106 protein-coding genes, 1 tRNA gene and 2 pseudogenes (1 of these 109 running past the window's edge) are annotated in these 113,126 nt (G+C 64.6%); 49 read left to right on the forward strand and 60 right to left on the reverse strand.

The genetic code is table 11. The features are described from left to right. Positions 1–361: 361 nt before the first annotated feature. The 11 genes from ptsN to QQL28_RS30430 form a co-directional block, all read right to left on the reverse strand. Entirely contained in the window at positions 362–823 is a 462-nt protein-coding gene (ptsN, locus tag QQL28_RS30380) for a PTS IIA-like nitrogen regulatory protein PtsN (RefSeq protein ID WP_008141251.1), read from the reverse strand. 231 nt (positions 824–1,054) lie between these two features. Next, entirely contained in the window at positions 1,055–1,648 is a 594-nt protein-coding gene (gene hpf / locus QQL28_RS30385; RefSeq protein ID WP_284271485.1) for a ribosome hibernation-promoting factor, HPF/YfiA family, read from the reverse strand. Between the two features lie 80 nt (positions 1,649–1,728). Beyond that, complete coding sequence (rpoN, locus tag QQL28_RS30390; RefSeq protein WP_284271487.1) at positions 1,729–3,351, reverse strand: RNA polymerase factor sigma-54; 1,623 nt, start codon at positions 3,349–3,351, stop codon at positions 1,729–1,731. A gap of 91 nt (positions 3,352–3,442) precedes the next feature. After that, positions 3,443–4,420, reverse strand: coding sequence for an LPS export ABC transporter ATP-binding protein (lptB, locus tag QQL28_RS30395; RefSeq protein WP_284271489.1), 978 nt, complete (start codon positions 4,418–4,420; stop codon positions 3,443–3,445). Positions 4,421–4,649: 229 nt separating this feature from the next. Then, positions 4,650–5,372, reverse strand: coding sequence for an LptA/OstA family protein (locus QQL28_RS30400; RefSeq protein ID WP_284271491.1), 723 nt, complete (start codon positions 5,370–5,372; stop codon positions 4,650–4,652). A 5-nt stretch (positions 5,373–5,377) separates the two neighbouring features. Beyond that, positions 5,378–6,124: an LPS export ABC transporter periplasmic protein LptC gene (gene lptC, locus QQL28_RS30405; protein WP_284271494.1), complete on the reverse strand. Its 747-nt coding sequence runs from the start codon at positions 6,122–6,124 to the stop codon at positions 5,378–5,380. Between the two features lie 167 nt (positions 6,125–6,291). Next, positions 6,292–6,906: a ribonuclease D gene (locus QQL28_RS30410; RefSeq protein ID WP_284271496.1), complete on the reverse strand. Its 615-nt coding sequence runs from the start codon at positions 6,904–6,906 to the stop codon at positions 6,292–6,294. A gap of 206 nt (positions 6,907–7,112) precedes the next feature. Then, positions 7,113–8,456 (reverse strand): hypothetical protein, encoded by a 1,344-nt coding sequence (locus QQL28_RS30415; protein ID WP_284271499.1) that lies wholly within the window; start codon positions 8,454–8,456, stop codon positions 7,113–7,115. Between the two features lie 18 nt (positions 8,457–8,474). Then, the gene (locus tag QQL28_RS30420; protein WP_284271501.1) at positions 8,475–10,217 is read right to left on the reverse strand and encodes a DUF6798 domain-containing protein; all 1,743 of its coding nucleotides are present in this window, start codon (positions 10,215–10,217) and stop codon (positions 8,475–8,477) included. Beyond that, positions 10,217–11,554 carry a UbiA family prenyltransferase gene (locus QQL28_RS30425; protein WP_284271502.1) on the reverse strand — a complete coding sequence of 446 codons (1,338 nt, stop codon included), beginning with the start codon at positions 11,552–11,554 and terminating at the stop codon, positions 10,217–10,219. Before QQL28_RS30425 ends, QQL28_RS30420 begins: the two co-directional genes overlap by 1 nt. Positions 11,555–11,792: 238 nt before the next feature. Beyond that, positions 11,793–11,879: transfer RNA gene (locus QQL28_RS30430), tRNA-Leu, on the reverse strand. 136 nt (positions 11,880–12,015) lie between these two features. Here QQL28_RS30430 and QQL28_RS30435 point away from each other — a divergent pair. Next, positions 12,016–12,981 (forward strand): complex I NDUFA9 subunit family protein, encoded by a 966-nt coding sequence (locus QQL28_RS30435; protein WP_284271503.1) that lies wholly within the window; start codon positions 12,016–12,018, stop codon positions 12,979–12,981. A 204-nt stretch (positions 12,982–13,185) separates the two neighbouring features. Here the strand turns inward: QQL28_RS30435 and QQL28_RS30440 are convergent, their stop codons facing one another. The 3 genes from QQL28_RS30440 to QQL28_RS30450 all read right to left on the reverse strand — a co-directional run bounded on the left by QQL28_RS30440 (position 13,186) and on the right by QQL28_RS30450 (position 16,184). Beyond that, positions 13,186–13,926, reverse strand: coding sequence for an SDR family oxidoreductase (locus QQL28_RS30440; RefSeq protein WP_284271505.1), 741 nt, complete (start codon positions 13,924–13,926; stop codon positions 13,186–13,188). Beyond that, a complete protein-coding gene (locus QQL28_RS30445; protein WP_284271507.1) occupies positions 13,923–15,260 on the reverse strand; it encodes an FAD-binding oxidoreductase in 1,338 nt (445 codons plus the stop codon). Before QQL28_RS30445 ends, QQL28_RS30440 begins: the two co-directional genes overlap by 4 nt. Before the next feature lie 117 nt (positions 15,261–15,377). Beyond that, the gene (locus QQL28_RS30450) at positions 15,378–16,184 is read right to left on the reverse strand and encodes an undecaprenyl-diphosphate phosphatase (RefSeq protein WP_284271509.1); all 807 of its coding nucleotides are present in this window, start codon (positions 16,182–16,184) and stop codon (positions 15,378–15,380) included. A 171-nt stretch (positions 16,185–16,355) separates the two neighbouring features. Here QQL28_RS30450 and QQL28_RS30455 point away from each other — a divergent pair, with 171 nt between their 5' ends. The 3 genes from QQL28_RS30455 to QQL28_RS30465 all read left to right on the forward strand — a co-directional run bounded on the left by QQL28_RS30455 (position 16,356) and on the right by QQL28_RS30465 (position 19,157). Then, entirely contained in the window at positions 16,356–17,048 is a 693-nt protein-coding gene (locus QQL28_RS30455) for a glutathione S-transferase family protein (RefSeq protein ID WP_284271511.1), read from the forward strand. Beyond that, positions 16,997–18,175: a tRNA epoxyqueuosine(34) reductase QueG gene (gene queG / locus QQL28_RS30460; protein ID WP_284271512.1), complete on the forward strand. Its 1,179-nt coding sequence runs from the start codon at positions 16,997–16,999 to the stop codon at positions 18,173–18,175. Before QQL28_RS30455 ends, queG begins: the two co-directional genes overlap by 52 nt. 184 nt (positions 18,176–18,359) lie before the next feature. Then, entirely contained in the window at positions 18,360–19,157 is a 798-nt protein-coding gene (locus tag QQL28_RS30465; protein ID WP_284271514.1) for an acyl-CoA thioesterase domain-containing protein, read from the forward strand. 141 nt (positions 19,158–19,298) lie between these two features. Here the strand turns inward: QQL28_RS30465 and QQL28_RS30470 are convergent, their stop codons facing one another. Next, entirely contained in the window at positions 19,299–20,099 is an 801-nt protein-coding gene (locus QQL28_RS30470; RefSeq protein WP_284271516.1) for an alpha/beta hydrolase, read from the reverse strand. Positions 20,100–20,344: 245 nt separating this feature from the next. Here QQL28_RS30470 and infC point away from each other — a divergent pair, with 245 nt between their 5' ends. Further along, entirely contained in the window at positions 20,345–20,884 is a 540-nt protein-coding gene (gene infC / locus QQL28_RS30475) for a translation initiation factor IF-3 (RefSeq protein ID WP_027528252.1), read from the forward strand. Positions 20,885–21,139: 255 nt separating this feature from the next. Here the strand turns inward: infC and QQL28_RS30480 are convergent, their stop codons facing one another. Continuing rightward, positions 21,140–21,541 (reverse strand): hypothetical protein, encoded by a 402-nt coding sequence (locus QQL28_RS30480; protein WP_284271518.1) that lies wholly within the window; start codon positions 21,539–21,541, stop codon positions 21,140–21,142. Positions 21,542–21,829: 288 nt separating this feature from the next. Here QQL28_RS30480 and rpmI point away from each other — a divergent pair, with 288 nt between their 5' ends. From rpmI to QQL28_RS30510, 6 genes are all read left to right on the forward strand, one after another. Further along, the gene (gene rpmI, locus QQL28_RS30485) at positions 21,830–22,030 is read left to right on the forward strand and encodes a 50S ribosomal protein L35 (RefSeq protein ID WP_008539890.1); all 201 of its coding nucleotides are present in this window, start codon (positions 21,830–21,832) and stop codon (positions 22,028–22,030) included. 80 nt (positions 22,031–22,110) lie between these two features. After that, entirely contained in the window at positions 22,111–22,470 is a 360-nt protein-coding gene (gene rplT / locus QQL28_RS30490; RefSeq protein ID WP_027528250.1) for a 50S ribosomal protein L20, read from the forward strand. 187 nt (positions 22,471–22,657) lie between these two features. After that, entirely contained in the window at positions 22,658–23,740 is a 1,083-nt protein-coding gene (gene pheS, locus QQL28_RS30495; protein ID WP_284271521.1) for a phenylalanine--tRNA ligase subunit alpha, read from the forward strand. Between the two features lie 89 nt (positions 23,741–23,829). After that, complete coding sequence (locus QQL28_RS30500; protein WP_284271522.1) at positions 23,830–24,300, forward strand: endonuclease domain-containing protein; 471 nt, start codon at positions 23,830–23,832, stop codon at positions 24,298–24,300. Continuing rightward, entirely contained in the window at positions 24,297–26,705 is a 2,409-nt protein-coding gene (gene pheT, locus QQL28_RS30505) for a phenylalanine--tRNA ligase subunit beta (RefSeq protein ID WP_284271523.1), read from the forward strand. The genes QQL28_RS30500 and pheT overlap by 4 nt, the downstream gene beginning before the upstream one ends. Positions 26,706–26,760: 55 nt before the next feature. Next, the gene (locus QQL28_RS30510) at positions 26,761–27,531 is read left to right on the forward strand and encodes a sulfite exporter TauE/SafE family protein (RefSeq protein ID WP_284271526.1); all 771 of its coding nucleotides are present in this window, start codon (positions 26,761–26,763) and stop codon (positions 27,529–27,531) included. A 33-nt stretch (positions 27,532–27,564) separates the two neighbouring features. On the opposite strand, the gene QQL28_RS30515 is transcribed toward QQL28_RS30510, so the two are convergent. Further along, positions 27,565–28,947 (reverse strand): flavin monoamine oxidase family protein, encoded by a 1,383-nt coding sequence (locus QQL28_RS30515; RefSeq protein WP_284271528.1) that lies wholly within the window; start codon positions 28,945–28,947, stop codon positions 27,565–27,567. Positions 28,948–29,138: 191 nt separating this feature from the next. Between QQL28_RS30515 and QQL28_RS30520 the strand changes: the two genes are divergently transcribed. Beyond that, entirely contained in the window at positions 29,139–30,122 is a 984-nt protein-coding gene (locus QQL28_RS30520) for a YiiX/YebB-like N1pC/P60 family cysteine hydrolase (RefSeq protein ID WP_284271530.1), read from the forward strand. Positions 30,123–30,208: 86 nt separating this feature from the next. Here QQL28_RS30520 and QQL28_RS30525 read toward each other — a convergent pair whose 3' ends face one another. After that, positions 30,209–30,484: a metal-sensitive transcriptional regulator gene (locus tag QQL28_RS30525; protein WP_284271532.1), complete on the reverse strand. Its 276-nt coding sequence runs from the start codon at positions 30,482–30,484 to the stop codon at positions 30,209–30,211. Between the two features lie 62 nt (positions 30,485–30,546). Here QQL28_RS30525 and QQL28_RS30530 point away from each other — a divergent pair, with 62 nt between their 5' ends. Further along, complete coding sequence (locus QQL28_RS30530; protein ID WP_284271533.1) at positions 30,547–33,000, forward strand: heavy metal translocating P-type ATPase; 2,454 nt, start codon at positions 30,547–30,549, stop codon at positions 32,998–33,000. Between the two features lie 71 nt (positions 33,001–33,071). After that, on the forward strand, positions 33,072–33,521 hold the full coding sequence (gene nikR, locus QQL28_RS30535) for a nickel-responsive transcriptional regulator NikR (RefSeq protein WP_284271535.1): 450 nt from the start codon (positions 33,072–33,074) through the stop codon (positions 33,519–33,521). Between the two features lie 11 nt (positions 33,522–33,532). Here nikR and trpS read toward each other — a convergent pair whose 3' ends face one another. Both trpS and QQL28_RS30545 read right to left on the reverse strand, forming a co-directional pair. After that, complete coding sequence (gene trpS, locus QQL28_RS30540) at positions 33,533–34,549, reverse strand: tryptophan--tRNA ligase (protein ID WP_284271537.1); 1,017 nt, start codon at positions 34,547–34,549, stop codon at positions 33,533–33,535. A gap of 391 nt (positions 34,550–34,940) precedes the next feature. Then, a complete protein-coding gene (locus tag QQL28_RS30545) occupies positions 34,941–36,584 on the reverse strand; it encodes a S53 family peptidase (protein ID WP_284271538.1) in 1,644 nt (547 codons plus the stop codon). Between the two features lie 271 nt (positions 36,585–36,855). Here QQL28_RS30545 and QQL28_RS30550 point away from each other — a divergent pair, with 271 nt between their 5' ends. Both QQL28_RS30550 and QQL28_RS30555 read left to right on the forward strand, forming a co-directional pair. Further along, positions 36,856–38,028: a phosphorylase family protein gene (locus tag QQL28_RS30550; RefSeq protein ID WP_284271539.1), complete on the forward strand. Its 1,173-nt coding sequence runs from the start codon at positions 36,856–36,858 to the stop codon at positions 38,026–38,028. Positions 38,029–38,117: 89 nt separating this feature from the next. Next, the gene (locus QQL28_RS30555) at positions 38,118–38,870 is read left to right on the forward strand and encodes a sulfate transporter family protein (protein ID WP_284271540.1); all 753 of its coding nucleotides are present in this window, start codon (positions 38,118–38,120) and stop codon (positions 38,868–38,870) included. A gap of 132 nt (positions 38,871–39,002) precedes the next feature. On the opposite strand, the gene nth is transcribed toward QQL28_RS30555, so the two are convergent. Further along, positions 39,003–39,785: an endonuclease III gene (gene nth, locus QQL28_RS30560; protein WP_284271541.1), complete on the reverse strand. Its 783-nt coding sequence runs from the start codon at positions 39,783–39,785 to the stop codon at positions 39,003–39,005. A gap of 22 nt (positions 39,786–39,807) precedes the next feature. Here nth and QQL28_RS30565 point away from each other — a divergent pair, with 22 nt between their 5' ends. Both QQL28_RS30565 and QQL28_RS30570 read left to right on the forward strand, forming a co-directional pair. Then, positions 39,808–40,326 (forward strand): DUF2244 domain-containing protein, encoded by a 519-nt coding sequence (locus QQL28_RS30565; RefSeq protein ID WP_284271542.1) that lies wholly within the window; start codon positions 39,808–39,810, stop codon positions 40,324–40,326. A gap of 54 nt (positions 40,327–40,380) precedes the next feature. Beyond that, positions 40,381–41,277 carry a methylated-DNA--[protein]-cysteine S-methyltransferase gene (locus QQL28_RS30570; RefSeq protein ID WP_284271544.1) on the forward strand — a complete coding sequence of 299 codons (897 nt, stop codon included), beginning with the start codon at positions 40,381–40,383 and terminating at the stop codon, positions 41,275–41,277. A 96-nt stretch (positions 41,278–41,373) separates the two neighbouring features. Here the strand turns inward: QQL28_RS30570 and QQL28_RS30575 are convergent, their stop codons facing one another. From QQL28_RS30575 to dnaK, 8 genes are all read right to left on the reverse strand, one after another. After that, positions 41,374–41,997 (reverse strand): 2,3-bisphosphoglycerate-dependent phosphoglycerate mutase, encoded by a 624-nt coding sequence (locus QQL28_RS30575; RefSeq protein ID WP_027525154.1) that lies wholly within the window; start codon positions 41,995–41,997, stop codon positions 41,374–41,376. Positions 41,998–42,027: 30 nt separating this feature from the next. Then, positions 42,028–42,843 (reverse strand): 4-hydroxy-tetrahydrodipicolinate reductase, encoded by an 816-nt coding sequence (gene dapB / locus QQL28_RS30580; protein WP_284271547.1) that lies wholly within the window; start codon positions 42,841–42,843, stop codon positions 42,028–42,030. A 183-nt stretch (positions 42,844–43,026) separates the two neighbouring features. After that, positions 43,027–43,329 carry a DUF1330 domain-containing protein gene (locus QQL28_RS30585; RefSeq protein WP_284271549.1) on the reverse strand — a complete coding sequence of 101 codons (303 nt, stop codon included), beginning with the start codon at positions 43,327–43,329 and terminating at the stop codon, positions 43,027–43,029. 20 nt (positions 43,330–43,349) lie between these two features. After that, positions 43,350–44,060 carry an orotidine-5'-phosphate decarboxylase gene (pyrF, locus tag QQL28_RS30590; RefSeq protein WP_284271551.1) on the reverse strand — a complete coding sequence of 237 codons (711 nt, stop codon included), beginning with the start codon at positions 44,058–44,060 and terminating at the stop codon, positions 43,350–43,352. 6 nt (positions 44,061–44,066) lie between these two features. Continuing rightward, positions 44,067–44,645, reverse strand: a complete 579-nt coding sequence (locus QQL28_RS30595; protein ID WP_284271554.1) for an NADPH-dependent FMN reductase — start codon at positions 44,643–44,645, stop codon at positions 44,067–44,069. 57 nt (positions 44,646–44,702) lie between these two features. Next, positions 44,703–45,302 (reverse strand): class I SAM-dependent methyltransferase, encoded by a 600-nt coding sequence (locus tag QQL28_RS30600; RefSeq protein WP_284271556.1) that lies wholly within the window; start codon positions 45,300–45,302, stop codon positions 44,703–44,705. Between the two features lie 88 nt (positions 45,303–45,390). Continuing rightward, a complete protein-coding gene (gene dnaJ, locus QQL28_RS30605; protein WP_284271560.1) occupies positions 45,391–46,524 on the reverse strand; it encodes a molecular chaperone DnaJ in 1,134 nt (377 codons plus the stop codon). Positions 46,525–46,757: 233 nt separating this feature from the next. Beyond that, positions 46,758–48,659: a molecular chaperone DnaK gene (gene dnaK / locus QQL28_RS30610; protein ID WP_284271562.1), complete on the reverse strand. Its 1,902-nt coding sequence runs from the start codon at positions 48,657–48,659 to the stop codon at positions 46,758–46,760. Positions 48,660–49,064: 405 nt separating this feature from the next. Here dnaK and QQL28_RS30615 point away from each other — a divergent pair, with 405 nt between their 5' ends. Further along, positions 49,065–50,003, forward strand: a complete 939-nt coding sequence (locus tag QQL28_RS30615; RefSeq protein WP_284271563.1) for a hypothetical protein — start codon at positions 49,065–49,067, stop codon at positions 50,001–50,003. An 88-nt stretch (positions 50,004–50,091) separates the two neighbouring features. Then, on the forward strand, positions 50,092–50,814 hold the full coding sequence (pncA, locus tag QQL28_RS30620) for a bifunctional nicotinamidase/pyrazinamidase (RefSeq protein ID WP_284271564.1): 723 nt from the start codon (positions 50,092–50,094) through the stop codon (positions 50,812–50,814). 161 nt (positions 50,815–50,975) lie between these two features. Here pncA and grpE read toward each other — a convergent pair whose 3' ends face one another. Beyond that, positions 50,976–51,590 carry a nucleotide exchange factor GrpE gene (gene grpE / locus QQL28_RS30625; RefSeq protein ID WP_284271565.1) on the reverse strand — a complete coding sequence of 205 codons (615 nt, stop codon included), beginning with the start codon at positions 51,588–51,590 and terminating at the stop codon, positions 50,976–50,978. Between the two features lie 99 nt (positions 51,591–51,689). Further along, entirely contained in the window at positions 51,690–52,778 is a 1,089-nt protein-coding gene (gene hrcA / locus QQL28_RS30630) for a heat-inducible transcriptional repressor HrcA (protein ID WP_284271567.1), read from the reverse strand. Positions 52,779–52,937: 159 nt separating this feature from the next. Between hrcA and rph the strand changes: the two genes are divergently transcribed. Genes rph through hemW form a run of 3 tightly spaced genes read left to right on the forward strand, consistent with a single transcriptional unit; the run spans position 52,938 to position 55,441 of the window. After that, positions 52,938–53,651 (forward strand): ribonuclease PH, encoded by a 714-nt coding sequence (gene rph, locus QQL28_RS30635; RefSeq protein ID WP_284271568.1) that lies wholly within the window; start codon positions 52,938–52,940, stop codon positions 53,649–53,651. 10 nt (positions 53,652–53,661) lie between these two features. Continuing rightward, complete coding sequence (gene rdgB / locus QQL28_RS30640) at positions 53,662–54,297, forward strand: RdgB/HAM1 family non-canonical purine NTP pyrophosphatase (RefSeq protein WP_284271570.1); 636 nt, start codon at positions 53,662–53,664, stop codon at positions 54,295–54,297. Continuing rightward, on the forward strand, positions 54,284–55,441 hold the full coding sequence (gene hemW, locus QQL28_RS30645; RefSeq protein WP_284271571.1) for a radical SAM family heme chaperone HemW: 1,158 nt from the start codon (positions 54,284–54,286) through the stop codon (positions 55,439–55,441). Before rdgB ends, hemW begins: the two co-directional genes overlap by 14 nt. Before the next feature lie 46 nt (positions 55,442–55,487). On the opposite strand, the gene QQL28_RS30650 is transcribed toward hemW, so the two are convergent. Further along, positions 55,488–56,717 (reverse strand): penicillin-binding protein activator, encoded by a 1,230-nt coding sequence (locus QQL28_RS30650; RefSeq protein WP_284271573.1) that lies wholly within the window; start codon positions 56,715–56,717, stop codon positions 55,488–55,490. A gap of 240 nt (positions 56,718–56,957) precedes the next feature. Here QQL28_RS30650 and rsmI point away from each other — a divergent pair, with 240 nt between their 5' ends. From rsmI to QQL28_RS30680, 6 genes are all read left to right on the forward strand, one after another. After that, the gene (rsmI, locus tag QQL28_RS30655; RefSeq protein WP_284271575.1) at positions 56,958–57,911 is read left to right on the forward strand and encodes a 16S rRNA (cytidine(1402)-2'-O)-methyltransferase; all 954 of its coding nucleotides are present in this window, start codon (positions 56,958–56,960) and stop codon (positions 57,909–57,911) included. After that, a complete protein-coding gene (locus tag QQL28_RS30660; protein WP_284271577.1) occupies positions 57,898–58,305 on the forward strand; it encodes a YraN family protein in 408 nt (135 codons plus the stop codon). Before rsmI ends, QQL28_RS30660 begins: the two co-directional genes overlap by 14 nt. Before the next feature lie 10 nt (positions 58,306–58,315). Then, on the forward strand, positions 58,316–59,260 hold the full coding sequence (gene gshB / locus QQL28_RS30665) for a glutathione synthase (protein ID WP_284271579.1): 945 nt from the start codon (positions 58,316–58,318) through the stop codon (positions 59,258–59,260). Positions 59,261–59,785: 525 nt separating this feature from the next. Beyond that, the gene (locus tag QQL28_RS30670) at positions 59,786–61,225 is read left to right on the forward strand and encodes a type II and III secretion system protein family protein (protein WP_431309667.1); all 1,440 of its coding nucleotides are present in this window, start codon (positions 59,786–59,788) and stop codon (positions 61,223–61,225) included. Positions 61,226–61,260: 35 nt separating this feature from the next. Further along, positions 61,261–61,995, forward strand: a complete 735-nt coding sequence (locus QQL28_RS30675) for a CpaD family pilus assembly protein (protein WP_284271583.1) — start codon at positions 61,261–61,263, stop codon at positions 61,993–61,995. A gap of 2 nt (positions 61,996–61,997) precedes the next feature. Continuing rightward, the gene (locus QQL28_RS30680; RefSeq protein ID WP_284271585.1) at positions 61,998–63,287 is read left to right on the forward strand and encodes a CpaE/TadZ family protein; all 1,290 of its coding nucleotides are present in this window, start codon (positions 61,998–62,000) and stop codon (positions 63,285–63,287) included. A gap of 19 nt (positions 63,288–63,306) precedes the next feature. Here QQL28_RS30680 and QQL28_RS30685 read toward each other — a convergent pair whose 3' ends face one another. Both QQL28_RS30685 and QQL28_RS30690 read right to left on the reverse strand, forming a co-directional pair. Then, the gene (locus QQL28_RS30685) at positions 63,307–64,074 is read right to left on the reverse strand and encodes a tetratricopeptide repeat protein (protein ID WP_284271587.1); all 768 of its coding nucleotides are present in this window, start codon (positions 64,072–64,074) and stop codon (positions 63,307–63,309) included. A gap of 84 nt (positions 64,075–64,158) precedes the next feature. Then, the gene (locus QQL28_RS30690; protein WP_283038918.1) at positions 64,159–64,404 is read right to left on the reverse strand and encodes a PilZ domain-containing protein; all 246 of its coding nucleotides are present in this window, start codon (positions 64,402–64,404) and stop codon (positions 64,159–64,161) included. 256 nt (positions 64,405–64,660) lie between these two features. On the opposite strand from QQL28_RS30690, the pseudogene QQL28_RS30695 reads away from it, so the two are divergent. The 4 genes and pseudogenes from QQL28_RS30695 to QQL28_RS30710 all read left to right on the forward strand — a co-directional run. Next, positions 64,661–65,437 (forward strand): annotated as a pseudogene (locus tag QQL28_RS30695) (IS1595 family transposase); the annotation flags it as partial. Between the two features lie 264 nt (positions 65,438–65,701). Further along, positions 65,702–65,963 (forward strand): annotated as a pseudogene (locus tag QQL28_RS30700) (magnesium chelatase subunit ChlI family protein); the annotation flags it as partial. Positions 65,964–66,083: 120 nt separating this feature from the next. After that, positions 66,084–66,551 carry a hypothetical protein gene (locus QQL28_RS30705; RefSeq protein WP_284271589.1) on the forward strand — a complete coding sequence of 156 codons (468 nt, stop codon included), beginning with the start codon at positions 66,084–66,086 and terminating at the stop codon, positions 66,549–66,551. A 124-nt stretch (positions 66,552–66,675) separates the two neighbouring features. After that, complete coding sequence (locus QQL28_RS30710) at positions 66,676–68,925, forward strand: PAS domain-containing hybrid sensor histidine kinase/response regulator (protein ID WP_284271590.1); 2,250 nt, start codon at positions 66,676–66,678, stop codon at positions 68,923–68,925. A 124-nt stretch (positions 68,926–69,049) separates the two neighbouring features. Here QQL28_RS30710 and coaA read toward each other — a convergent pair whose 3' ends face one another. From coaA to hisB, 7 genes are all read right to left on the reverse strand, one after another. Beyond that, positions 69,050–70,006 carry a type I pantothenate kinase gene (coaA, locus tag QQL28_RS30715; RefSeq protein WP_284271591.1) on the reverse strand — a complete coding sequence of 319 codons (957 nt, stop codon included), beginning with the start codon at positions 70,004–70,006 and terminating at the stop codon, positions 69,050–69,052. A 24-nt stretch (positions 70,007–70,030) separates the two neighbouring features. Next, on the reverse strand, positions 70,031–70,354 hold the full coding sequence (locus tag QQL28_RS30720) for a phosphoribosyl-ATP diphosphatase (RefSeq protein ID WP_284271592.1): 324 nt from the start codon (positions 70,352–70,354) through the stop codon (positions 70,031–70,033). A gap of 79 nt (positions 70,355–70,433) precedes the next feature. Beyond that, on the reverse strand, positions 70,434–71,210 hold the full coding sequence (hisF, locus tag QQL28_RS30725) for an imidazole glycerol phosphate synthase subunit HisF (protein ID WP_284271593.1): 777 nt from the start codon (positions 71,208–71,210) through the stop codon (positions 70,434–70,436). A 10-nt stretch (positions 71,211–71,220) separates the two neighbouring features. After that, complete coding sequence (gene hisA / locus QQL28_RS30730; RefSeq protein ID WP_284271678.1) at positions 71,221–71,961, reverse strand: 1-(5-phosphoribosyl)-5-[(5-phosphoribosylamino)methylideneamino]imidazole-4-carboxamide isomerase; 741 nt, start codon at positions 71,959–71,961, stop codon at positions 71,221–71,223. Next, on the reverse strand, positions 71,958–72,608 hold the full coding sequence (hisH, locus tag QQL28_RS30735; RefSeq protein ID WP_284271594.1) for an imidazole glycerol phosphate synthase subunit HisH: 651 nt from the start codon (positions 72,606–72,608) through the stop codon (positions 71,958–71,960). Before hisH ends, hisA begins: the two co-directional genes overlap by 4 nt. Then, positions 72,605–73,138 (reverse strand): DUF2628 domain-containing protein, encoded by a 534-nt coding sequence (locus tag QQL28_RS30740; protein ID WP_284271595.1) that lies wholly within the window; start codon positions 73,136–73,138, stop codon positions 72,605–72,607. The genes hisH and QQL28_RS30740 overlap by 4 nt, the downstream gene beginning before the upstream one ends. A 68-nt stretch (positions 73,139–73,206) precedes the next feature. After that, positions 73,207–73,800, reverse strand: coding sequence for an imidazoleglycerol-phosphate dehydratase HisB (gene hisB, locus QQL28_RS30745; RefSeq protein WP_284271596.1), 594 nt, complete (start codon positions 73,798–73,800; stop codon positions 73,207–73,209). 243 nt (positions 73,801–74,043) lie between these two features. On the opposite strand from hisB, the gene hslV reads away from it, so the two are divergent. The 4 genes from hslV (at position 74,044) to QQL28_RS30765 (ending at position 78,142) form a co-directional block, all read left to right on the forward strand. Further along, complete coding sequence (gene hslV / locus QQL28_RS30750; protein ID WP_284271597.1) at positions 74,044–74,601, forward strand: ATP-dependent protease subunit HslV; 558 nt, start codon at positions 74,044–74,046, stop codon at positions 74,599–74,601. A 259-nt stretch (positions 74,602–74,860) separates the two neighbouring features. Further along, positions 74,861–75,478 (forward strand): DUF2585 domain-containing protein, encoded by a 618-nt coding sequence (locus tag QQL28_RS30755; protein ID WP_284271598.1) that lies wholly within the window; start codon positions 74,861–74,863, stop codon positions 75,476–75,478. Between the two features lie 53 nt (positions 75,479–75,531). Beyond that, positions 75,532–76,836, forward strand: a complete 1,305-nt coding sequence (gene hslU, locus QQL28_RS30760; protein ID WP_284271599.1) for an ATP-dependent protease ATPase subunit HslU — start codon at positions 75,532–75,534, stop codon at positions 76,834–76,836. Positions 76,837–77,017: 181 nt separating this feature from the next. After that, positions 77,018–78,142: a hypothetical protein gene (locus tag QQL28_RS30765; RefSeq protein WP_284271600.1), complete on the forward strand. Its 1,125-nt coding sequence runs from the start codon at positions 77,018–77,020 to the stop codon at positions 78,140–78,142. A 68-nt stretch (positions 78,143–78,210) separates the two neighbouring features. Here the strand turns inward: QQL28_RS30765 and QQL28_RS30770 are convergent, their stop codons facing one another. The 3 genes from QQL28_RS30770 to QQL28_RS30780 are packed head-to-tail and all read right to left on the reverse strand — an operon-like array spanning position 78,211 to position 81,030. After that, on the reverse strand, positions 78,211–78,801 hold the full coding sequence (locus QQL28_RS30770; RefSeq protein WP_284271601.1) for a Smr/MutS family protein: 591 nt from the start codon (positions 78,799–78,801) through the stop codon (positions 78,211–78,213). After that, positions 78,798–80,348 carry a murein transglycosylase A gene (gene mltA / locus QQL28_RS30775; RefSeq protein ID WP_284271602.1) on the reverse strand — a complete coding sequence of 517 codons (1,551 nt, stop codon included), beginning with the start codon at positions 80,346–80,348 and terminating at the stop codon, positions 78,798–78,800. The genes QQL28_RS30770 and mltA overlap by 4 nt, the downstream gene beginning before the upstream one ends. Beyond that, positions 80,326–81,030, reverse strand: coding sequence for a Tim44/TimA family putative adaptor protein (locus QQL28_RS30780; RefSeq protein ID WP_284271603.1), 705 nt, complete (start codon positions 81,028–81,030; stop codon positions 80,326–80,328). The genes mltA and QQL28_RS30780 overlap by 23 nt, the downstream gene beginning before the upstream one ends. Positions 81,031–81,430: 400 nt before the next feature. Between QQL28_RS30780 and secB the strand changes: the two genes are divergently transcribed. Further along, positions 81,431–81,913, forward strand: coding sequence for a protein-export chaperone SecB (gene secB, locus QQL28_RS30785; RefSeq protein ID WP_284271604.1), 483 nt, complete (start codon positions 81,431–81,433; stop codon positions 81,911–81,913). Positions 81,914–82,083: 170 nt separating this feature from the next. Here secB and dnaQ read toward each other — a convergent pair whose 3' ends face one another. The 4 genes from dnaQ to QQL28_RS30805 are packed head-to-tail and all read right to left on the reverse strand — an operon-like array spanning position 82,084 to position 84,907. Beyond that, on the reverse strand, positions 82,084–82,806 hold the full coding sequence (gene dnaQ, locus QQL28_RS30790; protein ID WP_284271679.1) for a DNA polymerase III subunit epsilon: 723 nt from the start codon (positions 82,804–82,806) through the stop codon (positions 82,084–82,086). Between the two features lie 20 nt (positions 82,807–82,826). Then, entirely contained in the window at positions 82,827–83,426 is a 600-nt protein-coding gene (gene coaE / locus QQL28_RS30795) for a dephospho-CoA kinase (protein WP_284271605.1), read from the reverse strand. A 22-nt stretch (positions 83,427–83,448) separates the two neighbouring features. After that, a complete protein-coding gene (locus tag QQL28_RS30800; RefSeq protein ID WP_284271607.1) occupies positions 83,449–84,057 on the reverse strand; it encodes a Maf family protein in 609 nt (202 codons plus the stop codon). A gap of 10 nt (positions 84,058–84,067) precedes the next feature. Beyond that, positions 84,068–84,907 carry a pyruvate, water dikinase regulatory protein gene (locus tag QQL28_RS30805; protein ID WP_284271608.1) on the reverse strand — a complete coding sequence of 280 codons (840 nt, stop codon included), beginning with the start codon at positions 84,905–84,907 and terminating at the stop codon, positions 84,068–84,070. Between the two features lie 485 nt (positions 84,908–85,392). On the opposite strand from QQL28_RS30805, the gene hemJ reads away from it, so the two are divergent. The 7 genes from hemJ (at position 85,393) to QQL28_RS30840 (ending at position 94,281) form a co-directional block, all read left to right on the forward strand. Beyond that, complete coding sequence (hemJ, locus tag QQL28_RS30810; protein WP_284271609.1) at positions 85,393–85,815, forward strand: protoporphyrinogen oxidase HemJ; 423 nt, start codon at positions 85,393–85,395, stop codon at positions 85,813–85,815. Positions 85,816–86,066: 251 nt separating this feature from the next. After that, positions 86,067–87,332 (forward strand): transcription termination factor Rho, encoded by a 1,266-nt coding sequence (gene rho, locus QQL28_RS30815; RefSeq protein ID WP_027525104.1) that lies wholly within the window; start codon positions 86,067–86,069, stop codon positions 87,330–87,332. A 552-nt stretch (positions 87,333–87,884) separates the two neighbouring features. Next, positions 87,885–89,237 (forward strand): tRNA uridine-5-carboxymethylaminomethyl(34) synthesis GTPase MnmE, encoded by a 1,353-nt coding sequence (gene mnmE, locus QQL28_RS30820; protein ID WP_284271680.1) that lies wholly within the window; start codon positions 87,885–87,887, stop codon positions 89,235–89,237. A 480-nt stretch (positions 89,238–89,717) separates the two neighbouring features. Further along, the gene (mnmG, locus tag QQL28_RS30825; RefSeq protein ID WP_284271611.1) at positions 89,718–91,601 is read left to right on the forward strand and encodes a tRNA uridine-5-carboxymethylaminomethyl(34) synthesis enzyme MnmG; all 1,884 of its coding nucleotides are present in this window, start codon (positions 89,718–89,720) and stop codon (positions 91,599–91,601) included. Positions 91,602–91,688: 87 nt separating this feature from the next. Then, entirely contained in the window at positions 91,689–92,351 is a 663-nt protein-coding gene (rsmG, locus tag QQL28_RS30830; RefSeq protein ID WP_284271681.1) for a 16S rRNA (guanine(527)-N(7))-methyltransferase RsmG, read from the forward strand. Positions 92,352–92,384: 33 nt separating this feature from the next. Further along, positions 92,385–93,239: a ParA family protein gene (locus QQL28_RS30835; RefSeq protein WP_254101564.1), complete on the forward strand. Its 855-nt coding sequence runs from the start codon at positions 92,385–92,387 to the stop codon at positions 93,237–93,239. A gap of 154 nt (positions 93,240–93,393) precedes the next feature. Further along, positions 93,394–94,281: a ParB/RepB/Spo0J family partition protein gene (locus QQL28_RS30840; RefSeq protein WP_284271612.1), complete on the forward strand. Its 888-nt coding sequence runs from the start codon at positions 93,394–93,396 to the stop codon at positions 94,279–94,281. 266 nt (positions 94,282–94,547) lie between these two features. On the opposite strand, the gene holA is transcribed toward QQL28_RS30840, so the two are convergent. From holA to QQL28_RS30860, 4 genes are all read right to left on the reverse strand, one after another. Further along, positions 94,548–95,576: a DNA polymerase III subunit delta gene (gene holA / locus QQL28_RS30845; protein ID WP_284271613.1), complete on the reverse strand. Its 1,029-nt coding sequence runs from the start codon at positions 95,574–95,576 to the stop codon at positions 94,548–94,550. A gap of 5 nt (positions 95,577–95,581) precedes the next feature. Next, positions 95,582–96,133 carry an LPS assembly lipoprotein LptE gene (lptE, locus tag QQL28_RS30850; RefSeq protein ID WP_284271615.1) on the reverse strand — a complete coding sequence of 184 codons (552 nt, stop codon included), beginning with the start codon at positions 96,131–96,133 and terminating at the stop codon, positions 95,582–95,584. After that, positions 96,120–98,756 carry a leucine--tRNA ligase gene (gene leuS, locus QQL28_RS30855; RefSeq protein ID WP_284271617.1) on the reverse strand — a complete coding sequence of 879 codons (2,637 nt, stop codon included), beginning with the start codon at positions 98,754–98,756 and terminating at the stop codon, positions 96,120–96,122. Before leuS ends, lptE begins: the two co-directional genes overlap by 14 nt. 111 nt (positions 98,757–98,867) lie before the next feature. Continuing rightward, a complete protein-coding gene (locus QQL28_RS30860) occupies positions 98,868–100,565 on the reverse strand; it encodes a diguanylate cyclase domain-containing protein (protein ID WP_284271619.1) in 1,698 nt (565 codons plus the stop codon). Positions 100,566–100,674: 109 nt separating this feature from the next. Here QQL28_RS30860 and QQL28_RS30865 point away from each other — a divergent pair, with 109 nt between their 5' ends. Next, the gene (locus tag QQL28_RS30865; RefSeq protein ID WP_284271620.1) at positions 100,675–101,364 is read left to right on the forward strand and encodes a YggS family pyridoxal phosphate-dependent enzyme; all 690 of its coding nucleotides are present in this window, start codon (positions 100,675–100,677) and stop codon (positions 101,362–101,364) included. A gap of 49 nt (positions 101,365–101,413) precedes the next feature. Here QQL28_RS30865 and QQL28_RS30870 read toward each other — a convergent pair whose 3' ends face one another. Beyond that, positions 101,414–102,199, reverse strand: a complete 786-nt coding sequence (locus tag QQL28_RS30870; protein ID WP_284271621.1) for a 2-keto-4-pentenoate hydratase — start codon at positions 102,197–102,199, stop codon at positions 101,414–101,416. Between the two features lie 6 nt (positions 102,200–102,205). Next, positions 102,206–102,766 (reverse strand): L,D-transpeptidase family protein, encoded by a 561-nt coding sequence (locus QQL28_RS30875; RefSeq protein WP_284271623.1) that lies wholly within the window; start codon positions 102,764–102,766, stop codon positions 102,206–102,208. A gap of 199 nt (positions 102,767–102,965) precedes the next feature. Between QQL28_RS30875 and QQL28_RS30880 the strand changes: the two genes are divergently transcribed. Further along, positions 102,966–103,652 carry a response regulator transcription factor gene (locus tag QQL28_RS30880; protein WP_027525091.1) on the forward strand — a complete coding sequence of 229 codons (687 nt, stop codon included), beginning with the start codon at positions 102,966–102,968 and terminating at the stop codon, positions 103,650–103,652. Positions 103,653–103,711: 59 nt separating this feature from the next. Further along, positions 103,712–104,155 carry a Crp/Fnr family transcriptional regulator gene (locus tag QQL28_RS30885; protein ID WP_284271626.1) on the forward strand — a complete coding sequence of 148 codons (444 nt, stop codon included), beginning with the start codon at positions 103,712–103,714 and terminating at the stop codon, positions 104,153–104,155. A 29-nt stretch (positions 104,156–104,184) separates the two neighbouring features. Here the strand turns inward: QQL28_RS30885 and xth are convergent, their stop codons facing one another. The 4 genes from xth to QQL28_RS30905 all read right to left on the reverse strand — a co-directional run bounded on the left by xth (position 104,185) and on the right by QQL28_RS30905 (position 109,827). Further along, positions 104,185–105,000, reverse strand: coding sequence for an exodeoxyribonuclease III (gene xth, locus QQL28_RS30890; RefSeq protein WP_284271627.1), 816 nt, complete (start codon positions 104,998–105,000; stop codon positions 104,185–104,187). Positions 105,001–105,214: 214 nt separating this feature from the next. Beyond that, on the reverse strand, positions 105,215–105,979 hold the full coding sequence (locus QQL28_RS30895) for an outer membrane lipoprotein carrier protein LolA (protein WP_284271682.1): 765 nt from the start codon (positions 105,977–105,979) through the stop codon (positions 105,215–105,217). A 163-nt stretch (positions 105,980–106,142) separates the two neighbouring features. Beyond that, positions 106,143–108,608: a DNA translocase FtsK gene (locus tag QQL28_RS30900; RefSeq protein WP_284271628.1), complete on the reverse strand. Its 2,466-nt coding sequence runs from the start codon at positions 108,606–108,608 to the stop codon at positions 106,143–106,145. Between the two features lie 4 nt (positions 108,609–108,612). Continuing rightward, positions 108,613–109,827: an aminotransferase class I/II-fold pyridoxal phosphate-dependent enzyme gene (locus QQL28_RS30905; protein ID WP_284271630.1), complete on the reverse strand. Its 1,215-nt coding sequence runs from the start codon at positions 109,825–109,827 to the stop codon at positions 108,613–108,615. 300 nt (positions 109,828–110,127) lie between these two features. Between QQL28_RS30905 and QQL28_RS30910 the strand changes: the two genes are divergently transcribed. Next, positions 110,128–110,913 carry a GGDEF domain-containing protein gene (locus tag QQL28_RS30910; protein ID WP_284271631.1) on the forward strand — a complete coding sequence of 262 codons (786 nt, stop codon included), beginning with the start codon at positions 110,128–110,130 and terminating at the stop codon, positions 110,911–110,913. Positions 110,914–111,280: 367 nt separating this feature from the next. Here QQL28_RS30910 and QQL28_RS30915 read toward each other — a convergent pair whose 3' ends face one another. Together QQL28_RS30915 and QQL28_RS30920 are read right to left on the reverse strand one after the other, a co-directional pair. Continuing rightward, positions 111,281–111,685: a GFA family protein gene (locus QQL28_RS30915; RefSeq protein WP_284271632.1), complete on the reverse strand. Its 405-nt coding sequence runs from the start codon at positions 111,683–111,685 to the stop codon at positions 111,281–111,283. Positions 111,686–111,905: 220 nt separating this feature from the next. Continuing rightward, on the reverse strand, positions 111,906–113,126 hold the 3' portion of the coding sequence (locus QQL28_RS30920; protein WP_284271633.1) for an ammonium transporter. It continues 228 nt past the right edge of the window; 1,221 of the gene's 1,449 nt are visible here — the last part of the coding sequence; its start codon lies off the right edge, out of view; its stop codon occupies positions 111,906–111,908.

Genomic DNA, 113,126 nt, shown 5'->3' on the forward strand with positions numbered 1-113,126 from the left:
GTCATCCATGCTGGCCCCCGTTCCCCAGCATGGAGTTTGAATCAGAAATTGTCTCCTCTGGGAATCCCGATTCCGGGAAAAAACAACATGCTCTAGAGATTCAAGCGGGCATGCCCTCACGCGAGGGCGTGCCCGTTTTCATTTTGAGGGATGATTTGATTTCCGCATCGTCGTTGCGAGTGCAGCTACGAAGAGCGCAACTCACGTGTCCCGGACAAGCTGCAACGCGCTATGCGTTGCGGCGCAGAGCCGGGACCCAGTGCAACACGGATTGCCGTCGGCCGTATGGGCCCCGGCTCTGCAGCGCACCGCTGAAGGAGCGCTGCGCTGCGTCCGGGGCACGAGAGCGAATTGCAGACGATTACGCCGCAGTCGCGGGCGGCAGCGCCAGCACCGAATAGATCGCCTGCGCATCGCGAGAGGCGCGCAGCTTCTTGGCGATGTCCTGGTCGCGCAACAGGCGCGCGATGCGCGCCAGCGCCTTCAGATGATCGGCGCCCGCGCCTTCCGGTGCGAGCAGCAGGAAGACGAGGTCGACCGGCTGGCCGTCCATCGCCTCGAAATCGATCGGGCGATCGAGCCGCGCGAACAGGCCGAAAATCTTTTCCAGCTTGGGCAACTTGCCGTGGGGAATCGCAACGCCATAGCCGACCGCGGTGGTGCCGAGCTTTTCCCGCTGCAACAGCACCTCGAAGACCGAACGCTCGTTCTGCCCCGTGAGCTCGGCAGCCTTGGCAGCGAGTTCCTGCAAGGCCTGCTTCTTGCTGTTGACTTTCAATGCCGGGAGAATCGCCTCGGGTGCGACCAGATCGGTAATCGGCATGGAGCTTTCCGAGGTGAATTAGACCGTCAGGTTCCGAATTGGCCAACTTGGAAGACCAGATTTGGCCGGCGTCAATAACGTGAAGCAGGAGGCGGACTTAGCCCCGGTCCTGATGTGGGGCGCTTCTACTCCAACGCAATCCCGGTGCCAACTCCCGCAAGCGGCTTTTACCACTGTCATCCTTAAAGGCAGGGGTCTTACGGGGAAGGCCCGCACGGGCGCGCAGGCGGGCTAGCCCCCGGGTTTGGACCCCGGCGGATCGATCCAGCCGACATTGCCGTCCGGCCGGCGGTAAATGATGTTCACCCGGCCGCTCGAGCCATGCTGAAAGACCAGGCAGTGGGCGCCGCTGAGGTCGAGTTCCATGACGGCCTCGCTGACGGAAAGCTGTCTGAGCGAGGTGGTCGATTCTGCGATGATCACGGGGCTGTAGCCGGTGACCTCGTCCTCGCCCTCGCCGGGCGCCTCCAGGACGTAAGCCGTGGCGTCCAGCGCGGCCAGCGCGGCGGAGGCCGCAGCGGCCTTGCGGGCGGAGCGATCCTTCAGCCGGCTCTTGTAGCGCTTGAGCCGCTTCTCGATCATCAGCAGCGCCTGGTCGGCGCTGGCATAGGCATCGGGCGCGTTCGAATCGGCTTCCAGCGTGATCCCTGAATCGAGGTGCAGCGCGCAATCGGTGCGGAAGCCGAAGCCGTCCTTGCTCAGCGTAATGTGGCCGGAATAATTGCCGTCAAAATATTTGCGCAAAACCTCGTCCGTGCGCTCGGCGACGCGGCCGCGGAGGGCCTCGCCGACGCTGATGCTTTTGCCCGAAATCCGGAGAGTCATGTGATGCCTCGCCTGGTTGGAGCCTAGCCGGGATCGATCCCAAGGGAGATTGAGAGTAGCGCGATTTGAGGCGCGCGCAATCAGGCCGGCTCGGTGTTGCGGGAGCGGTCGGACAGTGCGGTGGAGAGGACGTTACCAAGAGCGCTCTGCTTGTCGCGACGGCGTTGTACCGAAGAGGGAATGCGCATGGCTTCGCGGTACTTCGCAACCGTGCGTCGGGCGATATCAATGCCGGACGCACGCAACCGTTCCACGATCGTGTCGTCGGACAGGATTGCGGACGGCTCCTCCGAATCGATCAGCTGCTTGATGTGGTGGCGGACGGCTTCGGCGGAATGCGCCTCGCCGCCGTCGGCCGACGCGATCGACGCGGTGAAGAAATACTTCAATTCAAAGGTGCCGCGATTTGTCGCCATGTATTTGTTGGCGGTGACGCGCGACACCGTGGATTCGTGCATCTGGATGGCGTCGGCGACCGCCTTCAGATTGAGCGGCCTCAAGTGCGCGACACCGTGGGTGAAGAAGCCGTCCTGCTGGCGCACGATCTCGGTTGCGACCTTCAGGATGGTGCGGGCGCGCTGATCGAGCGCGCGCACGAGCCAGGTTGCGTTCTGCAGGGCATCGGTGAAATAGGACTTGTCGCCGTCCTTGCCGATCTTCTTCGACAGCTCGGTGTAGTAGGTCTGGTTCACGAGCACGCGCGGCAACGTGTCGCTGTTGAGCTCGACATGCCAGCCGCCGTCGGGACCTGGGCGGACATAGACGTCCGGCACCATGGTCTGGAGGCGCGCGGAGCCGAACTTCATGCCGGGCTTGGGGTCGAGGCGGCGGATCTCGCCGATCATGTCGGCGATGTCCTCGTCGTCGACGCCGCAAACCTTGCGCAAGGCCCCGATGTCGCGCTTGGCCAGGAGATCGAGATTCTCGACCAGCGCCTGCATCGCCGGGTCGTAGCGATCGAGCTCGCGAAGCTGGATCGCCAGGCATTCGCTCAGGTTGCGGGCGCAGACGCCGGGCGGATCGAATTTTTGCAGCACCGCCAGAACATCCGCGACATCCTGTTGCGATGCACCAAGCCGCTCTGCGGCCTGGCCAAGATCCGGCGGCAGATAACCGGCCTCATCGACGAGGTCGATGAGATATTGCCCGATCATGCGCTGCGCCGGCGCGCTGAACGCGACCGACAGCTGCTCGGCGAGATGGTCGGCAAGCGTGGTTTCCGCCGCGACAAAAGCTTCGAGATTGTAGTCCTCGTCACCGGAAGCTCCGCCGCCCCATTCCGTATAGGTGGTCGGCGCCGCATCCTGCGCATTGCGCGCGGCGGCCTCCGCCGGTTCCTCCGAAAAGACGTTGTCGAGCCCAGTATCCAGCGTCTGCTCGATCTCGGCGCGGGTGCCGAGATCCTTGCTCATCCATTCTTCCTGGCCGGGCTCGAAGGCTTCGCCTGAACCGCCGCCCGGCTCGTCGCCATGGCTGCTGCCGGAATCGTCGCTATCGTTGTAATGGCCGGCCTCAGCCGGGGCATCGCCCGCGGGCTGCTCGTCATTGGCCCGCTCGAGCAGCGGATTGCGCTCGAGTTCCTCCTCCACGAAGGTCGTGAGATCGAGATTGGACAATTGCAGCAGCTTGATCGCCTGCATCAGCTGCGGCGTCATCACCAGCGACTGCGACTGTCTGAACTCTAATCTCTGCGTCAGCGCCATGAAGCAAGAACCGTTCCCAAAAATTTGGTCCGATTTTTGCTTATCCTAGTCTGAGCCCGATGTACACGTCTTGACGAATGCAAAAAACGGGCTAGAGGCGGAACTCCTCGCCAAGGTAAAGACGGCGGACGTCCGGGTCGTTGACGATCTCATCCGGGCTGCCCTCGGTCAAGATTTCACCGGCATAGACGATATAGGCACGATCGGTGAGACCGAGCGTCTCGCGCACATTGTGGTCAGTGATCAGCACGCCGATGCCGCGATTGGTGAGGTGGCGGACGAGGTCCTGGATGTCGCCGACCGCGATCGGATCGATGCCGGCGAAGGGTTCGTCGAGCAGCATGTAGTTCGGGCGCGTCGCCAGCGCGCGCGCGATCTCGACGCGGCGGCGCTCGCCGCCGGACAGCGCGATCGACGGTGATTTTCGCAAACGCGTGATGTTGAACTCGTCGAGCAGCGAGTCCAGCTGCTGCTCGCGCTTCTTGCGCGACGGTTCCACCACTTCGAGCACGGCGCGGATGTTCTGCTCGACGGTGAGGCCGCGGAAGATCGAGGCCTCCTGAGGCAGATAGCCGATGCCGAGCCGCGCGCGCTGATACATCGGCAGCTTCGTCACGTCATGGCCGTCGAGCTCGATCGCGCCGCGATCGGCCTTGATCAGCCCGGTGATCATGTAGAACACGGTGGTCTTTCCGGCACCATTCGGACCGAGCAGGCCGACGGCCTCGCCGCGGCGCACATAGATGCTGACCCCGCGCACCACCTGGCGGCTGCCAAAGCTCTTTTCCACGCTATGCACAGCCAGGAAGCCCGGTCGCCGCAGCAGCTGCGGACCGCCTGAGCCGTTGGTGTTGGTGGAGGTCTGGGCGGGTCTGGCGGGCTGCGGGCGTGGCCGCTCCTGCACCGGAACCGGCTGCTCGCGCGCGATCGGCGGGGCGTCGCGTACCGGGCTGGTCAGGAGGCTGCCGACGCTGTCACCGAGCGCGGTGATGTCATCGCGGACGCGCGCAAATCCTGGCCGGCCGCGTTTGGCGGGGCGCCGACGGAACATGCTGAATAAATCGACCATCCCCGCTGTCTCAAGCCTTTCACGGTAGTCCCGCGATCACGGTGATCCCGCGACCTGCCGCCCCGGCGCGATTCGCCGGCACAGCATGAGTGAAAGGATGTGTCTTGCCCAGAGAAACACCCTCGATCCGTTATCAGTGGATCCCGCTGCCAAGCCCGCCCGGGTAGATACAGTCTTGTCGGGCAGGCTTCAACCTCGCTCCGACAGCGCTTGATGTAAGATGTTGAACTTATTTCTGTTTGCTTGCGCCGGGCAGCGCCAGCGGCGGGGCGGTGCCTGGCTTGGAGGAGCCGCAATCATTGCCGGCGCCCTGCGGCAGCAGGACCTGCACCTTGCTGCTGTCGGATTCCACACGGGATACGCCGGTAGTCATGTCCACCGTCAGCCGGTCGCCGCGCATCACGTTCTTGCATTGCGTCATGACCACCTGGCCCGAGCCGCCGAACATGGTGATGAGATTGGTCTTGGTGTCGAAGATCGCGGTCTCGCCGGTCACCACCTGGTCCTTCTGGGTGACCACGACATTGCCGCGGGCCTCGAGCCGCTTGATCGAGGAGCTGCCGCCGGGCCCCGGCGTCGCCGACTGCATCGGCGCCGACTTCGCGCCCTTGGCCGAGGTGGGCTGCGGCGTCGCGGGCTTGTCGCCGCCCGATTCGTAGAACACGACCAGCGTCTTCGACGTCATGGTGGTGTCGCCCTGCACGACCTTCACGTTGGTCTTTGCGTCGCCGGCGAAGGTCGCCTCCTTCTTCTTGTCGCGCATCTCGAGCGAGGCGGCCTCGATCTGAATCGGCTGATCGCGGTTCTGCGAAAAACCCTGCAAGGCGTTGGGCTGGCCCTGAATGGTGCTTTGCGCATGCGCTGCTGCGACCAGCGTCACACCGAGCGCGAGCACGCCGGCGCTGAAGGCAACGCTTCGTCTCAAGCCGTTGCGCGGAAGGTGCTGGGTCATGAAGCTCATCTTGAAGTGGCGGACTTGTTTTGGAGCGAGCGCGTTTTCGGCGGCGGCGGCGCGGGCTCGGCAGGCGCTTGCGGCGCGGCCGCCGGCTCGTCGGCCAGCTTGTCCAGGTGCATCACGACGTTGCCTTCGAACCGGATCACCTCGCCGCCCTCCATGATCTTCAGGCGGTCCGAGGTCAGGGTCCCGTTGGTCAGCTTGACGTCGACATGCTCGTCCGAGGTGACCGTGTTGTTGGCCATGTCGACGAAGGCCTGGCTGAGATGGGCTTCATAGCCGGTCGAGGTGGTCAGGACGATATTCTTGCGCAGATCGAGCTGCTGCTGCTTGTTGTCGAAGTTCCCGTTGAGGGCTTCCAGGAAGACGGTCGATTGATCCTGCATCAGGAGCTTGGCCTTGAGCTTGTGCAGATCGACATGGTCGGGATCTCTGATGTCCTGGGTCGCCGTGTTGGCCCAGAGCTCATAGGGCCGCTGGTCGGGCGTGTAGCCCGACAGGTGCGGCGTTTCCATGGTGATCTTGGTGCCGGAGACCACCAGGTTCCCGGGATCGAAAGCCACTTCCTTTGTGGTCCGGAACTTGTTGAAGGCCGAGACGAAGATGATCACGCCCATCGCCACGACGACCGTCACCGGCACGGCGACGCGCAGAATGTGGACCAGCCGGCTGTGGCGCGCCGCGGCCGCAAAGCGCGCCTCCAAGGCACGAGAGCCTGCATCATAGGCTGGGTTCTGGACCGAACTCACTGCTGCTCCGGGGCATCCGCCGACACCCGATTGTATCCGGCGCCGCCGGAATATGCAGCCCGCGACAGGCCGTTACGACTGTGTCCGAAACGGGGCGGCCGGGGCGCCTTGATGCCCACCTCTCTCCGGCGGGGAGAGGTGAACCGAGAGTTCCCAAGCACCATACCCTAGGAATGCGCAAAAATGTCCTCGGCCTCCCAGCCCTGCAAATCGAGCTTCGCCCGGGTGGGCAGGAAGTCGAAGCAGGCCTGGGCCAGCGCGGTGCGGCCCTCCCGTACCAGCATGGCATCCAGCCGCTCGCGCAGCGCATGCAGGTGCAGCACGTCAGAGGCGGCGTAGGCGAGCTGCGGCTCGCTCAGGCTGTCCGCGCCCCAGTCGCTCGATTGCTGCTGCTTGGAGAGGTCGACATTGAGCACCTCGCGGACGAGGTCCTTGAGGCCGTGGCGGTCGGTGTAGGTGCGGGTCAGGCGCGAGGCGATCTTGGTGCAGTAGATCGGCCCGGCCATCACGCCGAAGGCCTCATACAGCACGGCGATGTCGAACCGCGCGAAATGGAAGATTTTCGTGACGGAGGGATTGGCGAGCAGCGCCTTCAGGTTCGGCGCGTCGGTGTGCCCCTTGGGGATCTGCACCACGTCGGCGCTGCCGTCACCCGGCGAGAGCTGCACGACGCACAGCCGGTCGCGATGCGGGTTCAGGCCCATGGTCTCGGTGTCGATCGCGACCGATCCGGTGTAGCGAGACAGGTCCGGCAGATCGCCGCGATGCAGGCGTACGGTCATGGCGTTTCAAACCTCAGTCGAATCGATGCCCTTGCACGAGGCTAATGCCCGGAACTGGAACTGGCGAGGGCCGGCTGGCGGTGTATCCGCTGGCAGATATCCGCGCAAGCCGACCTTAAAGCGCGATGAGATCATCATCGCGCTTTAGGTTGTTGTTTGATCATGATCTTTTCGGAAAACCGCATCACACTTTTCCGGATCATGCTCTAGGGACGATAGCACTTGCGAAAATCCGCCAGGAAGATCCAGAAGCACAGCAGCGCTGCGACGAGCTGAAGGAAGCCGCCTTCGATCGCGCCGCCGGAGATCGATACCGAGGTCGGAATGAGGATTGCGACGGTCAGGACGGCCACGATCGCCATGGCCGGAAGATCGACGATCAGAACCGCTGCATAGATCGCCAGTTCGAAGAAGGCATATTCCTTGAGCCGCGGCGAACAGAGATAGAGCGCATACATTGCGAGAACCGTGATGCGCGCCGCCTCGCCGGGATGATCGATCAGCCATCGATCCAACCTGGTCGCAAGCCATCCGGTCTCGGGCGAGGCCCGATCGGCGATGGCGCGCGATACGGACAAGGCGAACGGCGTTAGCACGAGCGTGACCGCCGCAAGTCCGTAGAGAGCGAAGACGATCGCTTGGCTGCCCGCCAGCCCCCAATGCTTTGCCAAGCCCTGAACGAGAATGAAGAGCGAGGGGTTCATCCTGTCCTGAGCGACGCCAAGCTGCCCGGGAATTTGACCGGAGATTGCGCGGAGCCAGCTTGCGAAGAGGTCGGCGTAAAACACCATCGACATCAGGATCGGCAAGATGAACATGCCAAGCGCGACCGCGATCAGGATCAGCTTGCGAAAGCGCGGCTGCGGCAGGAAGTAGAGTGAAGCCAGGACGGGACAGAAGACCAGCTTGAATGATGTCACGAGGCCGAGCACGGCGGCGCCAAGCACGCGCAGCATGAAGCTCGTCTCGTCGTCCTCGAGGGGACTGCGACCGAGCAGGAGCGCCAGCGCAACCGCCGTCAGCAGGCCGGTGAGAATCGAAAAATTCCCGGAAGCCAGCGTCCATTCGAAACCGACGAACGCCCCTAGCGCACACAGCACCCTGAGAAACGTATCGCGCAGGCCCGCACGGGGCGCGCCAAGACCGGGCAACAGCAGTCCACAGAGAATGGCGAGGACGAGATAGACGGCCCTGTGATGATCGACGATCAGCCCCGCGGAGCACAACGGACGGAAGATATCCAGTGTCACCGGCAGATAGGGGTATGCGAACGTCGTGTTCTTCAAATTGTCGATGACGTAAGGGTCAAGCCCCCCGACATAGGCGTCGACCGCCGCGCAGTTCACGCGAAGGTCCCAGCCGAGTTGACCACCTGAATTGCCGTCGACGACGAAGCTTGCAAGGACTGGGAGTGCGAGGAGCGCAGCGAAAAGCATCAGCCAGGCGTTCGGCAATTCGCCGAGACCGCCAGCGGGATACGACAGGGCAAGCTCAGCTTTCCCGACCGACGTCGCCGTCACATTCGGCCGCTGCGCGCTGTCGTTGGCCATGTGGAGCGCCCGGCGCCTTCAGAGCCCTGCAGCCTGGCGCTTGACTGGGGACACGCAGAGATGCGCGGTGCGGAAGGACACATCGCCTGCGTCCTGAGGCGGCAAGGTATCGCAGATCTCCACGACATAGCCGATGCCCTTGCCCGCGGCGTAGGCGAGCCGTGACGCGTGATCGTTCGCTGCCGCCGTTTCGGTCATCCTCTGATGCCAGACCACATAGTAGGACGGCGTCCACATCGCGGCCGCTCCGCGCTTGTAGTCGACCCAGACCCGGCGATGCGAGATGAACTCGAAATTGCCCGCCCGTGACAAAGCAATATCCCTGATGGAAGGCGACGGCTTGGCCTCGCGGTTGGGTGTCAGCGGCACGATGAAGGTCGCGCTTGCTGGCGTCGACATGCGCGCCCAGTTGGCCACGTCGGCCCATTCCTGCGTTGCCTCGGAATTGGATCGATTGAAGATGAAATATTGCCAGGCGCACACCGGAAACATCACGCCTCCGGCCAACGCAAGCATCGCGTAACCGAGCTTGCGGCGATTGGGTGGCGCCGCGCTCGTGGCCGCCTCGAAACGCGTGGATGCCAGGATGATCGAGATGGCGATCAGAAACGCAGCATCACCGAGGTAAAGCGACAGCACGATCGCGCAACCGGGCAGGAACAGGCCGGAACTGTCGCGGCGCAACCAGCACGTCGCCAGCGCGGCAATCGCGAGCCCCGCCAAAAGATAAATGATTGTGCTCGAGCGAAGCAGCTGAATGTTGAGGATGAAAGGCGACGTGCTGATGGACGGCACGACGACGCCGATCAGATAGAGAGCGATCGCCCCGAGATAGGCGATTTGCAGCTCCCGGGCCGTCGGCCCGAACCAGTACAGCGCGACCGCACCAAGGGTGGTGACCGCGACCATCTGGAGGATGCCGGACATCGAGATCGAATCGATCAGCGAATGTCCGGCGAAATATTCGTGGAGATAGGCGGCATAGTCGACGCCAAGCGACTTGCCGAGCTCGGGATTGGACAGGATCGCATGGAGCACCGGGAACATGATCGGCGCGATGATCACGACGCCGATCGCAGTCCGCAAGCAGACCGTACCGAGGCTCGTTTCCTTCTTGATCAGAAGGCCAATGGCGATCAGCGCCAGCAACGGCGCGAGCCAGATCGCCATGAACGCGTTGACGAAGAAGGTGACGCCCAACGCGACGGTCGCCGCCGTGAAGCGCGCCCGGGCTGCGAAATAGACGCCCAAGAGGATCGTCCCGTTGGCGATCTCCGAATGCGTGAAGCAGTTGATGAACAGGCCACCGGTGCCGGCAGGGATATAGCCGAAAAGCAGCGGCATCGAGCAGATCAGTAGCGTAAACACGATCCTGTCGCGCCGGTCGGTGATGCCGAGCAGCGACGCGCAGCACAGGAAACCGAGGACAGAGAGCAGCCTCGACAGAAAATTCAGGGCGAAGAAGATCTGCTCGGTGTGGCCGAAATATTTCTGGGTGTCGGCGAGCACGATCCATATGCCGGATGCGAAGTAGCGCATCGACTGGATGAATGCATCGTCCTGGTATTGCGGCTCGTTGTAGAGGCCGGCAACGATCGGCAGGTGGAAGATGTTGTTTTCCACGCCGAAGACATATCCGCTTGTAAGGATCGACAATAGCGAGCCGGCCACCGCAATCGTCAGCGTGTCGACGAAGGGGGCCGGAAGGCTCGTGGCGCCCTCCCGCCGGTCGACAGGCATGGTCAGGCTTGTCTCGGTCATCAGATCGCTACCAGCATGATGCAGATCATCGCCATCACGGTGATGCGGCTGGCGTTGTCCTTGAAGGTGTAGAGGATCGGGTCGTCCGGCATCTCGCGGCGGTGCGCCATCATCAACGCGCGGCCGAACCAGTAGAGCAAGAGCGGATTGAGCAGCCACAGCATCCAGGGCCGGCTATAGAGCGTCATCACCGCCGAGGACGAGACGTAGAGCGAGAACACGATCACCGCGTTCATCCCGCTCGCCGCCGCCATCGCCGCGATGACCTGGAGATCGCCGATCCGGTAGTCGCGGTTGGCGGGATCGGAAAGACCCGCGCCCTGCCGCAGCGTCAGCTCGCTGAAGCGCTTGATCAGCGCCAGCGAGGTGAACACGAACAGCGAGAACATCAAGAGCCATTCGGACAGCACCACGCCGACACTGACGGCGCCGGCGACGATGCGCAGCGTATAGAGGCCGGCAAGCGTGACAACGTCGAGCAGCATCTTCTTCTTCAGGAACAGCGAGTAGGCGATCGTGGTGACGAGATAACCGGTGAGGACGGCGACGAAGATGCCGGAGATGCACAGGCTGGCGGCAAGGGCGCAGAGCCACAGCAGCGGTATCGCAACCAGCGCCGATGCGATCGGCAGGTCGCCGGCCGCGAGCGGACGATGCCGCTTGGTCGGATGCTGCCGGTCGGCCGCGAGGTCGAGCAGGTCGTTCATCAGATAGGCGCCGGACGCGCAGGCCGAGAACGCCAGGAACGCCAGGAGCGCCGCGCCCAGCGCCGGCAGGCTCATCTGATGCGCCGTGACCAGGGGCACGAAGACGAGCGTATTCTTGGCGTATTGATAGACGCGCAGCGCCCGCAGCCAAATTCGCCAGCGGACCTGACGGCCGGCCCGCTGGTCGGCGATGTGATCGGCGGATCGCGGGTCGAACGGCAGCACAGCCACATCGCCTGCGGCGAGATCGGCCGGCCTCACCACGCCATCGAAGCCGAGATGCGCCGCGATCGCCGCGGCGTGAGCTTCGAAGCGGCCGGCGACGAGATAGATCCGCTCGCCCCGCGCCCGCGCCGCCAGCGCGCGATTGAGCACGTCGGCATCATAGGGGAGGTGGGCGTAGTCGATCTTGGCGCGCGCCAGAATGTCCGTGAGCGGCGCCATGCCCGCGCGTCCGCCCGCGCCGAAGCGGGCCAGCATACGGCCGGGCCTGCTGAACAGCGCCTCCAGCAGCAGATTCGAGCGCAGCAGCGCGCCTTCGAGGTCAATGACGAGCGCGCGCGGCGATGCCGGCAGAGACGGTAACGGCTCCGCTCCAGCGAGTTCGTGCTGCCATTGGGGCTGCTCCATTCGAATACGCGCTCTCAAATGATTGGCATGGCCGGCCCGCGGCCGGGGAGCAGGGAAATGGACGGCGAAACCGTAATTTCCAAACGCTAAGGACGGCTTAATCGGACCGGAGAAGGTGGGGCGGGGATTTCGGGGATCAGGAACCGGCTGAGCGGTTCGGCGACGGGCAGACCCATTCGGACCCACGGCAGCGCCAGGGCCTCGATTCGGCCGTCACATAGGGAGCTACCGAGAAAAATGGTGCCCAGGAAAGGACTCGAACCTTCACGGCCGTGAAGCCACTGGCACCTGAAGCCAGCGCGTCTACCAATTCCGCCACCTGGGCATGCCGGTTAGGCACGGGGGCGGTTACTACGGATCGATGACGCGCTTGTCAAATCGAACGTGGCGAGCCGATTGCGCATCGCAAAACGGCCCGATACAAGCCTGCCTCAGGCGCAGCCTTCCAGGAACGGACCCCCATGGCATCGAATCTCGACACTCTCGTCACGGTTTTCGGCGGATCGGGGTTTTTGGGCAGAAACGTCGTCCGCGCGCTCTGCAAGCGCGACTACCGGGTCCGGGTCGCGGTGCGGCGGCCCGAGCTTGCCGGCTTCCTCCAGCCCTCGGGCAAGGTCGGGCAGGTCCACACCGTGCAGGCCAATTTGCGCTATCCGGCCTCGGTCGAGGCGGCGCTGCGTGATTCGCAGATCGTGATCAACCTGGTCGGCATTCTGGCCGAGAGCGGCGCGCAGACCTTTGACGCCGTCCAGGCCAGGGGCGCCGAGACCGTTGCCAAGGCGGCCGCCGCAGCCGGCTCCCGGATGGTGCATGTCTCCGCCATCGGCGCCGACGAGCAGTCGGCCTCCCTCTATGCCCGCGCCAAGGCAGCCGGCGAGAAGGCGGTGCTGGCCGCGGTGCCCTCGGCCACGATTTTCCGTCCCTCGGTGGTGTTTGGCCCTGAGGACCAGTTCACCAACCGCTTTGCCGCGCTGGCGCGGATGTCGCCGGTGCTGCCGCTGATCGGCGGCGAGACGAAGATGCAGCCGGTCTATGTCGGCGACGTCGCGAACGCGATCGCGGACGCGGTCGATGGCAAGGCCAAGGCGGGCGCGACCTACGAGCTCGGCGGACCGGAAGTCCTGACCATGCGCGAGATCATCGAGACGATCCTCGCGATCACCAATCGCAAGCCGCTCCTGGCGCCGCTGCCGTTCGGCCTGGCGCGCTTCCAGGCCAACTTCCTGCAATTCGCGCCGGGTGCGTTCAAGCTGACGCCGGACCAGGTGACCCTGCTCGAGAAGCACAACGTCGTGTCGGATGCCGCGAAGGCGGCCGGGCTGACGCTGGAAGGCCTCGGCATCGCGCCGGATTCGCTCGAAGGCATCACCCCGCAATATCTCTGGCGCTTCCGCCCCGCCGGGCAGTTCCAGCGCAAGGACGCGTAGGGGCGCTCTGCAAATCGAGGAGCGGCTTCGCTTACCTCGCCCCGCTTGCGGGGAGAGGTCGGATCGCATCGACAGATGCGATCTGGGTGAGGGGGAGTCTCCGCGAGTCCAGCTGTTACCACCCCCGTGGAGAGCCCCCCTCACCCCAACCCTCTCCCCGCAAGCGGGGCGAGGGAGCGCACCGTCGCCGTTGCGCTAGCTCCTTCAAAACTTCAGCTTCTTGAACACGGCTTCGGGCAGCGTCTTGATGATCAGCATCACGAGGCGCCACTTGCCGCTGACATAGACGACGTCGGTCCGACGCTCGACGGCGCCAAAGATGGCGTCGCCAACGACGGGCGCCTCCACGGTCAACGGGCCGATCAGCTTCATGCCCTCGGTCATCTTGGTGCGGACGAAGCCCGGCTTGACGGTGACGACGTGGACGCCACCGCGGCTGGCGCGGGCGCGCAGGCCCGACAGGAATGCGGAGAACCCGGCCTTCGCAGAGCCATAGACATAGTTCGAGGCGCGGCCGCGGTCGCCCGCGACCGAGGACACACCGACGATCGAACCATTGCCGCGCGCCAAAAATTTTTCGGCGAACAGGCCGAGGATCAGCGCAGGGCCTTCGTAGTTGGAGCGCATGATCGTCGTCGCATGATCGAGGTCGCTCTGTGCGGTCTCCTGCGCTCCCAGAAGGCCGACGATCGAGATGACGACATCGGGCAGCGCCGGCAGGCCGGCGACGAAGCCGTTGAACGACGTGGTGTCGAGCACGTCGAAGCGATGCGTGCTGGCATTGATGTTGTAGCGCGCGTGCAAATCGGCGGCATCAGGCTCGAGTGCGGCCGTCTCGCGGCCTGCGAGCTGGACATCCCAGCCGGCCTTGGCAAAGCTGCGCGCGGTGGCGCGTCCGATATCGGAGCTGCCCCCTAACACCAACACGATCTTGCGAGTATTCACGGCTGCACCTCATCAAACAGACGCTGCGAAAGTTTTGAGCGGATTTTTTTGAGGGGATCGAGCGAGGCCCGGATCTCCTTGAAGCGTTGCAGGGCCGGATAGCCGGCCTCGAAGGTGCTGCGCGACTGACGCGCGTCCTTCGCAAGATAAAGGCGGCCGCCGGCGGCGACGACGAGACGGTCGATCTCGTCGAGGAAATTCATGATGTTTCCGGTCGCCGGGAAATCCAGCGCCAGCGTGTAGCCGGGCATCGGAAACGACATCAGGCCGTCGCCCTGGCCGAGCTTCTTGAGCACGGCGAGGAACGAGGCATCGCCGCGCTTGGAGACGCGATCGAGGATGTCACCGAGCACGGAGAGCGCACCGTCCTGCGGGATCACGCATTGATGCTGGAGGAAGCCGCGCCGGCCGTAGATGCGATTCCAGGCACCGACGCCGTCGAGCGGAAAGAAGTAGGGAAAGATCGAGACCAGATGACTGCCGCCGGCGCGGCGCGCACCCATGCGGTAATAGAGCTCGTTGAAGGCGCGGACCGAGTAGCGGTTCAACGTCATCGACGGCAGATCGATGGGCACGCTGAGCTTCGGATCGTGCCCGCGGGGGAATGCTTCCGCACCGCGCGGAATCTCGTTCGCGCGGGCATGCTCGCCGAGATAGATCAGCGAGCGGCCGAGGTCGTTGCCCGTCGCCACGCAATCGATCCACGCCACCGAATAGGTCGCGGAATCGCCGGCATCGAGCGCGCGCATCGCCGCTTGCAGATCGGACGCCGAGATCACCCGCTCGCGAATCCAGCCGGTCTCGACCGGACGGAGCCTGAGCGTCGCCTCCAGGATCACACCGGTCAGGCCCATGCCGCCGATGGTGGCGAGAAAGACATCCGGATTCTCCTCGCGCGAGACTTCGATGGTCTCGCCCGCACCGGTACGCAGTAGAATACTGTCGACATAGCGGCCGAAGCCGCCCTCGCAATGATGGTTCTTGCCGTGCACGTCGGCGGCGATGGCGCCGCCGACCGAGACGAAGCGCGTCCCCGGCACGACGTAAGGCAGAAAGCCGCGCGGGCCAAACGTGTCGATCAGGTCCGACAGCAGCACGCCGGCCTCGAGGCGAAGACGCCCGGTCGCCGGATCGAACGACCTGACCCGGTCGAACGCGGTCATGCCAATGGTCTGGCTGACGCCAATGCCGGCATCGCCATAGGCGCGGCCGTTGCCGCGCGCGACGCCGCCGGAGGTCGCGGCGATGGCATCGCCGACCGCACCGAACGATCGCGGCGTCAGGAGGTCGGTATCGACGACCGGGAAACGTCCCCAGCCGCTGATCAGCGCCATGTTCAGCTCCTTGGCGAGGGCTCCGCGCCCCTGCTTTCAGGAAACTGCCTACCGCCCAAACACTTACATTACGTTGATGAAGAGCCTATTGTTCGAGCGGCGATTTTGCGGACGGAATTACCGTCCGAGCGCCAGCGCGATCAGGCCGAGCGAGCCGACGATGACGCGCCACCAGGCGAACAGCGTGAAGCCGTGGCGCGTGACGTATTCGAGGAAGGTCTTCACCACGATGATCGCGGTGACGAACGACACCACGAAGCCGATCGCGACGATGCCCATGTGATCCATCGTCATCTCGGAGCGGTTCTTGTAGAAGTCATACGCGAAGGCGCCGATCATGGTGGGGATGGCGAGGAAGAACGAGAACTCCGCCGCCGCGCGCTTGTCCGCCCCGAGCAGCATCGCGGCAACGATGCTGGCGCCCGAGCGCGACACGCCGGGAATCATCGCAAGGCATTGCGCGATGCCGATCAACAGATAGGTCAGAAGCGGAAACCGCGTCGCATCATGCTCGCGCGGCTTGAGGTCGAGCCGATCGACCCAGAGCAGGATGGCGCCGCCGACGATCAGCGTGAAGCACACCACCCAGGGATTGAACAGCATGCTCTTGATGTATTTGCCGGCGACGAGGCCGACGATCACCGCGGGGAGGAACGCGACCAGCACGCCGATCACGAAGCGGCGCGCATAGGCATCGCCCGAGAACATGCCGATCGCGACATCCCAGAGCTTCTTGAAGTAGAGCCCGACGATCGCGAGGATCGCGCCGAGCTGAATCAGGACCGTGAAGGAGTCCCAGAACGCGCCTTCGCCGAGACCAAAGAAGCGCTCGGCAAGCAGCAGATGTCCGGTGGAGGAAACGGGGAGGAACTCGGTCACGCCCTCGATGATGCCGAGGATCACTGCCCGTATCGTATCTGACATATTTACGGTCCATTTCGGCTGGAAAAGCGGGGCTCTTCTCGCCTATTCGTCCCTCTGCCGCAATCGCTAAATGCGGAAATCACGGGGTTGCCTCGCGGTTTTGAAGGACTAGTGTGGCGCCGAACAAACATTGATGGATTCTTAAGCACCCCCGACATAGTCAAAGGCTGCATGTTCACGCTGTTTCATCATCCGTTCTGCCCGCATTCGCGCTTCATTCGCCTGATCGTCGGCGAGTACGGGCTCGACTTGAAGCTGGTGGAAGAGCGCGCCTGGGAACGGCGCGAAGCCTTTCTGACGCTCAATCCGGCGGGCACCACCCCGGTGCTGGCGACCGAGGACCAGCCATCCGTTCCGGGCGCCACCGTCATCGCCGAATATATCGACGAGGCCCATGGCGCCGCGATGGGCGTCAAGCGGCTGATGCCGGAAACAATTGCCGAGCGCATCGAGGTGCGGCGGCTGATGGCGTGGTTCAACGAGAAATTCTTCGAGGAAGTCTCTCATCCGCTGGTGACCGAACGCATCTACAAGCGTTTCATGAGCGAGGAGAATGGCGGCGGGCCGCCCTCGGCGGATGTGATGCGCGCCGCCAAGGCCAATGTGCGCTATCATCTGGCCTATATCGGCTGGCTGGCGCAGACGCGAAATTTCCTCGCCGGCGACCGGCTCACTTACGCGGATCTCGCCGCCGCGGCGCATCTTTCGGCGATCGACTATCTGGGCGACGTGCCATGGAGCGAGGACGAGGCCGCAAAGGCGTGGTACGCGCGGGTGAAATCCCGCCCGTCGTTCCGCCCGCTGCTGAGCGAATGGCTGGCCGGCGTGCCGGCGTCGCGGACCTACGTGGACCTGGATTTCTGACCGAAGCCGATCTCTCCGGCCTGAAGGCGGCACTGGCGCGCGAAGCGCAGGCCCTCGGCTTCGACTGCATCGGCATCACCGAGCCGGGCGCGATCGAAGGCGCCGGAAAACACTTCCTCGAATTCATCGCTTCGGGCGGTCACGGCGACATGGATTGGCTCGCCGCGCAGCCGGAGCGCCGCGTCGATCCGCGCGGTCTTTGGAGCGACGTGCGCTCCGTGATCATGCTGGCCGTCAACTACGGCCCCGATCGGGATCCGCTGGCAATCCTGCAAGAGCGCACGCGTGCGGCGATCTCGGTCTATGCGCAAGGCGACGACTATCACGACCTGATCAAGAAGCGCCTGAAGACCCTGGCGCGCTGGCTGGTTGCGACCGCATCGTGCGAAGTGAAGGTGTTCGTCGACACCGCGGCCGTGATGGAGAAGCCGTTGGCGCAGGCCGCACGCTTGGGCTGGCAGGGCAAGCACACCAACCTCGTCTCGCGCGAGTTCGGCTCCTGGCTGTTCCTCGGCGCGATCTACACCACGCTAGAACTGCCGCGCGATGATAGCGAGATCGATCATTGCGGCTCGTGCCGCGCGTGCCTCGACATCTGCCCGACCGCGGCATTCCCCGCGCCCTACAAGCTCGATGCGCGGCGTTGCATCTCGTACCTCACCATCGAGAACAAGGGGCCGATCCCGCACGAATTCCGCAAGGCGATCGGCAACCGCATCTATGGCTGCGACGACTGCCTCGCCGCCTGCCCCTGGAACAAGTTCGCGCAAGAGGGCCGCGAGGCAAAGCTCGCCGCACGCGAGGCGCTGCGTGCGCCTGATTTGTCCGAGCTCGCGCGGCTCGACGATGCAGCGTTTCGTGAGCTGTTCACGAAGTCACCGGTGAAGCGCATCGGCCGCGATCGTTTCCTGCGCAACGTGCTGATCGCGATCGGCAACTCCGGCGATGCGGCCCTGGCGGAGGAGGCACAGCGCCTGCTCGTCGATGCGAGCCCGCTGGTGCGTGGCGCGGCGGTGTGGGCGTTGGGGCAACTGGTGTCGCGCGAGGCGTTTGCAGCGATGCATGCGAGCGCGATTGTCGGCGAGCACGACGACAGCGTGCGTGAGGAATGGCGAGCCGCCTCCTAAATCTCGCTGTCATGCCCCGCGAAAGCGGGGCATCCAGTACGCCGCGGCCCATCGCTTCGATCACAAACGTCTCGGCGTACTGGATCGCCCGGTCAAGCCGGGCGATGACAGCCGTTGTTGAGGCGGGAGCATGCCTGAGGCGACCGACTTGATTTCCCCACGCGATCCTTCAAGGTCGCGCGTCATGACAGACATGCCTTTCTTCACGCGCACCGGCGATACATTCCATCCGACGGAAGTTGCCAACGGTCCCTGGGATCCGAAGTCGCTGCACGGGCGCGTCATCGTTGGCCTGCTCGGCTTCGGCATCGAGGAACGCCATTCAGGCCCCGACTTCGTGCCGGCGCGGCTCACGGTCGACATGTTTCGCCTGCCGACCATCGACAAACCAATCGAGATCACCACGCGGCTCGTCCGCGACGGCCTGCGCATCCGCCTGGTCGAGGCGGAATTTGTCTCCGGCGGCGTCAGCATGGCGCGCGCCTCGTGCCAGTTCCTGCGCCGGACGCAGAATCCGGACGGCAACATCTGGTCGCCGCCGAACTGGGACGCACCAAAACCTTCCGACATTCCAAAGCCGACCGATCCGCGCCTCGGCATGCACGGCAAATGGACGACGCGTCCCATTGTCGGCCATATGGGCTCGCTCGGTCCGCGCCGGCTCTGGATGAGTGAGGTGCGCGAGCTGGTGGCTGGCGTGCCGATGACGCCGTTCACGCGCGTCGCGGTGGCTGCGGATTTCGCCAGCCCCTTCGCCAATGCCGGCGATCACGGGCTCGCCTTCATCAACAGCGACGTCACCGTGTACCTGCATCGCCTGCCGGTCACCGAATGGATCGGCTTCGAGGTGGTGAACCATCACTCCGCCGACGGCGTCGCGATCGGCGAATGCTGGCTCTATGACGAGCAGGGAGCGATCGGCACGTCGACGGTCGCGGCGCTCGCACAGCGCAAGCCGATGGCAAATCCGTCGAAGCGGTAAGGGCGCGTCTTGTCTCCACCGTCATGCCCCGCAAAGGCGGGGCACCCAGTACGCCGCGGCCTCTCAGTTCAAGCACGACCGTCTCTGGAATACTGGATCGTCCGCTTTCGCGGACGATGACATCGAATGCTTGGAAACACTTCACCCGATCTCCGCGACCGCGGCAAGGATGCGCGAAATGTCCTGCGGACGCGACAGGCGATGATCGCCGTCCTGGATCAGCGTCAGCACGACGTCATCGGCCGGCAAGCGGTGCGTCAGCGCGAAGGCGTGCTGCCACGGCACGTCCGGGTCCTTGGCGCCTTGCAGGATGCGCACGGGACAGCCGACATCGATGGCGCTGCCGAGCAGAAGATGGTTGCGGCCTTCCTCGATCAGGTTCCGCGTGATCGGATAGGGCGAGCCGTCGCCATATTCGGACGGCCTGAGCCAGAGGCCCGTGGTCTCGATCTCCTTCTTCACATCGGCGGGGAAATTCTTCCACATCAGTTCCTCGGTGAAGTCGGGCGCCGGCGCGATCAGCACCAGCCCCGCCAGCGATGCTTTGGCCCGTGGTTTCTCTTGGCGCTTCCTGATCTCGCGCGCGAGCAGCAGCGCCATCCAGCCGCCCATCGAGGAACCGATCAGAACTTGCGGGCCCGCGCAAAACTGCTCGAACACCGCAACGCTCTCCTCGAGCCAGCGCCCGATGGTGCCGTCGGCGAAATCGCCGCCGGATTCGCCGTGGCCGGAATAGTCGAACCGGACCGAGGCGCGGCCATGCGCCATCGCCCAATCGTCCAGCGCCACCGCCTTGGCGCCCTGCATGTCCGACTTGAAACCGCCGAGCCAGAACAGCCCAGGCCCCTTGCCGGCCCGGGCGCGGACCGCGATCCTCCGCGGCGATGCGCCTTCGCCCACATCAATGAAGGTGGGAGCCTGGTTGGCAGTCGAATTGGTCATGGAACGTTTACTCTTGCTGTGCGGTTTGAACTGTCCGGCCCCCTGCAATACGCTGGGATCGGCATTGGCCCTTAGGGACGCTTGCGGAACCGGGACAACGTGTCTATGTCGAGCGGCGTGCGGTTGGGCGTGACCAAAATACCTCGCATTTGAGGGTTTTTCGCGTGCGGCCGGCGCGACTTGCTTGCCCGCAGACGCATCTTCCTTCAGACTACCCGCTTCGTTCACAACTTTGGAGAACCAACATTCGTCGTCCCAATAGAGCCCCGGCCCCTGCTGCCAAAGACGGGCCGCGCATCAATGATGATATTCGCAATGCGCAGATCCAGCTGATCGATCAGACCGGTGACAACAAAGGCACGGTCGAGACGATGATGGCCATCAAGATGGCCCAGGAAGCCGGCATGGATCTGGTCGAGATTTCGCCCAATACCAGCCCTCCCGTCTGCAAGATTATGGACTACGGGAAGTACAAGTATTCCGCCCAGAAAAAAGCCGCTGAAGCCCGCAAGCGCCAGAAGACCGTCGAGATCAAGGAGATCAAGCTGCGGCCGATGATCGACGATCACGACTATGACGTGAAGATGCGCGCGATGCAGCGGTTCTTCGAAGAGGGCGACAAGGTCAAGATCACGCTGCGCTATCGCGGCCGCGAAATGGCGCACCAGGAGATCGGCACCAAGCTCTTGGACAAGATCAAGAGCGACGTCGCCGAGCTCGCCAAGGTCGAGCAGGACGCCAGGTTCGAGGGCCGCCAGGTCGTCATGGTGCTGGCGCCGCGCTGAGCCGAACTAGCTCTTATGAGGTCAACGGCCCGTCAGCCATCTGGCGGACCGTTTTGTTGAATCGATCATGCGAGCCGGCGGACTCGATGCACCCCTCCCGCTTGCGGGAGAGGTCGCGGCGCTCGGCAGCGCACTTGCGCGTCTGAACGACGCGGGTGAGGGCTCTCGCCTCTTGGGGAGTTCTTCATTGCGGAGACACCCTCTCCCCGACCCTCCCCCGCAGGCGGGGGAGGGAGCGCATCGAGCGCTTGGCACCTAAGTCCGCGTCGCCTGCCAGGTGCCGCTGCAGCGGTCGCCGGAGATGATCCCGTTCCAGGAGCCGGCGCCGCCGCTGCCTGCAAGCCGGCCACCGCCGCTGGCATGGGAGGCGCCGACCGAGACCTGAACCGCGACGGAACCGGCACGGTTGACGGTGCCGGAGACACGGCCGCCACCGGCGGAGGTCACGCGGCTGCCGGTCACCGTGAAGGGGACTCTGTAGCCGGAACTGCAATTGCCACGCGTGGTGGCGAAGGTGACGTTCCAGACTCCGTCATAGCCGCCGGCCCTGGCATCGGCGGCGGACGGCAGGGCGGCCGCGCCGAGCACGACGAGAAGCGCGACGGCGCTGGGACGGCGAACGACACGAGACAAAAAGGATCGGGGGAAATGGGACATTTTGGTTCCGCTCCAGGCGGCAAGGCGTGACGATGAGAGTGCCAACCTCAAATAGTCGGACGGCCCGTTTCCGCGGTTCATCGTTGCCATTTGGCTCTGGCTCTGCCATAAGCCCAGCCTTCATCGCCCGGCTGATTTAAGGGCTGCCGTGGCGGTGCCCGTGCGGGTTTCGCGCTGATTTGCCTGGCAAGTCACAAAAACCTGAGCACAATCAACGCTCTAACGAGCATTTTTGACGGCCAGCCGCCTTCGCGGGCGGTATTCTTTTATGGCCATTAGGAGAGCCAAATGCCCAAGTTGAAGACCAAGTCGGGCGCTAAAAAGCGCTTCAAGGTGACTGCCACCGGCAAAGTGATGCACGCCCAGCGCGGCAAGCGTCACGGCATGATCAAGCGGACGAAGAAGCAGATCCGTCAGCTCCGCGGCACCCGCGTGCTGTTCAAGACCGACGGCGACAACGTCAAGAAGTACTTCTTGCCGAACGCCTGATCGCGTCGACGATCAATTCAGCCGAGCCGCGTTCGCGCGGCGCTTCCGAAAACCAAAGTCACCTCTGAAGGATTTTTGTCATGTCTCGCGTCAAACGCGGTGTGACCGCCCACGCCAAGCACAAGAAAGTCTACAAGGCCGCCAAGGGTTTCTACGGCCGCCGCAAGAACACGATCCGCGCCGCCAAGCCGGCCGTCGAGAAGGCCGCGCAATACGCCTTCCGCGACCGCAAGCGTCGCAAGCGCACCTTCCGCGCCCTCTGGATCCAGCGCCTCAATGCCGCCGTGCGCCCGTTCGGCCTGACCTACAGCCGATTTATCGACGGCCTTGCCAAGTCGGGCATCACCGTGGACCGCAAGGTGCTGTCGGATCTCGCGATCCGCGAGCCCGCCGCGTTCCAGGCGATCGCCGAGAAGGCCAAGGCCGCGCTGGCGGCGTAAGCCGTCCTCCACTGTGCTCTGCGCAGCTTTCAAGTCGTGATGGCCCGGGCCTAGGCGCGTTGTCGCGCGTTACGTGCCCCGGCCGTCATCTCTCGCGCAAACACTTCTCAGACGTGGACGCCCGGCGAAAGCCCGGGTGTGACGGGCTAGGAGCATCGGCTAAGCATCCTGGCCAAAAGGGATTGCCATGACCGATCTTGCCAACCTCGAATCCCAGATCATCGCCGATGTCGCGGCCGCCAATGATGAGGCCGCGCTCGAAGCCGTCCGCGTCGCTGCGCTCGGCAAGAAGGGCTCGATCTCCGCGCTGCTTGCCACGCTCGGAAAAATGTCGCCCGACGAGCGCAAGACGCAAGGCGCGGCGATCAACCAGGCCAAGGACAAGGTCACGCAGGCACTCGCCGCGCGGCGCGACGTCCTGAAGTCGGCAGCGCTCGATGCAAGGCTCGCCGCCGAGACCATCGACGTCACCCTGCCGCTGCGCGACGCTGCGGCTGAAGCCGGCCGCATCCATCCGCTCAGCCAGGTCTGGGACGAGCTGACGACGATCTTCGCCGACATGGGCTTTTCGGTCGCCGAAGGTCCCGATGTCGAGACCGACGACTACAATTTCACGAAGCTGAACTTCCCGGTCGGCCATCCCGCGCGCGAGATGCACGACACCTTCTTCTTCCATCCGAAGGAGGACGGCTCGCGCATGCTGCTTCGCACCCACACCTCGCCGGTGCAGGTGCGCACCATGCTGAGCCAGAAGCCGCCGATCCGCGTGATCTGCCCGGGCCGCACCTACCGCATCGATTCGGATGCGACCCACACGCCGCAGTTCCACCAGGTCGAAGGCCTCGTGATCGACAAGAGCTCGCATCTCGGCCACCTCAAATGGATCCTGCACGAGTTCTGCAAGGCGTTCTTCGAGGTCGACCACATCAACATGCGCTTCCGCCCGTCGTTCTTCCCGTTCACGGAGCCGTCGCTCGAGGTCGACATCCAGTGCCGCCGCGACAAGGGCGAGATCCGCTTCGGCGAGGGCGAGGATTGGCTGGAGATTCTCGGCTGCGGCATGGTGCATCCGAACGTGCTGCGCGCCTGCGGCATCGATCCCGACGAGTACCAAGGCTTTGCCTGGGGCATGGGCATCGACCGCATCGCCATGCTGAAATACGGCATCGCCGATCTGCGCCAGCTCTTCGACAGCGACGTCCGCTGGCTGTCCCACTACGGCTTCAAGCCGCTCGAAGTCCCGACGCTGGCAGGAGGGCTGAGCTCGTGATGGCGATGCTCGGGCGAGACGGTTTAGGGAAGACTCTCTCCGTTCCCTCCCCCCTTGTGGGGGAGGGCCAGGGAGGGGGGTAGCCGCGGATGCCGCACGCAGTCGTAAGCGATCGTCAGCGCAGCCAGGCGAAACAGCTTCGCCGAGCGATGACGCGCGCTGAAACACTGCTGTGGCGCTACCTGAAGGCCAATCGAATGGACGGTGTTGGATTTCGACGCCAGACCCCGATCAGAAACTATATCGCCGATTTCGTTTGTTTCTCTTCAAAGCTCGTCATCGAGCTCGATGGAGAATCCCACGATTTCGAAGAGCGTCAGAGAGCAGATCAGCGCCGCGATGCATTCTTCGCCGCCGAGGGCTTTCGCGTTCTGCGATTTACCAACGAACAGGTGATGTCGAACCTTGAAGGAGTTGTTGAGGCGATCCGCCAGGCAACGTCCGCCGGAGCAAGCGGCTCACCCCCCTCCCTAACCCTCCCCCACAAGGGGGGAGGGAACTCTGACACCGACCACAACAACTCAGTTAGCAACAGCAAGACCCGAGGCACACAGCCATGAAATTCACCCTCTCCTGGCTGAAGGACCATCTCGACACCGACGAGACGCTCGACAAGCTCGCCAAGAAGCTCACGATGATCGGGCTCGAGGTCGAGAACATCGAGGACAAGGCGAAGGCGCTGAAGCCGTTCACGATTGCGCGGGTGATTTCCGCCGAGCAGCATCCGAACGCGGATCGGCTGCGCGTCTGCATGGTCGACACGGGTGATGGCGGTGCGCCGGTGCAGGTCGTGTGCGGCGCGCCGAATGCGCGCACCGGGCTCGTCAGCGTGTTCTCGGCCCCCGGGACCTACATTCCCGGCAAGGACATCACGCTCGGCGTCGGCACCATCCGCGGCGTCGAGAGCCGCGGCATGCTGTGCTCGGCGGCGGAATTGCAGATCTCCAACGATCACGACGGCATCATGGAATTGCCGGCGGACGCGCCCATCGGCGCTGCCTATGCCGAATGGGCCGGCCTCGGCGATCCCGTGATCGAGATCAACCTGACGCCGAACCGGCAGGACTGCACCGGCGTGCACGGCATCGCGCGCGATCTTGCCGCAGCCGACATGGGCAAGTTCAAGGATCCGACCATCAAGCCCGTGAAGGGCGAATTCCCCTGCCCGGTGAAGGTGACGGTCGAGGACACGACGCTGTGCCCGGGCTTCGCGCTGCGTCTCGTGCGCGGCGTGAGGAACGGTCCATCGCCGGAATGGCTGCAAAAGCGGCTGACCGCGATCGGGCTGCGCCCGATCAACGCGCTGGTCGACATCACCAACTTCATGACCTTCGACCGCGCGCGTCCACTGCACGTGTTCGACGCGAAGAAGGTGAGAGGCAATCTCGTCGTGCGCCGCGCGCGCGACGGCGAGAGCCTGCTCGCGCTCGACGGCCGCACCTATAATCTCGATCAAAACATCTGCGTGATCTCGGACGAGCATGGCGTCGAATCGCTCGCCGGCATCATGGGCGGCGAGGCCTCGGGCTGCGACGAGAACACCACCGACGTGCTGATCGAATCGGCGCTGTGGAACGAGATCAACATCGCGCAGACCGGCCGCAAGCTCGGCATCAATTCGGACGCGCGCTATCGTTTCGAGCGCGGCGTCGACCCGGCCTTCATGGTGCCGGGTCTGGAGCTCGCGACCAGGCTGGTGATGGAGATGTGCGGCGGCGCGCCGTCGGAAACCTTCGTGACCGGCAAGGCGTTCGGCGACGACCGCGTGATCGATTTCCCGTTGTCCGAGGTCAAGCGGCTGTCCGGCATCGAGGTGCCGCAGGTCGAGATGAAGCGCATCCTCAGCCACCTCGGCTTCATGATGGCGGGCGCAGGTCCGACCGTGAAGGTCGCCGTTCCCTCCTGGCGCACCGACGTGCACGGCAAGGCCGACATCGTCGAAGAGATCGTCCGCATCTACGGCGTCGACAAGGTGCCGGAGACGCCGTTCGAGCGTGGCGAGGACGCGCGCAAGCCGGTGCTGACGGCGCTCCAGCTCCGCACCCGCCGCGCGCGTCGGTCGCTCGCGACCCGCGGCATGGTCGAGGCGGTGACGTGGTCGTTCATTGCAAAGCCGGCGGCCGAACTGTTCGGCGGCGGCCAGCGCGAGCTCGAGCTTGCCAACCCGATCGCATCTGACCTTTCCGACATGCGGCCGAGCCTGTTGCCGGGCCTGATCGCCGCGGCGCAGGCCAATGCCGATCGCGGCTTCGGCGACGTCGCGCTGTTCGAGGTCGGCCAGCTCTTCAAGGGCGATCGTCCGCAGGATCAGTTCTTGGCGGCAAGCGGCGTCCGTCGCGGCTTCGCGTCGTCGGAGGGTCTTGGCCGTCACTGGTCCGGCTCTGCCGCGGCCGACGCGTTCGACGCCAAGGCCGATGCGCTCTCCGTGCTCGCTGCAGCCGGCGCGCCGATGCAGGCACTGCAAATCGTTGCGGGCGGACCGAGCTGGCTGCACCCCGGACGCTCCGGCACTATCCAGATCGGCCCGCAGAACGTGCTCGGCTATTTCGGCGAGATGCACCCGCGCGCGCTGGAAGCGCTCGGCGCCGACGGCCCCGTGATGGCGTTCGAGGTGATCCTCGACCGCATTCCCGAGGCCAAGAAGAAGCCGACGCGGGCAAAGCCGGTGATCGAGCTGTCGGCGTTCCAGCCGGTGTCGCGCGACTTCGCCTTCATCGTCGATCGCGCCATGAAGGCCGGCGACATCGTGCGCACGGCGCAAAACGTCGACAAGAAGCTGATCACCGCGGTCAACGTGTTCGACGTCTATGAGGGCAAGGGCATCGACGACGGCAAGAAGTCGATCGCGATTGCCGTCACGATCCAGCCGCGCGAGAAGACGCTGACCGACCAGGAGATCGAGGCCGTGGCCGCCAGGATCGTGGCCGAGGTGACGAAGAAGACCGGCGGCATCTTGCGAGCATGATGCCGAAAAGTGTGAAGCGGTTTTCGGTCGACATCATGCTCCAGAGTCATAGAGCATGAGTCTGACCGACCTTCTGCCGAAGGACGTCAGTCTCGCGACGGCGATGGCGATCTGCGCCGTGGCCTTCGTCTCCAGCACCGCGCGCGGCTTCTCGGGCTTCGGCTCGGCGCTGATCTTCATGCCGCTTGCCAGCAGCGTGGCGCCGCCACGGCTGGTCGCGGCGCTGCTGCTGATCATCGATTTCGTCGCCGCCGCGCCGTTGCTGCCGGATGCCTGGCGCAAGGCCGACCGCAAGGCGACGGCGGTGATCGTGCTGGGCGCGCTGATCGGCGTGCCCGTCGGCACCTATCTCCTCAGCGTGCTCGATCCGGTCACGACGCGCTGGATCATCTCCTGCTTCGTCGCGGCGCTCTTGCTTCTCCTGCTGTCGGGCTGGCGCTATCGCGGCAAGGATCACGCCTGGCTTTCGGTCGGCATCGGCGGCCTCTCGGGCTTTTGCAGCGGGCTCGCGCAGACCGGCGGCCCGCCGATCGTCGGCTACTGGCTCGGCCGTCCCATCGTCGCGGCGGTGGCGCGCGCCAATATCGTGCTGTTCTTCGGCGCCTCGGATCTCTTTTCCATGGTCAGCTACGCAACGAGCGGCCTGATCACGCGCGATGCGCTGCTGCTCTCCCTCGTCGTCGGCCCCGTCTATGCGGCAGGCGTCGCCTTCGGCGCGTCACTGTTCGGCCGCGCCAACGAGAAAGTCTTTCGCGCGATTTGTTACGCGCTGATCGCGATGGCAGTCATTTTCGGCCTGCCGGTGCTGGATGGGATTTTGCGCTGAACCATCCGCGAGTCGTCCCGGCCTAGACAACGGCTAACGCCTTTGCCGTCGCTTCGTCGACTGCGTCGGCATCTCGGCCGGCTCATCCCTTAGCGCACCGATGCGGCGCAGCGCGGCTTCGGCGGCGCGTTCGCCGCTCTCCCAGGCGCCATCGACGGTGCCCCAGAGCGTGTCGTGCGTGGCTTCGCCGGCGAGATACATGCAGCCGATCGGCTCGGTCAGGATTTTTCGCGAGAGCTGGCCACCCGGCGCTGACGCCGACATCGCGCCCATCACGAAGGGCGACGCATTCCAGCGTGTCGCGCTGACCTTCTTGATTCCGGCCGTCGCCTCGCTGCCGAACAGCTTCGTCAGCCATTCCCTGGCGAATGCGGCCATCGCCTGCTCGCCCTGCTCCGACAGGTCGCGGCCGAAGGAGCCGCCGACATCGATCGAGCACAGCGAGGAGCCGCCGATATTGGCGAACAAGAGCGCGGTGCGGGTCGAGTTGCTCTGCTCGATCAGGATGTCGTCGCGCAACAGCCCGAGCGGATTGCCCGGCAGTTGCAGCACGATGTGATCGTAACTGCCGAGGCTGAGCTTGGAGGCTGCGTCCAACGTGCGCTTCGGGATATCGGGCGCGAACTTGATCGCGCCTGCGGTGAGCACATTGGTCGAGACCGTGATGACGGCGGCGCGCGCGACGATCTTGCCGGCTGGCGTCTCGACGCTGACGTCGCGGTTGCTCCAGAGGATGCGGCTCGCCGGCGTCGACAGCGCGACCGGCGTCTGCTCGCCGAGCTTGGTGATCAGCGTACCCAGGCCCTGCTTGCAGGCGATCGCGGAGTTGCGGTCCTGCGCGCGGGCCTTGTCAATCGCCGAAAGCTCCTTGAGGTCCTTGCCGGCGAAGTTCGCGCCCAGCAGAAACTCGGCCGTGCCCGCCCAGTCGCCGAGATCCTTTGGCAGCACGGAGGCGCAGGAGGTGTCGAGCTTGCCGCGCGAGGCTTCATCAATGGCGCGATTGGCGCGCACCAGCGCCGCCAGGAATTCCTCGGTCTCGCCGGCGCGTGCGTTGCGGCGGCCGATGCGCATCTTCTGGCCGACGGGGGCCGGCGACACGTCGAGCCCGACGCTGCGCGCAAGACGGATCATCGGGTTGGTGTCGGGGTTGTGCATCCAGCGCGCACCGCGATCGAATGCCGCATCGAATGTGGTGCTGTCCGTGATGCAGCGGCCGCCGATCTGGCTTGCCGCTTCCACCACCACGACCTTGCGATTGGCCGCCATCACCCGCCGCGCTGCAGCGATACCCGCCGCGCCGGCGCCGATCACGACGATGTCAGCCTCGCGCGGCAGGGGTGCGGCGGTCGCGCGCAGGATCGGGGAAGCAGCGAACGCCGCCGACGCCGATAGGAAGCTGCGGCGCGTGATTGTCATGTCATGGTTTCCGGGGACTTGAAGCGAACGGGAACAGCTAGCGAACCTTGCCGTATCTGGCGTAGCGCGGCAACCATCATGGTGAATCAATCGTACTTGATCGCCGTTCGCAATGAACCAAATTGCAACGCGTATCGACCATGATAAGAGAAGGGAAAAAGGCAGCCGGAAAAGGCTGCGGGGAGCTCACTATGGGGACCGTCCTAGACTCAGTCGGCAAGCTGATTGCCGCGTACCTCTCCAAGGAGGTGCCGGGCTACGAGCCGTTCACGCCGAGCGATCCCGAGCATCTTCGCGGTGTCATCCAGCCCGGCGACGTCCTGCTGGTCGAGGGCAACAACCGCATCTCCGGCATCATCAAATATCTCACGCAGTCGACCTGGTCACATGCCGCGCTCTATGTCGGTCCCGTCGAGGGTGCGGTAGAGTCCGACGGTGAACAGCACGTGCTGATCGAAGCCAATATCGGCGAAGGCGTCACCTCGGCGCCGCTGTCGAAATATTTTCCGTATCACACCCGGCTGTGCCGTCCGGTGGGTCTCTCCTACGAGGACCGCACCACCGTCTGCCGCTACGCCATCAACCGCATCGGTTTCGGCTACGACACCAAGAACATCCTCGACCTGATGCGCTATCTGTTTCCGCTGCCGATCCCGCAGCGCTGGCGGCGGCGCATGATCGCGATCGGCTCGGGCGATCCGACCAAGATCATCTGCTCGGCGCTGATCGCGCAGGCCTTCGACGCCGTGCGCTATCCGATCCTGCCCAAGATCACCAAGGCCGGCAGCCGCCAGGCCAAGCGCGAGATCCTGCACATCCGCGATTCCTCGCTCTACATGCCCCGCGACTTCGACATCTCGCCCTATTTCGAGGTCGTCAAACCCACCATCGTGCACGGCTTCGACTACACGACCTTGCACTGGGCCGACAAGCAGAAGCCGCTCGAGGAGGTGGCGGGCACTTTCAGTGTGTTTCCAGAAACGCTCCGTTCGCCGCCGCTTGTTCCTGAAGCGCCTGACGAAGAAACGCCGGCTGAGGTTCCGGCTGAAGAAGTGAGTGCGGCTGAGGCTGATGCCGCGGCACGCATTCCGGTCTCCGAGCGCTTTCCGCTGCTGAAGACCATCGCCATGTACCGCCCCCGACGCCGTGCGCGGGCGCGCGATTTCGCGGCGTAAGGGCATCAACCCTCAGTGTCGTTCTGGCGAAAGCCAGGACGACACGGGGAAGTGTTGTGCGCTCCCGCAACAACGACGTGTGAAAACTACCGCTCCGCGCGGCTGATCACCGCCATCAGCTCCGCGATCTTTTCCCGCTGATCGGACTTGTTGCCGCTCGAGATCGCGTGCTCGACGCAATGGGCGACGTGGTCTTTCAGGATCTCCTCCTCGACCCGGCGCAGCGCGGCGCGCACCGCGGAGATCTGCGTCACGATGTCGATGCAGTAGCGGTCCTCGTCAACCATCTTGGAGAGGCCGCGGACCTGCCCTTCGATCCGGCCCAGACGTTTGCCGACGGATGCCTTGATGTCCTTGCGCATGACGTCTATATACCCCTACCGGGTATGGGTTGCAAGATGGGCTGCAAGGCCGGAGCGCTGGAATGAACGACACCGAACACAAGCAGGTCGACGCGGCCGCAAAGCCCTCCGGATGCGGTTGTTCCGCCACGGCTGCCGCGCCGGTGGAAAAGCCTGCGGCTTCGTCGTGCTGCGGCGGCCATGGCGATCATGCCGGCCACGCCCATCACCATCACACCTCCTCGAGCGACAAGGTCCGCGATCCCGTCTGCGGCATGATGGTCGATCCCGCGACCTCGAAGCACCGCTTCGAGCATCACGGCGAGACCTTCCATTTCTGCTCCGCCGGCTGCCGCACCAAATTCGCCGCCGACCCCGCCAAATATCTCGCCAATGAAAAGGCGCCCGAGCCCGAGATGCCCGCGGGCACCATCTACACCTGCCCGATGCATCCGGAGATCCGCCAGGTCGGCCCTGGAAGCTGCCCGATCTGCGGCATGGCGCTGGAGCCGGAAGTGGCGAGCCTCGACACCGGCCCCAATCCCGAGCTCGCCGACATGACACGCCGGTTCTGGATCGGCGGAGCGCTGGCAATGCCGCCGGTCGTGCTGGAGATGGGCGGCCATCTCGCGGGCCCGCACAACTGGATCGATCCGACACTCTCGAACTGGATTCAGCTCGTATTCGCCACACCCGTCGTGCTGTGGGCCGGCTGGCCGTTCTTCGTGCGCGGCTGGCAATCGCTCGTCACGCGCAACCTCAACATGTTCACGCTGATCGCGATGGGCACGGGTGTCGCCTATGTCTACAGCCTGTTCGGCACGCTGGCGCCGCAGATCTTCCCCGCGACCTTCCGCGGCCATGAGGGTGCGGTCGCCGTCTATTTCGAGGCGGCCGCTGTCATCACCGTGCTGGTGCTGCTCGGCCAGGTGCTTGAGCTGCGCGCCCGCGACGCAACCTCAGGCGCGATCAAGGCCCTGCTCCAGCTGGCGCCCAAGACCGCGCGGCGCGTCGAGCCTGATGGCAGCGAGCACGAGGTCGAGATCGACACGCTGCATGCCGGCGACCGCTTGCGCGTCCGCCCCGGCGAGAAGGTGCCGGTCGACGGCCTCCTGCTGGAGGGGCGTTCCTCGCTCGATGAATCCCTTGTCACCGGCGAATCGATGCCGGTCACCAAGGAGGTCGGCGCCAAAGTCATTGCCGGCACGCTGAACGAGTCCGGCAGCTTCATCATGCGCGCCGAAAAGGTCGGGCGCGAGACATTGCTGTCGCAGATCGTGCAGATGGTCGCCGACGCCCAGCGCTCGCGTGCGCCGATCCAGCGCCTCGCCGACCAGGTCGCCGGCTGGTTCGTGCCGACGGTGATCGCCGTCGCCATCATCGCCTTTGCGACATGGGCCTGGTTCGGGCCGGAGCCGCGGCTCGCCTTCGGCCTGGTCGCGGCCGTCAGCGTGCTCATCATCGCCTGCCCCTGCGCGCTTGGCCTCGCGACGCCGATGTCGATCATGGTTGGTGTCGGCCGCGGCGCGCAGGCCGGCGTCCTGATCAAGAATGCCGAAGCGCTCGAGCGGATGGAAAAGATCGACACGCTCGTGGTCGACAAGACTGGTACGCTGACCGAGGGCAAGCCGAAGGTTGTTGCGATTGTTCCGGCTCAGGGCTTTGCCGTGGACGACATCCTGCGCCTTGCCGCCAGCGTCGAGCGCGCCAGCGAGCATCCGCTGGCCGATGCAATTCTGCGCGCGGCCAAGGAGAGGCAGCTCGGCCTCGGCCAGGTCGACCAGTTCGATTCGCCGACCGGCAAGGGGGCGACCGGCAAGGTCGACGGCAAGACCATCGTGCTCGGTAACGCAAAGTATCTCGCCACGATCGGCATCGACACGACGCCGCTCGATGCGGAAGCAGAGCGGCTGCGCCAGGACGGCGCCACCGTCATCAACATGGCCATCGACGGCAGGCTGGCCGGGCTGTTCGCGATCGCCGATCCGGTCAAGGCGTCGACCCCGCAGGCGCTGAAGGATCTCACTGCCGAGGGCATCAAGGTCATCATGCTGACCGGCGACAATCGCACCACGGCAGAGGCCGTCGCGCGACGGCTCGGCATTGCCGACGTCGAAGCCGAGGTGCTGCCGGACCAGAAGAGCGCGGTCGTGACCAGGCTTCAGACATCGGGCCGCACGGTCGCGATGGCCGGCGACGGCGTCAACGACGCGCCGGCGCTGGCGGCGGCCGAGGTCGGCATTGCCATGGGCACGGGCACGGACGTCGCCATGGAAAGCGCCGGCGTCACGCTGCTCAAGGGCGATCTCACCGGCATCGTGCGCGCGCGAAAACTATCGCAGGCAACGATGCGCAACATCCGGCAAAACCTGTTCTTCGCGTTCATCTACAACGCGGCCGGCATTCCGATCGCGGCCGGCATCCTCTATCCGGCGTTCGGCGTCCTGCTGTCGCCGATCATCGCCGCCGCCGCGATGGCGCTGTCCTCGGTCAGCGTCGTCGGCAACGCGTTGCGGCTTCGCGCAACACGGCTGTGATGCCTGCGAAATCCGTGTAAAACGGCGTTGTTGATGCCGCGCGAGAGCGCGCGGCGCGCGGGGAGCGTTTCATGCAGCGGGTTACGATCACGATCGAAGACGATTTGCTGGCGGAGATCGATGCCGCGGCTGCGGCGCGCGGCTACCAGAACCGCTCGGAGATCATCCGCGACCTCGCCCGGGCGGGGCTGCAGCAGGCGGCGGACGACACCGCCCAGACGGGCCCCTGCGTCGCCGGCCTCGTCTATGTCTACGACCACGCTGCGCGCGATCTCTCCAAGCGCCTGGTGCAGGAATTCCACGACCATCACGACCTCGCGCTGGCGACGCTGCATGTTCATCTCGACGAGGACAATTGCATGGAGATGACGGCGCTGCGGGGCTCCGCCGACGAGGTCAAGCATTTCGCCGACCACATCATCGCCGAACGCGGCGTGCGCTACGGCCGCGTGGTGATGATTCCGACGGGCGAGGGGAAACAAGCAAAGGTGCGCAAGCACGCGCATAAACACGGGTCGTAGCAAGACCGCGACTAGAACGAAAATAACCCCAAGCCCGCCTTGATCTCATCCAGGGTCGCCTGCGTGACCTGCTTCGCGCGCTCGGTTCCCTTCCGTAGCTCTGCCAGCACATGGGATTGATCCTGCGCGAGCAGGTAGCGGCGCTCCCGGATCGGCGCGAGCAGGGCCTGCAAGATGTCCTCCAGGCGCTTCTTGACTACGACGTCGCCGAGGCCCCCTGCTCGGTAGCGCGTCTTCAGGTCCTCCACCTCGGCCTGATCCTCGTCGAATGCATCGAGATAGGTGAAGACGACATTGCCCTCGACCCGTCCGGGGTCGCTGGCCCTGACATGTCCGGGATCCGTGTACATTCTGCGCACGGCCTCGCGAATCTCGTCCGGCGACGCCGACAGGGCGATGCTGTTGCCGAGCGACTTGCTCATCTTCGCCCGGCCGTCGATGCCGGGAAGCCGCCCCGTGGTCGGGATCATCGCATCGGCTTCCGGCAGCAGCTCTCGTCCGACCTGGCGGTTGATCCGCCGCACGATCTCGTTGGTCTGCTCGATCATCGGCGCCTGATCCTCGCCAACCGGAACGACGCTCGCCCTGAACGCGGTGATATCTGCGGCTTGCGCGACGGGATAGCACAGGAAGCCAGCCGGAATGTCGCGCGCGAAGCCGCGCATCTGGATTTCCGCCTTGACCGTCGGGTTGCGCTCGAGCCGCGCCACGGTGACGAAGTTCAGATAGAGCAACGACAGCTCCGCCAGCGCCGGCAGCGCCGATTGCAGGCAGATCGTCGTCTCCGAGGGATCGATGCCGACGGCGAGATAGTCCAGCGCCACCTCGATGACGTTGCGCTTCACCTTGTCGGGATCGTCCGCATTGTCGGTCAGCGCCTGGCTGTCGGCGATGAGGACGTATTGCCGGTGCGACCGCTGGAGCGCGACGCGGTTTCGCAGCGAGCCCGCATAATGCCCGAGATGCAGCGGGCCGGTGGGGCGATCACCGGTCAGGATGATCGGCTTGTCTTGCGCAGGGGAAAGCATTGACGTCTCCGGGATTGGAGCCGCCGCACTTCGACAGAGGGTTCTTGAAATGACGACCATGCCGAACACGGCGGCGATGGTCGAATGAAAGACATGACGACGCGCCGCTCCTTCAGAAGGAGCGCCACCAGGTGCAGACGGAGGGGTTCACCGCGTCGGTCATGGTCATCTCCTCGCACAACTCGGGTGCGTCGGCAAGCTGCGCCGTCATTGCGAGCGAAGCGAAGCAATCCAGGCTCTCTCCGCGGAGGGGATTCTGGATTGCTTCGTCGCTTCGCTCCTCGCAATGACGGAAGCATTCGGCGGGTCCGACTCTCGCCGTGATCGCGGGCGCAGCCCCTCACCCGCCCCTCTCCCCGCGAAGGGCGGGGAGAGGGAGAAGCACGCGTGATCACGCCGCCAGCAGATCCTGCAGCGCCGTGCCGTTGGGGACGCCGAGACCGGAGGCGGCGTCCCAGCCGGGGCCGGCCTTGTACATGCCGTGCAACTGACCGGTGATGTCGTTGTTGCCGCTGGTGATGTCGCGGAACGCGCCTTTCGCATTCGGCGCGTAGATCAGCGGGTTGATGAAACCTACCGTCTTGCCGAACTTCTTGGTCGTCGCCTCATTGATCCGCGCGATCAGCCCGGCCATCAGCGGCGCTACCGCGCTGGTGCCGCCAATCGTGGTGCCGACGCCATTGAGGAAGATCTGATAGCCGGTCGCCGGATCGGCATCGCCCGCGACATCGGGCACGCCGCGCCCGCTGTGATGCGCCGGCGATTTCGGGACGTGAGCATGGGCCTGGTATTTCGGCTGCGCGAACACGATGCTGACGCCGCCGCCGCCCGCGCCGTCCTCCGGCCCGCCGTTCCAGACCACCTCCTGGATCTGGCCGTTCGGCGCCTTCAGGTTGGTGCCGCCGCAGGCCAGCGCAAACGGGCTCGACGCCGGGAAATCCGCATGCGGCTTGCCGTCCCAGTCCGAGCCCATGTCGGCCGAGCCGTTGTCGCCTGAGGCGACACAGACCGTGACGCCCATCGCGGCCGCGTCGCGGATCGCCTCGTTCAGGCCGTCGACGAATTGCTGCGAGCCTTGCGGATCTTCCGGGCCGCCCCAGCTGATCGAGATCACCGACGGTTTTCGCGCGCTGTCGTGGACTGCAGCTTTCACCGCATCGATGAAGCCGTTGGTGGTGTTGGGCGCGAAATAGACCACGATATTGGCCCCCGGCGCGACGGCGCCCGCGACCTCGATATCCAGCACGACCTCGCCGTCGGCATCGGAATGGCCAGGCTTGTTGGCCCCGCCGTCGACGCTCGCGGGCGCGATATGCGGCATCGGGATGCCCGCCTTCTTGAAGAACGTCTTCAGGTCCGACGTCTTGTAGCCGGCCCCGGTCGGCTTCCCCTTCTGGTCGATGTCGTTGAGCTCGATGATGGCGATGCACTGGCCGGCGCCGGTCTCGCCGTCCGGAAAATTGTAGAGCTGGGCGATCTGCTCGACCGAGAAGCTGCGGTTCTGGGCCGCACGCGCAATCGCCGCCCGCCCGATCCGCTTGTGCCGGAAGTGCGGACGCGCGACGGGACGATTGTCGAGCCCGTGCACGCCGATGACGATACCTTCGAGCTCGGCCGGAATCTGCACGCTGCCCTTGCGCATCCGATAGGTCGCGCCGTCGTGCTTGACCTTGTTGAGCTTGACGCCGAAGGCCGCGCTCAGCGCCTTCACCGTGCCGGTCAGCTTCACCGTGCGCGAGGCCAGGTGCACGCTCTTGACGTTGAGATCGTGGTGATGCGCGAAATTGTCGATCTTGGCGACGTCGGCCGGATTGGCGCCCATCTGCGCGGCAAACTCGGCGCGGGACAGGTATTGCCGTTCACGCGGCAATTGCGCACCCAGCTCCATCACGGTCTCATCGTCGGAGCGTCTGGCGCGCAGACGGACGCTGATCTCGATCTCCTGCTTGGGATCGGCCGCGCCGACGAGCTTGGCCCCCTTCGGCAACTTCCGTGCGCTGTTCGCCAGTGCCACGCGTTTGATCGTGCCTGCCATGACTTCCTCCGTTTGTGATTGGAAGGGCGATTGCCGGTATTCAACTATAGGTGTAGTCTGAAATTGAATTTGGTTCAGATATCGAACGACATTTTTTCATAGAAACCTTTGTCTTACCGATCAAAACGTCGACCGTCTCAATCCGGAACGGAATTGGTCAGTGGCCCGGACCAATCGATATCCGCGAACTCGATCTAAAATTGCAACCGTCGGTCTGCTCGGCCGACCAATGGAAGATACTGTCAAAATCAATTGGCGCAGGAGTTAAGCGATGCTGGCTGACCGCAAATGGGTTCAGAGAAATCTTGGTTTCGATCCGATCACGACGCCGCCGCCGCGCGATACCTTTACCGTCAAGCGCCTGGCGGACGCCGCGGTGAAGCGGTCCGTAAAAGTTTCTCCGGAAGATTTTCAGCGCGAGATCATCGACTTCGATTCGGAATCGCCCGCGGGCCGCGAGTTCATGGCTTTCTCCACGGCGACCGGGCTGTCGCGCTTCACCGACATTCCCTGGCCGAAGGGGCTCGCGCCGCAGACCGGGCCGAAGCCGAAGGGCAACGGCAACAGCCCGCTGCCGCGCGGGGACGTGCTTGTGGTGACCTGGACCGTCGACGAGGGCCATGCGCTGAGCCGCGTGCTGACGCCGGGCAAGGACTCGCGCAACGACTACCTGCCCTACACGCATAATTTCACGACCATCTCCAAGAAGATGCGCAACGGCTGCCCGGCCATGGAGCTGAAGCGGCTCGGCACCTACTGGACCACGACGATCGGCAAGAAGAAGGTCGTGATCTTCAAGTCCGATTCGCACATGTCGCAGGACGGCCCGCAATTGCCGAACATCGACGTCTGGCGCCAGATCATCCAGGAGGTGCAGCCCTCGCTCGTCATCACCACGGGAACCGCCGGCGGCATCGGCAAGCAGGTCGAGGTCGGCGACGTCATCGTCAGCCCGATCGTTCGCTTCGACTGCCTGTCGAAATTCAAGAAGCAGCCGTTCGCGCAGGAGCATTTTTCGAGCAAGGCGGCCAGGAGGACGCGCTTTGCAGAGGCCAAGACGCTGTTCAAGGCCAATGCCGGGCAGCTCCCCAAGGACAATACGAGGCCGCCAAAAATCTTCGTGGTGAAGCCGAGCGGATTGAGCTCGTCCGTGGTCACCACCGATTTCTTCGGCTTCGACACCTCGGACGATCACTTCCATCTCCAGGGTCTCGGCGACGTCTCCGAGATGGGTGACGCGATCCTGGGGCTCGTCGCCAAGGACATGGGCGCGAAGGCGCCGCGCTGGCTTGCGATCCGCAACGTCTCCGACCCGCAGATCAAGGCCGAGGGCATGCTGAAGCAGCAGGAGCAGGTCGCCGCCCAGATCTACAAGGGCTTCGGCCGCTGGAGCTCGGTCTGTAGCGCGATCACCTGCTGGGCCAGCATCGCGGCCGAAAAATAGGCCAGCGGAAAGCAGCAGGTCAGCCTCCCTTGCCGAAAGCGGCCCGCATGTCTACCTCTCGCGAGTGAATTCTCGTGAGAGGTACCCCGATGCTTGATGCCGCCGTCAAGGCGCTGTCGCAGATCTTATCGCCGCCGATGCGCTCGATCCTGTGGCGCTCGATCGGTGTCGCGCTCGTGCTGATCACCGTGCTGGCGATCGGCCTGCAGCGGCTGCTCAGCTGGTTCGCCACCTATGGCGAGGTCTGGCTCGAGGGGCTGCTCGGCCCCGGCTGGCACTCCGCGCTGGAAGTGCTGTCCTGGATCGTCTCGATCGCGGCCGGCCTTGGCGTGGTGTTCGGCGGCATCCTCTTGATGCCCGCGATCACCTCACTGGTGGCAAGCCTGTTCGTCGACGACGTCGCCGATCATGTCGAGCGCGAGCACTATCCGGCCGAGCGGCCCGGCGTCGCGCTGCCGTTCACGATGGCCATCCACGAGGGCGTCAAGACGGCGCTGCTGACCATCCTGGTCTATCTGATCGTGCTGCCCTTCGTGTTCCTGGCGGGCGCCGGCTTCCTGATCTTCTTCCTCGCCACCGCATGGCTTTTGGGCCGTGAATATTTCGAGCTTGCCGCCATGCGCTTCCGCTCGCCGGAGGAAGCCAAGGCAATGCGGCGCGACAACGCTGCGACCATCTTCGCCGCGGGCCTGATCATCGCCGCCTTCGTCTCGATACCCATCGTCAATCTGGCGACGCCGATCTTCGGCATGGCCTTCATGGTCCACATGCACAAGCGCCTGTCCGGACCACGGCCGGAGCTGATCGAGCCAAGGCGCCGGAGCGGCGTGCCGGTAGGGTAGATCATCCTCATGGTGAGGAGACGCGAAGCGCCGTCTCGAACCATGCAGGCCCGTATCTCGCCCGTGGCCATCCTTCGAGACGCCGCGCCGAGGCGCGGCTCCTCAGGATGAGGATCGTGCAAGGCGCTCCCGCTACACCGTCTTCTCCGGCCACCGGCAGAGATCGTTGATCAGGCATACCTCGCAGCGCGGCTTGCGCGCGAGACAAGTGTAGCGGCCGTGCAGGATCAGCCAATGATGGGCGTGCAGCATGAACTCCGCCGGGATCACCTTTTCGAGACCGAGCTCGACGTCGAGCGGCGTCTTGCCGGGCGCGAGGCCGGTGCGGTTGCCGACGCGGAAGACGTGCGTGTCGACCGCCATCGTGTGCTCGCCGAAGGCCATGTTGAGCACGACATTGGCGGTCTTGCGACCGGCGCCCGGCAACGATTCGATTTCCGCGCGCGTGCGCGGCACCTCGCCGCCGAAATCGGTCAATAGTTTCGCCGACAGCGCGATCACGTTCTTCGCCTTGGTGCGATAGAGACCGATGGTCTTGATGTATTCGCGCAGGCGCTCCTCGCCGAGATCGAGCATCTTTTGCGGGGTGTCCGCGACCTGAAACAATTCGCGCGTCGCCTTGTTGACACCGGCGTCGGTGGCTTGGGCCGACAGCACGACGGCAACGAGCAGCGTGAAGGGATTGAGATGCTCGAGTTCCCCCTTCGGCTCCGGATTGGCCCTGCGAAAGCGGGCAAAGACCTCGTGAATCTCGGCCGGCGTCCAGGGTTTGGCAGTCCTGGGTTTAGCAGTCCTGGGTTTTATGGCCTTGAGCGATGTCTTTGCTGGCCCCTTCGGCTTGGCGGCTTTCGCCCTTGCCTCCTTCTTCGGCACTGCGGATTTGCGGACGGTCGTCTTGCGGGTGATTTTTGCCATGACCGGGATATACTGACAGGCCATGAGCGCAGGCAACGAAATTGAGGGCGAGAGTGAGGCGCAGATCTTCTCTGCGCTGCTGACGCCGCATCGCTCACTGAACCGCAGCGGCTTTCTCGCCGTGATGCTTTTCCTGAGCGTCGTCAGCTTCGTGACCGGGATCGTCTTCCTGATGATGGGCGCCTGGCCGGTGTTCGGCTTTTTCGGCCTCGACGTGCTGGTGATCTGGTGGGCCTTCAAGGTCAATTTCCGCACCGCGCGGGCCAGCGAGGAGATCGTGGTCACGGTTTCCGAATTGCGCGTGCGGCGGGTCAGCCATCGCGGCCATGTCGCGGAATGGGCGTTCAATCCGCTCTGGGTGAAGCTCGATCTCGAGGCCGACGAGGAGTTCGGCATCGAGCGGGTCTATCTGGTCTCCCGCGGCCGCCGCCTGTCGATCGGCAGCTTTTTGGGACCCGAGGAAAAAGCAAGCCTTGCCAAAGCCTTACTGGATGCCCTCAACGCCGCCAAGCGCGGCCCGACCTACAATCCGATCTCTTGAATCCTGTCAGAAATCGGGTGGTTTGCAGCCGCCCCTGCTCCTACATTTCCGGTCATGATGACCCTCGCCATACATGACCAGCGCCTGGCCAAGCCGGGCTCCCAGAACGCCGCGCTGCGGGACTATGATTCCGTGCGCCGCGCGATCGCCTTCATCTCGGAAAACTGGCGCGCGCAGCCGACCATCGAGGCGATGGCGGACGCTGCCGGCGTCACGCCGGATGAGCTGCATCATCTGTTCCGCCGCTGGGCGTCGATCACGCCGAAGGCCTTCATGCAGGCGCTGACGCTCGACCACGCCAAGCACCTGCTGCGCGATTCCGCGAGCATCCTCGACGCCGCGCTCGACTCGGGTCTTTCGGGCCCGGGACGGCTGCACGATCTCTTCGTCACCCACGAAGCAATGTCGCCGGGCGAATGGAAGAACGGCGGCGCGGGCTTGACCTTGCGCTACGGTTTCCACCCGTGTCCCTTCGGCACCGCGATCGTGATCGCGACCAATCGCGGATTGTCGGGGCTTGCCTTCGCTGATCCCGGCGATGAGCAGGCCGCACTCGCCGACATGACGCGGCGCTGGCCGAACGCAACTTACGTCGAGGACCATGAGGGCACCGCGCCGCTCGCGAGCCGCATCTTCGACACCAAGCTGTGGCGGCCGGATCAGCCGCTGCGTGTCGTCATGATCGGCACCGATTTCGAGGTGCGGGTCTGGGAGACGCTGTTGAAGATTCCGATGGGACGCGCGGTGTCCTATTCGGACATCGCCTGCAAGATCAACAGCCCGAAGGCCTCGCGCGCCGTCGGCGCTGCCGTTGGAAAGAATCCCGTGTCCTTCGTCGTGCCCTGCCACCGAGCGCTCGGCAAGGACGGCAAGCTCACCGGCTATCACTGGGGCGTCACCCGCAAGCAGGCGATGCTGGGCTGGGAAGCCGGACAGTTGGGGATGCAGTAGACTGCTCGCCAACTGCCTCCACATTGTCGTCCTGGCGAAGGCCAGGACGACACCGAATGTTTTGGCGCGGCCTCGCCGCACCTCGCGCGACCGCGCCTAGCTCGCCAGATCCAGCTTCGACGCCACGGTCGAATCCGCATTGAGGCGGTAGATGATCGGCACGCCGGTGGCGAGCTCGCGCTTCAGGATGCCTTCGGGCGACAGCTTCTCCAGAACCATGATCAGCGCGCGCAGCGAGTTGCCGTGGGCGGCGACCAGCGTGCGCTTGCCGTTGAGCACGCCGGGCAAAATCTCCTGCACGTAATAAGGCAGCGCGCGCGCCAGCGTGTCCTTCAGGCTTTCTCCGCCGGGCGGCGGCACGTCGTAGGAGCGGCGCCAGACGTGGACCTGCTCCTCGCCCCATTTCTTGCGGGCGTCATCCTTGTTGAGGCCGGAGAGATCGCCATAGTCGCGCTCGTTCAGCGCGAGATCCTTCGACGTGGGCAGACCGGTCTGGCCGAGCTCGGTGAGAATGAGATCGAGCGTGTGCTGGGCACGCGTCAGCACCGAGGTGAAGGCGACGTCGAAGACGAGACCTTTCGCCTTCAGCTTGCGGCCGGCTTCCTTGGCTTCAGCCACGCCCTGCTCGGTGAGATCGGGATCCTTCCATCCCGTGAAAAGGTTCTTCAGATTCCATTCGCTCTGGCCGTGGCGCACGAGCACGAGAAGACGTTCGCTCATTCCTGCTGTCCGTTCGTTGCGTTCGATTGTTCAGATATCGGCGAGACCGAGCACATCGGCCATCGAGTAGAGGCCCGGCTTCTTGCCGTGGGCCCACAGCGCCGCCTTCAGCGCGCCGTGAGCGAACAGCATGCGGTCCTCGGCGTGATGCGATAGCGTCAGGCGCTCGAAGGGACCGAGGAAGCTCACGCTGTGATCGCCGGCCGCGGTGCCGCCGCGCAGCGAGGCAAAGCCGATGTCGCCGGAGCGGCGCGCGCCCGTGATGCCGTCGCGGCCACGGGCCGAATGCGTATCCAGCGCGATGCCGCGCCCCTGCGCTGCGGCCTCGCCGAGCATCAGCGCGGTGCCGGAGGGCGCATCGACCTTCATGCGATGATGCGTCTCCACGATCTCGATATCGAAGTTTTGGTCGAGCGCCTTGGCGACGCGCTTGACCACCGCGGCGAGCAGATTGACGCCGAGGCTCATATTGCCCGACTTCACGACCACGGCGCGGTTGGTGACGCTCTTGATCACGGCATCGTCGGAGGCTGACAGGCCGGTGGTGCCGATGACATGCACGAGGCCACGCTCGGCCGCGATCGCGACATTGGCGATGGTGGCGCCCGGCACGGTGAAATCCAGGATGCCGTCGGCCTCCGCCGTCATCGCCCAGAGATCGGCCGACAGTTTCACGCCATTGGCCGGAAGACCTGCGAGCACGCCGGCATCCTTGCCGAGCAGTTCCGAGCCCGGCGCCTCCAGCGCGCCGGCCAGCACCGCGCCTTGGGTCTCGGAAATCGCGCGCGTCAGCGCCCGGCCCATCCGGCCGCCGGCTCCAGCAACAATCAAGCGCATGTCGGACATGGTGTGATCCTCTCGAAGGCCCGTTGTAGCGGGGGGATGCTGTTCCGGCAACCGAGGGGGGAACAACGACGTCGTCATTGCAGGGCGCCCGAAGGGCGAACCCGGAATCTCGAGATTCCACAGTGCGCAATTGCGCATTGGGGTTCGGTGCTGCGCACCGCCCCGGAATGACAGCGTGCTTGCTTACGGCTGCGGGCCGTCATAGCCCTCGATGACGATGAGGTCGGCGATCGAGTGCGGCTGGCGCACTTTGATGTTGGCCTGGTATTCCGGCGAATTGTAGCAGGCGAGCGCGGTTTCGTAGTCCGGGAATTCGATCACGACGTTGCGTGCGCGGCTCTGGCCCTCAACGCTGGTGAGCTTGCCGCCGCGAACCACGTAGCGTCCGCCGAACTTCTTGAAGATCGCGAGATTGGCGGCTGCATAGGGCTTGTAGCCCTCGTCATTGTGAACGTCGACGCGCCCGATCCAGTAGCCTTTTGCCATTCTTCTTCTCCTTGTGATGTTCAGGTCAGCGCCTGCGCGATCTCGGCCTGGATGGCCTCGGCAGTCGCCTTGGGATCGGCAGCCTCCACCACAGGTCGCGCGACCACGAGATAGTCCGCACCTGCCGCAATCGCGCGGCCCGGCGTCATGATCCGCTTCTGGTCGCCGGCGGCCGAGCCCGCCGGGCGGATGCCGGGGGTAACAAGGTTCATCTGGTGGCCGACGATCTTGCGCAAATTGCCCGCCTCCTCCGGCGCGCAGACCAGGCCATCGACACCAAGCACCTGCGCTTGCTGGGCGCGCGCTTCCACCAGCTCGGATACGCCGAGCCGGTAGCCGGCGGCGTGCAGATCGTCGTCGTTGTAGGAAGTCAGCACGGTCACCGCGAGAATCCGCAAGCTCGAACCAGTGCGCCCCTCGACCGCCGCCTTCAAGGTCTGCGGATAGGCGTGCACGGTGAGGAAGGTCGCGCCGAGCTTGGTAATGCTCTGAACGCCCTGTGTCACCGTGTTGCCGATGTCGTGCAGCTTGAGATCGAGGAAGACCTTCTTGCCCTGGTCGGCGAGCTTGCCGACCAGCGGCAAGCCACCGGCATAGGCCAGCCGATATCCGATCTTGTAGAACGTGACGCTGTCACCTAGCCGATTGACCATCGCCTCGGCTGCTTCCGGGTTTGGCAGATCGAGTCCTACGATCAGGCGGTCGCGGGGGGCGATTTCGGCTTGCGTCATGTCACCTCACATCATGCGTTGGGAAATGTCGATCAATTGCCGCACCAAGTCCTGCAACGCGGCGATATCGCCCTCGTTCTTCAGCCTGTCCATATCGTCATAGGCCTGGTCGGCAAAGGCGAGCGCGAGCTGGCTGGCAATCACATTGGCGTGGCAGGAGGTGAGGATCAACCGCAGCGCAGATAGCGCTCGCGCGCCGCCGAGACGGCTCTGCGAGGCACTGGCGATTGCGAAGGCGCGGTCGCGAAACACCTCGCCGCGCCTCTCGTGCGGGTCCTGGACGCGGCTGATCCAGTCGATCGCATTCTTGAGCAGCGGCGGCACGGAGGCGTTGTATTCGGGCGTGACGATCAAGATCCCCTGATGCGCGCCGATCATGCGCTTCAGGTTGATCGCGTGCTTCGGTACACCGGACTTCACATACAGATCTTCGTCGTAGATCGGCAGCGGGAAGTCGGCGAGCGAGACGCGGGTGACGTCGACGCCGGCCTGGGCGAATTCATAAGCGGCGACCGCCGCCAGCTTCGCATTGTGCGAGCCGGTGCGCAGTGAGCCGGGTATGATCAGGATCTTGGGTGCGGCCATCCGTAAAAACGCGTTCGGCGAAAAGGACCCGCCGCGCGAAGGACGAAGCCGGCGGAATTAGTCTTTGCGATACACCCAGACGCGGGCCGGCGGAAGGTTCATCCAAATCCGTTCCGAGGCCTCTGTGGACACGCCATGCAGTGATTTCGGGATCGGCGGCACCACCGAATAGGTGAACTGCACGAAGGGCGCGCCGGGAGCGAGCGCCGTGAAGGCGTCGCGAATGAGCCTCAGGCGCGTGAACATCGGCTTGGTGACCAGCGGCAGGCCGGAGACGACGGCCGACGCGGGCGTGCTCAGCACGTTCCAGAGCGTGTCGCGTAGGCGATAGGCATCGCCCTGCACCACCTTGGCTTGCGGATAGCGGTCGCGCAGCAGCGCACAGAAGCCGGGATTGTATTCGACGAGGACGAGGCGCTTCTGGTCGATGCCGCGCTCGACCAGCGCCGAGGTGATGGCGCCGGTGCCAGGGCCGAGCTCGACCACCGGTGCGTCCGAATCGACATCGACATATTGCGCCATGGTGCGGGCGAGCAGCCGCCCCGACGGCATCACCGCACCCATGTGCAGCGGCTTTTCGATCCACGACCGGAGAAAACGGACCTCGTCGTCAAGACGGGGCTTCTTCAACGCGCGCACGGACGATTGCATGGGCATGTCTGGACCGGACGGGACCGCGGGACCGCGGCGTGTCAGAAAATGGTCATAAAGACGTATAGGCCGCGGGCGATACGGTCAAGCCGAGTCAATTCGTCCGATTACCGAAGAAATCCTTGACCTTGGCGAAGAAACCCACGGATTCCGGCTGGGTCGCGCCGGAGGAGAGCTTTTCGAACTCGGCCAGCAATTCCTGCTGCTTCTTGGTGAGATTTTGCGGCGTCTCGACTGCGACCTGGACATACATGTCGCCCGTCTGGCGCGAGCGCAGCACCGGCATGCCTTTTGATGCAATGCGGAATCGGCGACCGGACTGGGTTCCGGCCGGAATCTTCACCTTGGACTTGCCCTTGTCGATAGTCGGCACCTCGAACTCGCCGCCAAGGGCCGCCGTGACCATCGAGATCGGCACGCGGCAATGCAGGTCGGCGCCGTCGCGCTGGAAGAACTGGTGCTGGGACAGCGACAGGAAGATGTAGAGGTCGCCGGACGGACCGCCGCGCACCCCGGCCTCGCCTTCGCCGGCGAGCCTGATCCGCGTGCCGTCCTCGACGCCCTGGGGAATGTTGACCGACAATGTCCGCTCGCGCGTGACACGGCCCTGTCCTGCGCAGGACGGGCAGGCGTCCTCGATCATCTGGCCGCGGCCCTGGCAGCCCGGGCAGGTGCGCTCCAGCGTGAAGAAGCCCTGCGACTGCCGCACGCGGCCTGCGCCGGCGCAGGTCGAGCAGGTCTTCGGCTTGGTGCCGGCCTTGGCGCCGATGCCCGAGCAGGATTCGCAGGTGACGGAGACCGGAATCTCGATCTGTGCGGTCTTGCCGCCAAAGGCTTCCTCGAGCGTGATCTCCATATTGTAGCGCAGGTCCGCCCCGCGCTCGCGGCCACCGCGGCCGCGCTGTCCGGCCATGCCGAACAGGTCTTCGAAAATGTCGGAGAAAGAAGAGGCGAAGCCCGCGCCGAAACCGGCACCACCGCCGCCGAAGCCGCCGCCCTGCTCGAAGGCCGCGTGGCCATAACGATCGTAGGCCGCGCGCTTGTCCTTGTCCTTCAGGACCTCATAGGCCTCGTTGATCTCCTTGAAGCGAACTTCGCTGCTGTCGTCCCCGGGATTGCGGTCGGGGTGGAATTTCATCGCCAGCTTGCGGAAGGACGATTTCAGTATGGAATCGTCGGCGTCCCGTTCGACTTCGAGGGTTTCGTAGTAGCAGCGCTTGGTGGACATTGTGAGCTCGGTCGCAGTTCAGGCCGGGACAAAACAGCGTCGCCACGCAACGATATGAGCACCCCCTCGCCTCACGGCAATGGGCTGCATGGCTGCATGCAGAATAGCGGCTGGGAGTTGATCTGACGTAACGGGGAAGCGCCCCGCCTGACCCGGCACGTCGGCCTCCCCCTTATGGGGGGAGGCGATCGCAGCGTGGGTGCAAGCCGTCCGCATCATGACCCTCTAAGGGCTCAGGCGGACTTCTTGTTGGTCTTGTCGTCGTCGACTTCGGTGAACTCCGCGTCGACGACGTCGTCCTTGGCAGCATCCTTCTTGGCGTCGGCCTCGGCCTGCTGCTTGTACATGGCTTCGCCAAGCTTCATCGAAGCCTGGGCCAGCGTGTTGGTCTTGGCCTTGATCGCCTCGGCATCGTCGCCCTTCAGCGCTTCCTTGAGGTCGCTGACGGCATCCTCGATGGCGCGGCGCTCGGTCTCGGCGACCTTCGAACCGTGCTCGGCCAGCGCCTTCTCGGTGGAGTGCACCAGCGCGTCGGCATGGTTCTTGGCGTCGACCGCCTCGCGGCGCTGCTTGTCGGCCGCGGCATTGGCCTCGGCGTCCTTGACCATCTTCTCGATGTCGGCTTCCGACAGGCCGCCGGAGGCCTGGATGCGGATCTGCTGTTCCTTGCCGGTCGCCTTGTCCTTGGCCGACACGTTAACGATGCCGTTGGCGTCGATGTCGAAGGTCACCTCGATCTGCGGCATGCCGCGCGGGGCCGGCGGAATGCCCATCAGGTCGAACTGGCCGAGCATCTTGTTGTCGGCCGCCATTTCACGCTCGCCCTGGAAGACGCGGATGGTGACCGCGTTCTGGTTGTCCTCGGCGGTCGAGAACACCTGGCTCTTCTTGGTCGGGATCGTGGTGTTGCGGTCGATGATGCGGGTGAACACGCCGCCCAGCGTCTCGATGCCCAGCGACAGCGGGGTGACGTCGAGCAGCAGCACGTCCTTGACGTCGCCCTGGAGCACACCGGCCTGGATCGCAGCGCCGATCGCGACGACTTCGTCGGGATTGACGCCCTTGTGCGGCTCCTTGCCGAACAGCTGCTTCACGACTTCCTGGACCTTCGGCATGCGCGACATGCCGCCGACCAGAACGACCTCGCCGATCTCACCGGCAGTAACGCCGGCATCCTTCAATGCCTTGCGGCAGGGCTCGACGGTCTTCTGGATGAGGTCGTCGACCAGCGCCTCGAACTTGGCGCGGGTGAGCTTCATGGTCAGATGCTTCGGCCCGGTCTGGTCCGCCGTGATGAACGGCAGGTTGATCTCGGTCTGCGTCGTCGAGGACAGCTCGATCTTGGCCTTTTCAGCGGCTTCCTTCAGGCGCTGCAAAGCGAGCTTGTCGTTGCGCAGGTTGATGCCCTGCTCCTTCTGGAACTCGTCGGCCAGATAGCCAACGAGGCGCATGTCAAAATCTTCGCCGCCGAGGAAGGTGTCGCCGTTGGTCGACTTCACCTCGAACACGCCGTCGCCGATTTCGAGAATCGAAATATCGAACGTGCCGCCGCCGAGGTCGTACACCGCGATGGTGCCGGTCTTGGTCTTGTCGAGGCCATAGGCGAGCGCAGCCGCGGTCGGCTCGTTGATGATGCGCAGCACTTCAAGGCCCGCGATCTTGCCGGCGTCCTTGGTCGCCTGGCGCTGGGCGTCGTTGAAGTAGGCGGGAACGGTGATGACAGCCTGATCGACCTTCTGGCCGAGATGGGCTTCCGCGGTCTCCTTCATCTTCTGCAAGATGAACGCCGAGACCTGCGAGGGCGAGTAGGTCTGGCCGTCGGCCTCGACCCAGGCGTCGCCGTTGGAAGCCTTTACGATCTTGTACGGAACGAGCTTCTTGTCCTTCTCGACCATCGGGTCGTCGTAGCGGCGGCCGATGAGGCGCTTCACTGCGAAGAAGGTGCGCTCGGGATTGGTGACGGCCTGGCGCTTGGCAGGCTGGCCGACGAGGCGCTCACCGTCGTCCGTGACGGCGACGATCGAAGGCGTTGTGCGCATGCCCTCGGAATTCTCGATAACTTTGGCGTTTTTGCCATCCATTACGGCGACGCACGAATTCGTGGTGCCGAGGTCGATCCCAATGACCTTTCCCATGGTCCTGATATCCTTCTTTATTGCGGCAGGTTGGTTGGGCCCAGAAGGCACCCGATCCAAAACCCCCTAAGATCAAACATCCGCGATATTGCGATGGTTGACGCTCATATAGGAGGGGGGGACCTGCCCGCAAGGACCGAACGCAAGTTTCAGCCGCGAAAACATTGGGTTTTGGAAGATCATACCGGCCTTTCCGACCTTCTCGCAGTGAGGGTTTATTAACGGGTTCAGTCCTCAGCGCCGGGACCGTGCCCCACCCTGTTACGGCGCAGCCAAACCCGTTAAAAGTCCGGGCGACAAAGGTCCGGGCGGCCGGACAGCTCCGCCAGGGACCGCGCCCCGCGCGACAAAGGGGCCCGGGGTCCCACCATCGAACGGCCTCAATGTGGACCAAGTAGACTAGCCATGAAATCGATACGCCCCCTCGCCGCGCTTGCCCTCCTCATTGCCTCCGCCCTTCCGGCCGTCGCGGCCGATGCCGTGTTTCCACCGGGCCTGCGCGTCGGCATGGTGCCGTTGATCGGCCTCTCCCAGGCCAAGACCTTTCCGGGCTTTGAGAGCGACGACGGAGGCGTGAAGGTGCTGGTCACCGAGCTGCCGCCCGACGCCTATGGCGAGGTCGCCAACGCCTTCAAGGCCAATCCCGGCGGCGTCGGCAGCATCAAGCCGGAGAAGATCGATACGCCCGCCGGCCTTGCCTACTACACCATCGAGACCGGCAAGGATGGCACGGCGACGGTGAGGCGCTATTCCATGATCGTGCCGGGCACCGGCTTCTCCGGCTATGTCGCCGTGCAGATTCCCGAGAACGCCACCAAGATCTACTCGGACGACGCGGTGCGGCAGATGTTTGCCACCGCGGTGACGCGCAAGGAGGTGCCGGTCGACGAGCAGCTCGCGCGGATGCCGTTCAGGATCACCGACCTCGCCGACTTCAAGAACGTGCGCACGCTGTCACCGGGCGCCAGCATCGTGCTGGCCGACGGCGACGAGGCCACCGGCTTCGAGCCCAAGCCCTACATGATTATCGGCCTGATCGGCGCAACGCCGCAGCAGGCGGAAGACCGCGCCCGCTTCGCTCAGGAGGCTGCGATGCAGATCCCCGGCATGCGTGAGTCCAGAATCACCATGTCCGAGCCGATCCGCGTCAACGGCCAGCCGGCGATGGAAACCCGTGTCGACGGCGTCAGCGGCAAGGACAAAACCCAGGTCACGGTGGTGCAGTGGATCCGCTTCGGCGGCGGCACGTCGCTGCGCATCATCGCCAGCGCCCCGCGCGACCAGTGGTCGGAGGCCTTCACCCGCTTCCGCGCGGTGCGCGACGGCATCCAGCCCAAAGGCTGACCAAAGCCGGCCGCATTTTCGGGCTTTCGTTTGTACACAAATGGAACTACCCTTCCCTCCTTGGTTCATCCTGGAGGGAGGACGTACGATGCTGGATCGGCGCAAGGTACTCGCGGGGGTTTCCACTGTTGCTCTCGCGAGCCTGGTTTCAAGCAAGCTCTGGGCAGCGACGGCGATCAAGCCCGACGATGCCTCCGCACTGCTCGTGATCGACGTGCAAAACTGCTTCCTGCCCGGCGGCAGCCTCGCCGTGAAGGAAGGCGAGCAGGTGGTGCCGGTGATCAACAAGATCGCCAAATCATTCGCCAACGTCGTGATGACGCAGGACTGGCACACGCCGGGGCACGTGTCGTTTGCGTCGGTCCATTCCGGCAAGAAGCCGTTCGAGACCATCGACCTGCCCTACGGCAAGCAGGTGCTGTGGCCCGACCATTGCGTGCAGGGCACCGACGGCGCCGCGCTCTCGAAGGATCTGTCGATCCCGCAGGCCGAGCTCATCATCCGCAAGGGTTTTCACAAGGACGTCGACAGCTACTCGGCTTTCCTGGAAGCCGACGGCAAGACCACCACGGGCCTCGCCGCCTACCTGAAGTCGCGCAAGGTCAAGCGCGTGTTCGTCGCGGGCCTCGCCACCGATTTCTGCGTCGCCTGGACCGCGCTCGACGCGCGCAAGGCGGGCTTCGAAGTCTATGTGGTGGAAGACGCCTGCCGCGGCATCGACACCCAGGGCTCGCTGGCGAAGGCCTGGGCCGACATGGCCAAGGCCGGCGTGAAGCGGATCCAGTCGGGCGATATCGCGGCGACGGCGTAAGACGCGTTCGCTACCAGACCCTCATCCTGAGGAGCGCGCTTGCGCGCGTCTCGAAGGATGAAGGCCGGGCATGCGGCAGTCGGGCCTGCATGGTTCGAGACGGCGCTTACGCGCCTCCTCACCATGAGGATCTGGATTGCTGAGGATGCGACGAGCGCGGCTTACGCCGCGCTGTTCGGCTCGTTGGTGTTGGCAGCCGATGCTGCCTTGGCACCGCCCTTGGCGACGCCGACGAGGGCCGGGCGCAGCACGCGCTCGCCGATGGTGTAGCCGGCCTGCACGACCTGCACCACGGTACCCGAAGGCACCGACGGATCGGGCACCTCGAACATCGCCTGCTGGAAGTTCGGATCGAACTTCTGGCCCGAGGGATCGAACTTCTTCACGCCGTGCTTTTCCAGCGCATTGAGTAGCGAGCGCTCGGTCAGTTCCACGCCCTCGATCAGCGCGGTCAGGCCGGGATCGGCATTGGCACGCGCCTCGGCCGGCACCGCATCGAGCGCACGCTGGAGGTTGTCTGCGATATCGAGCACGTCGCGCGCAAAGCCGGTGATGCCGTAGAGCCTGGCGTCGGCGACCTCCTTGGTGGTGCGCTTGCGCAAATTCTCCATCTCGGCCAGCGTCCGCAGCATGCGGTCGCGCGCCTCCGCCGCTTCCTTCTGCAATAGCTCGACCGAACCGGGCTCCGGATCGTCGGGCATCACATAGGGCTTCGACACCACGGGCTCGCCGGTCGGCGCAGTCGTGTCTTCGGGTTGCCGGTCTTGATCGGTCATCGGCTGCCTTCTCGAACTCGTCTCTAGGGATTTTTCTCGCCGGGATATCGTGCTTCGCAGCGCGAAAATCAAGCGCCCGTGATCAGGCGAAAACGGGTGTCAGCCACCCAGCAGGCGGCTGACGATGCGGGCGGCATAGTCCACGGTCGGGATCACGCGGGCATAATTCAGCCGTGTCGGCCCGATCACGCCCAAAACGCCGACGATATGGCCGGCGGCATCCCGATAGGGCGAGATGATCGTCGAGGATCCCGACAGCGAGAACAGCTTGTTTTCCGAGCCGATAAAGATGCGCACGCCCTCGGCGGTCTCGGCACGCCCGAGCAGGTCGATCACGCCGCGCTTGGTCTCGAGATCGTCGAACAGCAGCCGCACCCGCTCGAGATCCTCCAGCGCATGCAGGTCTTCGAGCAGATTGGCATGGCCGCGCACGATGAGCTGGCGGTCCTCGTTCTCGCCGCCGGACCAGCTCGCGATGCCCGCCGCGATCACCTTTTGGGTGAGCTGGTCGAGCTCGGCGCGGGCTTGGCCCAGCGCGGTTTCCAGCTCGAGCCGGGCCTCGGCGAGGGTGCGGCCGCGGATGCGGGCATTGAGGAAGTTGGAAGCCTCCGTCAGCGCCGAGGAGGGAACCCCGGGCGGCAGCGTCAGCACGCGGTTCTCGACCTGGCCATCCTCGCCGACCAGGATCACCAGCGCCCGCTCCGGTTCCAGGCGGACGAACTCGATATGCTTCAGCCGCGCATTGGATTTCGGGGTCAAGACCACGGCCGCGGCGCGGGTCAGGCCCGACAGACGCGTCAGCGCCTCCTCCAGCGCCGCCTCGACGGATTGGGCGTGACCGACGGTGGAGAGCTGGCTCTGGATCGATTGCCGCTCGGCCTCGTTGAGCTCGCCGACCTGCATCAGGGCGTCGACGAAGAAGCGCAGGCCGAGTTCCGTCGGGAGCCGGCCGGCGGAGGTATGCGGGGCGTAGATCAGGCCGAGCTGTTCCAGATCGGCCATGACGTTGCGCACCGAGGCCGGCGACAGCGGCAGCGCGATCAGGCGGGAAATATTGCGCGAGCCGACCGGCTCGCCGGTCGCCAGATAACTCTCGACGATTTGACGAAAGATATCGCGGGAACGCTCGTTGAGCTGGGCCAGGCCTGCGCGCGGCGCGATCAGATGAATCGGATCGTGATGGGCCACAGACGGTAACTCCTCTCAGATGCACATAATTTGTCCATCCTGAGGGCCCCTGACAAGCGCGTCTTTGGCCAAGCCGGGGAAAAGCCCTTGCCGGGCCCCCTTCCCCCTCCTACAAGCACCGCGAATAGCCTTTTCCCTGCGAGTTTTGGAGGATTTCCCATGCGGCCAAGCCGCCGTGCGCCCGACGAATTGCGCCCCGTGACGCTGGAGCGCGGCGTGGTCAAATATGCGGAAGGCTCCTGCCTGGTGAAATTCGGCGACACCCATGTGCTGGTCACCGCCACGCTGGAAGACCGCCTGCCGCCATGGCTGAAGGGCCAGGGCCGCGGCTGGGTCACCGCCGAATACGGGATGCTGCCGCGCGCGACCTCGGAACGTACCCGCCGCGAGGCTTCCGCCGGCAAGCAGAGCGGCCGCACCGTCGAGATCCAGCGCCTGATCGGCCGCTCGCTTCGCACCATCGTCGATCTCGAAGCGCTCGGCGAACGCCAGATCACGGTCGATTGCGACGTGCTCCAGGCCGACGGCGGCACGCGCACGGCCTCGATCACCGGGGCCTGGGTCGCGCTGGCCGACTGCATCAACTGGATGAAGACGCGCAACATGATCAAGGCCAACGTGATGCGCGACAACGTCGCCGCGATCTCCTGCGGCATCTATCAGGGCACGCCGGTGCTGGATCTCGACTATGCCGAGGATTCCGAAGCCGAGACCGACGCCAATTTCGTCATGACGGGCGATGGCCGCATCATCGAGGTGCAGGGAACGGCGGAACGCGAGCCGTTCACGCAGGAGGAGCTCCTGTCGTTGATGGCGCTGGCCCGCAAGGGTGTCGCGCGTCTCGTGGACTTGCAGAAAATGGCGGTGGCGTAGTCAATAGGTCATGCACCGGCGAATCACAGGCAAGCTGATCATCGCGACCCATAATCCCGGCAAGCTGGCCGAGATGCGGGAGCTCTTGGCGCCGCACGGCGTCGAGGCGGTCTCGGCCGGCGAGCTCGGCCTGCCGGAGCCGGAAGAGACCGGCAGCGACTTTCGCAGCAATGCCGCGATCAAGGCCATCGCCGCGGCCAAGGCGGCGAAGCTTCCCTCGTTCGCTGATGATTCCGGCATCGTGGTCGACGCGCTCGACGGCGCGCCGGGAATTTACAGTGCACGCTGGGCGGGCCCCAAAAAGGATTTTGCCGCGGCGATGGCGCAGATTGAGCGCCTGTTGCAGGAGCGCGGCGCCACCGCGCCCGACCGCCGAAGAGCGCATTTCGTCTCCGCGCTCTGCGTCGCCTGGCCCGACGATCATCTCGAGGAGGTCGAGGCGCGCGTCGACGGCACGCTGGTCTGGCCGCCGCGTGGGACCGCCGGCTTCGGCTACGACCCGATGTTTCTGCCCGAAGGCCACGCGCGCACCTTTGGCGAGATGGAAAGCATCGAGAAGCACGGCCTGCCGCCATTGGGCCTTGGCCTGTCGCACCGCGCCCGCGCATTCGTGAAACTTGCGGAGATCTGCCTTGAGCCGCGCTGAGAAGGAAGCCTTCGGCGTTTACGTGCACTGGCCGTTCTGCCTGTCGAAGTGTCCCTATTGCGACTTCAACAGCCATGTCCGCCATGCCGCGATCGACGAGAAACGCTTTGCCCGCGCCTTCGCCCGCGAGATCGAGACCACCGCCGAGCGCGCGCCCGGACGTGAGGTCAGCTCGATCTTCCTCGGCGGCGGCACGCCATCCCTGATGCAGCCCGAGACCGTCGGCGCCGTGCTAGAGGCGATCGGCAAGCACTGGAAGGTCGCAAGCGACGTCGAAGTCACGCTGGAAGCCAATCCCACCAGCGTCGAGGCGACACGCTTTGCCGGCTATCGCGCTGCCGGCGTCAACCGCGTTTCGCTCGGCGTGCAGGCGCTGGACGACGTCTCGCTGAAGATGCTGGGACGCCTGCACAGCGCGCGCGAGGCGCTCGATGCGGTCGCGATCGCACGCCGCTCGTTCGACCGCTACTCGTTCGACCTGATCTACGCGCGCCCGGACCAGACGCCGGCGATGTGGGAAGGCGAGCTCCGCCACGCCATCGAGGAAGCCGCCGAGCATTTGTCGCTCTATCAGCTCACCATCGAGGAAGGCACGCCGTTCTTCGGCCTGCACCAGGCCGGCAAGCTGAAGACGCCGGACGAGGCGGTCGCGCGAGCGCTGTACGACGTCACGCAGGAGACCTGCGACAAGCTTGGCCTGCCCGCCTACGAGATTTCCAATCACGCACGCCGCGGCGCCGAGTGCCGGCACAATCTGGTCTATTGGCGCGGCGAGGAATATGCCGGCATCGGCCCCGGCGCCCACGGCCGCCTCGACATCGACGGCATCAGGCACGCGACCGCCACCGAGAAGCGTCCCGAAGCCTGGCTGATGCGGGTCGAGACCAACGGCGACGGCGTCGTCACCGACGAGCTCCTCAACAGCGAGGAGCGCGCCGACGAATTCCTGCTGATGGGATTGCGGCTCGCCGAGGGCATCGACCCCAAGCGCTACGCCGCGCTCGCCGGCCGCCCGCTCGATCCCCGCCGCATCGCGCTCTTGCGCGAGGAAGGCGCCATCACCGTCGACACAACCGGCCGCCTGCGCGTGACCAGCAGCGGATTTCCGGTGCTCGATGCGGTGGTCGCGGATCTCGCGGCTTAAGCACTCCCCAACGTCGTCCTGGCGAAACCCAGGACGACGTCGAGGGCTACGCCCCAAAACTCTTCGGCGATCCCGCGACGGCGACGCCGCCGCCGGTCGTCACCTTCATCACCGCGAGGCCGCGCTCATTGGTGCCGTCGGCGCGGAAGCGGAACAGGCCGTCGATGCCGGCGAAGCCGGATGGGTTGGTGAGAACGTCCTGCGAGAAGCGCGTGGTGCCCTGCGTACGTGCGAGCGCTGCGACCAGCGCCACCGCATCATAGGCGAGCGTCGCCGTGCGGACCGGCTCGGCGCCATATTTCGTGCGGTAGCGGCCTGAGAAAGCGCGGAAGCCCGCCGGGTCGGGCGCGGCGTAGAGACCGCCTTGCAGCGCCTGGCTCGCATAGACGCGCGGATTGTCCCACAGGCCGGTGCCGAGCAGCTGGATGTTGCGCAGGTTGGCGCCCGCCGCGGTGAGCGCATCGGCCACCGCGACGACGGAATCGCCGTCATCGGCAATGAACAGCGCATCCGCGCTGCCGAGCGCCTGCGCGACGTTGCGCGCCGGCGTGGCGCGATCACCGCTGTATTTCTCGAACGCGACGACGCGTCCGCCCCGCCGCGGCACCGCCGCCTTGAAGGCCGCCTCCACCACATTGCCATAGGCGTTGTCCGGAAGCAGCGCCGCGAAGGAGCGCTTTCCGATGCTGGCGGAGTATTCGACGATGCGGTTGACGTCGGACTCGGGGAGAAAGCTCAACAGGAAAACGCCGCGGCCGGCGATGCTGGCATCGGTCGAGAACGCCATCACCGGGATGCCGCGCGTCCGCGCGACCTGCGCGACCGCCGGCACCGACTGTGCGAACAGCGGCCCCAGAATGATCTCCGCGCCTTCGTCGACCGCCTGCTGCGCGCCACCTTGCGCGCCCTGCGGCGTGCCATTGTCGTCCTTGATCAGGAGCTGGACGTTCGGGTTCTGGAATTCGGCGAGCGCCATCTCGGCGGCGTTGCGCATCGACTGGGCGGCGAGCCCGGCATTGCCGGCGGCCGACAGTGGCAGGATCAAGCCGACCTTCACCCCGCCGGTGCCGGCGGTGGTGGCCTGCTGCGGCGGCCCGGCGGGCGCCGGCTGCGACGAGGAGCTGAAGGGATTGGAGAACTGGCTCAGACTCTGCTGCACACCGGTGCAGGCCGAGAGCAAGGGCGTGCCGAGCAGGAGCCCAAGCGCGCTTCGCCGGGTCGCCCCCGACGCAGGGCGACCGGAGGTCGGAGACTTGGGGTAACGCGGGCCCGGCATGGCAGCTCTTCGTAACGACCAGCCGATTTTAAGGGCCGGTCAGGACTTCACCTCCGCAAGGGAGGACGCGGATTGCAGCATATTGTCGGCAAATAGTTAACCAAAACAAAAGGATAATGACCGCTTAACGCGGCCGCCCTTCGCTCATGGCAAGCTGTTCGCCGTTTTTGCAGGCCGCACCAACGCGGGCTTTTCGCCGCGAATATGGCGCAAGCGCGCGTCTCCCTTTAAGTATCCATTATGCGCGCAAAGGCCGCCCCGATAAATACGCCTGAAGGTGCGGCGGAACCCGCCGCGCACGGTTTTGCCATTGGCACCCATCACTTTTCAGCCAGCAAGGCGGCGCCGGGCCTCTACCTCGTCGCCACCCCCATCGGCAATCTCGGCGACATCACCTTGCGGGCGCTCGAGACGCTCGCCGGCGTCGATATCATCGCCTGCGAGGACACCCGCATCACGCGGCGGCTGACCGAGCGCTACGGCATCGCCGCGCAGCTCAAACCCTATCACGAGCACAATGCGGAGGCGGCGCGGCCAAAGATCCTGGAGGCGTTGGCGCAGGGCGGATCGATCGCGCTGGTCTCCGATGCCGGCACGCCGCTGATCTCGGATCCCGGCTTCAAGCTGGTGCGCGAGGTTTCCGCCGCGGGCCACGCGGTCTACGCGCTCCCCGGCCCGTCCTCGGTGCTGGCGGCGCTGTCGGTCGCCGCGCTGCCGACCGATCGCTTCTTCTTCGAAGGTTTTCTGCCGGCCAAATCAACCGCCCGCCGCAAGCGCCTCACCGAGCTTGCCCGCATCGATGCCACCCTGGTGCTGTTCGATTCCGGCAATCGCGTGCAGGAGACGCTGGCCGATCTCGCCGAGGTCATGGGCAATCGCGAAGCCGCGATCTGCCGCGAGCTGACGAAGCTGCACGAGGAGATTTCGCGCAGCTCCCTGAGCGAGCTCGCAGATAAGGCCGATACGCTGGAGACCCGCGGCGAATTCGTGCTGGTGATCGGCCCGCCGGCAGCCGACGCGCAGGAGATGACGCCCGATGCGCTCGACGAGCTCCTGCGCGAACAGCTCGCGACCAGCAGCGTCAAGGACGCGGTCGCGCATGCGGTCGAGCTCTCCGGCCGGCCGCGGCGCGAGGTCTATGCGCGCGCGCTCGAGCTTGCCAAGGACTTGCGGGGCGCCGATGGCGAAGACTGACGGCGCCGGGTCTGCCGAGCCAAAACTCCCCTCGCCCGAACGCGTTGCCGCGTTCCAGACCGGCATTTCCGCGGAAAGCCGCGCCGCGGCCTTCCTGATCGCCAAGGGCTATCGCATTCTGGCGCGACGCTTCCGCACGCCGCATGGCGAGATCGACATCGTGGCGCGCCGGCGCAATCTGATCGCCTTCGTCGAGGTCAAAGCCCGCGCCAGCCTCGATGAGGCCGCCTTCGCCGTGACGCCGCGCCAGCAGCAGCGCATCATCGCTGCAGCGCAAGGCTGGCTTGCGGCGCATCCCGAGCATGCCGAATTTGAATTGCGATTTGACGCGATGCTGATTGCGCCGCGGTCACTTCCACGCCATGTGATGGCGGCATTCGACGCCTCGACCTGAAAGGCAGCCCATGAAACTGAACGTCGCCGTCCAGATGGACCCCATCGCCCGCATCAACATCCGCGGCGATTCCACCTTTGCGCTGCTTCTGGAGGCACAGAAGCGCGGCCACGGGCTGTCCTATTATACGCCCGACAAGCTGTCGCAGGTCGGCGACGAGCTGGTCGCACCGATGCAGCTCCTCACCGTGCGTGACGAGCCGGGCGATCACTTCACCCTCGGCGAGCCCAGGCGCGAGGCGCTGAACGGCTTTGACGTGGTGCTGCTGCGCCAGGATCCGCCGTTCGATCTCGCCTACATCACCTCGACGCATTTCCTGGAGCGCATTCATCCGAAGACGCTGGTGGTGAACGATCCCGCGAGCGTGCGCAACGCGCCCGAAAAGCTGTTCGTGATGAACTTTCCACAGTTGATGCCGCCAACGCTGATCTCACGCGATCTCGACGAGATCAACGCCTTCCGCGAGCAGCACGGCGCCGTCGTCATGAAGCCCCTGCACGGCCATGGCGGCGCCGCGGTGTTTCGCGTGATGCCGCAGGACATGAATTTCGGCTCGCTCTACGACATGTTCTCGGTGACATTCAAGGAGCCCTGGGTGATCCAGCAGTTCATCCCCGAGGTCAAGCACGGCGACAAGCGCATCATCCTGGTCAATGGCGAGTTCGCCGGCGCCGTCAACCGCGTGCCGGCGCCCGACGATCTCCGCTCCAACATGGTGCGCGGCGGCGCGGCGCAGGCAACCGACCTCACCCCGCGCGAACGCGAGATTTGTGAAACGGTCGGACCTGCGCTGCGCGAACGCGGTCTCCTGTTCGTCGGCCTCGACGTCATCAACGACCGGCTCACCGAGATCAACGTGACCTCGCCCACCGGCATCCGCGCCATTGCCCGGCTTGGCGGACCGGACATCGCGGCGAAGATCTGGGACGTGATCGAGAAGAAGCGCGCGAAGTAGCGCGCGTGGTCTGCGGACGCTACGCGTCCGGAGGTCGACATCCCTTCCACGTACTTGGGAGCGCAGACGCACGCTCGCGTCACACTCTCCTCCGTCGTCCCGGCCTTCGCCGGGACGACAACGAGGATGAAGCGCCTTGCACCGTCGCAACGCTCTTTCGCGTCGCGAGCTAACCACCCGTTCACCATGACGCCTCGCGTCACGTGCGCAAACGCCTTACGGCTTGCGTGAATCTACGGAGTTTTCGCGCTCCGAATAACGCGGTGTTCACCATGCGGCCAAGACTCGCTGCGTGACCGGCGATCACATTCGGCCTCGCAACACCCCTTATACTTTTCCTCCCTACTCATCGACGACGGGGAACCCGCCACGTGCGGTTCGAGTGTCCCGCGTGAGAGTTAGAGGCGACGGCGTTTCAAGCACATCGTCACAGAAGTGATGGGGTAACCCGGAATGAAGAGTGGGGAGAATCGGAACGCGATGCGCATTCGGGGGAATGGCGCGCGTTCTCTGGGGATGGGGATCATGCTGATGCTGGGCCTCGCCACAGCACCGGCGATCGCGGCGGACGCACCGGTCGGCGACCAGAGCCCGGTGCAGGCGCCTGATCTCGGCGTGTCACCGGTCGCAACGACCGCTCCGGCCAGGACCCGCTTCCTCGCGCTCGGCGTCGGCAAGTCGGTAGTGATCGACCTGCCGCGCGAGGTGAAGGACGTGCTGGTCGCCGATCCCAAGATCGCCAATGCCGTGGTCCGCTCCCCACAGCGCGCCTATATCATCGGCGGCGCGGTCGGGCAGACCAACGTCGTGTTCTTTGCGGCCGACGGCCAGCAGGTCGCCTCCTACGACATCGCAGTGAAGCGCGACCTGAACGGCGTGCGTGCCGCGCTCCGGCAGTCGATGCCGGGCATCCAGATCGAAGGCGTCGGCGACGGCGTCATGCTGACCGGCTCGGTGTCGAGCCCGGTCGAGGCGCAGCAGGCCGGCGACGTCGCTGCAAAACTGGTCGGAGGCGCCGACAAGGTCGTCAACAACATCGTCGTGCGCGGCCGCGACCAGGTGATGCTGAAGGTCGTGGTCGCCGAAATGCGCCGCGACATCATCAAGCAGATGGGCGTCGACCTCAGCGCCAGCCTGAATGCCGGCACGGCGGTCGTGAGCTTCAACAATTCCAATCCTTTCACCGTGAGTGGCGGGCCGCTGGTCAGCAACAACGGGCTCGGGCTGGGCGCCCTGTCCAAGGGCAATGTCACCGTCGCCGCAACCATCCGCGCCATGGAAAGCGCAGGCGTGGTGAAGACGCTGGCGGAGCCGAACCTCACCGCGATCTCGGGTGAATCAGCAACGTTCATCGCGGGCGGCGAATTCCCGATTCCGGGGGGCTATGCCTGCGATCCCGTCACGCATGTTTGCACCACGCAGATCTCCTACAAGAAGTTCGGCATCTCCCTGAACTTCACGCCCGTGGTTCTGAGCGAGGGCCGCATCAGCCTGCGCGTGATGACCGAGGTCTCGGAGTTGTCCAACACCAACTCGATCACCGTCTCGCAGTCGATCTCGTCGAGCGCGACGAGCTCCGTCACGATCCCCTCGATCCAGACCCGCCGCGCCGAGACCTCGCTCGAGATTCCGTCCGGCGGCTCGATGGCGATGGCCGGCCTGATCCAGCAGCAGACCAAGCAGGCGATCAACGGCCTGCCCGGCTTCGACCAGATCCCGGTGCTCGGCCAGCTGTTCCGCAGCCAGGACTACGTGAACAACGAAACCGAGCTGATGGTGATCGTGACGCCCTATGTCGTGCGCGCGGTCGCGCAGAAGGACCTGTCCCGGCCCAATGACGGGTTTGCGCCGCCATCGGATTCGCAATCGGCGCTGCTCGGCCGCATGAACCGTCTCTACGGCATCGCACGCCACATCGATCCCGTCACCGGCTACCAGGGCGATTTCGGCTTCATCATCGACTGAGACGAACGAAGCTTCAACACGAGGGGGATGAAGCGATGACAAGACTACCGGTCGATAGCCGCAAGAAGCTGCGCCTCGCGGTCGCGCTGATGGGGCTCGCCGTCACGCTCGGTGCGTGCAACACCACCGAGGAGGTCGTCACCCAGACGGTGCCGACCGACTATCGCCAGCGCCATCCGATCGCGGTGCAGGAGGCCAAGCGTTCAATCGTGATCTTCGTCGGCCAGGCCCGCGGCGGCCTGTCGGAAGCGCAGCGCGGCGACGTCATGGGCATTGCGCGGGACTGGGTGCATGAAGGCACCGGCGCCGTCGTGGTCGACGTGCCCGTCGACACCAAGAACGCCCGCGCTGCGGCTACGACCTACCACGAAATCCGCTCGGTGCTGGCGGCCGGCGGCGTGCCCGCGCGCGGCATCGTGCAGCGCACCTATCGCCCCGACGATGCCGCCCTGCTGCCGACCATCCGCCTGAGCTATTCGAAGATCGCCGCGGTCGCAGGTCCCTGCGGACTGTGGCCGGAGGATACCGGCCCGTCGATCTTCGACCCCGGCTACAACGAGAACAGGCCGTACTTCAACCTCGGCTGCGCGACGCAGCGCAACCTCGCGGCGATGATCGACAACCCGGCCGATCTCGAGCAGCCGCGCGCCGAAACACCTGCCTATGCAGCGCGGCGCGCGATCGCGTTCGACCGGTACCGCAAGGGCATGCCGACCTCGACGATCTATCCCGACGCCGACAAGGCCAAACTCAGCGACACGGGCAAATGACAATGAGCGGCCAATACGAAGACGATTCCGACGATCCGCAGCACCCCGACGAACACATTGCGCCGGTCCCGCGGGTCTCGGTGCAGGCGTTCTGCGAGACCGAGCAGACCTATGACGCGATCACCGCGGCCGGCCAGGACCGCCGGCTTGCGAAAGCCCACCTCACCGTCAAGGAAGGCGGCCTTGCGGCGGCGGTCGAGGCCTATGGCTCGATGCCGACGCCGAACGTGATCGTGATCGAATCCGACGGCACGCGCGACATCCTCGAAGGGCTCGACGATCTCGCCGGCGTATGCGATCCCGGCACGCGCGTGGTCGTGATCGGCAATCCCAGCGACGAGGCGCCCTATCGCGAGCTGGTGCGCCGCGGCGTCAACGACTACGTGATCGGGCCGATCGAGACCATCGACGTGGTGCGCTCGATCTGCAGCCTGTTCTCGGCCTCGGAAGCCATCATCACCGGCCGCGTCATCGCGGTGGTCGGCGCCAAGGGCGGCGTCGGCGCATCCACGATCGCGCACAATGTCGCCTGGACCATCGCGCGCGATCTGGCGCTCGATTCCGTCGTGATCGATCTCGATCTCGCCTTCGGGACCGCGAGCCTCGACTACAACCAGGATCCGGTGCAGGGCATCGCCAACGCGGTGCTGACGCAGGAGCGCCCCGACACCGCGCTGATGGAGCGCCTACTTGCCAAATGCACCGAGCGTCTCAGCCTGCTGGCAGCACCCGCCAGCCTCGACCGCGTCTATGATTTCGGCGCCGAAGCCTTCGACGCGGTGTTCGATACGCTGCGCATGACCACGCCCTGCATCGTGCTCGACGTGCCCCATCAATGGTCGGGCTGGACGCGGCGCGCGCTGATCAACGCCGACGACATCGTGATCGTGGCCGAGCCGGATCTTGCCAACTTACGCAACACCAGGAACATGCTGAGCGTGCTGAAGGCCGCGCGGCCCAACGATCGGCCGCCGCTCTACTGCCTCAACCAGGTCGGCATGCACAAGCGCGCGGAGATCGAGGTCAAGGCTTTCGCCAAGACCATGGAAAGCCAGCCGGTCGCGGTCATTCCCTTCGATTCAAAGCTGTTCTCGACGGCCGCCAATAACGGCCAGATGATCGCGGAGGTCTCCAAGAGCCACCGCACCGCCGAGACGTTCCAGAATCTCGCCAACCGGCTTGCCGGCCGCGGCGAGGTCAAGAAGCCGAGGCAGTCGCTGCTGGCGCCCCTGCTGAAGAAGTTGAAGGGCAAGCCGAAGCGCGAATCCGCGCCGCATCGCAAGGCGTCGTAGGCGCGCCGAAAGCGCGGCGCTACCTCTCCGCCCGCTGCTGCTTCTTGGTGAGGAGCTGCCGGAGCGCGGTGACCTTGGCCTGGGCCTCGTCCGGCGGCAGATCGGCCTTCACGATGCTCTCGGCCTCGGCCTGGCGGCCCTGTAGTCCGACCACGAGCGCGAGATTGGCCCGCACGCGCGCGTCCTGCGGCGCGCGCTCGTAGGCGCGGCGCAGCGTCTCCTCCGCCTTGGGCAGATTGTTCTGGAGCAGGTAGGACAGGCCGAGATTGGACAAAACCTGCGGCTCGTCCGGCACGATCTTCAGGGCGCTGCCGTAATATTGCTGCGCTTCCTCGTTGCGGCCGAGCTGATCGAGCACCGCGCCTTGCGCCGACAGGATGTGCCAGTCGGGATCCTCCGGCGTATGCGCGCGGCTCAGCACATCGAAGGCCTGCTGGAAATTGCCGGCGTCGGCGAGCGCGCGGCCATAAGCCGCAAGCAGCGGCTTGTTTCCGGAGTGGCTGAGCACGGCCTGTTCGAGCACGGCGACGGCCTGCGAGCGCTGGCCGTTCTCGCGCAGCGCCTTGCCGTATTGCAGCGCGATCTCGGGATCGCTTGGCGTCGCCCGGTAGCGCTCGCGCAAGGCGTCCATGTCGGGCTTGGCCTCGCGGGTCTTTTCCGGCTTGGTGCCGAGCGCGCCGGTGATGTCCTCGAGCCCCGTGGTCTGGCAGCCGCAAAGTCCGAGCGCGAGAAGCGCGGACAGCAGCCATCGCGCCGGGGACGAGAGAAGGGACGAACGCTGGGACATACTCTGATCTACCGTCGGCGGCTGATCAGAGATGCTTTCCCGATTAACGCTAATTTCCCGTTAAGGAGCGCCGCCTCGCGCCGCTTAATCGATAAATTCGGCGCCGAATTCGCAACCGATGCGCCAGCGGAGCTGGCACTGGCGGGAATAGTCCGGCGCGAAGATGATGGTGAATTGCGGCGGCACTTCCAGAAACTCCGCCACCACTTTCACGCCGCCATCGGAAATGTCCGTGATCGTGCAATCCCTCGGCAGCGACCCCGCGCCAAGATGAATCTTGGCAAGCCGACTGCACACCCGACGTTCGCTTCTCCGGCGATTTGCAAGCATCTCGATTATTCACTTGTTAGATCACGGCCCATCCCGCGACCCTAAACGTACCGAACATTCGTTGGGATGTGCTGAGCGGATCGGCTCGCATTCGAGGCTTACTGTCCCCGTCCCGTTTACACCTTGTTAGGACGTGCTCGCGGGCCCGGACAAATGTTCCCGTATTGTTCTTGCCAGCCGAAGGGGATTATATACTTTACAAACCCAAGCGACATGCGAGAATCCGAATAACCTCGATGGTTATTGGATTTGCGCCATGTCCGTTCTTGATCGGTCCTATTTTTATAATGAGAAGGCTGCTTTCCGGCATCTGGAAGGGCTTCTCTGGGGCGATGGCGTCATTTGTCCGAAGTGCGGAACGGTCGATCGGGCGGGACGCTTAGAGGGCGTCAAGGGCAAGAATGGCAAAGAGCGGCTTGGCCTCTGGAAGTGCTACGAGTGCCGCAAACAATTTACTGTGCGTGTCGGTACAGTTTTTGAGTCCGCACATATTCCTTTGCACAAGTGCTTGCAGGCCGTTCACTTGATGGTCTCTAGCAAGAAGGGAATTAGCGCTCATCAACTGCATAGGACGCTGGAAATAACCTACAAAAGCGCTTGGTTTTTGGCCCATCGAATCCGGGAGGCCATGCGCGATGGACAGCTTTCCCCTTTAGGAGGGAATGGCAAGACTATTGAAATCGACGAAACCTACATCGGGCGCCTTGAAGGCGTTCCCAAGCAGCGTAGTGGCGGTGCTCACAAGAATATCGTGATGACCTTAGTTGAGCGCGGGGGCGCTGCCCGGAGCTTCCATATCGACTCCACTACGCTCAACGAAGTGACCAAAATCGTTCGCGAGAACGTCAATCGCGAAAGCGTCGTCAATACCGACGAAGGCCGCTGGTATGGCCAGCTTGGCGCTCACTTCATGAGTCATGACGCCGTAAACCATAGCCGCGAAGAATACGTCCGCTACAGCGCAGGTGATAAGATCACCACCAACACCGTGGAGGGTTACTATTCGATTTTCAAACGCGGCATGAAGGGCGTTTAGGCTGCAAACGTGAGCCGTAGCACAGCTCGACGTCAGGTGTTGACGTTGACGCTTTGCCCATAAGTCCAATTGTCAAGAAGATTGCCGACTTCCTCCGGTGCTCGCCTGAAAAAATAGTTTTCGGCATTGGACTTGACCTAGAACTGCTGGGTACGACTTCATCCACGCCAGAGCGGCTATCCCATGAATTGCGTTACTTCGGAGAAGTAGTCGAAGGAAAGCGTGTCGAAATTCGATGTCTTTCCGTGGATATTCACGATCGAAATCGCCGCGCGTGTCGATGCTGCCCGCGACATCCAGCTCGCGCACTACTTGGCCGCGGGACTGCTGACCGTGCGCACCAATGCGGAGGCACCGGCCTCCGTGCTCGACCATGCGGCTGTCGGCCCGCGGCTATCATCGCGTGCTGCGGGTGGCGCGAACGCTGGCCGACCTCGACAATTCCGACAAGATCGGCCGGCTGCATCTCGCCGAGGCCCTCTCCTATCGCGCACTCGCGGAGGATGTGCGCCAGCTGGCGTGACCCGCATCCGTATCAACCCGGCGGTAACGAGTTTCCTTTACGCTCTGCAAACCATAAGGCCCACCCGTCCCTCGTGAGCTCCTGTTGAGCTCGCATGAGGCCTTTGGCGAGTAGCGTGCCATGTTGCGTTTCAAGATCCTGGCTTCGGTTGTTCCCTTGATGGCGGCGGCGGTGCTGGTGCGCGGCGGGCCCGGATCTCCATCGCATCCCTGCATCGCCTTCGGCGAGACTCCGGTCGAGCTCGCTTCCGTTCCCTGGACTGCCGGCCTGCACGTCGCCTTCACCGACGACCCTGCGCGCGCCACCGTCCGCGTAGAGATCACCGAGACGGCGGAGGCCGCGGATTTCGTCCTGGTCGACGACGGGCCGAGCTCCGAAACGGACGCCTGCCAATCCAGCGCGGCAACCCGCCTCGTCGCGATTGCCGCGCACCCGAGCGGCGCCGATCCGGTGATCTATCTCACCAGTCATGGGCCGGCCGACTATCGCATCTATGTGCGGTCGAAGACGTTCTCGGCCCGCGATGCCGCGGCCCTGATCGTCGGCGCTGCCGGCGGGCACCGCCATCTTCAGGCCGCCTCGCTCTGAGGCGTTAACGTCTCATCAACCCTGTTTCGAGCCGGCTACAAAACCTCAAACTGTTCGCAAGGTTGAGCGACACATCGTCATCGAGGGCGGGCAAGAGATTTAGATAGAGTCAGGATCTTTGGCGATGGGTCGGTCGTTCCGGATCAAAGTGCGCATGCGCCGCTTCAGGCGCCGCCATCCCAGGATCGCGTTTGCGATCCGCTCCTTCATGATCTTCTCGGCGACCTTCGGCGGCGCCTATGGCTTCATCGCCGGAAGCCGGGCCGAGAAGTCGGGCTACGATCCCAACGCCTTTGCCATCGGCGCGAGCTTTCTGTTCGCGCTCGCCTGCCTGGGGCTGGCCACGCTCAGCATGCGGCTGCGCTTCGTCAACAAGCGCCTGCGCACGCTCGCGGCGCATAACGAGGCGCTGGTCGATCGCAATTGGGAGCTGAAGGAGGCGGAAGAGCGCGCACGCAGCCTGTTCGAATCGCAAGGCGATCTGATCGTGCTGCGCGATCACCGGGGCCGCATCACCTTTGCCAACGACGCCTATTGCGAGCTGGCCGGGCAGGCGCGCAGCGCGCTGATCGGCACGCGCTTCAATTTCGACGTGCTGGAGCAGGGCGACCGTGCGCTCGAAAGCAACGGCACGCGCATCCACGACCAGAGGATCGCAACCCCGATCGGCGCGCGCTGGATCGCCTGGCGCGAAGGCTTTGTGCGGCTGGATGCCGGCCAGCCGGCCGAGCTCCAGAGCGTCGGCCGCGACGTCACCGACCGCACCGAGAGTGAACGCGCGCTCTCCGAGGCCCGCGACCAGGCCGACGCCGCCAACCGCGCCAAGTCGCGCTTCCTCGCAATGGCGAGCCACGAGATCCGCACGCCGCTCAACGGCATCATCGGCATGAGCAGCCTGTTGCTCGACACCGCGCTGACGCCGGAGCAGACGACCTATGCGCGGGCTGTGAAAACTTCGGGCGAGGCGCTGACCGCGCTGATCGAGGAGCTGCTGGACTATTCCAAGATCGAGGCCGGCAAGCTCGACCTCGAGCAGCGTCCCTTCGCGCTGTCGACGTTGGTCGAGGAGATCACCGAGCTGCTCGCGCCGCGCGCGCAGGCAAAGAACCTCGAGATCGCGGCCTATGTCGACGAGCGCCTGCCGTTCGACGTGGTCGGCGACGCCGCGCGGCTGCGCCAGGTGCTGCTCAATCTCGCCGGCAATGCGATCAAGTTCACCGCGCAGGGCGGCGTCGCGCTGATCGTCGAACCCGGCCTGTGGCCGAACGAGATCAGCTTCTTGGTGCGCGACACCGGCATCGGGATCGCGCCCGAGGCGCAGTCGCGCATCTTCCGCGAATTCGAGCAGGCCGACGAGCGCGTCGCGCGCACCTATGGCGGCACCGGCCTCGGCCTTGCGATCAGCGAGCGCATCGTCAAGCGCATGGGCGGCCGGATCAATCTGGAGAGCGAGCCGGGCAGGGGGTCGACCTTCGAGGTCTCCATTCCGCTCACCCCTGTCGATGCAAGCGCGGGACACACGGCGTTCCCGAGCCCCGACCTCACCGGCAAATCGATCCTGCTGATCGCGGCCCAAGGCATCGAAACTCAGGGCATCGAAGCCTCGCTGATCGCGCGGCGGCTGGAGCGCTGGGGCGGTCAGACCTGCATGGTCTCGGATGTGGACGTCGCGCTGGCGCTGCTGCCGGAGCGCTCCTGGCATGCCGTGCTGATCGATCGCGCGCTCGGTTCGGACATCGCGGCGCGGCTCGGCGAAGCGGCACGTAGCCATGCCGTGCAGCGGCTGGTGCTGCTCACGCCGGCGACGCGGCACGAACCCTTGTCGCCGGCCTTCACCGGTTATCTCGTGAAGCCGCTGCGCGCCGCTTCGCTTGCCGCACGCCTGTCGCTGACGCCGGAAGTCGCCTCGCCCGAGCTTGCGCCGGAGCCGCCGGCCGAGGCATCCGCGACGCCGTCTGCCGTGACAAAGGCTCTGTCGATCCTGGTCGCGGAAGACAACGAGATCAACGCGCTGTTGATGCGATCGCTGCTGACGCGGCTCGGGCACCGCGTCGTGATCGCAACCCATGGCGAGGCGGCGCTGGAATCCTGGCTGGCGGCGAAATCCGCCGGCATGCCGTATGATCTCGTGCTGATGGACATCCAGATGCCGCAGCTCGACGGCATCGAAGCGGCCAAACGCATCCGCACGCATGAAGCAGGCGAGGGCGGTCGCCGCACGCCGATCCTGGCGCTGACCGCGAACACGCTGGTGGAAGATCGCTACGCCTGCTTCGAAGCCGGCATGGACGGATTCTTGATCAAGCCGCTCGACCGCGAAAAGCTGGAAGAGGCGCTGGCGGGCCTCGCGGCGTCACGGCATCTGGCGGTGTAGCCACAATCGCAGCAGCCGTAGGGTGGGCAAAGCGAAGCGTGCCCACCACTTCTATCTCAATTCTGGAAGGATGGTGGGCACGGCGCTTTGCGCCTTTGCCCACCCTACAACTACAAAATTACGGCTACAGCCGTCGCAGTGCCACGCTTTCCACCACGTGGTCGGCGCCCTTCTTCAGGATCAGCGTCGCGCGGGGGCGGGTAGGCAGGATGTTGTCCTCGAGATTGGCGAGGTTGGTGCGCTCCCAGATCGCGATCGCGGTGGCGGTGGCCTCGTCGTCCGAGAGCAGCGCATAGCGGTTGAAGTAGGATTTTGGATTGGTGAATGCGGTGTCGCGCAGCGCCAGGAAGCGCTTGACGTACCATTGCCGCAGCGCCGCCTCGTCGGCGTCGATATAGACGGAGAAATCGAAGAAGTCGGAAACGACGGGCACCGCCTTGCCGTCACGCGGCAGCTTACCGGTTTGCAGCACGTTGACGCCTTCGACGATCAGGATGTCCGGCTGGTCGATCTCGACCCACTGGTTCGGCACGATGTCATAGGTCAGATGCGAGTAGACCGGCGCGCGCACGGGGTGGCGGCCAGCCTTGATGTCGGAGAGGAAGCCGAGCAGCAGCGGCAGGTCGTAGCTCTCCGGAAAACCCTTCTTCTGCATGATGCCCTGCCGCTCGAGCACGGCATTGGGATAGAGAAAGCCGTCCGTGGTGATCAGGTCGACCTTCGGCCGCGGCGACCAGCGCGCGAGCAGCGCCTGAAGCACGCGGGCCGTGGTGGATTTTCCGACCGCGACGGAACCTGCGACGCCGATGATGTAGGGCATCTTGCGATCGCGGATGTTGAGGAACTGGCGCTGCGAGTAATACAGGCGCTGCATGGCGTCGACATAGATCGAGAGCAGGCGCGACAGCGGCAGGTAGATGTCCTCGACCTCCTGCAAGTCGAGGCGATCATGCATCGAGCGGAGGCGGTCGAACTCACCCGGCTCCAGCGTCATCGGCGTATCGTCACGCAACCGCGACCACTGCTCGCGCGTATAGACGCGGTACGGATTATACTGCTGCTCGGGTGCGCGGATATCCATGACGCCGCCTTTCCGTCCCTTCGGTTAATCGCCCTTGCGCGACGCCTTCTCTTCCAACCCTGACATCGATGTCCGCTTGTCCAGCGCCGCCTCGACCTCTTCCAGCTTTACGCCACGCGCCTTGAGCAGCACAAGGAAGTGGTAGAGCAGGTCGGCGCTCTCGGCGATCAGATGCGCGCGATCGTTTTCGACTGCTGCGATTACGGTTTCGACTGCTTCCTCGCCGAACTTTTTCGCGCAATGTTCCGCGCCCTTGTCCAGGAGCTTGCGGGTATAGGACACCTCGCCACCGGCCGCTGCGCGGGCATCGATGGTTGCGGCCAGATCGTGGATCGTGAAACGCGACATACAAAATACTCAGAAACACACGCCGGCTTCATAGGCCGGTCCAGCCCTGCCTGTGTAGCATTTTTCCGAAGCGGAGTCGTCAGGCATCCAGCCGCATCGGCAGGCCGCGGCGGGCCATGTGGTCCTTGGCCTCGCGGATGGTGAATTCCCCGAAGTGGAAGATCGACGCCGCCAGCACCGCGGTGGCGTGGCCGTCGCGGATGCCGTCGACGAGGTGATCGAGATTGCCGACGCCGCCCGAGGCGATCACGGGAACGGGAACGCTGTCGGCAATCGCCCGGGTGAGCGGGATGTCAAAGCCCTGCCTGGTGCCGTCGCGGTCCATCGAGGTGAGCAAAATTTCACCAGCGCCCAGCGACACCACCTCCTGGGCATATTCGATGGCATCGATGCCGGTCGAATTGCGCCCGCCATGGGTGAAGATCTCCCAGCGGTCGGAGCCGCCGGGGCGCTTGACGCGCTTGGCGTCGATCGCGACCACCACGCATTGCTCGCCGAACTTTTCGGCGGCTTCCTTGACGAACTCGCGCCGCGACACCGCGGCGCTGTTGATCGAGACCTTGTCGGCGCCCGAGCGCAGCAGCGTCTTGATATCATCAACCTTGCGCACGCCGCCGCCGACGGTGACCGGCATGAAGCAGGCCTCCGCCGTGCGCCGGACCACGTCCAGCATGATGCCGCGGTTCTCATGGGTCGCGGTGATGTCGAGGAAAGTGAGCTCGTCGGCGCCGGCCGCGTCATAGGCAATCGCCGCCTCGACGGGATCGCCGGCATCGCGCAGGTCGACGAAGTTGACGCCCTTGACGACCCGGCCGTCCTTGACGTCGAGGCAGGGGATCACGCGCACCTTGAACATTTTTGGTCTCCTAGGCGGCGGCGCGGGCGTCGCGGATCAGGGTGAGGGCGCTAGCCGGATCGAGCCTGCCATCATAGAGGGCACGGCCGGCGATCGCACCCGCAAGCTTTTTCGCCCGCGGCGTCAGCATGGCCTTGACGTCCTCGATCGAGGCGAGGCCGCCGGAGGCGATCACGGGGATGGTGATCGCATCGGCGAGGGCGATGGTTGCGTCCAGGTTTAGCCCCTTGAGCAGGCCGTCGCGCGCAATATCGGTGAAGATGATGGCGGCGACGCCGGCATCCTCGAAACGGCGTGCGATCTCCAGCACCGTCACCTGCGAGGTCTCGGCCCAGCCTTCGACGGCGACCTTGCCGTCTCGGGCATCGAGTCCCACGGCGACGCGGCCGGGAAATTTCTTCGCCGCGCTCTTCACCAGCTCGGGATCGCGCACGGCAGCCGTGCCGATGATGACGCGGGTGATGCCCTTGGCGAGCCAGGCCTCAATGGTCGCAAGATCACGAATGCCGCCGCCGAGCTGCACCGGGATCTTGATCGTCTTCAGCATGGCCTCCACGGCGGCAGCGTTCACCGGCTTGCCGGCAAAGGCGCCGTCGAGATCGACGACGTGGAGATATTCAAATCCCTGCGCGGCGAAGCTTTGCGCCTGCGCCGCGGGATCGAGGTTGAACACGGTGGCGCGCGCCATGTCGCCTTGCTCGAGGCGCACGCATTGGCCGTTCTTCAGATCGATGGCGGGGAAGAGGATCACGGCTTCCATCTCAAAAAGTTCGAGATCAGGGCGAGGCCGAAGCGCTGGCTCTTCTCGGGGTGAAACTGGGTGCCGATGGCGGTGTCCTTGGCGACGATCGCCGTGACCGGCCCGCCATAATCGGCGCGCGCGAGCACGTCCGCCTCAAAGGCGGCATTGAGGTGGTAGGAGTGCACGAAATAGGCGTGCTGGCCCTTCGGCCCCAGCGGCAGCTTGTCCAGCACCGGATGCTCGCGCAGGACGTCGAGTGTGTTCCAGCCCATGTGCGGGATCTTCAGGTTTTCGTCGCGCGGGGTGATCTTCTCGACGTCGCCGGCGATCCAGTTCAGGCCTTCGGTGATGACGTGCTCCTTGCCGCGGCTGGCAAAGAGCTGCATGCCGACGCAGATTCCGAACATCGGCCGCGCCTTCACGCGCACCGCTTCGGTGATCGCCTCGACCATGCCGTTGACGGCATCGAGCCCGCGCCGGCAGTCGGCGAAGGCGCCGACGCCGGGCAGCACGAGGCGATCCGCGCTATAGGCCTGATCCGGATCGCTCGTCACGAAGACCTTCTGCCCGTCCTCCATGCTGCGCGCGGCGCGCTCGAAGGCCTTTGCGGCGGAATGCAGATTGCCGGAACCGTAATCGATGATGGCAACGCTCATCGTGATGACCCTCCCGGTTCTGGAAACAATCCAATGATGCCGCCCGACGGCAGGGGCGGCGGGTCTGAGAACGGCTGACCCGGCACGTTGCGGGTTGGCGGCGGACCGCCGCGGTCGACGGCCCATTGATCATTGACGATGCCGCGCTGCTTCTGGCTCCAGCGCTCGAAGAAGCGGCGCTCGGCGGTGTCCCGATCGTCGGCGATGACGACGTCGAGCTGGCGCCAATTGCCGCGCGACAGCGTCCAGCGGCGCAGGCTCGACGCCTCGAGGCCCATCAAGAGGGCCAGCACGATATCGGCAAGGAAGATCGACGAGCGGCCGACGCCAAGGCTCGAAAGCCCGGCCTGGAACGCGGCGAACAGGATCACCCAGCCGAGCAGCGCCAGCCACAGCCGGTGCCACAACAGCCAGAGCGGGCCGTAGATCATCGCCCAGAAATGAAAGCCGTCGCGCACGAAGACGAAGTTGTCCGTCGCGCGCAGGTCCGCCCCATTGGGGCCGGGAGCATGAACTGTGTAGGCAGGCATGTTGGATGCCCCGTTCTCAGAAGATATTTGATACCGCCGGCGGCGCCCATCGCCGCAAGACGGAGATGTCAGCCGCCGAGCGAGCCCTTGGTGGAGGGCACTTCGCCCGCCGCCTTTGGATCGATCGCCACGGCGGTGCGCAGCGCCCGCGCCAGACCCTTGAAGCAGGATTCGGCGATATGGTGGCTGTTCTCGCCATATAGGGTCTCGACGTGGAGAGTCACGCCGGCGTTCATGGCGAAGGCGTTGAACCACTCGCGCACGAGCTCGGTGTCGAACTCGCCGATCTTGTCGCGGGGGAAGTCGGCCTTGAACACCAGGACCGGGCGGCCCGAGATGTCGATGACGACGCGCGACAGCGTCTCGTCCATGGGCATATGGACGCTGGCATAGCGGGTGATGCCCGCCATGTTGCCGAGCGCCTGCTTGACGGCCTGGCCAAGCGCGATGCCGGTGTCTTCGGTCGTATGGTGATAATCAATGTGCAGATCGCCGACCGCCTTGACCGTGAGGTCTATGCGGGAATGGCGGGCGAGGAGATCGAGCATATGGTCGAAAAAGCCGATGCCGGTCGCAATATCGGACACGCCGGAGCCATCGAGGTTCACGGATACCTCGATGTCGGTCTCTTTGGTCTTGCGCTTGATCGTCGCGGTGCGCATTGAAAGCTGGCTTTCGCTTCTATTTGGGCATGATCCTGCTCGGAAAACCGGTGTCCACTTTTCCGGATCATGCCGCTTGGGCCGAAAACGGCGGTCTTTTAACAGCCAAATGACGCCTTCGCTACTGCGGGATCGGCTGGCGGGGCCTCTACTTCTGCCTATGGTGAGCGAATTTAGGGCCGGAGCGGCCCGTTGTACGCAGGGGCCGGACCGCCTAAATCAGGCCCAGCAACGAGGTACTTCATGCAGGATTCCCAGAACAGCTCGGTCTGGCACGGCACGACAATCGTCACGGTCCGCAAGGGCGGCCGGGTGGTGGTCGGCGGCGACGGCCAGGTCTCGATCGGCCAGACCGTGATCAAGTCCAACGCCAAAAAGGTCCGCAAGCTCGGCAAGGGCGACGTGATCGGCGGCTTTGCCGGCGCGACCGCCGATGCCTTCACGCTCTTTGAGCGGCTCGAATCCAAGCTCGAGCAATATCCGGGGCAGCTGACCCGGGCCGCGGTCGAGCTCGCCAAGGACTGGCGCACCGACCGCTATCTGCGGCGGCTGGAAGCCATGATGATCGTGGCCGACAAGGAGGTCTCCCTGGTCCTGACCGGCACCGGCGACGTGCTGGAGCCCGAGGCCGGCGTGATGGCGATCGGCTCCGGCGGCAACTACGCGCTCGCCGCGGCCCGCGCCCTGCTCGACACCGACAAGGACGCCGAGACCATCGTCCGCCGCTCGCTCGACATCGCCGCCGACATCTGCGTCTACACCAACCGCAACGTGACGATCGAAGGCCTGTCGACGGGCTAAGGTGCACACTTGACAGAATGGCCAACCCGCACGTTCGGTGTAACCTCTCCCGCTTGCGGGAGAGGCATAGGCCGCCTCTGGCGGCCGTCCGTAAGGACGCCGAGGCTATGGCGTAGCGCCGGGTGAGGGCTCTTTCCTCATCGGGACTGTCCCATTGCGGAAGCACCCTCTCCCCAACCCTCTCCCGCAAGCGGGAGAGGGAGCGCACTGCCCCTGTGGTTGCTTCCGATGACCTTTCATTGCTGATGATGTGCAATTCATGACGCTCGCGCCTACCCACACCATCAAGACGGCGGTTCCGCCGATCACCTGGATCGGCATCGCGCTGCTGCTGCTGGCGCTGCAAGCCTCGATCCTGTTTGCCATGGGCCGGGTGCCGATCTGCACCTGCGGCTATGTCAAATTCTGGCACGGCGTGGTGAACAGCTCGGAGAATTCCCAGCACATCGCCGATTGGTACAGCTTCTCCCACATCCTCCACGGCTTCCTGTTCTACGGATTGACGTGGCTGCTATTCGCGCGCCTGCCGTTCCTGCAATTGTCTTGGCCAGCGCGGCTGATCATCGCCATGCTGATCGAAGGCACCTGGGAGATCGTCGAGAACTCGCCCTTCATCATCGAGCGCTATCGCGCCGGCACGATCTCGCTGGATTATTACGGCGACAGCATCATTAATTCGATCTCCGACACGCTGTTCATGGCGCTCGGCTTCCTCGCGGCGCGCATTCTGCCGGTCAAGGGCATCGTCCTGCTCGGGCTCGTTTTCGAGATCATGATGGCGCTCCATATTCGCGACAATCTGACGCTGAATATTCTGATGCTGATCCATCCGATCGAGGCTGTGAAACAATGGCAATCCGGTCCGCCGATCATCTGACCCCTGCAAAATGCGGCTTGTCCCGGCCGGTTTCTGACCCTAGCTAAGGCCCCATGACAGACTTCTCCCCCCGCGAAATCGTTTCCGAACTCGACCGTTTCATCGTCGGCCAGTCCGAGGCCAAGCGCGCCGTCTCGATCGCGCTCCGGAACCGCTGGCGGCGACAGCAGCTCACCGGCTCGCTTCGCGAGGAGGTGCTGCCGAAGAACATCCTGATGATCGGCCCGACCGGCGTCGGCAAGACCGAGATCGCGCGGCGGCTGGCCAAGCTCGCCAACGCGCCGTTCCTCAAAGTTGAGGCGACCAAATTTACCGAGGTCGGCTATGTCGGCCGCGACGTCGAGCAGATCGTGCGCGATCTCGTCGAGGTCGCCATCTTCCAGGTGCGCGAGCGCAAGCGCAAGGACGTGCAGGCGCGCGCCCAGCTCGCCGCCGAAGAGCGCGTGCTGGATGCCCTGGTCGGCGCCAATGCCAGCTCCGCGACGCGGGAATCCTTCCGCAAGAAGCTGCGCGCCGGCGAGCTCAACGACAAGGAAATCGAGATTGAGACGCAGTCCTCCGGCGGCGGCCTTCCGATGTTCGAGATTCCGGGCATGCCGGGCTCGCAGATGGGCGCGATCTCGATCGGCGACATCTTTGGCAAGCTCGGGGGCCGCACCAAGACGCGGCGGCTGACGGTCGAGGGCTCGCACGAGATCCTCGTCAACGAGGAATCCGACAAGCTCCTGGACAACGACCAGCTCACGCTGGAGGCGATCAGCGCGGTCGAGAACAACGGCATCGTGTTCCTGGACGAGATCGACAAGATCTGCGCGCGCGACGGCCGCGTCGGCGGCGACGTCTCGCGCGAGGGCGTGCAGCGCGACCTGCTGCCGCTGATCGAGGGCACCACCGTCTCGACCAAGCACGGCACGGTCAAGACCGACCACATCCTGTTCATTGCGTCCGGCGCCTTCCACGTCGCAAAGCCCTCGGACCTGCTGCCGGAATTGCAGGGCCGCCTGCCGATCCGCGTCGAATTGCAGGCACTGACCCGCGACGATCTGCGGCGCATCCTCACCGAGCCCGAGGCCTCGCTGATCAAGCAATATGTCGCCCTGATGCAGACCGAAGGCGTGACGCTCGACATCACCGACGGCGCCATCGATGCGCTCGCCGACATCGCGGTCGCCGTCAATTCGACGGTCGAGAACATCGGTGCGCGGCGGCTGCAGACGGTGATGGAGCGGGTGCTGGACGAAATCTCCTTCACCGCGCCCGACCGCAACGGCGAGACCATCCAGGTCGACGCCGACTTCGTGCAGAAGCACGTCGGCGACCTCGCCAAGAACGCCGATCTGAGCCGGTTTATTTTGTAAATCGCTAGGCCCGCGCTATCTATTCCCCCGTCGTCCCGGCGAAGGCCGGGACCCATAACCACCAGCGGTTATTGTTGGAAAAAGATAGCAGCCCCAGCTTTGGATCAAAACGAACATTCGTGGGTATGGGTCCCGGCCTTCGCCGGGACGACAGCGGAGTTTTGTACGCCGCAGGTGCCCCGTGCGCGCTAGTCTGCTGCAAAACCCCTGGCGGCTGTTGCTCGCGATCAACGCCGCGGTGATCGTCGGCGTCTTCATCCACAAAATCCTGCTGCCGCCTTACGTTCCCTACATCCACCTTCTCGTCGACTATCATTTCGGCTTCATTAAGCGCGCGCTGATCGGTGCCATCGTTGCGTTGTTTACGGCGAAGGTGCCAGTGTGGCTGGTGTTTGCGCTTGGCGGCGTGACTTGGCTGGTGACGCTCGGGCTCTTCGTCACGCTGTTCCGCAGGGTGTTCGGTCTCAGCGAGAAGACCCTGCCGCTGTTCGTGTTCATCGCGGGCTCGCCGTTCTTCCTGAAGAATTTCATGCACACGCTCGGCCATTTCGACATCTATGGCAGCGCGCTCGCGATCGTGCTGCTGCTGATCCCCGCGCGCTCGATCCTCCATGTTGCGCTGGCGGCGCTGTTCGCGATCGTGCTGATCCTGATCCACCACATCCATCTCTTGATGTATGTGCCGACGATCATCATGATCGTCGTCGTCAGGCACTATCTCGGGCACGGCATCAATCGCGCGAACGTCGCGTTCGGGCTCGCGGCGCTGTTCGTCGTCAGCGCACTGTTCTTCGCCGCGCAATTCCTGGGAACGATGCCGATACCGGAGGCCGATTTCGTCGCGTACCTCAGGGGCCGGATGGCTGATCCTGCGCGCACCGATCTCCTGCAATTCAGCTACATCTGGTACCAGCCTCTGGCAAAGGAGCTTGCGGACACCTGGGGCCGCATGCCCCACAACATCCTCGGCGTGCCCGTGTTTGCGCTGCTGATCTGGCTGCACATGCCGCTGTGGCGCTATTTTGCGAACCTGATCCACGCGCTCGGTGACGAGACGCACCGGCGTCTCGTCATCGCAGGCATCATTGGCGTCAGCCTCGCCTATGTCGTGATGTTTATGATGGTGTTCGACTATTCGCGCTGGATCTCGAACTGGGCGGTCTGCATGTTCCTGATCCTGCACGCGGTGAAGATGCTGCCGGCCAAGCAGGACACAGCGCCGATCCCGGCGGAGGATCGGAAGACAAACATTTTCGGCTTGGTCATCACATTGATCCCGCGTGTCGGAATCGTGCGTCCGTTCTAGGAGGTGCGCTCCCTCTCCCGCTTGCGGGAGAGGCAAGAAAGCCCGCGGCTCGGGATCGTGCGGCCGCTTTAATACCTCGCCCGCCTGATCCGCACGTAGAGCGCGCCCTCGCCGCCATGGCCGACATGGGCTTCCTCGAAGCCGACGACGAAGGCGCGGAATTCCGGCAGGCTCAGCCATTCCGGCACCTGGCGGCGGAGCACGCCGCTTTCGCCGCCGGTCCTTCCCTTGCCGGTGATGACGAGCACGAAGGTCAGGCCGTCGTGATGGGCGCGCTGGAGGAAACCGGAGAGCGCGCGATGGGCGCGCATCTGGGTCATGCCGTGTAGATCAAGCCGCGCGTCGATCTCGCTGCGGCCGCGCGACAGTTTCGTGCGTTCGCGTTTTCCCAGCGGCGCGAGCGGCGGCACAGCCGGCTTTGCCGCGCGGGGAGCCGGTGCGGGGACAACGGGCCTTGCAGGCGCTGGATGCCTCGCGACTGATACGGCCTGCGAAGCTTCGGAGCGCGCCGCCGCCTCCGCCTTCGTCACGCGATATTTTCGGAGCGGCTTGACCTGCTTGGCGACCGTGTCCCACAGCGCGCGCTCGTCCTCGCTGAGCGCACGGCGGCGGGGCGAGGGCGGCGGGTCCAGAACAGGCGGACGGGACGATCGCTTCATTGCGGGCTGGTACGACGGCGCACGTGCTTGCGCTGCTCGCGAACGGGCTTGATGATTGGGCGCGGTTCCGGCAGCGGCACGGGAGCAGCCACGGCGACGGTCGCGTCCCTGGCTTGTGACACGGTTGCAGAAACCGCGCCAGCCGGCTTCTGATCCTTCGCCGGATCGACTTGCGGAAACAGCTTTGCGATCTTCGCCGACGGCCGCGGATCGGGCAGTGGCAGCCTCGAACCGCGCGCGACGGGATCGAGGCTCTTGGGCACCAGCATCACGAAATGCATGTTGTGGCGCAGCCGGCCCGAGACGCGGCCGGCGTCCGCGCCGGCGCCGAAATAGAGATCGGCGCGCGCGGGGCCGATGATGGCCGATCCCGTGTCCTGCGCGATCATCAGGCGATGGAACGGCGTCTTCGACTTCTCGGAGTCGATCGGCAGCTCGCCCTCGATGAAGAACGGCGTGCCATAGACGTGCAGCGATTTGTCGACCGCAATCGAGCGGCCCGCCGTCAGCGGAATGCCCTGCGCGCCGACCGCCTCGTCCTTGTCCGAGAGATTGACCTGGCGGAAGAAGATGTAGGAACGGTTCTGGCGCCGGAGTTCCTTGGCGCCATCAGGATTTTGCGTCATCCACTCCCTGATCTTCTGCATCGACATCTCCTCTTTCGGGATGATGCCGCGCTCGATCAGGACGCGTCCGACCGCCGTATAGGGAAAGCCGTTATAGGCGTCGTAGTTGAGGCGGATGGACGAGCCGTCGTCGAACTTGATCCGCGCCGAACCCTGGATCTGCGCGAACAGGAGGTCGGTCGGATCCTTGAGCCAGCAGAGCTCGAGGCCACGGCCGGCGATCGCGCCATCCTCGATTTCTCCGCGGTCGTAGTAGGGCACCAGCTTGCGGCGACCGATCTTGCGGTACACCGGGCCCTTGTTGGGCAGGCTCAGCGCATCCTGCTTGAAGCCGCGCACGAACAGGTTCGAGGGGCGGCGATAGACCGGGACGTTGTAAACGTCGGTCTGGACGCGCGAGCCGTCGAGCACGGGCTCGTAGTAGCCGGTCACGAACCCGTCGGCCTCGCCGAGCCGCGAGATGCGCAGCGGCGAAAAATGCTGTTCGAAAAACGCTCGTGCTTTGCTCTCGTCGGAAAGCTCGAGCGATTTGGCGATCCGGCACGGCTCGCTGAGCGAGCCGCCGATGGCCTTCGACTCGATAGCCTTGGGCTCGATCATTTGTGGCTGCTGCGCGGGAATCGATTTGCAGCTCGCGCGAAACGCCTTGTAGGCCGCGAGATGATCGTCATCACTCCAGCCGGCCACATCGGACCAGGCGAGCGGCAGATATTGCGCGCCGGGAATTTCGAACGGCAACGCGAGCTGAGGGTAGGGCAAGGCCCGCGGTGGCGGGGCGGCGATTTCGGGAGCAATGCGGCTGTGATAATGACGGCGCGCCGCTTCAGCGCCGAGTGAAAACGACGACAGCGCGACGGCACCTGCGCACAGCGCCGTCGCGCAATTTGTCAGGGCTGCCTTAATGCGCGCTTCCGGTGCCAACCAGCTTCCAGTTCGGATCGCGAGAGGTGGTGTCGCGGGCGAAGGTCCAGATGTCGGTGATGTCGGCGACCTTGTCGGGGTTGCCGTCGACGATGTTGCCGGCCTTGTCGCGGGTCACCGAAATCATCTGCGAGACGAAGCGGACGGTGAGCTGCGCGGTGCGGTCGCGCATCTCGGCGCCGACGAGCTCGGCCTTGTCGATCGAGACGAAGCGCGTCTCGGTCTTCTGCTCGTTCTTCTCGCGCTCCTTGATCGCGGCGTCGAAGCTTTCGAACACTTCCGAGGACAACAGGTCGCGCAGCGACCGGCGATCGCCATTGGCGAAGGCGAGCACGATCATCTCATAGGCGCCGCGGGCGCCGGACAGGAAGTGGCGCGGATCGAAGGAGGAATCCTTCTCGACGATCGCATCCAGCCCCTGGCCCAGCGCGGTGCCGGGTTCGGTCAGGCCCTTCCAGCGGTCGGCGGGCTGCGTGACGTCGGCGGTCGGCGCCAGCGGAGCCTGATCGATCACCTTGCCCGGCATGGTCACGACGTTCTTGTCCTGGGCACCCTGGAGCGCATTGCGGGCGGTGCGGTCGAACGGCGGCCGCTCGTTGCCGGTCCGCTGCCCCAGCACGCTGCGCAGCCGCAGGAAAATGAAGACCGCCAGCGCTAGGAAGATGATGGTGTAGATGTCCACGTCGTGTTCGCTCTCTGGTCTCTTGCTCAGGGTCGTCGCCGGGAAAATCAGTCCGGCCAGTCAACCGTTCCATACAGGAACGGCAAGGCCACATCACCTTTTTAGGTCCACGTCAGATCCAAGCGATGTAGGCACGAAATCTTGCCCGGCCAATGGCGCCTTTTGGCACAGCGCGAAGTGTAGCGCGTTTTATCCTTAAGGGGAAATCGGATCCTGCCTGGAAATCGCGCATCTTCAATCGTTTAAGATGTACGTCGTGGGCTGAGAACGGGTAAGGGGCCACCCTTTTCGACGCTGCCAAAAGGCCCAATCCGGAGCCGTTCGTCCTTGTGGAACGAGGCGGGCCTATGTTAGCCAACCGGCCGCGATATCAGGCCCATTCGGGTAAGGAGACATTTTCATGACCAACGGAAACGGCACCCCCGAGGCAGGCCAGGCTCCGCAGCTCAACGTGCTGGCGCAATATACCAAGGACCTGTCGTTCGAGAATCCGAACGCCCCGGCCTCGCTTCAGCCGCAGGGCCAGCAGCCCCAGATCAACATCCAGATCAACGTCAACGCCAACAACCTCGCGGAACACGAGTTTGAGGTCGTGTTGTCGGTCGAGGGCAAGGCCGAGACCGCGGGCAAGGTGATGTTCTCCTTCGAGCTCGCCTATGCCGGCGTGTTCCGCATCGTCAACGTGCCGCAGGAGAACCTGCATCCGCTGGTCATGATCGAATGCCCACGGCTATTGTTCCCGTTCGCCCGCGAGATCATTGCCACCGCTGTGCGTGATGGCGGGTTCCCGCCGCTGATGCTCGACCCGGTCGATTTCGTCGGTCTTTACCGGCAGAACATGGAGCGGCAAATGGCCGCTCAGGGTCAGGTCAAGCCGAGCTGAGCTGACTGCGTCAACGACCCCTCATGGTGAGGAGCGCGGAACGCGCGTCTCCGGACGATGCTTCCGCATCGCCGGGCGAACCATGAAGGCCCGGCTCTCGCCCGTGTCCATCCTTCGAGACGCCCGCTTCCAGCGGGCTCCTCAGGATGAGGGGTTCAAGTTGAACTCAGTCAGGCCGGGCCAGCTGCCGGCTGGGCCAGATACTCGTTCCAGATCGCCTTTTCACCCATCGTTGCGATGAAGGCCCGATGGGCCTCGCGCTCGGCCTCGCTGACGCGCGGGGCCAGCGGCGCCGGCCGCTGCCGCCGTGGCGCATCGCCATTCGTCCCGACACGGATTTCCTCGGACTCCGACGCCAGGATGAGCTGCGACTGCCGGGCGCCGATCAGATCGACATAGACTTCCGCCAGCAGCTCGGCGTCGAGCAGCGCGCCGTGCTTGGTGCGGTGGGAATTGTCGATCGCATAGCGCGAGCAGAGATCATCGAGCCGGTTCGACACGCCGGGATGCTTGCGCCGCGCCAGCAACAGCGTATCGACCAGCCGCTCGCGCGGGATCGCCGCGCGCTTAATGCGGTCGAGCTCGGCATTGATGAAGCTGATGTCGAACGAGGCGTTGTGGATCACCAGCGGCGCATCGCCGATGAACTCCAGGAAGTCGTCGACGACCTCGTCGAACAGCGGCTTGGTCGACAGAAACTCGGCCGACAGGCCATGCACCGCGAAGGCCTCGGCCGGCATGTCCCGCTGCGGATTGATGTAGCGGTGAAACGTCTGCCCCGTCGGCATGCGATTGAAAACCTCGACACAGCCGACTTCGACCAGGCGGTCGCCGCGCAGCGGATCAAGGCCGGTGGTTTCAGTGTCGAGAACGATTTCGCGCATATTCTTCAGGAGCCGGTCAGATAAGCGAATCAGCTTCGCCGCTGCGGCATCTTAACGACCTCGGCCAGGATGTGCTTGATCTGTGCGCGGACGGGATCGAGCCCATGGGACGTATCCACCAGGAAATCGGCCCGCTTGCGCTTCTCGGCATCGGGCATCTGCTTGGCGATGATGGCATCGAGCTTTTCGGCATCCATGGTGCCGCGCGCCAGCACGCGCTCGCGCTGAAGTTCCGGTGACGTCGTGACCACGACGACCGCATCGACCCGCTTTTCGCCACCGGTCTCGAACAGCAGCGGAATATCCAGCACCACGACAGGTGCTTTCGCAGCCTCGGCATCCGCAAAAAATTTCTGGCGCGAGGCACCGAGCATCGGATGGACGATCTGCTCGAGCTGCTTCATCGCCGCGGCATCGCCGACCACGCGCGCCGACAGTTTTGCACGATCGACCTTGCCGAGCGCGGTGGTGCCGGGAAAGGCAGCTTCGATCGCGGGAGCTGCCTCGCCTTGATAGAGTCGATGGACTTCCACATCGGCATCATAGACGGGCACGCCAGCCTCCGCGAACAGCTTTGCGGTGGTGGATTTGCCCATTCCGATCGAGCCGGTCAGTCCGAGGATCAGCATCAGGTCGCAGCCATTTGTCGGTTCACACTGCAACTAGCCGCTCGCGCCGCAGGAACGCAAGCAACGGCAACAGCGGCAGGCCGAGGATGGTGAAATGATCGCCCTCGATCGTCTCGAACAGATGAACGCCGAGGCTTTCGAGCTGATAGGCGCCGACGCTGGTGACGACAGTATCGCCGGCGGCATCGAGATAGGCCGAGAGCTCAGCCTCGGTCATTTGCCGCATGGTCATGCGAGCGACCGAAACATCCTCGAACATGACAGCACCGTCATGCGCCACGGCGACCGCGGAGTGCAGCTCATGCGTGCGGCCCGCGAGATCACGCAGTTGCGCCATCGCCTGCGTCCGGCCAGATGGCTTTGAGAACAGCCGCTCGCCGAGTGCCAGGGTCTGGTCGGCACCGACGACATGGCGGCCCGGATGCTGAACCGAGACCGCCATCGCCTTTTCGCGCGCAAGGAGCAGCGCAATCTCGCGCGGGCTGGAAAGCTTTGAGGCTTCCTGCACGCCGCGCTCGTCGATATCGGCTGGTCTTGCTTCGAACTCGAGCCCGGCATTCGCCAGCAGCATTTTTCGCGCCTGGCTCTGCGAGGCCAGGATCAACGGAGTTTTGCCGCACCAGAGAGTCATCGAACGACACTTAACCCGAGGGACGGTTGCGTTGCCGGTCGGTATAGAGCTTCATGATCGCAGCCGCCGTTTCCTCGATCGAGCGGCGCGTCACCTCGAGCAAGGGCCAATTGTGCTTGGCGCTGAGCTTGCGCGCAAAGGCGACTTCATCCGCCACGGCCTGCTTGTCGATATAGGTGTCGCTGCTGGTATCGGCGCCCATGGTCAAGAGCCGGTTCTGGCGGACCTGGATCAACCGCTCCGGCGTCGCGTGCAGGCTCACCACCAATGGCCGTGTCAACGTCTCCAATTGCGCCGGCACCGGAATGCCCGGCACGAGCGGCACGTTGGCGGTGCGGATACCGCGATTGGCAAGATAGATCGAGGTCGGCGTCTTCGACGTCCGCGACACGCCGACGAGGACGACGTCGGCTTCTTCCAGGCCGTCGACGTGCTGACCGTCGTCATGCATCATCGTGTAGTTGAGGGCGTCGATGCGCTTGAAATATTCCGCATTGAGCACATGCTGGGCTCCGACGCGGCCCGTCGTTGCCGCGCCGAGATAGGCCTCGAACAATTGCATCACCGGGCCGATGATCGACAGGCTCGGAACGTTGATCTCCTTGCACTTGTCCTCGAGCCTGGAGACCAGATCCTTCTCCAGCAGCGTGAACAGCACGATCCCCGGCGCCTCCTCGATCTCGTCGAGCACGCGATCGAGCTGCTTCTGGCTGCGCACCAGCGGATAGACATGCTCGACCGGCGTGACGTTGGCGTATTGCGCGGCGACCGCGCGCGCCACGGTGATCAGCGTCTCGCCGGTGGAGTCGGAAACCAGATGGAGGTGGAAGTAATTGTTGGAGGTCGGCACGAAAACTCTTCGATTGAGGGATTGGATTGAGGGCCGGGGATGACGGCTGTGTGATTTGTGAATTTCTGTGGAGCTTAACCCCTCGGAAAGGGTTGTGCGACACCACGGGCGGGATAACGGCCAAGTTTCTTCACACCGCTGCCCCAAAGGACAAGTCTTGGGGGAGAGCGAGGGGGAAGCGGGACAGCACCGGCAAGGCTCTTCATAAGCTGCCGATAGTTTCTCACAAGTCTTTGAAGATGGATGAATTATCCGCGTTCGCCGGAAGCGCGCCGGATATGTTGATGGATGTGTAAAACCACCCGCAAAGCGCCTGACAGCGTTGCGTGAGTCCAATCCACCGTCACTCAGACTCAAACCTTAAGAATCTAAGATTCTAGATTTGAGAAGGGCGATCCGGACGGATATGTGTGCGCCGAGAGAACTTAACGAGTTCTTACTATCCCCACCTTTCCGGACGGGGGCCTGAGAGGTGGGGGTCAGCAATGTACGAATGGATCAAGGCGCTGCATGTGATCGCCGTCATCTCCTGGATGGCGGGCATGCTCTATCTGCCCCGGCTGTTCGTTTATCACTGCGAGGCCGAGATCGGATCCAAGCAGTCGGAAACCTTCAAGGTGATGGAACGCCGGCTTCTCAAGGCGATCATCAACCCAGCGATGATCGTGACCTGGCTCGCCGGGCTCTATCTCGCGTGGTCCGGCGGTTTCTTTGCGTCACACTGGTTGCACGTAAAACTGGCACTGGTGCTGGCGCTGTCCGCGGTCCACGGCTTTTTTTCCCGCTGGGTCAAGGATTTCGCTGCCGACCGGCGCCCCCATACCCAGAAATTCTATCGTATTATCAATGAGGTGCCGACGGTCCTGATGATCTTCATCGTGATCATGGTGATCGTGAAGCCGTTCTAGGCAAAGTTCGAGAGACGCCGCTTAGTGCTTCGGCTTGCGGACGGCCAAGCGATTTTCTATATTGTGGCTATCCCCACCCAACGCAGGCGGATGTGGTTGTGTCCGAGCTTCTTCGAAAGCCGGGCGCCGCATCAGGTTTGAAGCCCCACCGGCACTCACCTTGCTAGACCTGCGGACCTTACCTGCTCGCGTCCGCATTTTCGAAGCCTCCTCGCACCCCCCTTCCAAGGTTACCCCACAGGACCACCCCAATGCGGGAAATCAAACTCCAAGACCTCAAGTCCAAAACCCCGGCCGAGCTCGTCTCGTTCGCGGAAGAGAATGGGGTCGAGAATGCCAGCACCATGCGCAAGCAGGAGCTGTTGTTCGCCATCCTCAAGCAGCTTTCGCTCGCTGAGACCGACATCGTCGGCGAAGGCGTCGTCGAGGTGCTCTCCGACGGCTTCGGCTTCCTGCGCTCGCCGGACGCCAACTATCTGCCGGGCCCGGACGACATCTACGTCTCGCCGTCGCAGATCCGCCGCTTCGGCCTGCGCACCGGCGACACCATCGAGGGCCATATCCGCAGCCCGAAAGAGGGCGAACGCTATTTCGCGCTGCTCAAGGTCAACACGCTCAATTTCGAGGACCCGGAAAAGGCCAAGCACAAGGTCAATTTCGACAACCTCACGCCGCTGTTTCCGAATCAGCGTTTCCGCATGGAGATCGACGATCCGACGCGCAAGGATCTCTCCGCACGCGTGATCGACATCGTCGCCCCCATCGGCAAGGGCCAGCGCGCTCTGATCGTGGCACCGCCGCGCACGGGCAAAACCGTGCTGATGCAGAACATCGCGCACTCGATCACGGCCAATCATCCCGACTGCTATCTGATCGTGCTCCTGATCGACGAGCGTCCGGAAGAAGTCACGGACATGCAGCGCTCGGTGAAGGGCGAGGTGGTGTCCTCGACCTTCGATGAGCCGGCGGTGCGTCACGTCCAGGTCGCCGAGATGGTGATCGAAAAAGCAAAACGCCTGGTCGAGCATGGCCGCGACGTCGTGATCCTGCTCGACTCGATCACGCGCCTCGGCCGCGCCTACAACACCGTGGTGCCGTCGTCCGGCAAGGTGCTGACCGGCGGTGTCGATGCCAACGCCCTGCAGCGGCCAAAGCGTTTCTTCGGTGCCGCGCGCAACATCGAGGAGGGCGGCTCGCTGACCATCATCGCGACCGCGCTGGTCGATACCGGCAGCCGCATGGACGAAGTCATCTTCGAAGAGTTCAAGGGCACCGGTAACTCGGAGCTGATCCTCGATCGCAAGGTCTCGGACAAGCGCACCTTCCCGGCGATCGACATCTCGCGCTCCGGCACCCGCAAAGAGGAGCTCATCACCGATCCGCAGGTGCTCAAGAAGATGTACGTGCTCCGCCGCATCCTGAACCCGATGGGCACGATGGATGCGATCGACTTCCTGCTCGACAAGCTGCGCTCGACCAAGAGCAACGCCGAGTTCTTCGATTCGATGAACACCTGAGCCGGGTTACAGCAGTTTTCGCGGAGGGCGCCTTTGGGGCGCCCTTTTGCATTTATGCTGCAGCATTGCTGCAGCATGGTGCAGCAAAAAGTAAATCTGGCTAGCTGCCCTATAATTCAGTAAATTATTGATATAAATATATAATTCGTCTTTTTTAGTTCGTCTTCTGGCACTCAAGCCAGAAAAATGCTGCAAAATGCTGCGGTTCATATTGCGACGCAATATGAAACATTTGCTGCTGGCCGAGGCAGCGAACAGAGCCAATCGGCGCGAGAGCAAACGAGGTTTGCCTTTTTCTCGGTGGGCAGACAAATAAACTGCGCCTAGGTCCCGTCTCCGAGAGTCCTGATTGCCACCGACGTTCCTGATCTTTCTATGGCTGGTCATTGGCTTGCCGTCGTTCATAGCAGGCATCGTACTGACCGTAGCCGCAATCTACGGTCGGAGATTTTGGCGGCTAAGGCGAAGAAGACAATTCGTCAGAGGCAAAAGCGGAGCGTCCTAATCCGCCTATGCTGGTGTCCGAACTAGGACCGCACCAAAAGCTTGACCATGCATCCCCGCGACCAGACCATCTTTGCGCTCTCGTCAGGCCGGCCGCCCAGCGCGATTGCGATCGTGCGGGTCTCGGGCGCAGAGGCCGGTCTGGTTCTGGCGCGGCTGGCGGGAGGGTTGCCGAAGCCGAGGCTCGCACACCGGGTGCTGCTGCGGGACGTGGCCGGCCAGGCGATCGACGATGCCGTGGTGCTCTGGTTTCCGGGACCCGCGAGCGCGACTGGGGAGGACGTCGCCGAATTCCATGTCCATGGCGGGCGGGCGGTGCTGTCCGCGCTGTTCGCGGCAATTTCGGCTATTCAGAATTTGCGCGCGGCCGACCCCGGCGAGTTCACTCGCCGCGCCTTCGAGAACGGCAAGCTCGATCTCACCGCGGCCGAGGGCCTGGACGATCTCATTCACGCTGACACCGACCGGCAGCGTCGCCAGGCGTTGCGGCAATTGCAGGGATTGCTGGGCGAGCGCGCGCGCGACTGGCGCGAGCGAATCATCGAGGCCTCCGCGCTGATCGAGGCCGGCATCGATTTTTCCGACGAAGGCGACGTATCGGCGGAATTGCTGGCGCCGGCGCGCGCGAAGATCAAGGCGCTACATGACGAGATCGCAAAAGTGCTTGCAGCACAGGGCAAAGCGGAACGTCTGCGCGACGGCCTCGTGGTCGCGATCGCTGGCCCGCCGAATGTCGGCAAGTCCACGCTGATCAATCAGCTCGCGCGCCGCGAGGTCGCGATCGTCTCGCCGCATGCCGGCACCACGCGCGACGTGATCGAGGTGCAGCTCGATCTCGACGGCTATCCCGTGATCGTCATCGACACCGCCGGCATTCGCGAAACCGATGATCCGGTCGAGCAGGAAGGCGTACGCCGCGCCCGCGCTCGGGCGGCGGACGCCGATCTCGTGCTGTGGCTCGCGGATGCCGATCGCAGCGAGGAGAGCCGGCCGGCCGGGACCGCGCCGGTCTGGACCGTGCGCAACAAGGTCGACCTCGACGAGCAGGCCTTGAGGTCTGAGGCGAACAAGGTTAAGGGGCCTGACCCGCGTGCCCGGATGTTTGCGATCTCGGCGCGGCGCGGCGACGGACTGCCCGAGCTGATCAGAGCGCTGGTGGAGTTCGCCGCCGAGTTCTTTGGGACGAGCGAGGGCGCGCTGGTCACTCGCGCCCGGCAGCGCGACCTGTTGAGCCAGGCCGCCGGCTCGCTGGAGCGGAGCCTCGCTCTCTTCGGCGAAGGCGAGGAGATCGCCGCCGAGGAACTTCGCGCTGCCGCCTACGCGCTCGGCCGGCTGTTGGGCCGGGTCGATGTCGAGGACGTCCTCGGGGCCATCTTCCAGAAATTCTGTATCGGAAAGTAGTGCTAGTTCTTCATTGTAGAACTATTTCTTGTTCCGGTTCTTGGCAGTGTTTCACGTGAAACACGGTGATTGGATTTCGCAGGCTCGCGCGGGCGATTTGGGCCTCGCGCGAAGGTGAGAGCGGGGCTCGGGCCTCAATCTCGTCATTGCGAGGAGCAAAGCGACGAAGCAATCCAGGCTGTCTCCGCGGAGAGATTCTGGATTGCTTCGCTCCGCTCGCAATGACGACGATGGCATCGCCGTGGCCCTTCCATCGATACGCCCGTATCGAAACCTCATTGCCCCACTATCCGCGCCCATTCCCACTGCGGACCCATCTCGTTTCACGTGAAACACTAGGCGGTACAAGGCGCCGTCTCCTTTGCATGGGGTTGTTTTGCGAAACTGACCCAACCGCCGGCGCGCCCCTGTTTCATGTGAAACGACGTCTCACCCAGTTTCTACTTCCGGCTTTCACACCTCTGAGCTAGAAGTCCGCCCATGCGGACAGAGCGAGAGAGTTTCGACGTCATCGTCATTGGCGGCGGCCATGCCGGCTGTGAGGCCGCGGCTGCTTCTGCGCGGATGGGCGCGACCACCGCTCTGGTGACGCACCGTTTCTCGACCATCGGCGCGATGTCCTGCAATCCCGCCATCGGTGGTCTGGGCAAAGGCCATCTGGTCCGGGAAGTCGATGCGCTCGACGGCCTGATGGGCCGGGTGGCGGATGCCGGCGGCATCCAGTTCCGCATGCTCAATCGCCGCAAGGGTCCGGCCGTCCGCGGTCCACGGACCCAAGCCGATCGCAAGCTCTACGCGGCCGCGATGCAGGCCGCGATCGAGCAGACCGACGGTCTCAGCGTGATCGAGGGCGAGGCGGATGAGCTGATCGTCTCGGATGGTCGCGTCACCGGGCTCCGTCTGGCCGATGGCCGGACGATCCGGGCAGGGGCCGTCGTGGTCACCACCGGCACCTTTTTGCGCGGCTTGATCCACCTGGGTGAGAAGAACTGGCCGGCGGGACGCGTCGGCGAGGCGCCGGCAATGGGTCTGTCGAAGTCCTTTGAGCAGGCCGGCTTCACGCTGGGCCGGCTCAAGACCGGCACGCCGCCACGTCTTGATGGTACGACGATCGACTGGTCGGCTGTGGAGATGCAGCCTGGTGACGATCCGCCGGAGCCGTTCTCGGTGATGACGGAGCGGATCACGACCCCGCAGATCCAGTGCGGCATCACCCGGACCACGGCTGCGACCCATGAGGTGATCCGGGCCAACGTCCATCGCTCGCCGATGTACTCCGGCCAGATCAAGAGCACCGGGCCGCGCTATTGCCCGTCGATCGAGGACAAGATCGTCCGCTTCGGCGATCGGGATGGCCACCAGATCTTCCTGGAGCCGGAAGGCCTCGACGACACCACCGTCTATCCCAACGGCATCTCGACTTCGCTGCCGGAGGAGGTCCAGCTCGCGATCCTCGCCAGCATCCCGGGCCTCGAGCGGGTCAGGATGGTCCGGCCGGGCTACGCCATCGAATACGACCACGTCGATCCCCGCGAGCTCGATCCGACCCTCCAGACCAGGCGGGTGCAGGGGCTGTTCCTGGCCGGGCAGATCAACGGCACCACAGGATATGAGGAAGCCGCCGCCCAGGGCATCGTGGCTGGGCTGAACGCGGCACTGGCTGCGAGCGGGGCGGCGCTCAAGGTATTCGACCGAGCGGACGGCTATCTCGGGGTGATGATCGATGACCTCGTCACCCGCGGCATCTCCGAACCCTATCGGATGTTCACTTCGCGCGCCGAGTATCGTTTGACGCTGCGGGCAGACAATGCCGACCAGCGCCTGACCGAGAAGGGCATTGCGCTCGGATGCGTCGGGAGTGCCCGGACCCACCACCATCGCGCCAAGATGACAGCCCTCCAGGCTGCCAAGACGCTGTCAAAGTCCCTGACGCTGACGCCGAACGAAGCGGCCAAGCACGGCCTGTCCCTGAACCGCGACGGCCAGCGCCGGTCGGCCTTTGAGCTATTGGCCTATCCGGACGTCGGCTGGAGCCAGGTCCGCGGTATCTGGCCGGAGCTGTCGGCCATTGACCCCGTGATCGCGACCCACCTCGAGATCGACGCCAAGTACGATGTCTATCTCGAGCGCCAGAGCGCCGACGTCGAAGCCTTCCGGCGGGACGAAGGCCTCGTCCTCGCCGATGTCGACTACAAGGCGGTGCCCGGGCTCTCCAATGAGGTCCGCGCCAAGCTGGAGAAGGCGCGGCCCTTCACGGTCGGTCAGGCCGGCAGGATCGACGGCATGACGCCAGCCGCCCTCGGCATCCTCGCCGCCTACCTGCGCCGCGAGGCACGCCGGAAGACCTCCAAGGCGACCGCATAGGCGTTTCACGTGAAACATCGCGGACCGGCCAGAGGTAAATCCTCATCACGGCAACCTGACGCGGGCGAGGGGGTCCGAAAGCCCGAGCTGTCGCAAGGCGTGGAGGCGCTGAACTCAGCGTTGGCGGCAGACAAGGCCGCAGCCCTCAAGCTCGCGCCCGTTTCACGTGAAACGGAAGCACGCCTGGATCGCTACGTCGCGCTGCTTCGGGAGTGGCAAGCCAAGACCAATCTGGTCGCGCCCTCGACGCTGCCGTATCTCTGGACTCGCCACATCGCGGATTCGCTCCAGCTCGTCTCGCTCGCGCCGTCTGCCAAACGCTGGGCCGATCTCGGCAGTGGCGGCGGTTTCCCGGGTGTGGTGCTGGCCTGCGTGATGGCGGAGACGCCGGGTGCCAGCGTCCATCTCGTCGAGCGCATTGCGAAGAAAGCGGCCTTCCTGCGCGAGGCGATTCGCGTCACGGGCGCGCCGGGGGTCGTACATCTCGCCGAGATCGGGGATAATGTGGATAGAATCACTGGCCCGGTCGATTGCGTCACCGCGCGCGCACTGGCTCCGCTACATCAACTCATCGGCTTTGCGGAGCCTTTGGTGCGCAACGGTGCAAAAGCGTTGTTTCTCAAGGGCCAAGATGTAGAGGCTGAATTGACCGAAGCCGCTAAATATTGGACTATTCAGCCCAAGCTCCATCAAAGCCGGACCGGCGATGGCTGGATCGTGGAGCTGGACACCATCCAGCGGCGCGGGTGAGGGGCCCGAACACGGGTCGAGTGGGGAAATGGCATGACCGTGATTGACGAACCTCAGCAGGAGCAGACCGAGACGGTGCCGCAGGGCCATCCGCGGATCCTGGCGCTCGCGAATCAGAAGGGTGGCGTGGGAAAAACAACCACGGCGATCAATCTCGGCACCGCGCTCGCAGCGATTGGTGAGCGCGTCCTGATCGTCGATCTCGATCCCCAGGGCAACGCCTCGACGGGTCTGGGCATCGATCGCCGCAACCGCTCCTGCTCGACCTATGACGTGCTGGTCGGCGAAGCCGCCTTGCGCGAAGCGGTGGTCGCAACCGCGGTGCCGCGGCTGCACATCGCGCCCTCGACCATGGACCTCTCCGGCCTCGAGCTCGAGCTCGGCCACACGCCCGGCCGCGCATTCAAGCTGCGTGACGCCATCGGCTCGCTCAACAACAACGTCTCGCCGGAGGCCGACTACACCTATGTGCTGATCGACTGCCCGCCCTCGCTCAACCTGCTCACGGTCAACGCGATGGCGGCCTCCGATGCGATCCTGGTGCCGCTGCAATGCGAGTTCTTCGCGCTCGAAGGTCTGTCGCAATTGCTGCAGACGGTCGAGCAGGTGCGCTCGACGCTCAATCCCAATCTGTCGATCCACGGCATCGTGCTGACCATGTTCGACTCGCGCAACAACCTCTCGAACCAGGTCGTTGCCGACGTCCGCCAGTTCATGGGCGAGAAGGTCTACAAGACCATGATCCCGCGCAACGTGCGCATCTCGGAGGCGCCGTCCTACGGCAAGCCGGTGCTCGTCTACGATCTCAAATGCGTCGGCAGCGAAGCCTATTTGCGCCTCGCCACCGAAGTGATCCAGCGCGAGCGCGAGCTGCGCACCACGCATTAATCCAATGCCGGCCCGTAGGGTGGGTTAGCCGAAGGCGTAGCCCACCACGTTTGCCGCCTCGAACAAAGCAATGGTGGGTTACGCTTCGCTAACCCACCCTACAATTCGAAATTCAGGTCTGGAGTACTGCTACGTGAATCCAAGGGAGCTGGCGATGGCCGACGAAGCGCGTTCGCGACTGGGCCGCGGTCTTGCGAGTCTGATCGGTGACGTCGGCGGCGAGGCCGCGCATGTCGAGCGGCCGCGCGCGCAGCGCAAGGTGCCGATCGAATTCCTCAAGCCCAATCCGCGCAACCCGCGCCGCACCTTTTCGGAAGTTGAGCTCAAGGAGCTCAGCGACTCCATCAAGCAGCACGGCGTGATCCAGCCGATCGTGGTGCGTCCGGTGAAGGGCACGCAGGACCGCTACGAGATCATCGCCGGCGAGCGGCGCTGGCGTGCCTCGCAGCTCGCAGGCCTGCACGAGGTGCCGATCGTCCCGGTCGACATCAGCGACAGCGATGCGCTGGAATTCGCGATCATCGAGAACGTGCAGCGCGAAGACCTCAACCCGATGGAAGAGGCGCAGGGCTATCACGCGCTCGCGGGCGAATTCAAGCGCAGCCAGGAAGACATCGCAAAGGTCGTCGGCAAGAGCCGCAGCCACGTCGCCAACATGATGCGGCTGACGAAGCTGCCGGCCGAGGTGCAGGCCTTCATCGCGACCGGCCAGCTGACCGCCGGCCACGCCCGCGCGCTGATCGGCGTGCCCGATCCGCTCGCTGCTGCCAGACGCATCGTGGAAGAGGGTCTCAACGTGCGCCAGGCCGAAGCGCTCGCACACGAGGAGGGCGTGCCGGAGCGCAAGCCGCAGAAGGCGCGTGCCAGCGGGGGTAAGGAAAAGGATCCTGACACGATCGATCTCGAGAAGCGCGTCAGCGACGCGCTCGGGCTCAAGGTCACCGTCAATCACCGCGATCCCGGCGGCTCCGTGCAGATCAACTACCGCAACCTCGAGCAGCTCGACGAGGTGATGCGACGGCTGGCGAAGGGCGTGGTGTAGCCGTCCTCTTTGTCGTCCCGGCTAAGGCCGGGACCCATACCGCGTGATCCATCCATTGCGGAAGGCAGCAGTACCGAACTACGAGTCGTCGCCAAACTTCTCCCTGTGGTTATGGGTCCCGGCCTTCGCCGGGACGACGTCGGGGAGATATCGGCGCGCCGCCTCCACATCGTCATTGCGAGCGAAGCGAAGCAATCCAGAGTCCCTCCGCGGAAAGATTCTGGATTGCTTCGCTGCGCTCGCAATGACGGAGGACGAAGTGGGACTCAGCCCCGCCGCTTCGCGTTCGCGGCGATCGCCATCAGCGTGCGCTGGGCGATTGCGGCGGCGAGGGCTGGTTGCTTGCGGGTGTCGAGCGCTGCGGTCGCGAGCTGCTCGATGACGCCGGCAAGGCGCGCCGCGCTGAAATTGCGCAGGGCGGTTTCGACCGCAGGCTTCCGCGAAAAATGAAGCCGCGGAAATCCGCCTTCGAGCACTGCCGAAACCGGCGTGCCGTCGGCGACGGTGAGCGCCGACTTGTGCAGCCACGCCGCCTGGCGCTGTGCGGCCGAGACGATCACGCCGGGATAGGTGCCGGCGATCATCGCCTTGGCGAACTCGCTTTCGACGATGTCGGGGCGTCCGGCGAAGGCGCCGTCGACGATCGGATCGAGCTTCAGCTCGGAGGCGTCGGCGACCACGGCCATCACATCGTCGAGTGTGATCTCGCCCTTGCCGTGAGCATAGAGCGTCAGCTTGCGCAGCTCGTTGCGCGAGGCCTGGCGATCGCCGCCGAGGAACGACATCAGCGCGGCGCGCGCGTCCTGCGCGATCCGCAGATTGGCGATGCGGAGCTCGTCCTCCATCAGCTTGGCGAGATCGCGCTCGGTGTCGGGATAGCAGCCGATTGCCACCGCCGTTTTGGCGCGCTCGCAGGCCTTGCGCAGCGGCGATTCCGGTCGCAGCTCGCCGGCCTCGATCACGATGCGGCAGTCCTTCATGCTCATCTCGGCCAGCGTATCGACGCCGCTGGCAAAGCTGCGCGAGCCCGCGCGCACGCGGATGGCGCGGCGGCCGCCGAACAGCGGCACGGTCATGGCTTCGTCGACGAGGCGTGAGGGTTCAGCCGAGAGCTCATCGCCGTCGAGCTTGACCAGCGAGAAGGGGTCGTTGGGATCATCGACGGCCGACGCAATCAGCGCGTCGGCGCGCTCACGCACGAGCCCGGCGTCGGGACCGTAGAGCAGGATGATGGGGCGGCCCGAATCGGGACGGGCGAGGAAGGCGTCGATCTCTTTTCCGCGCAGCGCGACCAAGAACGTCAGGTGCCGGCGGTGAAGAACGCAGCGAGCCGGTTCGAGATGTTCTCGGCGACCTCGTTGGCGGCACGGTCTTCCGCATCGCGAACCGCGCGCTGACGCGAGAAGCGCTGGTAGGAGCCCGGGATGTCGTAGGACACGCGCGAGAACGTGGTGCCGGTCATCACCGACTGGTTGGTCGTGTTGTTGATCAGATTATACTGAACGTCGATGCCGTAGTTCTCGCTGGTCGGCAGGCCCGTCGCGGCGCTGACGATCAGCGAAGAGCGGCTGGTCGTGAACCGCAGCACCAGACGGTGGGTCGGCGGCGCGCCGGTGGCCGTGCCATAAAGCTTGAAGGCGAGGGCGTTGCGGATCTCCACCCCGACCCGGGCCTCGCGCGAAGCGTTGGCCTTGTCGACGGGGGGGATTTCCACCCCCATCAGCTTGTCCCGCAATCCCGGAGTACCGTCGGTATGCTCGGCATACATCGGCTGGAAGCAGCCGGCCGTCATTGCCGCGAGGGCGGCAACCACCAGAAGGCGGGCTGCGATGCGGATCCTAGCCGACAACATTTACGATCCTCTTGGGGACGATGATCACCTTGCGGACGGGCTTGCCGTCCAGGGCCAGTTTTACCGCATCGAGCGCCAAAACGGCAGCCTCGATTTCCGGATTCTGGGCCGCTGTTGCAACCGTGACCTCTCCCCGCTTCCTGCCATTGACCTGGACCACCAGGGTCACGGTGTCTTCAACCAGCAAATCGCGTTCGATTTGCGGCCAATTGGCCTCCGAAACGAAGCCGCGCTGGCCCAGCACCCGCCAGCACTCCTCGGCCAGATGCGGCATCATCGGGGAGAACAGCTGGACCAGGATGGTCCCGGCCTCCCGGATTGCCCAGCCCAAATCCGGAGCAAGGTCGGCCGCCGGCTGACCGGGCCGCTGGAGCACCTCCGACAGGCTGTTGGCGAATTCGCGGATATGGGCGAGGCAGACGTTGAAGTGCAGCCGCTCGATGCCCGTGGTGACCTTGTCCAGCGCGCCATGGGCGGCCTTGCGAAGGGCGAGCGCATCGGCGCCGAAACTCGCCGGACGGGCGGCCGGCGCGCCCTTGGAGGCCTCGGCCGATTCGTTCACCAGCCGCCACAGCCGCTGCACGAAACGCGAGGCGCCCTGGACGCGCTCGTCGCTCCAGATCACGTCGCGGTCGGGCGGGGAGTCCGACAGCATGAACCAGCGGGCGACGTCGGCGCCGTAGGTCTCGATGATGTCGTCGGGGTCGACGGTGTTCTTCTTCGACTTCGACATCTTCTCGATCGGGCCGATCGTGATGGCCTCGCCGGTCGCAAGCAGCGTCGCGCGGCGGTCGTTGCCGCCTACTTCGATCTTCACTTCGGCCGGCTGCACATAGGTGCCGTCGGCCTTCTGGTAGGTTTCGTGCACCACCATGCCCTGCGTGAACATGCCGGCGAACGGCTCGTCCAGCGCGATATGCCCGGTCGCCTTCATGGCGCGGGTGAAGAAGCGGCTGTAGAGCAGATGCAGGATCGCGTGCTCGACGCCGCCGATATACTGGTCGACCGGCAGCATCCGGTTGGCGACCTCAGGCGTCGTCGGCGCGTTCTCGTTCCAGGGATCGGTGAAGCGCGCGAAGTACCAGGACGAATCCACGAAGGTGTCCATGGTGTCGGTTTCGCGCTGTGCCTTGCCGCCGCATTTCGGACAGGTGACGTGCTTCCAGGTCGGATGATGGTCGAGCGCGTTGCCCGGCTTGTCGAACGTCGCATCATCCGGCAGCTTCACCGGCAGGTCTGAATCCGGCACCGGCACCACATCGCACTTCGGACAGTGGATGACGGGAATCGGGCAGCCCCAATAGCGCTGCCGCGAAATGCCCCAGTCGCGCAGGCGGAAATTCACCTGGCGCTCGCCGACCGGCGCGTTGCCGCGCATCTCGTTTTCCAGGCGCTTTGCGATCTCTTCCTTCGCGGCCTCGATGGTCATGCCATCGAGGAAGCGCGAATTGATCATGCGGCCGTCACCGTCATAGGCGGTATCGGTGATGACGAAGGATTTCGGATCTTGGCCTTCCGGGCACACCACTGGCGTGTTGCCGAGATTGTACTTGTTGACGAAGTCGAGGTCGCGCTGGTCGTGCGCGGGGCAGCCGAAGATCGCGCCGGTGCCGTATTCCATCAGCACGAAGTTCGCGACATAGACCGGCAGCTTCCAGGAGGGGTCGAACGGATGGACCGCGCGGATGCCGGTGTCAAAACCCTGCTTCTCGGCGGTGTCGATGATCTCCTGCGCGGTGCCGATCTTCTTGATTTCGGCGATGAACTCCGCAAGCTTCGGGTTCTTGGCCGCGGCCGCGACCGCCAGCGGATGATCGGCCGAGATCGCCATGAACTTTGCGCCGAACAGCGTGTCCGGGCGCGTCGTGAAGATCTTCAGCTCGCTCTCGCCGGCAGGTGTCGTCGCGGCATCCAGCACGAAGCGAATCAACAGGCCCTCGGAGCGGCCGATCCAGTTGCGCTGCATCAGCCGCACCTTGTCCGGCCAGCGGTCCAGCGTATCCAGTGCCGACAGCAGCTCCTGCGAGTACTTCGTGATCTTGAAGACCCACTGGTTCATTTCCCGTTGTTCGACAACGGCACCCGAGCGCCAGCCGCGGCCGTCGATCACCTGCTCGTTGGCGAGCACGGTCATGTCGACGGGGTCCCAGTTCACCTTGCGCTTCTCGCGCTCGGCGAGGCCTTCGCGCAAAAAGTCCAGAAACATCTTCTGCTGGTGCTTGTAGTAGGAGGGATCGCAGGTCGCGATCTCGCGGCTCCAGTCCAGCGACAGCCCGATCGAGCGGAGCTGCTTCTTCATCGCGGCGATGTTGTCGTAGGTCCAGGCCTTCGGCGCAACCTTGCGCTCGATCGCGGCGTTCTCCGCCGGCAGGCCGAAAGCATCCCAGCCCATCGGGTGCAGCACATTGAAACCCTTGGCGCGCATGAAGCGGGCCAGCACGTCGCCGAGCGTATAGTTCCGGACATGGCCGATATGGATGCGCCCGGACGGGTAGGGGAACATCTCGAGCACATAGTATTTAGGCCGCGAATCGTCGTTCTTCGAGACGAAGATCGCCTTTTCGTCCCAGGCGGCTTGCCAGCGCGGTTCGGAATCGCGGGCGTTATAGCGTTCGGAGGTCATGGAATCGTTGGGTTTCGTGGTTCGGGCCGTCATAAAGACGGCGGACTAGGCCACAAAAACCGCAGTGGGGTCAACGTCTAAGGCCTTCAAAAGGCCACGAGCACGGCCGTTTCAACCCGCCATCGCCATCTCGGCGGCGCCTTCGCTCTCCTGCACCAAACCGTGCTCGACGACAGTGTTGCGGCCGCGATGTTTGGCGGCGTAGAGCGCGGCATCGGCCGCTTCGATCAGATCGCCCGGACGCAAGGTCTCGTGGGGCCGCGCCGCGGCGACGCCGATCGAGACGGTGACGATCATGTGGCTCGAGGTGATGTGCGGCAGGCACAGCCGCAGCACCGCAGCACGCGCGGTCTCGCCGATCTCGATGGCGCGCGTGAGGTCGGTGTTCGGCAGCAACAGGCAGAATTCCTCGCCGCCATAGCGTGCGGCAAAGCCCATGGTGTCGGCAGCGATCCCCGACAGCGTCTCGCCGATCCGGGTCAGGCAGGAGTCGCCTTCGAGATGGCCATAGGTGTCGTTGAAGAGCTTGAAATGGTCGACGTCGATCATCAGCAGCGACAGGTTGCTGTCATATTGCTGCGCGCGCATCCATTCGAAATCGAGGCGGCTCTGGAAGCCGCGGCGGTTGGCAAGGCCCGACAGCATGTCGATCGAGGCCATCACGGTCAGCCGGTCGTTGCTGGCGATCAGCTCGCGCTCGCGCTGGCCGAGTTGGGCTGCCATCGCGTTGAAGGCGCGGGCGAGCGGCACGAACTCGGCGGGCAGGCGGTTGCGCGCGGCGCGCGCCGAGAGGTCGCCCTCGCCAAAACGCTTGGCCATGTCGGCGAGCATCTCGATCGGCTTGATCACGAGCTTTTCGGCCGCGATCAGCGCGCCGAGCAGGACGAACACGACGACGAAGGCGAGTTGCAGATAGGCGGTCCGGATGTCGCGGCTGACCGCGGCCGACACCCTGTCCTCGTCGATGCTGGCGATCAGGCGCGCATTGGTGCCTGCGATGCGGATGTAGCTCACCGCGCGGCGGGAGCCGTCGACCGCGATGAAGGACAGCGATCCTTCGTCTTGGTCGGAGCGCAGTGCCATGTCAGCGATCGCCGACATCAGCGGCAGATTGTCGAGCGGGCGTCCGACCGCGCTGTGCTGGTCGGCGGGCGCGGCCAGCACCGTGCCGGTGCTGTCGACCAGCACCGCCGAAATGCCGGAGCGGCCGCCCAGATTGTTCATGATCTTCGACATCCAGTCGAGATTCACGGTCGCGAGCACGACGGCGTCGGCGGTGCCCGAGAACGCAGAGACCGGATAGACCGCCATCACGGACGGCGTGAGCAACGGTTTTGACAACAGGAAGTCGGAGAGCACGAAGCGGCCGGTCTCCTGCGCCTGCTGGAAATAGGGCCGGTCACTTAAGTCGAGGCCGACATACATGTTGTTGGTCGAGCACTGGATGCGTCCGTCCTGGCCGGCGATCAGCAGCGTGCGGATCCAGGGCAGGCTGGTCGGCAGGCTCGCGCGCAGGACATCGCAGCTCTTGCTGACGCCGCCGGCGGAAGCGCGGATGAAGGCCTCGGATTTCAAAATGGTCTCGACCGAGGAAATTACCTCGCGCTGCGCGTCCGCGCTGTGCCGCGCGACGGTAGTGAACTCGGTCGTTGCCTGCGCGATCTGCTTGACGCGTGCGTCCTCGAGCGAGCGAATGCGCTCCAGCATCAAGGGCACCACCAGAATCACCGCGAGCAACGCAAGCCGGGCCCGGATTCCGAGAACCTGCTTGAGTTTCGCGCGTTTGCGGTTGAGACTGACGTTGGCCATTTGTGCTACCCACCCCGCGCGCAACTTAGTTCCAAGGGTTCAAGAAGCCTTTCTTGAACTCGGTAAAATTGGAACTACCTCCGTAGAGACACGGGTCTCGAGCGACGTCATGACAGAAGCCAACGCCTTGCCGCTAACCGGGCATTCACCAAATGCGCTCGCCGCTGTCGAGCAGGAGATCGCGCGCGCCTGCAAGGACGCGCAGCGCGATCGCGCCGCGGTGACGCTGATCGCGGTGTCGAAGACGTTCGCTGCCGATGCAATTACGCCGGTCATCGCGGCCGGGCAGCGCGTATTCGGCGAGAATCGCGTGCAGGAAGCCAAAGCGAAGTGGCCGGCGTTAATTTCGAGTTACTCGGACATCGCGCTGCATCTGATCGGGCCGTTGCAGTCGAACAAGGCGAAAGAGGCGGTCGCGCTGTTCGACGCCATTCATTCGGTCGACCGTCCAAGCATTTGCCAAGCGTTAGCCAAGGAAATCGAATCGCAGAACAGGCACCCGCAGCTCTTTGTCCAGATCAACACCGGCGAGGAGCCGCAGAAGGCCGGCGTCGCGCCCGGCGAGGCCGATGCGTTCATCGCGAGCTGTCGCGACACCTATGGGCTCAACATTTCCGGCCTGATGTGCATCCCGCCGGCGGACGAGCCGCCGGCCGCGCATTTCGCCCTCACCGCCAAGATCGCCGCGCGCAACGGCTTGAAAAATCTCTCGATGGGCATGAGCGCGGATTTCGCCACCGCCATCATGCTCGGCGCCACGCATATCCGCGTGGGCTCGGCGATCTTCGGGCATCGGTGATTGGTTCTTGTGGGTCGTCCTGGCCTTCGCCAGGACGACATTGAAGCGCCTACCCGAACCTCACCGACACCTTCCCCAGCGCACCGAAATCCGCGGCGAGATGATCGCCGGCCTCGATCGGCAGCGGCGGATGGCACGTGCCGGTCGTCACCACCTCCCCTGCCCGCAACGTGATGCCGAGCGCGCGCAGCTCGTTCGCAAGCCAGGCGAGCGCGACACGGGGATCGCCGAGCACGTTCTTGCCATGGCCGACATAGCGCTGACCGCGCAGCGTGATCTCCGGCCGTTCTTCCACGAGATCGATCGCGCGCCAGTTTGCCGTCGCTGGCGGCCCCAGCACGAACAGATGCGCGCAGGCATTGTCGGCGATGAGCTGCGCCTCGCCGGCGCTGGCGAAATCGGCAAAGCGCGAGTCCGGAATTTCGATCGCGGGATGCAGGCTGTCGACCGCTGCAAGGACCTCCTCGACGCCATAGGCCCAAGATCGCGGCGGCAGGTCGCGCGCCATGCGGAAGGTGAATTCAGGCTCGCCCACCCGCATCTCGTTGCCCTTCATCGACGCCGTGCCGCCATCGGCGATGACGGTGTCGCTCAGGATGCGCCCGGCCATGGGTCCCCTGACATTGATGTGCTTCTGCCCGGCCTCGCTGGTCGCCGCGATCTTCCAGCCGAACAGCCTGCCGCTCGGAGAGGATTCGAGCGCGGCCTGGATCGCGTAGCCTTCGGCGCGCGAGCGCGGGCGCAAGGCGCTATCGAGCACGTCAAGCTTGGTGCCGGCGCGCCAGTGACCCGCGAGCACGCCCGAGGCAGCCCTGATCGCTTTGTCGTCGAGCATGGTCCCCTACCCGATGATGATCCTGGTCCTTGGTCCGAGCCGCCGCAACAATTGCAGCATCGCGGCTTGGGTCATCGAGACGCAACCCGCCGTCGGCCCAAAGTTCTCGCGCGCCAAATGCAGGAACACCGCGCTGCCGCGGCCGGGAATGCGCGGCCGCGTATTGTGGTCGATCTCGACGATGAAGTCGTAGAGGTGATCGGCGCGCGTGAGCCGGTCGCCGCCCTGCCCCTGCCCACGCCGGATCGGCCGGTTGTAGTGACGGTCGCCCGGGTCTTCGCACCAGGCGTCCTCGGCGCGGATGGCGCGGACCGGCAGTAAGGTCCGCGGCCGGCTGTGACGATCGCCGCGCCACCAGAGCTGCCGCGGCCGAAAACTGCCCTTCGGCGTGCCGCCGTCGCCCTCGCGCTTGTTGGCGCGGATGCCGCCGCGGCCGAGCGCCACGGGAATCGTCAGGGGCCCGGCGGTCAGCCAGCCCCGCCGCGGGTTACCGGCCGACGCCCTCACCCGGATCGTGGAAAGCGCCCCACTCTTGGCGTAAGATATTGGAATAGCTTGATTTTTCATGTGAAACCACGATGTCGGCTTCATTACGGGACATTCATCGAAATGCCCCGCTATTTTGGGTTAGAGTAGTTCTGGCTTGTGAATCGGTAACAGCCCACTACTTCAAGACGAACAACAATAATAACGGCGAACTCTAACTTACCAATCGCAGCTCTCACGCGGCATGCGCGTCGGAGTTCGACTCCAAAAGGATGACCCCATGGCCAATGCCCGCAAGATCCTGATCGTGGACGACGATTCCGATCTGCGCGACACGTTGGTGGAGCAATTATCGCTGCACGAAGAGTTCGAAGCCTCCGCCGTCGATACCGGCGCGAAGGGCGCGAGCGCCGCAAAGGCCAATTCCCCCGATCTCGTGCTGATGGATGTCGGCCTGCCCGACACCGATGGCCGCGAGGTGGTGCGCAGCTTGCGCAAGGGCGGCTTCAAGGCTCCGATCATCATGCTGACCGGGCACGATACGGATTCCGACACGATTCTGGGCCTGGAATCCGGCGCCAACGACTATGTGGCAAAGCCCTTCCGCTTCGCGGTGCTGCTGGCGCGCATCCGCGCCCAGCTTCGCCAGCACGAAGCCAGCGAGGACGCGGTGTTCTCGGTCGGGCCCTACAGCTTTCGGCCCGGCTCGAAAATGCTGACGGCGGCCAACGCCCGCAAGGTGCGGCTGACGGAGAAGGAAACCGCCATCCTGCGCTTTCTCTATCGGGCCGGCCAGATGCCGGTGTCGCGCGAGACGCTGCTCCAGGAGGTCTGGGGCTACAATTCCGGCGTCACCACCCACACGCTGGAAACCCACATCTACCGTCTCCGGCAGAAGATCGAGAAGGACGCTGCCAACCCGGAAATCCTGGTCACGGAAGCCGGTGGCTACAAGCTGGTGCCGTGATACGCTCCGAAGGCCCCGCGAATCGTTTTAGATCGCGGGCCCTTGAGCCACGGACCTGAATGTCAATCGACGACGACGTAGCGCTGCTCGAGCGTGTCCCGACCCTGCGCCTGTTGGGAGAGGCCTCGCTGCGCATGTTGGCGATTGGCTCCGAGCAGCGCGATTTCGTGCGCGGCGATGTGCTGTTCAACCTGGGCGAGGACGCCGACGCCGGCTTCGTGGTTCAGCGCGGCGCCTTTCGCGTCGAGGACGGCGCCGGCGCCGAGATGATCGCCGGCCCCGGCACGCTGATCGGCGAGCTTGCGCTGGTGGTGCCGATGAAGCGTCCGTCGAGCGCGATCGCGCTGGAGCATTCTTCCGTCATCCGCGTCGCCCGCAGCCTGTTTCAGCGTGTCCTGGAAAGCGACCCCGCCGCCGCCCTCCGCCTCCGCGACGAGTTCGCGATAAGGTCGAGCCAGATCGCGAGCGATATCCTGATGGCGGGTTCGAAGTTGAACAGCTGAAGTCGTCCTGGCGAAAGCCAGGGCGACCATCATAGATCCAGCGTCACCGTCACCGGCACGTGGTCCGACGGGCGCTCCCAGCTCCGCGCATCGCGAAGAATGCTGAAGTCCTGCACCGAGTCCTTGAGCGCGCGCGAGACCCAGATGTGGTCGAGCCTGCGGCCGCGGTCGCCGACGGTCCAGTCGGCGGCGCGGTAGCTCCACCACGTATAGACCTTCTCCGACATCGGAATGCGCTCGCGCGCGACGTCGATCCATTCGCCGGCCGACAGCGCGGCCAGCAGCTTCTCGGTTTCGATCGGCGTATGCGAGACCACCTTCAGAAGCTGCTTGTGCGACCAGACGTCGTTCTCGTGCGGCGCGACGTTGAGATCGCCGACCAGGATGTGGCGGTCCTCCCCGCGCGGATGCAGCGGCTCGCACGCCTTCAGCTCGTCGAGGAAGCGAAGCTTGTGGTCGAACTTCTCGTTCAGCTCGGGATCGGGAATGTCGCCGCCGGCGGGAACGTAGAAATTGTGCAGCACCAGCGGCTTTGCGATGTTGGCCTTCTCGCCGAACGACACCGAGATGTGGCGCGAATCCACCTTGTCGCAGAAGGTGCGGATATCGGTGTTCTCGAACGGAATCTTCGAGACGATGGCGACGCCGTGATAGCCCTTCTGCCCGTTGAGCGCGACGTGCTCATAGCCGAGCCGCTTGAAGCGCTTCAGCGGAAAGGCATCGTCGATGCACTTGGTCTCCTGGAGGCAGAGCACGTCCGGCCGCGCGCTCTTGAGAAATTTGGCGACGAGATCGATGCGCAGCCGCACCGAATTGATGTTCCAGGTTGTCAGGGAAAGACGCATGAGGGATGCGTCATAGCATGGTTTGCAAGTTGGGAACGCTGGGTGCCACGGCCAATCCAGGCCATCCACGGCAATCTCTCGTGCCCCGGACGCTGCGCGGCACGAAGTGACGCGCTGCTGAGCCGGGGCCCATGCAAGGCGTACCCTCTTTCTGGGTCCCGGCTCAGCGCTGCACCGCTTGCGCGCTGCAGCGCGTCCGGGACACGAGAGGGCATCAACCCGGCGACGGGACGCTGTAGTTGGTGAAGTCGATCTTGAACATGTTCGGATCGAGCTTCTTGGTAGAGTCGAGATTATAGACCGCGAAGGTGGTGTCGTAGCCCTGCGGGTCGGTCACCGTCCATTGCTTCAACTGGCCGTCCTTGGCGCCGACCATCAGCAAGAGGCGGCTGGTGCCGATCAGCGCCTGCTTCTCCTCGATGGTGACGCTGATGAAGAGATCGTCCGCGCTGACGTTGATGACGTTGGTGTCCTTCATCAGGTCGATGCGGTCCGAGAGCAGGAAGCGCAGCGGCGTCTGCGACAGCGGATAGACGTCCTGGGTCGCAAGCTTGCGGTCGCGCACCACGAGCGAGGATCCGTCGGCGATGATGTCGATCGGATTGGGCGGATCGTATTCGACGCGCATCTTGCCGGGCTTCTGGATGTAGAAGTCGCCTTGCGTCTTGCTGCCGTCGGGCCCGACCTGCACGAAATTGCCGATCAGCGTCTGGAGCGAGGACAGATAGGCGCTGACCCTGGCGGCCTGCGCCTTCTGCTTGTCGTCGAAGGTCTGGAAGATGCTGCTCGGCACGTTGCGGCGCGGATCCGGAATGATCGGATTGGGCGGCGTCTGGGTGGCACCGGTCGTGGCGGACCCGCCGCTCATCTGTCCGCCGTCGCGGCCCTTCGGTGCGGGTTTCGGAACGGGCACGGTCTGCGCGAACGACGTCGTGCTGGCGGCAGCCATCGAGGCGGTGATGACGAGCATGCCCGCCAGCCGCACGCTGCGCGCGGTCAAGGAGGCAGCAAATCGAATATCTGGATTTCCGGTCAACGCGTCGTCCTGTGTGGCTGGGCGCCCTTTTACCGTGGTTTCGGCCAAAAGCAGATAACGTTTTTGCGTGAAAAACTCATTGTGAGGCCCGCCCAAGCCTTGCGCCTCACATATGGCTGTCCTCTTCCTCGACCAGAATCTCGCGTTTGCCGGCATGATTGGCCGGTCCGACAATACCTTCCAGTTCCATGCGCTCCATCAGCGAGGCGGCGCGGTTGTAGCCGATCTGGAGCCGGCGCTGGATGTAGCTGGTGGAGGCCTTGCGGTCGCGTTTGACGATCGCGACGGCCTGCGCGAACAGGTCGCCGCCGCCATCCGCACCCATGCCGGTGGCGTCGAAAACCGCGCCGTCTTCGTCCTCGGCAGGTTCTTCCGCGGTGACAGCTTCGAGATATTCCGGCTGTCCCTGCGTCTTGAGGTGGCGCACCACCTTCTCGACTTCCTCGTCGGAGGCGAACGGGCCGTGCACGCGGCTGATGCGGCCGCCGCCGGCCATGTAGAGCATGTCGCCCTGGCCGAGCAGCTGCTCGGCGCCCATCTCGCCCAGGATGGTGCGGCTGTCGATCTTGGAGGTGACCTGGAAGGCGATGCGTGTCGGGAAGTTCGCCTTGATGGTGCCGGTGATGACGTCGACCGACGGACGCTGGGTGGCGAGGATCACATGCAGGCCCGCAGCGCGCGCCATCTGCGCGAGGCGCTGCACCGCGCCTTCGATGTCCTTGCCGGCGACCATCATCAGGTCGGCCATTTCGTCGACGATGATGACGATATAGGGCAGCGGCTCGAGCGAGAGCTTCTCTTCCTCGTAGATCGCCTTACCGGTCTCCTTGTCGAAGCCGGTGTGCACCGTGCGCGTCGGCTCCTCGCCCTTGGCCTTCACTTCGAGCAGGCGCGCATTGTAGCCGTCGATGTTGCGCACACCGAGCTTGGCCATGTTCTTGTAGCGCTCTTCCATCTCGCGCACGGCCCATTTCAGCGCGACCACCGCCTTCTTCGGGTCGGTCACCACGGGGGTGAGCAGATGCGGGATACCGTCATAGACGGAGAGTTCGAGCATCTTCGGATCGACCATGATCAGCCGGCACTGATCGGGCCGCAGCCGGTAGACCAGGCTGAGGATCATGGTGTTGATCGCGACCGACTTGCCCGAGCCGGTGGTGCCGGCGATCAGCATGTGCGGCGTGCGCGCCAGGTCGATGATGACGGGATCGCCGCCGATGGTCTTGCCGAGGCAAAGCGGCAGCTTTGCCACCGTCTCGGTCGCTTCCTTCGCGACCAGCAGCTCGCGCAGATAGACTTTTTCGCGATGCGCGTTCGGCAATTCGATGCCGATGGCGTTGCGGCCGGGCACGACGGCGACGCGCGCCGACAGCGCGCTCATCGAGCGCGCGATGTCGTCGGCAAGGCCGATCACGCGCGACGACTTGATGCCGGGTGCCGGCTCCAGCTCGTACAGCGTGACGACCGGACCCGGATTGGCTTTGACGATCTCGCCGCGCACGCCAAAGTCCTGGAGGACGCCTTCGAGCGAACGTGAATTGGTCTCCAGCTCGGCCTTGCTGAGTGGTTGGCGGTCGCCGGCCTTTGGCGCGGCCAGCATGGAGACGGACGGAAGGTCGAACTTGTCGGAGGATTTTTTCGAGGGCGTTTTCGGTGCAGCCTTCTTGCGCGGTGAGCGCGCGGCCGGCGCCTCCTCCTCTTCGTCTTCCTCGTCCTCGCTCTCCTCCTCGTAGCCCTCGTCCTCGGCATGCGGCGAGATCGAGGGTGCTGCGCGGCCGCCGAGACTGGGCTCCTGGCGATCGTAGGATACGGCGCGCGGCTTCGATCCGCTCGAAACCAGCGAGCGATAGGCGGCACCACAGAGCCAGACAATCCGTGCCTTGGTGCTCATCAGCGCATGGAATAGCCAGCCGAGCGACACCGAGCCGCGATCCTCGCCCTCTTCCTCGAACGGCGTGTCGTCATCCTCGATCGGTGTCAGCTCGTCGTCATGTTCGCGCGCGCCGACGCCGCAGGCGATCAGGAACGTCGCGGCCATCGCGACGAACAGGATGGTCCCGAGCACCACGCGATAGATGGTGCCCGCGGGTCCGAAGATCACGGCCGGTGCGCGCACCAGCGCGTCGCCGACCACGCCGCCAAGCCCGGTCGGCAGCGGCCATGCGCCGCCATGCGGCCAGCAGCTCGCAAAACCCGCCGCGATCGCCGTGCAGAGGATCCAGCAGCCGAGCCGCAGCGCCTCGCGATCGAACGGGCGGTGGGTCATCATGCGCCAGCCCCACACCGCGACGGTGAGGATCAGCATGATCGCGCCGAGACCGAGAATCTGCATCGCGAGATCGGCGCCGATCGCGCCGGCATAGCCGAGGATGTTGCGGATCGGTCGCGAGGTGGCGTGGCTCAGACTCGGGTCCTGCACCGACCAGGTCATCAGCGCGGTTGCGGCAACGCCGGACAGCGCGATCAGGCCAAGCCCGGCAAGCTCGCGCACACGGCGCGTCAGCGCGTCACGGATCGACGGCGGCAGGTGTGCGACCAGCGGGATGACACGTTCGATTGCCGACATGCTCATCCGCCTAACCCAACGTCGTGACCAGCCGGTGCAGCGCCTCGGCGGTGACCTCGCCGTTCTGCACCAGCGCCAGGCGGATGAAGCCCGCGCCTGGATTGAAACCGTCCGGCTGGAGCCGCGCCAGATAGCTGCCCGGAACGACGCGCACGCCGGCTTCCTTGTAGAGTTTCAGGGTCACCGCTTCGTCGTCGCCGAGCGGCGAGGTATCGAGCCAGACGCAGAAGCCGCCTTCCGGCCGGCGATAGCCGTAGCGGTTGCCGAGGATCTGATCGGCGAGATCGAACTTGATGCGGTAGAGCCTGCGGTTCTCCTCGACATGCGCCTCATCGCCATAGGCGACGGCCCCGACATGCTGGAGCGGCACCGGCACCTGAGGCGCGGCCACGTTGCGCAGCTCGAGGAACAGGCTCAGGAATTTCTTGTCGCCGGCGGCAAAGCCGACGCGCATGCCCGGCAGGTTCGAGCGCTTGGAGAGCGACTGGAAGGCGACGACGCGGGTGAAGTCGGGACCGGCGCATTCGAGCGCGCTACCGGGTGCTTCACGGGTGTAGATCTCCGAGTAGCACTCGTCGCTCAGGATGACGAAGCCATAGCGGTCGGCGAGGCCCTTCAGGCGGGTGAAATAGTCGCGCGAGGCGATCGAGCCCTGCGGGTTGGCGGGCGAGGCGATATAGAACGCCACGGTGCGCGCCAGCGTCGCCTCGTCAATCGCATCGAGATCGGGCAGGAAGCCGTTCTCGACCGTCGTCGGCAAGTAGATCAGCTCGCAAGCGGCTGCGCGCGCGCCGGCGCCATAGACCGGGTAGAACGGGTTCGGCATCAGGATCGCTGGCTTGCCCGGACGCGGGCCGACATAGCGCGCGGCCGTGATCGCCGCAAAGAACAGGCCTTCGCGGCTGCCGTTGAGAACGAGGACCTCGCTCTCGGGATCGATGGCGCGCGGCAGCTTGAAGCGATGGCCGAGCCAGGCCGCAGCAGCCTTCCGGAACGGCTCGATGCCCTTGGCCATCGGATAACGCCCGAATTCGGCAATGTGCTTGGCCAGCACCGGTCCGACGAAATCGGGCACCGGATGCTGCGGCTCGCCAACGGCGAGCGTAATCAATGACTTGCCCGGCTGGTGCGGAGCCAGCAGCTCGTTCAGCCGGACGAAGGGCGAGCGTTCGGTATCAGAGCTTCCACTGCCCTGCGGCGCACGGGATGAAGCGGTCATAGCCATACGTTGGGGCGCCAGCACTCTTGGAACTGCCGGTTGCAGGTCGCACCGGCCGGAAGCGGTTCAGTTCACCTTAGATAGGGCGAGGTTAAGGCGCGATTAACCATCGGCCGGTCGCCCCGTCCAGAGCCGAATAATTGCCGCCGTTGACATCGGGATGCGCGGCCATCGACGGTTCCGTTTCCCCGCATTTTAGGCAAGGCCGTCGCATCCCGTTAACCCCCTCCTCCAAGAAGGTTTTGGCCTCGGCGATTCGTTCGTCCCGCCGGTGTTATGGCTCTCGATGACAAGCGGGGGCGGCGCGTGACCATTCAGATTGCGACACATGGCGATGTGCTTCGCCACACGGCGAGGCGCGCGGCGATCGCAGCCAGCCTGACCATCGTGATGACCGCATCGACGCTGCTGCTGCATCTCGGCACCGATTTCAGCGCCACGGTGAGCGTCGGCTACATCATCGGCTTCAGCCTCTGCGTCGCCACCGCAATCTCGGCGTCACTGTCCGGCGCGCTCAGCTATCGCTCGGGGCTCTTGATGCAGGAACTGACGCTGACCCGCAGCGAGCTCGCGCGCATCTCCCAGACCGACCAGCTCACCGGCCTCTTCAACCGCCGCGGCTTCGACGATGCGGCCGCGCTCGCGCTGACCTCGGCGCGCAAGCGCAGCGTGCCGGTGACGGTGTTCCTGTGCGACATCGACCATTTCAAGTCGATCAACGACCGCTTCGGCCATGACGCCGGCGACAAGGTGCTGGTTGAAATCGCCGACGTGCTGCGGCAGCTGGCGCGGACCGAGGGCGTGCTGGTCGCGCGCTATGGCGGCGAGGAATTTGCCGGCCTGATGGTCGGCGTCACCCGCGACCAGGCCGAGCGGCATGTGGAGGCGCTGCGCACGACCTGCGCGTCACGCGAAATCCCGATCGGCGAAAATCTCGAGTGCGTCACCATCAGCCTCGGCTTCACGGTGTCGTGTGCCGATGCCGAGCTCGCCGAGCTTATCCGGATCGCCGACCGCGCGCTCTATGCCGCCAAGCGCCGCGGTCGTGATCGCGTGGTCGAAGCGGACGAACGCGCACTCGTGGCGGCGTGATCAGTCATTTTGATCGCCGCGTCCCTAAGGCAGAATGGCAATAAGCTGAATCGATCGAGCCACGGGCTCGCTTAACCTCTCCCGCTTGCGGGGGGAGGCACAGGCCGCCTTCGGCGGCCGTCCACCAAAGAGACGCCGAGGCGAAGCCTCGGCTGTGGCGAAGCGCCGGGTGGGGGCTCTCTCCATACGGGGAGTATCTCGATCGCGGAGGCACCCCCACCCCAGCCTTCCCCCGCAAGCGGGAGAGGGAGCGCACCTCCATCGTGGCTAAAGCATGATCCGGAAAAGTGTGAAGCGGTTTTCCGAAAAGATCATGCGCAAACAACAACCTAAGCGCGATGACGATTCATCCTAATCTCATCGCGCTTTAGTGCCCCGGCAGCTTCTCGAACGTCGGAATGCCCGTGGGGATCTGGTGGAATTCCTGCTTGTCGCAGGTGTAGATCGCCAGTTGCGGATGGAATTGCGCCGGCTCGTCCAGCGTGCCGACCTTGACGACGACGGCGGGCAGGCCCGGCACTTTCGTCACCAGATGCGTGCCGCATTCGGCGCAGAACTCCCGCGTCACCGCGCGCTCGAGGTCCTTGCGGGTGAACTGCTTGGGCTGGCCGGTGATGTAGGTGAAGCCGGCTACCGGCATGGCGATGAACGTATTGGGTGCGCCGCCCGAGATGTACTGGCATTCGCGGCAATGGCATTGCGCCTGCATCATCGGATCGCCCTCGGCGACGTAACGCACCTCGCCGCAATAGCATCCACCTTCGAGCCGCATGACGACCTCCCGTTTTGTTTTCGTTGAGGCCGCTATTTCTGCGCGAGCGGTGCGGCTTGGCAATCCCTCTTTTTTGTCGCGCCGGTCAAAAAACGATCAAAAAGAAAGGGGCTCCAACTTGCGCTGGAGCCCCTCAACGGTCGGGGCATTGCCGGGTATGTGCCCAAACCGTAGTTCTGGATGCGATCTGCCAGAGGAGATCGCATCCGGGAGGAGAGCGTTACATGTTGTAAGCGCGTTCGGTGTGCTCGGTGATGTCGAGGCCTTCACGCTCGGTCTCGACATTGGCGCGCAGGCCGACGATCACGTCGACGACCTTGTAGAGGATCGCCGAGCCGATGCCCGACCACACCAGCGTGGTGCCGACGCCCCAGGCCTGGGAGATCATCTGCGCCGCGAAGTCGTAATCGGCGACCTTCGGCGGGATCGCGGTGTAGTCGATGATGCCAGCACCACCCAGCGCCGGGTTGACGAGGATGCCGGTGCCGAGCGCGCCGACGATGCCGCCGACGCAGTGCACGCCGAACACGTCGAGGGAGTCATCGTAGCCGAGCGCATTCTTCACCACGGTGCAGAAGAACAGGCAGACGATGCCGACGACGAGGCCGAGGACGATCGCACCCATCGGGCCGGAGTAGCCGGCCGCGGGCGTCACCGCCACGAGGCCTGCGACAGCGCCCGAGAGCGCGCCGAGCACGGAGGGATGACCCTTCACGATCCACTCCGCGAACATCCACGCGAGCGCAGCGGCTGCCGTGGCGACGAAGGAGTTGGTCATGGCGAGCGCAGCGCCGCCGTTGGCCTCTAAGTTGGAGCCGGCGTTGAAGCCGAACCAGCCGACCCAGAGCAGCGAGGCGCCGATCATGGTCATGGTCAGCGAGTGCGGGGCCATCAGTTCCTTGCCGTAGCCGGTGCGCTTGCCGATCAGGAGCGCGCCAACGAGACCGGCGATGCCGGCGTTGATGTGCACCACGGTGCCGCCCGCGAAGTCGATCGCGCCCTTCTTGAAGATCCAGCCGGCGTCGGCGTTGACCTCGTCGAGCTTGGCCTGCGCCGCGGTCTTCGCCGCCGCATCAGCCGCAGCAGCGAGCGCCTTGGCAGCATCCTGGATCGCGTCCGGGCCGGGCCAGTACCAGACCATGTGCGCGATCGGGAAGTAGATCAGCGTGACCCAGAGCGGGATGAACAGCGCGACCGCCGAGAACTTCATGCGCTCGGCAAAGGCGCCGACGATGAGGGCGGGCGTGATCGCCGCGAAGGTCATCTGGAAGCAGACATAGACCAGCTCCGAGATGTTGGCATCGACGCTGAAGGTTGCCACCTTCGAATCCGTCGTGATGCCCATCATGAAGGCCTTGGAGAAGCCGCCGATGAAGTCGGAACCGCCGGTGAAGGCGAGGCTGTAGCCGTAGAGGGCCCAAAGCACGGTGACGACGCAGAC

The organism is Bradyrhizobium iriomotense (assembly GCF_030160715.1).
Lineage (GTDB): Bacteria > Pseudomonadota > Alphaproteobacteria > Rhizobiales > Xanthobacteraceae > Bradyrhizobium > Bradyrhizobium iriomotense.

Coding starts and splice junctions, on each gene's coding strand:
- ptsN (WP_008141251.1), bottom strand. CDS start 823: ATGCCGATTACCGATCTGGTCGCACCCGAGGCGATTCTCCCGGCATTG.
- hpf (WP_284271485.1), bottom strand. CDS start 1,648: ATGACTCTCCGGATTTCGGGCAAAAGCATCAGCGTCGGCGAGGCCCTC.
- rpoN (WP_284271487.1), bottom strand. CDS start 3,351: ATGGCGCTGACGCAGAGATTAGAGTTCAGACAGTCGCAGTCGCTGGTG.
- lptB (WP_284271489.1), bottom strand. CDS start 4,420: ATGGTCGATTTATTCAGCATGTTCCGTCGGCGCCCCGCCAAACGCGGC.
- QQL28_RS30400 (WP_284271491.1), bottom strand. CDS start 5,372: ATGACCCAGCACCTTCCGCGCAACGGCTTGAGACGAAGCGTTGCCTTC.
- QQL28_RS30410 (WP_284271496.1), bottom strand. CDS start 6,906: ATGACCGTACGCCTGCATCGCGGCGATCTGCCGGACCTGTCTCGCTAC.
- QQL28_RS30415 (WP_284271499.1), bottom strand. CDS start 8,456: ATGGCCAACGACAGCGCGCAGCGGCCGAATGTGACGGCGACGTCGGTC.
- QQL28_RS30420 (WP_284271501.1), bottom strand. CDS start 10,217: ATGACCGAGACAAGCCTGACCATGCCTGTCGACCGGCGGGAGGGCGCC.
- QQL28_RS30425 (WP_284271502.1), bottom strand. CDS start 11,554: ATGGAGCAGCCCCAATGGCAGCACGAACTCGCTGGAGCGGAGCCGTTA.
- QQL28_RS30435 (WP_284271503.1), top strand. CDS start 12,016: ATGGCATCGAATCTCGACACTCTCGTCACGGTTTTCGGCGGATCGGGG.
- QQL28_RS30445 (WP_284271507.1), bottom strand. CDS start 15,260: ATGGCGCTGATCAGCGGCTGGGGACGTTTCCCGGTCGTCGATACCGAC.
- QQL28_RS30450 (WP_284271509.1), bottom strand. CDS start 16,184: ATGTCAGATACGATACGGGCAGTGATCCTCGGCATCATCGAGGGCGTG.
- QQL28_RS30455 (WP_284271511.1), top strand. CDS start 16,356: ATGTTCACGCTGTTTCATCATCCGTTCTGCCCGCATTCGCGCTTCATT.
- queG (WP_284271512.1), top strand. CDS start 16,997: ATGGCTGGCCGGCGTGCCGGCGTCGCGGACCTACGTGGACCTGGATTT.
- QQL28_RS30465 (WP_284271514.1), top strand. CDS start 18,360: ATGACAGACATGCCTTTCTTCACGCGCACCGGCGATACATTCCATCCG.
- QQL28_RS30470 (WP_284271516.1), bottom strand. CDS start 20,099: ATGACCAATTCGACTGCCAACCAGGCTCCCACCTTCATTGATGTGGGC.
- QQL28_RS30480 (WP_284271518.1), bottom strand. CDS start 21,541: ATGTCCCATTTCCCCCGATCCTTTTTGTCTCGTGTCGTTCGCCGTCCC.
- rpmI (WP_008539890.1), top strand. CDS start 21,830: ATGCCCAAGTTGAAGACCAAGTCGGGCGCTAAAAAGCGCTTCAAGGTG.
- rplT (WP_027528250.1), top strand. CDS start 22,111: ATGTCTCGCGTCAAACGCGGTGTGACCGCCCACGCCAAGCACAAGAAA.
- pheS (WP_284271521.1), top strand. CDS start 22,658: ATGACCGATCTTGCCAACCTCGAATCCCAGATCATCGCCGATGTCGCG.
- QQL28_RS30500 (WP_284271522.1), top strand. CDS start 23,830: ATGCCGCACGCAGTCGTAAGCGATCGTCAGCGCAGCCAGGCGAAACAG.
- pheT (WP_284271523.1), top strand. CDS start 24,297: ATGAAATTCACCCTCTCCTGGCTGAAGGACCATCTCGACACCGACGAG.
- QQL28_RS30510 (WP_284271526.1), top strand. CDS start 26,761: ATGAGTCTGACCGACCTTCTGCCGAAGGACGTCAGTCTCGCGACGGCG.
- QQL28_RS30515 (WP_284271528.1), bottom strand. CDS start 28,947: ATGACAATCACGCGCCGCAGCTTCCTATCGGCGTCGGCGGCGTTCGCT.
- QQL28_RS30520 (WP_284271530.1), top strand. CDS start 29,139: ATGGGGACCGTCCTAGACTCAGTCGGCAAGCTGATTGCCGCGTACCTC.
- QQL28_RS30525 (WP_284271532.1), bottom strand. CDS start 30,484: ATGCGCAAGGACATCAAGGCATCCGTCGGCAAACGTCTGGGCCGGATC.
- QQL28_RS30530 (WP_284271533.1), top strand. CDS start 30,547: ATGAACGACACCGAACACAAGCAGGTCGACGCGGCCGCAAAGCCCTCC.
- nikR (WP_284271535.1), top strand. CDS start 33,072: ATGCAGCGGGTTACGATCACGATCGAAGACGATTTGCTGGCGGAGATC.
- trpS (WP_284271537.1), bottom strand. CDS start 34,549: ATGCTTTCCCCTGCGCAAGACAAGCCGATCATCCTGACCGGTGATCGC.
- QQL28_RS30545 (WP_284271538.1), bottom strand. CDS start 36,584: ATGGCAGGCACGATCAAACGCGTGGCACTGGCGAACAGCGCACGGAAG.
- QQL28_RS30550 (WP_284271539.1), top strand. CDS start 36,856: ATGCTGGCTGACCGCAAATGGGTTCAGAGAAATCTTGGTTTCGATCCG.
- QQL28_RS30555 (WP_284271540.1), top strand. CDS start 38,118: ATGCTTGATGCCGCCGTCAAGGCGCTGTCGCAGATCTTATCGCCGCCG.
- nth (WP_284271541.1), bottom strand. CDS start 39,785: ATGGCAAAAATCACCCGCAAGACGACCGTCCGCAAATCCGCAGTGCCG.
- QQL28_RS30565 (WP_284271542.1), top strand. CDS start 39,808: ATGAGCGCAGGCAACGAAATTGAGGGCGAGAGTGAGGCGCAGATCTTC.
- QQL28_RS30570 (WP_284271544.1), top strand. CDS start 40,381: ATGATGACCCTCGCCATACATGACCAGCGCCTGGCCAAGCCGGGCTCC.
- QQL28_RS30575 (WP_027525154.1), bottom strand. CDS start 41,997: ATGAGCGAACGTCTTCTCGTGCTCGTGCGCCACGGCCAGAGCGAATGG.
- dapB (WP_284271547.1), bottom strand. CDS start 42,843: ATGTCCGACATGCGCTTGATTGTTGCTGGAGCCGGCGGCCGGATGGGC.
- QQL28_RS30585 (WP_284271549.1), bottom strand. CDS start 43,329: ATGGCAAAAGGCTACTGGATCGGGCGCGTCGACGTTCACAATGACGAG.
- pyrF (WP_284271551.1), bottom strand. CDS start 44,060: ATGACGCAAGCCGAAATCGCCCCCCGCGACCGCCTGATCGTAGGACTC.
- QQL28_RS30595 (WP_284271554.1), bottom strand. CDS start 44,645: ATGGCCGCACCCAAGATCCTGATCATACCCGGCTCACTGCGCACCGGC.
- QQL28_RS30600 (WP_284271556.1), bottom strand. CDS start 45,302: ATGCCCATGCAATCGTCCGTGCGCGCGTTGAAGAAGCCCCGTCTTGAC.
- dnaJ (WP_284271560.1), bottom strand. CDS start 46,524: ATGTCCACCAAGCGCTGCTACTACGAAACCCTCGAAGTCGAACGGGAC.
- dnaK (WP_284271562.1), bottom strand. CDS start 48,659: ATGGGAAAGGTCATTGGGATCGACCTCGGCACCACGAATTCGTGCGTC.
- QQL28_RS30615 (WP_284271563.1), top strand. CDS start 49,065: ATGAAATCGATACGCCCCCTCGCCGCGCTTGCCCTCCTCATTGCCTCC.
- pncA (WP_284271564.1), top strand. CDS start 50,092: ATGCTGGATCGGCGCAAGGTACTCGCGGGGGTTTCCACTGTTGCTCTC.
- grpE (WP_284271565.1), bottom strand. CDS start 51,590: ATGACCGATCAAGACCGGCAACCCGAAGACACGACTGCGCCGACCGGC.
- rph (WP_284271568.1), top strand. CDS start 52,938: ATGCGGCCAAGCCGCCGTGCGCCCGACGAATTGCGCCCCGTGACGCTG.
- rdgB (WP_284271570.1), top strand. CDS start 53,662: ATGCACCGGCGAATCACAGGCAAGCTGATCATCGCGACCCATAATCCC.
- QQL28_RS30650 (WP_284271573.1), bottom strand. CDS start 56,717: ATGCCGGGCCCGCGTTACCCCAAGTCTCCGACCTCCGGTCGCCCTGCG.
- rsmI (WP_284271575.1), top strand. CDS start 56,958: ATGCGCGCAAAGGCCGCCCCGATAAATACGCCTGAAGGTGCGGCGGAA.
- QQL28_RS30660 (WP_284271577.1), top strand. CDS start 57,898: ATGGCGAAGACTGACGGCGCCGGGTCTGCCGAGCCAAAACTCCCCTCG.
- gshB (WP_284271579.1), top strand. CDS start 58,316: ATGAAACTGAACGTCGCCGTCCAGATGGACCCCATCGCCCGCATCAAC.
- QQL28_RS30670 (WP_431309667.1), top strand. CDS start 59,786: ATGCTGATGCTGGGCCTCGCCACAGCACCGGCGATCGCGGCGGACGCA.
- QQL28_RS30675 (WP_284271583.1), top strand. CDS start 61,261: ATGACAAGACTACCGGTCGATAGCCGCAAGAAGCTGCGCCTCGCGGTC.
- QQL28_RS30680 (WP_284271585.1), top strand. CDS start 61,998: ATGAGCGGCCAATACGAAGACGATTCCGACGATCCGCAGCACCCCGAC.
- QQL28_RS30685 (WP_284271587.1), bottom strand. CDS start 64,074: ATGTCCCAGCGTTCGTCCCTTCTCTCGTCCCCGGCGCGATGGCTGCTG.
- QQL28_RS30690 (WP_283038918.1), bottom strand. CDS start 64,404: ATGCTTGCAAATCGCCGGAGAAGCGAACGTCGGGTGTGCAGTCGGCTT.
- QQL28_RS30705 (WP_284271589.1), top strand. CDS start 66,084: ATGTTGCGTTTCAAGATCCTGGCTTCGGTTGTTCCCTTGATGGCGGCG.
- QQL28_RS30710 (WP_284271590.1), top strand. CDS start 66,676: ATGGGTCGGTCGTTCCGGATCAAAGTGCGCATGCGCCGCTTCAGGCGC.
- coaA (WP_284271591.1), bottom strand. CDS start 70,006: ATGGATATCCGCGCACCCGAGCAGCAGTATAATCCGTACCGCGTCTAT.
- QQL28_RS30720 (WP_284271592.1), bottom strand. CDS start 70,354: ATGTCGCGTTTCACGATCCACGATCTGGCCGCAACCATCGATGCCCGC.
- hisF (WP_284271593.1), bottom strand. CDS start 71,210: ATGTTCAAGGTGCGCGTGATCCCCTGCCTCGACGTCAAGGACGGCCGG.
- hisH (WP_284271594.1), bottom strand. CDS start 72,608: ATGAGCGTTGCCATCATCGATTACGGTTCCGGCAATCTGCATTCCGCC.
- QQL28_RS30740 (WP_284271595.1), bottom strand. CDS start 73,138: ATGCCTGCCTACACAGTTCATGCTCCCGGCCCCAATGGGGCGGACCTG.
- hisB (WP_284271596.1), bottom strand. CDS start 73,800: ATGCGCACCGCGACGATCAAGCGCAAGACCAAAGAGACCGACATCGAG.
- hslV (WP_284271597.1), top strand. CDS start 74,044: ATGCAGGATTCCCAGAACAGCTCGGTCTGGCACGGCACGACAATCGTC.
- QQL28_RS30755 (WP_284271598.1), top strand. CDS start 74,861: ATGACGCTCGCGCCTACCCACACCATCAAGACGGCGGTTCCGCCGATC.
- hslU (WP_284271599.1), top strand. CDS start 75,532: ATGACAGACTTCTCCCCCCGCGAAATCGTTTCCGAACTCGACCGTTTC.
- QQL28_RS30770 (WP_284271601.1), bottom strand. CDS start 78,801: ATGAAGCGATCGTCCCGTCCGCCTGTTCTGGACCCGCCGCCCTCGCCC.
- secB (WP_284271604.1), top strand. CDS start 81,431: ATGACCAACGGAAACGGCACCCCCGAGGCAGGCCAGGCTCCGCAGCTC.
- coaE (WP_284271605.1), bottom strand. CDS start 83,426: ATGCTGATCCTCGGACTGACCGGCTCGATCGGAATGGGCAAATCCACC.
- QQL28_RS30800 (WP_284271607.1), bottom strand. CDS start 84,057: ATGACTCTCTGGTGCGGCAAAACTCCGTTGATCCTGGCCTCGCAGAGC.
- hemJ (WP_284271609.1), top strand. CDS start 85,393: ATGTACGAATGGATCAAGGCGCTGCATGTGATCGCCGTCATCTCCTGG.
- rho (WP_027525104.1), top strand. CDS start 86,067: ATGCGGGAAATCAAACTCCAAGACCTCAAGTCCAAAACCCCGGCCGAG.
- mnmE (WP_284271680.1), top strand. CDS start 87,885: ATGCATCCCCGCGACCAGACCATCTTTGCGCTCTCGTCAGGCCGGCCG.
- mnmG (WP_284271611.1), top strand. CDS start 89,718: ATGCGGACAGAGCGAGAGAGTTTCGACGTCATCGTCATTGGCGGCGGC.
- QQL28_RS30835 (WP_254101564.1), top strand. CDS start 92,385: ATGACCGTGATTGACGAACCTCAGCAGGAGCAGACCGAGACGGTGCCG.
- QQL28_RS30840 (WP_284271612.1), top strand. CDS start 93,394: ATGGCCGACGAAGCGCGTTCGCGACTGGGCCGCGGTCTTGCGAGTCTG.
- lptE (WP_284271615.1), bottom strand. CDS start 96,133: ATGTTGTCGGCTAGGATCCGCATCGCAGCCCGCCTTCTGGTGGTTGCC.
- leuS (WP_284271617.1), bottom strand. CDS start 98,756: ATGACCTCCGAACGCTATAACGCCCGCGATTCCGAACCGCGCTGGCAA.
- QQL28_RS30860 (WP_284271619.1), bottom strand. CDS start 100,565: ATGGCCAACGTCAGTCTCAACCGCAAACGCGCGAAACTCAAGCAGGTT.
- QQL28_RS30865 (WP_284271620.1), top strand. CDS start 100,675: ATGACAGAAGCCAACGCCTTGCCGCTAACCGGGCATTCACCAAATGCG.
- QQL28_RS30870 (WP_284271621.1), bottom strand. CDS start 102,199: ATGCTCGACGACAAAGCGATCAGGGCTGCCTCGGGCGTGCTCGCGGGT.
- QQL28_RS30875 (WP_284271623.1), bottom strand. CDS start 102,766: ATGAAAAATCAAGCTATTCCAATATCTTACGCCAAGAGTGGGGCGCTT.
- QQL28_RS30880 (WP_027525091.1), top strand. CDS start 102,966: ATGGCCAATGCCCGCAAGATCCTGATCGTGGACGACGATTCCGATCTG.
- QQL28_RS30885 (WP_284271626.1), top strand. CDS start 103,712: ATGTCAATCGACGACGACGTAGCGCTGCTCGAGCGTGTCCCGACCCTG.
- xth (WP_284271627.1), bottom strand. CDS start 105,000: ATGCGTCTTTCCCTGACAACCTGGAACATCAATTCGGTGCGGCTGCGC.
- QQL28_RS30900 (WP_284271628.1), bottom strand. CDS start 108,608: ATGAGCATGTCGGCAATCGAACGTGTCATCCCGCTGGTCGCACACCTG.
- QQL28_RS30905 (WP_284271630.1), bottom strand. CDS start 109,827: ATGGCTATGACCGCTTCATCCCGTGCGCCGCAGGGCAGTGGAAGCTCT.
- QQL28_RS30915 (WP_284271632.1), bottom strand. CDS start 111,685: ATGCGGCTCGAAGGTGGATGCTATTGCGGCGAGGTGCGTTACGTCGCC.